Annotated in this window: 70 protein-coding genes, 1 tRNA gene, 5 pseudogenes and 1 riboswitch; of the genes and pseudogenes, 31 read left to right on the top strand and 45 right to left on the bottom strand. The window is 72.1% G+C overall.

Going from position 1 to position 83,137, the window contains the following annotated elements; translation table 11 throughout:
• Positions 1-706 precede the first annotated feature (706 nt).
• From AAH979_RS33000 to AAH979_RS33010, 3 genes are all read right to left on the bottom strand, one after another.
• A tRNA-Met gene (locus tag AAH979_RS33000) sits at positions 707-780 on the bottom strand.
• 105 nt (positions 781-885) lie between these two features.
• A complete protein-coding gene (locus tag AAH979_RS33005; protein WP_346262048.1) occupies positions 886-3,918 on the bottom strand; it encodes a UPF0182 family protein in 3,033 nt (1,010 codons plus the stop codon).
• 187 nt (positions 3,919-4,105) lie between these two features.
• A complete protein-coding gene (locus AAH979_RS33010; RefSeq protein ID WP_346262049.1) occupies positions 4,106-5,122 on the bottom strand; it encodes a PDZ domain-containing protein in 1,017 nt (338 codons plus the stop codon).
• 182 nt (positions 5,123-5,304) lie between these two features.
• Between AAH979_RS33010 and AAH979_RS33015 the strand changes: the two genes are divergently transcribed.
• Complete coding sequence (locus tag AAH979_RS33015) at positions 5,305-6,516, top strand: zinc-dependent metalloprotease (protein WP_346262107.1); 1,212 nt, start codon at positions 5,305-5,307, stop codon at positions 6,514-6,516.
• An 85-nt stretch (positions 6,517-6,601) separates the two neighbouring features.
• On the opposite strand, the gene AAH979_RS33020 is transcribed toward AAH979_RS33015, so the two are convergent.
• Together AAH979_RS33020 and AAH979_RS33025 are read right to left on the bottom strand one after the other, a co-directional pair.
• Complete coding sequence (locus AAH979_RS33020) at positions 6,602-7,201, bottom strand: hypothetical protein (RefSeq protein ID WP_346262050.1); 600 nt, start codon at positions 7,199-7,201, stop codon at positions 6,602-6,604.
• Between the two features lie 76 nt (positions 7,202-7,277).
• Complete coding sequence (locus AAH979_RS33025; RefSeq protein ID WP_346262051.1) at positions 7,278-7,808, bottom strand: M48 family metallopeptidase; 531 nt, start codon at positions 7,806-7,808, stop codon at positions 7,278-7,280.
• Between the two features lie 514 nt (positions 7,809-8,322).
• Between AAH979_RS33025 and AAH979_RS33030 the strand changes: the two genes are divergently transcribed.
• The 3 genes from AAH979_RS33030 (at position 8,323) to AAH979_RS33040 (ending at position 11,503) form a co-directional block, all read left to right on the top strand.
• Positions 8,323-8,490: a DUF5679 domain-containing protein gene (locus tag AAH979_RS33030; protein WP_165436864.1), complete on the top strand. Its 168-nt coding sequence runs from the start codon at positions 8,323-8,325 to the stop codon at positions 8,488-8,490.
• A 225-nt stretch (positions 8,491-8,715) separates the two neighbouring features.
• Entirely contained in the window at positions 8,716-9,837 is a 1,122-nt protein-coding gene (locus AAH979_RS33035) for a hypothetical protein (RefSeq protein WP_346262052.1), read from the top strand.
• Positions 9,838-10,111: 274 nt separating this feature from the next.
• Entirely contained in the window at positions 10,112-11,503 is a 1,392-nt protein-coding gene (locus tag AAH979_RS33040) for an AarF/ABC1/UbiB kinase family protein (protein WP_346262053.1), read from the top strand.
• Between the two features lie 116 nt (positions 11,504-11,619).
• Here the strand turns inward: AAH979_RS33040 and AAH979_RS33045 are convergent, their stop codons facing one another.
• From AAH979_RS33045 to AAH979_RS33060, 4 genes are all read right to left on the bottom strand, one after another.
• On the bottom strand, positions 11,620-11,877 hold the full coding sequence (locus tag AAH979_RS33045) for a hypothetical protein (RefSeq protein ID WP_346262054.1): 258 nt from the start codon (positions 11,875-11,877) through the stop codon (positions 11,620-11,622).
• Between the two features lies 1 nt (position 11,878).
• The gene (locus AAH979_RS33050) at positions 11,879-12,244 is read right to left on the bottom strand and encodes a WhiB family transcriptional regulator (RefSeq protein ID WP_101369728.1); all 366 of its coding nucleotides are present in this window, start codon (positions 12,242-12,244) and stop codon (positions 11,879-11,881) included.
• A gap of 133 nt (positions 12,245-12,377) precedes the next feature.
• Complete coding sequence (locus AAH979_RS33055) at positions 12,378-12,635, bottom strand: hypothetical protein (RefSeq protein ID WP_346262055.1); 258 nt, start codon at positions 12,633-12,635, stop codon at positions 12,378-12,380.
• A gap of 179 nt (positions 12,636-12,814) precedes the next feature.
• Complete coding sequence (locus tag AAH979_RS33060; RefSeq protein WP_346262056.1) at positions 12,815-14,983, bottom strand: ATP-dependent DNA helicase UvrD2; 2,169 nt, start codon at positions 14,981-14,983, stop codon at positions 12,815-12,817.
• A gap of 138 nt (positions 14,984-15,121) precedes the next feature.
• On the opposite strand from AAH979_RS33060, the gene AAH979_RS33065 reads away from it, so the two are divergent.
• Positions 15,122-15,367 carry a mycoredoxin gene (locus AAH979_RS33065; protein ID WP_278058540.1) on the top strand — a complete coding sequence of 82 codons (246 nt, stop codon included), beginning with the start codon at positions 15,122-15,124 and terminating at the stop codon, positions 15,365-15,367.
• Positions 15,368-15,619: 252 nt separating this feature from the next.
• Here AAH979_RS33065 and AAH979_RS33070 read toward each other — a convergent pair.
• A pseudogene (locus AAH979_RS33070) lies at positions 15,620-16,804 on the bottom strand (MFS transporter); the annotation flags it as partial.
• Positions 16,805-17,209: 405 nt separating this feature from the next.
• Between AAH979_RS33070 and AAH979_RS33075 the strand changes: the two are divergent.
• Both AAH979_RS33075 and AAH979_RS33080 read left to right on the top strand, forming a co-directional pair.
• Complete coding sequence (locus AAH979_RS33075) at positions 17,210-18,184, top strand: helix-turn-helix transcriptional regulator (protein ID WP_346262057.1); 975 nt, start codon at positions 17,210-17,212, stop codon at positions 18,182-18,184.
• Between the two features lie 365 nt (positions 18,185-18,549).
• A pseudogene (locus AAH979_RS33080) lies at positions 18,550-18,783 on the top strand (hypothetical protein); the annotation flags it as partial.
• A 282-nt stretch (positions 18,784-19,065) separates the two neighbouring features.
• On the opposite strand, the gene nudC reads toward AAH979_RS33080, so the two are convergent.
• The 10 genes and pseudogenes from nudC to AAH979_RS33130 form a co-directional block, all read right to left on the bottom strand.
• A complete protein-coding gene (nudC, locus tag AAH979_RS33085) occupies positions 19,066-20,037 on the bottom strand; it encodes an NAD(+) diphosphatase (RefSeq protein ID WP_346262058.1) in 972 nt (323 codons plus the stop codon).
• Positions 20,034-21,359, bottom strand: coding sequence for a pitrilysin family protein (locus AAH979_RS33090; protein WP_346262059.1), 1,326 nt, complete (start codon positions 21,357-21,359; stop codon positions 20,034-20,036). The genes nudC and AAH979_RS33090 overlap by 4 nt, the downstream gene beginning before the upstream one ends.
• On the bottom strand, positions 21,356-22,669 hold the full coding sequence (locus AAH979_RS33095; RefSeq protein ID WP_346262060.1) for a pitrilysin family protein: 1,314 nt from the start codon (positions 22,667-22,669) through the stop codon (positions 21,356-21,358). Before AAH979_RS33095 ends, AAH979_RS33090 begins: the two co-directional genes overlap by 4 nt.
• Before the next feature lie 61 nt (positions 22,670-22,730).
• A complete protein-coding gene (locus AAH979_RS33100) occupies positions 22,731-23,693 on the bottom strand; it encodes a hypothetical protein (protein ID WP_346262061.1) in 963 nt (320 codons plus the stop codon).
• A 212-nt stretch (positions 23,694-23,905) separates the two neighbouring features.
• Positions 23,906-24,118 carry a hypothetical protein gene (locus AAH979_RS33105; RefSeq protein WP_346262062.1) on the bottom strand — a complete coding sequence of 71 codons (213 nt, stop codon included), beginning with the start codon at positions 24,116-24,118 and terminating at the stop codon, positions 23,906-23,908.
• A 256-nt stretch (positions 24,119-24,374) separates the two neighbouring features.
• Positions 24,375-25,679: a DEAD/DEAH box helicase gene (locus AAH979_RS33110; RefSeq protein WP_346262063.1), complete on the bottom strand. Its 1,305-nt coding sequence runs from the start codon at positions 25,677-25,679 to the stop codon at positions 24,375-24,377.
• Positions 25,680-25,900: 221 nt separating this feature from the next.
• On the bottom strand, positions 25,901-26,104 hold the full coding sequence (locus tag AAH979_RS33115; RefSeq protein WP_101369720.1) for a cold-shock protein: 204 nt from the start codon (positions 26,102-26,104) through the stop codon (positions 25,901-25,903).
• Between the two features lie 261 nt (positions 26,105-26,365).
• Complete coding sequence (locus AAH979_RS33120; RefSeq protein WP_346262064.1) at positions 26,366-29,857, bottom strand: ATP-dependent DNA helicase; 3,492 nt, start codon at positions 29,855-29,857, stop codon at positions 26,366-26,368.
• Entirely contained in the window at positions 29,854-33,450 is a 3,597-nt protein-coding gene (locus AAH979_RS33125) for an ATP-dependent DNA helicase (protein ID WP_346262065.1), read from the bottom strand. Before AAH979_RS33125 ends, AAH979_RS33120 begins: the two co-directional genes overlap by 4 nt.
• Positions 33,451-33,721: 271 nt before the next feature.
• A pseudogene (locus AAH979_RS33130) lies at positions 33,722-33,841 on the bottom strand (flavin reductase); the annotation flags it as partial.
• Between the two features lie 536 nt (positions 33,842-34,377).
• Here AAH979_RS33130 and AAH979_RS33135 point away from each other — a divergent pair.
• Genes AAH979_RS33135 through AAH979_RS33145 form a run of 3 tightly spaced genes read left to right on the top strand, consistent with a single transcriptional unit; the run spans position 34,378 to position 35,507 of the window.
• Complete coding sequence (locus AAH979_RS33135; protein WP_346262066.1) at positions 34,378-35,127, top strand: helix-turn-helix transcriptional regulator; 750 nt, start codon at positions 34,378-34,380, stop codon at positions 35,125-35,127.
• Positions 35,115-35,312 carry a DUF397 domain-containing protein gene (locus AAH979_RS33140; RefSeq protein WP_346262067.1) on the top strand — a complete coding sequence of 66 codons (198 nt, stop codon included), beginning with the start codon at positions 35,115-35,117 and terminating at the stop codon, positions 35,310-35,312. Before AAH979_RS33135 ends, AAH979_RS33140 begins: the two co-directional genes overlap by 13 nt.
• Before the next feature lie 24 nt (positions 35,313-35,336).
• Positions 35,337-35,507, top strand: a complete 171-nt coding sequence (locus AAH979_RS33145; protein WP_346262068.1) for a hypothetical protein — start codon at positions 35,337-35,339, stop codon at positions 35,505-35,507.
• A gap of 43 nt (positions 35,508-35,550) precedes the next feature.
• On the opposite strand, the gene AAH979_RS33150 is transcribed toward AAH979_RS33145, so the two are convergent.
• Positions 35,551-35,991, bottom strand: a complete 441-nt coding sequence (locus tag AAH979_RS33150; protein ID WP_346262069.1) for a MarR family winged helix-turn-helix transcriptional regulator — start codon at positions 35,989-35,991, stop codon at positions 35,551-35,553.
• A gap of 73 nt (positions 35,992-36,064) precedes the next feature.
• Here AAH979_RS33150 and AAH979_RS33155 point away from each other — a divergent pair, with 73 nt between their 5' ends.
• Positions 36,065-36,442 carry a hypothetical protein gene (locus tag AAH979_RS33155; RefSeq protein ID WP_346262070.1) on the top strand — a complete coding sequence of 126 codons (378 nt, stop codon included), beginning with the start codon at positions 36,065-36,067 and terminating at the stop codon, positions 36,440-36,442.
• Positions 36,443-36,538: 96 nt separating this feature from the next.
• On the opposite strand, the gene AAH979_RS33160 is transcribed toward AAH979_RS33155, so the two are convergent.
• Together AAH979_RS33160 and AAH979_RS33165 are read right to left on the bottom strand one after the other, a co-directional pair.
• Positions 36,539-36,925 (bottom strand): VOC family protein, encoded by a 387-nt coding sequence (locus AAH979_RS33160; protein ID WP_346262108.1) that lies wholly within the window; start codon positions 36,923-36,925, stop codon positions 36,539-36,541.
• Positions 36,925-37,221, bottom strand: coding sequence for a metalloregulator ArsR/SmtB family transcription factor (locus AAH979_RS33165; protein ID WP_346262071.1), 297 nt, complete (start codon positions 37,219-37,221; stop codon positions 36,925-36,927). The genes AAH979_RS33160 and AAH979_RS33165 overlap by 1 nt, the downstream gene beginning before the upstream one ends.
• A 243-nt stretch (positions 37,222-37,464) precedes the next feature.
• Here AAH979_RS33165 and AAH979_RS33170 point away from each other — a divergent pair, with 243 nt between their 5' ends.
• Complete coding sequence (locus AAH979_RS33170; RefSeq protein ID WP_346262072.1) at positions 37,465-37,842, top strand: hypothetical protein; 378 nt, start codon at positions 37,465-37,467, stop codon at positions 37,840-37,842.
• 77 nt (positions 37,843-37,919) lie between these two features.
• Here the strand turns inward: AAH979_RS33170 and AAH979_RS33175 are convergent, their stop codons facing one another.
• Complete coding sequence (locus tag AAH979_RS33175; protein ID WP_346262073.1) at positions 37,920-38,771, bottom strand: TIGR00730 family Rossman fold protein; 852 nt, start codon at positions 38,769-38,771, stop codon at positions 37,920-37,922.
• Positions 38,772-38,789: 18 nt separating this feature from the next.
• Between AAH979_RS33175 and AAH979_RS33180 the strand changes: the two genes are divergently transcribed.
• Positions 38,790-39,104, top strand: a complete 315-nt coding sequence (locus AAH979_RS33180) for a hypothetical protein (RefSeq protein ID WP_346262074.1) — start codon at positions 38,790-38,792, stop codon at positions 39,102-39,104.
• A gap of 120 nt (positions 39,105-39,224) precedes the next feature.
• Here the strand turns inward: AAH979_RS33180 and dapE are convergent, their stop codons facing one another.
• On the bottom strand, positions 39,225-40,298 hold the full coding sequence (gene dapE, locus AAH979_RS33185) for a succinyl-diaminopimelate desuccinylase (RefSeq protein WP_346262075.1): 1,074 nt from the start codon (positions 40,296-40,298) through the stop codon (positions 39,225-39,227).
• Between the two features lie 116 nt (positions 40,299-40,414).
• Here dapE and dapD point away from each other — a divergent pair, with 116 nt between their 5' ends.
• Positions 40,415-41,368: a 2,3,4,5-tetrahydropyridine-2,6-dicarboxylate N-succinyltransferase gene (dapD, locus tag AAH979_RS33190; RefSeq protein ID WP_346262076.1), complete on the top strand. Its 954-nt coding sequence runs from the start codon at positions 40,415-40,417 to the stop codon at positions 41,366-41,368.
• 8 nt (positions 41,369-41,376) lie between these two features.
• Positions 41,377-41,955, top strand: coding sequence for a sugar O-acetyltransferase (locus tag AAH979_RS33195; RefSeq protein WP_346262077.1), 579 nt, complete (start codon positions 41,377-41,379; stop codon positions 41,953-41,955).
• A 34-nt stretch (positions 41,956-41,989) separates the two neighbouring features.
• On the opposite strand, the gene AAH979_RS33200 is transcribed toward AAH979_RS33195, so the two are convergent.
• The 5 genes from AAH979_RS33200 to AAH979_RS33220 form a co-directional block, all read right to left on the bottom strand.
• Complete coding sequence (locus AAH979_RS33200; protein ID WP_346262078.1) at positions 41,990-45,133, bottom strand: bifunctional diguanylate cyclase/phosphodiesterase; 3,144 nt, start codon at positions 45,131-45,133, stop codon at positions 41,990-41,992.
• A 191-nt stretch (positions 45,134-45,324) separates the two neighbouring features.
• A complete protein-coding gene (locus AAH979_RS33205; RefSeq protein ID WP_346262079.1) occupies positions 45,325-45,972 on the bottom strand; it encodes a nucleoside/nucleotide kinase family protein in 648 nt (215 codons plus the stop codon).
• Positions 45,973-45,979: 7 nt separating this feature from the next.
• Positions 45,980-47,482, bottom strand: coding sequence for a class I tRNA ligase family protein (locus AAH979_RS33210; RefSeq protein WP_346262080.1), 1,503 nt, complete (start codon positions 47,480-47,482; stop codon positions 45,980-45,982).
• 199 nt (positions 47,483-47,681) lie between these two features.
• On the bottom strand, positions 47,682-48,341 hold the full coding sequence (locus AAH979_RS33215) for an SIMPL domain-containing protein (protein ID WP_346262081.1): 660 nt from the start codon (positions 48,339-48,341) through the stop codon (positions 47,682-47,684).
• A 51-nt stretch (positions 48,342-48,392) separates the two neighbouring features.
• Positions 48,393-48,992 carry a TetR/AcrR family transcriptional regulator gene (locus AAH979_RS33220; protein ID WP_346262082.1) on the bottom strand — a complete coding sequence of 200 codons (600 nt, stop codon included), beginning with the start codon at positions 48,990-48,992 and terminating at the stop codon, positions 48,393-48,395.
• 149 nt (positions 48,993-49,141) lie between these two features.
• Here AAH979_RS33220 and AAH979_RS33225 point away from each other — a divergent pair, with 149 nt between their 5' ends.
• Together AAH979_RS33225 and AAH979_RS33230 are read left to right on the top strand one after the other, a co-directional pair.
• On the top strand, positions 49,142-49,699 hold the full coding sequence (locus AAH979_RS33225) for a hypothetical protein (protein ID WP_346262083.1): 558 nt from the start codon (positions 49,142-49,144) through the stop codon (positions 49,697-49,699).
• A 1-nt stretch (position 49,700) separates the two neighbouring features.
• Positions 49,701-51,143 carry an NAD(P)/FAD-dependent oxidoreductase gene (locus AAH979_RS33230; RefSeq protein WP_346262084.1) on the top strand — a complete coding sequence of 481 codons (1,443 nt, stop codon included), beginning with the start codon at positions 49,701-49,703 and terminating at the stop codon, positions 51,141-51,143.
• 168 nt (positions 51,144-51,311) lie between these two features.
• On the opposite strand, the gene AAH979_RS33235 is transcribed toward AAH979_RS33230, so the two are convergent.
• The 3 genes from AAH979_RS33235 to fdxA all read right to left on the bottom strand — a co-directional run bounded on the left by AAH979_RS33235 (position 51,312) and on the right by fdxA (position 56,879).
• Positions 51,312-55,241, bottom strand: coding sequence for a ThuA domain-containing protein (locus AAH979_RS33235; RefSeq protein WP_346262085.1), 3,930 nt, complete (start codon positions 55,239-55,241; stop codon positions 51,312-51,314).
• Positions 55,242-55,416: 175 nt separating this feature from the next.
• Positions 55,417-56,493 (bottom strand): succinyldiaminopimelate transaminase, encoded by a 1,077-nt coding sequence (gene dapC, locus AAH979_RS33240; protein WP_346262109.1) that lies wholly within the window; start codon positions 56,491-56,493, stop codon positions 55,417-55,419.
• A gap of 62 nt (positions 56,494-56,555) precedes the next feature.
• On the bottom strand, positions 56,556-56,879 hold the full coding sequence (fdxA, locus tag AAH979_RS33245) for a ferredoxin (protein ID WP_331209664.1): 324 nt from the start codon (positions 56,877-56,879) through the stop codon (positions 56,556-56,558).
• Positions 56,880-56,958: 79 nt separating this feature from the next.
• Here fdxA and AAH979_RS33250 point away from each other — a divergent pair, with 79 nt between their 5' ends.
• Positions 56,959-58,056 (top strand): GNAT family N-acetyltransferase, encoded by a 1,098-nt coding sequence (locus tag AAH979_RS33250; RefSeq protein ID WP_346262086.1) that lies wholly within the window; start codon positions 56,959-56,961, stop codon positions 58,054-58,056.
• 4 nt (positions 58,057-58,060) lie between these two features.
• On the opposite strand, the gene AAH979_RS33255 is transcribed toward AAH979_RS33250, so the two are convergent.
• From AAH979_RS33255 to mshB, 3 genes are all read right to left on the bottom strand, one after another.
• The gene (locus AAH979_RS33255; protein WP_346262087.1) at positions 58,061-58,525 is read right to left on the bottom strand and encodes a hypothetical protein; all 465 of its coding nucleotides are present in this window, start codon (positions 58,523-58,525) and stop codon (positions 58,061-58,063) included.
• 135 nt (positions 58,526-58,660) lie between these two features.
• On the bottom strand, positions 58,661-59,140 hold the full coding sequence (locus tag AAH979_RS33260) for a hypothetical protein (protein WP_346262088.1): 480 nt from the start codon (positions 59,138-59,140) through the stop codon (positions 58,661-58,663).
• Positions 59,137-60,153, bottom strand: a complete 1,017-nt coding sequence (gene mshB / locus AAH979_RS33265) for an N-acetyl-1-D-myo-inositol-2-amino-2-deoxy-alpha-D-glucopyranoside deacetylase (RefSeq protein ID WP_346262110.1) — start codon at positions 60,151-60,153, stop codon at positions 59,137-59,139. Before mshB ends, AAH979_RS33260 begins: the two co-directional genes overlap by 4 nt.
• A 167-nt stretch (positions 60,154-60,320) precedes the next feature.
• Between mshB and AAH979_RS33270 the strand changes: the two are divergent.
• Positions 60,321-60,527, top strand: a pseudogene (locus AAH979_RS33270) (hypothetical protein); the annotation flags it as partial.
• A 141-nt stretch (positions 60,528-60,668) separates the two neighbouring features.
• Positions 60,669-62,585: pseudogene (locus AAH979_RS33275) on the top strand (prolyl oligopeptidase family serine peptidase); the annotation flags it as partial.
• Positions 62,586-62,775: 190 nt separating this feature from the next.
• Here the strand turns inward: AAH979_RS33275 and AAH979_RS33280 are convergent.
• Complete coding sequence (locus tag AAH979_RS33280; protein WP_346262089.1) at positions 62,776-63,603, bottom strand: hypothetical protein; 828 nt, start codon at positions 63,601-63,603, stop codon at positions 62,776-62,778.
• 128 nt (positions 63,604-63,731) lie between these two features.
• Here AAH979_RS33280 and AAH979_RS33285 point away from each other — a divergent pair, with 128 nt between their 5' ends.
• The 3 genes from AAH979_RS33285 to AAH979_RS33295 all read left to right on the top strand — a co-directional run bounded on the left by AAH979_RS33285 (position 63,732) and on the right by AAH979_RS33295 (position 65,974).
• Positions 63,732-64,199, top strand: a complete 468-nt coding sequence (locus AAH979_RS33285) for a group II truncated hemoglobin (protein ID WP_346262090.1) — start codon at positions 63,732-63,734, stop codon at positions 64,197-64,199.
• A 107-nt stretch (positions 64,200-64,306) separates the two neighbouring features.
• Entirely contained in the window at positions 64,307-64,717 is a 411-nt protein-coding gene (locus AAH979_RS33290; RefSeq protein ID WP_346262111.1) for a YciI family protein, read from the top strand.
• A gap of 12 nt (positions 64,718-64,729) precedes the next feature.
• Complete coding sequence (locus tag AAH979_RS33295; RefSeq protein ID WP_346262091.1) at positions 64,730-65,974, top strand: sigma-70 family RNA polymerase sigma factor; 1,245 nt, start codon at positions 64,730-64,732, stop codon at positions 65,972-65,974.
• Between the two features lie 88 nt (positions 65,975-66,062).
• Here the strand turns inward: AAH979_RS33295 and AAH979_RS33300 are convergent, their stop codons facing one another.
• Positions 66,063-66,488, bottom strand: a complete 426-nt coding sequence (locus AAH979_RS33300; protein ID WP_346262112.1) for a VOC family protein — start codon at positions 66,486-66,488, stop codon at positions 66,063-66,065.
• A 141-nt stretch (positions 66,489-66,629) separates the two neighbouring features.
• Positions 66,630-66,712: riboswitch (S-adenosyl-L-homocysteine riboswitch) on the top strand.
• A gap of 16 nt (positions 66,713-66,728) precedes the next feature.
• Between AAH979_RS33300 and metH the strand changes: the two genes are divergently transcribed.
• The 3 genes from metH (at position 66,729) to AAH979_RS33315 (ending at position 71,762) form a co-directional block, all read left to right on the top strand.
• Positions 66,729-70,382 carry a methionine synthase gene (gene metH / locus AAH979_RS33305; RefSeq protein ID WP_346262092.1) on the top strand — a complete coding sequence of 1,218 codons (3,654 nt, stop codon included), beginning with the start codon at positions 66,729-66,731 and terminating at the stop codon, positions 70,380-70,382.
• A gap of 114 nt (positions 70,383-70,496) precedes the next feature.
• Positions 70,497-71,099, top strand: a complete 603-nt coding sequence (locus AAH979_RS33310) for a hypothetical protein (RefSeq protein WP_346262093.1) — start codon at positions 70,497-70,499, stop codon at positions 71,097-71,099.
• Between the two features lie 174 nt (positions 71,100-71,273).
• Positions 71,274-71,762 carry a type II toxin-antitoxin system PemK/MazF family toxin gene (locus AAH979_RS33315; RefSeq protein WP_346262094.1) on the top strand — a complete coding sequence of 163 codons (489 nt, stop codon included), beginning with the start codon at positions 71,274-71,276 and terminating at the stop codon, positions 71,760-71,762.
• 112 nt (positions 71,763-71,874) lie between these two features.
• Here the strand turns inward: AAH979_RS33315 and AAH979_RS33320 are convergent, their stop codons facing one another.
• The 7 genes from AAH979_RS33320 to AAH979_RS33350 all read right to left on the bottom strand — a co-directional run bounded on the left by AAH979_RS33320 (position 71,875) and on the right by AAH979_RS33350 (position 78,713).
• The gene (locus AAH979_RS33320) at positions 71,875-73,629 is read right to left on the bottom strand and encodes an ABC transporter substrate-binding protein (protein WP_346262095.1); all 1,755 of its coding nucleotides are present in this window, start codon (positions 73,627-73,629) and stop codon (positions 71,875-71,877) included.
• Positions 73,630-73,750: 121 nt separating this feature from the next.
• Positions 73,751-74,749, bottom strand: coding sequence for an ABC transporter permease (locus tag AAH979_RS33325; RefSeq protein WP_346262096.1), 999 nt, complete (start codon positions 74,747-74,749; stop codon positions 73,751-73,753).
• Positions 74,750-74,758: 9 nt separating this feature from the next.
• Positions 74,759-75,817 (bottom strand): ABC transporter permease, encoded by a 1,059-nt coding sequence (locus AAH979_RS33330; RefSeq protein WP_346262097.1) that lies wholly within the window; start codon positions 75,815-75,817, stop codon positions 74,759-74,761.
• A gap of 55 nt (positions 75,818-75,872) precedes the next feature.
• Complete coding sequence (locus AAH979_RS33335; protein ID WP_346262098.1) at positions 75,873-76,898, bottom strand: dipeptide ABC transporter ATP-binding protein; 1,026 nt, start codon at positions 76,896-76,898, stop codon at positions 75,873-75,875.
• Positions 76,895-77,971 (bottom strand): ABC transporter ATP-binding protein, encoded by a 1,077-nt coding sequence (locus tag AAH979_RS33340; protein WP_346262099.1) that lies wholly within the window; start codon positions 77,969-77,971, stop codon positions 76,895-76,897. Before AAH979_RS33340 ends, AAH979_RS33335 begins: the two co-directional genes overlap by 4 nt.
• Positions 77,972-78,148: 177 nt before the next feature.
• The gene (locus tag AAH979_RS33345) at positions 78,149-78,427 is read right to left on the bottom strand and encodes a hypothetical protein (RefSeq protein WP_346262100.1); all 279 of its coding nucleotides are present in this window, start codon (positions 78,425-78,427) and stop codon (positions 78,149-78,151) included.
• On the bottom strand, positions 78,417-78,713 hold the full coding sequence (locus AAH979_RS33350; protein WP_346262101.1) for a hypothetical protein: 297 nt from the start codon (positions 78,711-78,713) through the stop codon (positions 78,417-78,419). The genes AAH979_RS33345 and AAH979_RS33350 overlap by 11 nt, the downstream gene beginning before the upstream one ends.
• Before the next feature lie 273 nt (positions 78,714-78,986).
• Between AAH979_RS33350 and AAH979_RS33355 the strand changes: the two genes are divergently transcribed.
• The 5 genes from AAH979_RS33355 (at position 78,987) to AAH979_RS33375 (ending at position 83,011) form a co-directional block, all read left to right on the top strand.
• Positions 78,987-79,739: an XRE family transcriptional regulator gene (locus AAH979_RS33355; protein WP_346262102.1), complete on the top strand. Its 753-nt coding sequence runs from the start codon at positions 78,987-78,989 to the stop codon at positions 79,737-79,739.
• Positions 79,740-79,806: 67 nt separating this feature from the next.
• Complete coding sequence (locus tag AAH979_RS33360) at positions 79,807-80,256, top strand: hypothetical protein (protein ID WP_346262103.1); 450 nt, start codon at positions 79,807-79,809, stop codon at positions 80,254-80,256.
• Between the two features lie 44 nt (positions 80,257-80,300).
• On the top strand, positions 80,301-80,711 hold the full coding sequence (locus AAH979_RS33365; protein WP_346262104.1) for an NUDIX hydrolase: 411 nt from the start codon (positions 80,301-80,303) through the stop codon (positions 80,709-80,711).
• Positions 80,712-80,935: 224 nt separating this feature from the next.
• Complete coding sequence (locus AAH979_RS33370) at positions 80,936-81,490, top strand: Uma2 family endonuclease (protein WP_346262105.1); 555 nt, start codon at positions 80,936-80,938, stop codon at positions 81,488-81,490.
• 84 nt (positions 81,491-81,574) lie between these two features.
• Positions 81,575-83,011, top strand: a complete 1,437-nt coding sequence (locus AAH979_RS33375) for a TldD/PmbA family protein (protein ID WP_346262106.1) — start codon at positions 81,575-81,577, stop codon at positions 83,009-83,011.
• Positions 83,012-83,137: the final 126 nt, after the last annotated feature.

Raw genomic sequence — 83,137 nt, forward strand, 5'->3', positions numbered from 1 at the left:
GAGAGCCGGACGCCGTAGACCACGTCCGCCTGTCCGGCGCCCGGTACGCTGCGCCCGGCCACCCCGTACCAGGCGACGGCGGGCGAGTCGGAGAAGACTGCCTCTACCGCGTCGACCACTCCGGGTTGCGAGCCCTCGGCCGCCCGGCCGCCGTCGACCGTCAGAGCTGACGCCGTGCCGGGCCGATGCGCATCGAAGCACCTGATCTCCCACGTCGACGTGAGGGTAACCGTACGAGTTGCACGGTCAGGTGTAGCACCGGACCCGGACGTCGGTGTCGGCAAACACCCGACACTTGTGAGCATCTGGACGCGTAGGAGGCCAACCGGGCTGATCATCTCGTCAGCCATCTGCCATCGGCCCATCCCCGCGCATCCCGCCAGGACGGCCCTGAGGCGTGGACCGCACAAGCGCCGTCCAGAACGCCGGGAAGCCCGTACGGGCGCCGCCTCGGCCACTGGTGCGACGGCCGCACGGCCACCGCACCCCCGAGCCGCCCCCAACCTCAGCCAGCACCGAACCCTGGTCCAAACGACAGGTGCCGGGTCCGCCGACCCCGTGACACGGCCCACATCCCGCCTGAGACCACCTCGCTGTCGCCCTCTGCCGCGGGCTGACGCGGCGTCCGACGGACGAACGGCGGACAAATGATCAAGGGCCGGTTTTCGATTGCTCGAAAACCGGCCCTTGACCTGGTGTTCTTCTGTAGCGGGGACAGGATTTGAACCTGCGACCTCTGGGTTATGAGCCCAGCGAGCTACCGAGCTGCTCCACCCCGCGTCGGCTCGTTAACACTAGCGCACACCGCCCACGCCCCGCAAAACAGGGGGCGAACTACCCGGCGGCGACCATACCGTCGCCGCCGGAAAGCCGCGTACGACCTGGTCAGCCGCTCGGAGACGCCGGTGGCGGGCTGGGTGTGCCGCCGCTCGCCCCCGGTGAGCCGGCCGGGGCCGGAGACCCGCCCGGTGCCCGGTTGCCGGTCGCCGCCCGCTGGGCGTTCTGGAACTCGGTCATCGCGTCGTCGAGCGCCTTCAGCGCGCGCCCGTACCGCTCGAAGTCACCGGCGGTCTGGGCGGCCTTCACCTCGACGATCGCGGCCTGCACCTTGCTCGCCGCGGCGGCCAGTTCCGGAGTGAGCTGCGGATTGGTGTCCGCCGGTGGTGCCGTCGGGCTGGGCGTCGGGTTCGTGCCGCCGTCGGTCGGTGGCGGTGGTGGTGTCGGCGTCGTCGGGGCGGCCTTCTTGCCCTGCTCGACGAGCTGTTTGATGCCCTCTTCGATGCTGTTCGCCAGCACGACGTACTGGCCGCCGTCGCCGTACGAGATCAGCACCCGTTGCAGCAGCGGATAGGCGTTCGTCTGGTTGCTCTTCACGTAGACCGGCTCGACATAGAGCATGCCGTCACCGAAGGGCAGCGAGAGCAGGTTGCCGTACTGCACCTGGGCCTGGTTCGAGGAGAGCAGGTTGAGTTCCTGCCGGATGTTGGCGTTGTTGGTCATCTTCTGGTGCACCTGGACCGGCCCGGAGACCGCCGTCTGGTCGGGCAGTTCCAGCACCTCCAACCGGGGCTGGCCGTTCAGGTACGACCCGCTGATCAGCGCGGCGAGATTCTGCCGGCCGGCCGGGGTGACCGCCGAGGTGAGCTGGAAGCGTGGCGCCTCCTGCCCCGGCAACTGGGTGTAGAGGTAGTACGGCGGCTGCTTCTCACCGGAGTCCGGCGCGTCCGGCGCGTTCGGCACCTCCCAGAAGTCCTGCCCGGAGAAGAACTCGGACGGGTCCGTGACGTGGAACTTCGCCAGCAGGTTGCGCTGCACCTTGAACAGGTCGGCCGGGTAGCGGAAGTGTGCCGCCAGGTCGGCCGGGATCTCCGACTTCGGCTTCACCAGGTCGCCGCCGAACGCCTTGTTCCAGGCCTTCAGCACCGGGTCGGTCTCGTCGTACTCGTAGAGGTTCACCGTGCCGTCGTACGCGTCGACGGTCGCCTTCACCGAGTTCCGGATGTAGTTGACGTCCTCCCGGGCGAGTTCGAAGGTGCCCAGCCCGGTCAGCTCGTCGGCGGTCTGCTCCTGGAGATTCACCTGCTCCGCGTACGGGTAGGTGGCCGCCGTGGTGTAGCCGTCGATGATCCACTGGATCCGCCCGCCGACCACCGCCGGGTAGGGGTCGCCGTCCAGGGTGAGGAACGGCGCGACCTTCTCCACCCGCTCCCGGGGGTTACGCACGTAGAGCAGCTTGGAGTTGTCGTTGATCGCGCCGGAGAGCACGAAGTTCGGCTCCTGCTCCTTGATCGCGTAGAGCAGCCGGCGCCCGAAGGAGCCGATCTCGACCCCGCCCGAGCCGGTGTAGGTGTAGTACTGCTCGCCACCGTCCCGGCCGGTCGGCCGGTCGAACTCGACCGGGTTGTTCCCCTCGGTCTGCCCGACGATCGCGTAGTCGCTGCCGTCCATCTGCTCGCCGTAGTAGATCCGCGGCTGGGTGGCCGGGATCGTCTCGGTCGACGAGGAGCACGCCTCCTCGGCGCGCTCACCGAGGAAGCCGGAGACGAAGTACGGCTGCCCGCCGCAGACCACCTGGTTGGCGGGCGCGCCAACCAGGCCGTACCCGTGGGTGAAGACGGTGTGCCGGTTGATCCAGTTGCTCTGCTGGTCGGTCAGCTCCAGGTAGTTGATCTCCCGCATCCCGACGACGTAGTCCTGGGTCTCGCCGTTGACCTGGTAACGGTCGATGTCGAGCTTCGGGCCGAAGTCGTAGAAGCCGCGCACCTGCTGGAGCTGGGTGTAGGTCTCGGAGACCAGTTGCGGGTCCAGCAGCCGGATGTTCGGCACCACCGAGGTGTCGGTGGCCAGCGACTCCGGCGGCTTCAGGTTCGCCGCGTTGTACGGCGCCATCACGGTGTTGGCGAGCCCGAACGAGTCCCGGGTGGCCGTGATGCTCCGCTCGATGTACGCGGCTTCCTTGTCCTTGACGCTCGGCTTGACCTCGAAGGTCTGCACCGCCCACGGGTAGATGCCGCCGATCGCCACGGCCGAGATGCCGAGCAGGGCGAGCGAGATGCCGGGCCAGACCAGGTTCCGGATGAAGGCGTTGGAGAAGAGGATGATCGCCAGCGCGACCACCACCGAGATGTACGCCAGGATCTCCTTGGCCGGCAGCAGCGCGTTGATGTCGGCGTAGCCGGCGCCGTACAGGTTGACGCCCTCGTTGAACTCCAGCAGCATCGCCCGCCGGTCGAGCACGTACGCCAGCGCCTTGAGCAGCACGAAGACCGCGACCAGCGTGGTCAGGTGGGCCCGGGCGGCGCTGGTCATCCGGTCGCCGACGCCCTGTAGCCGGACCCCGCCGAAGATGTAGTGCATCGCCAGCGAGCCGATCACGGCCAGCACCACGGCGGTGAAGCCGACGCCGAGCAGATAGCGCAGGAACGGGAACTGGAAGACGTAGAACCCGATATCGATCTTGAATTCCGGGTCCTCGATGCCGAAGCTCTGCGAGTTGCGGAATAGCATCCACTGACCCCAACGGGTCTGTGCGGAGAGACCGGCGAAGAGTCCGACGATCACCCCGATCGCGACCAGCCAGGTGCCGATCCGGGGCGCCAGCACCGAACGGTAACGTTCCAGGGTCACCTGCTCCGGCGAATTCGGCCGGAGCACCGGCCGCAGTCGGTAGGCCAGCCACATGTTGCCGCCGACCAGCAGCGCCATGGCCAGACCGATCCCGACGAAGAGCAGGATCCGGGTGACCAGCACTCCGCTGAAGACCCGGGTGTACTGCACCTCGTCGAACCAGAGCCAGTCGGTCCACGCCTGCACGCCCCAGCCGAGCAGGGTGAGGAGCAGGAACACCCCGAGGAGTACGCCGACCGTGACGCGACCGCGTCGACTCATTCTTGGTAGGGGGCTGCTACGCATGACCACTGTTGGCTCCGCACCTTCGGCAATGACCGGCTCTGATCAGAGCACCTAGACTACGGGGTATTCCTGAGTCCGATCGGTCCCCCGTCGGGGCAGCCGGAAACGACCGGTCAACCGGGCGGGACTCGCGGTCGCCGGAGCGGTCACATCGGCGCCGGACAGTAGCCCGACCCTGACACTGCGCGACGATTCAGCACTTCGGCGGCTCGCCCCCGGCGCTGATCGTCTCCAGTGCGCTCAGCGCCTCGTCGAGGGTCCCGACCCGGGCCATCGGCAGCCCCGACTGGGCGTTGCGGACGGCCTCCTCGCAGTTGCCGGCCGGTACGAGGAAATACTTCGCGCCCGCCTTCTTCGCGCCAACCAGCTTCTGCGGAATACCACCGATCGGGCCGACCTCACCCAGGTCGTTGATGGTGCCGGTGCCAGCGATGATCTTTCCGCCGGTCAGGTCCTCGGTCCGGATCTTGTCGATGATGCCGAGTGCGAACATCAGCCCGGCACTCGGCCCGCCGATGTCCCCCAGGTCGATCTTCAGCTCGAACGGGTGCGGCTGCCGCTGCTCGATCTCCACGCCGATCCGCGGCGGGTTGTTGTCGGTGGCGGCGCTGACGATGGTCGCGGTGGCCTGCTTGCCGTCCCGGGTATAGCCGATCTTCAGCGCCGAGCCGGCCGGGCGGGCCCGGATCAGGTCGGTGAGGCTGCTCGCCACCACCACCGGCTTGTCGTCGACCGAGGTGATCACGTCACCCACCTTGAGGATCCCCTCCGACGGGGCACCCGCGGTGACGGCCTTGACCACGACCTGCACCGGATAGCCGAGCTCGCGCAGCGCCGCGGTCTCGGCGCTGGTCTGCGAGGCGGCGAAGTCCTCCGCGTTGCGCTCCTCCACCTGCTGCTGGGTCTGCCCCGGCGGGTAGATCAACTCGTACGGCACCACGGCCTCGTCCGAGGAGAACCAGCCGGCGATCGCGGAGAGCAGCTTGACGTCGGGCTGCACGCCGACCGTGGTCAGCCGGAGTTGTCCGGCCGACGTCGAGGTCTCCCGGCCGGAAACCTGGATCACCTCTTTGTCGTCCTGCCGGCCCAGCGTGTCCACCGTCGGCCCTGGACCGAGCACGACGTACGGGATCGGGGCGGCGAGCACGCCGACACTGAGCAGGGCGGTGATCACCGCGCCGAGCAGAACCGTGACACCGCGACGTCTCATGGCCGCCAAGCGTACCCAGAAGGCACCTCCGGGCCGGTCAGTGAACCCCAGGTTCGCCCTCGGCGTGACACCTGGGCGGGCGGCGCACCCCCTGGCGCGCGTACCGTGGACGGGTGCCTGATATTCCGTTCGGCTTCGCCCTGCCGGGTGGCCAGCCGCCCGACCCCAACGACCCGCAGCAGATGCAGCAGTTCATGGCGCAGCTGCAGCAGCTGCTCGCCGCGCCGGGCAGCGGCCCGGTCAACTGGGACCTGGCCCGCCAGGTCGCGGCCAGCCAGCTCTCCTCGGCCGGCGATCCGGCCGTGACTCCGTACGAGCGCAACGCCGTGGAGGAGGCGCTCCGGCTGGCCGACCTGTGGCTCGATCCGACCTCGGCACACCCCTCCGGGATCCGCAGCTCGGTCGCGTGGAACCGGAACGAGTGGATCTACAAGACGCTGGACGTCTGGAAGAAGCTCTGCGACCCGGTGGCCGGGCGGATGGTGGCCGCGATGGGCGACCTGGTGCCGCCGGAGGCCCGGTCGCAGCTCGGCCCGATGCAGTCGATGCTGACCACGCTGGGCGGGGCGCTCTTCGGCGGCCAGCTCGGGCAGGCGCTCGGCTCGCTCGCCGCCGAGGTGCTCTCGGCCGGCGACATCGGCCTGCCGCTCGGCCCGGCCGGCACGGCCGCGCTGCTGCCGGCAAACATCCGGGCGTACGGCGAGGGCCTCGAGCTACCCGAGGACGAGGTACGCCTCTACGTCGCCCTGCGCGAGGCCGCCCACCAGCGACTCTTCCAGCACGTACCGTGGCTGCGCGGCCACGTCCTGACCACCGTCGAGATGTACGCCACCGGCATCACGGTGAACCGGGAGGCGATCGAGGAGGCGATGGGCCGGCTCGACCCGATGAATCCGGAGTCGGTGCAGGCGCTCTCCGTGGAGGGCATCTTCACCCCGGAGGACACTCCGGCGCAGAAGGCCTCGCTGGCTCGGCTGGAGACCACGCTCGCCCTGGTCGAGGGCTGGGTGTGCCACGTCGTCGACACCGCCGCCGCCGAGCGGCTGCCGAACGTGAACCGGCTCGCCGAGGCGTTCCGCCGGCGCCGGGCCGCCGGTGGTCCGGCCGAGCAGACCTTCGCCGCGCTGGTCGGACTGGAGCTGCGACCCCGCCGGCTGCGGGAGGCCGCCGCGCTCTGGGCGGCGCTCAGCGAGCACCGGGGCATCGCCGGCCGGGACGCGCTCTGGGGACACCCGGACCTGCTCCCCGCCGAGGAGGACTTCGCCGACCCGGACACCTTCGCCCGGTCCCAACTCGACCTCGGCGACCTGGACGACTTCGACTTCGGCACACCGGAATCCGAGGGCGACTCCGGTGAACCCGATCCAGGCTCGGAGCGGCGCGACCCGGAGTGACCGACGCTCCAGGGCGCGAGGAGTGACTGACCCACGCGGCCCTCGGGGCGTGAGACGTGGCTGGCCCACGCCTTCGGGGGCGAGGTCAGCCGCCGAGCAGCACCCGGGTGGTGTCCCAGCCCTCGACCGCAGGATCGAGGGTCGCGAGGTCGGCCGGGGTACGGAGCCGGCGCCAGCCCGGGGCCACCGCCACCTCGGCCGGTCGCGGCGCGGCGGCACGCACCTGGTCGACCTCGGCGGTGTCCAGGTCGAGTTCCGGCAGCCAGTCCGGCACGGGTAGCCGGGCCGCCAGGCCGAGCAGCCCGGGACCGGGATTCGTCGCCGGGGCGACCGCGATCCGACGGCTGGTCAGCGGGCGGAGCAGCTTGCCGAGGATCAGGCCGGGCACGTCGGGCGCGTCGGCGACCAGCACGGCGGCCTGGTCGTAGCCGTCCCGGGCCGCCGCGTCCAGCGCGGCACCGACCCGGTTGGCCGGCAGGTCGTACACCGGCATGCCGGGCCAGGCGACCGCCTCGGCCAGCGGGCGGTCGGGCGCGGTGGCGGCGATCGCCGGCTCCACCTCGGCCAGGGTGGCGACCAGGTCGACCACGTCCTCGGCGAGCGCGGCCCGCCAGCGGGCCGGATCGGTCCCGGGCGGCGACCAGGCGACGGGGCCGAGCATCACCACGATCAGACGGCGGGTCACCCGCCGACCTTACCGACCTGCCGGACCCGGCACCCCGCGCGGCCGCACCGGCCGGTTCAGCCGCACCGGTACGGGCTCAGTCCGGCAGGACGATCCCGGCGGTCGCCGCGACGCCCTCCAGGTAGCCCCGGGCCCGTTCCGTCTTCGGATAGCGCCCGACCAGTTCCCAGAACCGCGCGTTGTGACTGGGCACGACGAGGTGGGTCAGCTCGTGCAGCAGCACGTAGTCGATCACCCAGTCCGGCATCTCCTGGATCCGGTGCGAGATCCGGATCGTCCGGTCGGCCGGGGTGCAGGAGCCCCACCGGCCGTTCTGGTTCGTCACCCACCGGACGCTGGCCGGTACCGCCATCCGGCCGTGCTCGCTCAGGTAGCGGTCGATCAGCCGGCGGGACCGGAGCAGCAACTCCTCGTCGGAACGTCCGAGCCGCTCCTCCCGGGCCGCGAGCCGGGCGAGCATCCGGTCCACCCACTCGGTCTCCTCGGCGCGGGAGAACTGGTCGGGGATCAGCACCACGACCCGCTCGCCGTCCCGGTACGCGGACACCGTCCGGCGCCGACGCTGACTGCGCCGTACCTCGACGACCGGCTTCCGCAACCCCGCCATTAGCGGCCCGCGCAGCCCCGGGTTTCGTTCACGATGGAAAACTAATGCGTACTGACCAGGTCACCGCAAGAGTCAACCCGCAGATAGCCGCCGGAAAAATACCAGTTGGCGGTGAACCGTCCGGAAAAAATTCATTGCGGTGATCGTCTGCGTACCCATGATCAGCCGGTTCCGGGCTCCGCGGAGGCGTACGGCCGAGCGCCGGAGGCAACGGTAAACGATCATCCCCCGGTCCCGCCAGGCACCCCCGATCAGCGATCTGACGCGGTTCATCCGGCGTGTCCCTGCGAAACTGACTTATCCGACCTATTCCGGCATGCACACTCTGGGCGTCGGCTTCCTCACAGTGTCGACAGATCGCTGACATGGAACTGCCCAGAACTGGGTAGGGTCCGCGGACCGGCGGTCACATCGGTGACCGCGGAGAAACCCCAGCGCTGGCGCCTACGTGGCCGCCCGCCGCCGGGCGCACGTCAGGCTCGCGAGAGCCGGCGGATGAGACGAGGAGGGCACCGTGGCCGAGAAGGCCCAGACCTACAACGGGTACTGCGTGAAGTGCAAGGAAAAGCGTGACTTCGAGGGCAACGTCGAGGTTTCCAAGACGGGCATGAACATGGCCAAGGGCAAGTGCCCGGTCTGTGGCACGACCGTCAACCGGATCCTCGGCAAGGCCAAGGTCTGATCATCGAGAAGTACGCGGAACTGCGGGAAGGGGTGGCCTGACGCCACCCCTTCCCGCTTTCACTGTCGCGCTGCGGACACCCGCTGTGATGTCCGCGCGGCGACAAAAGTTACCCGTGGGTTGTGGATAACACCCCAGATCCTGTGGATAGGGCAGTGCACAGCGTCCACCCGCTGTGGACAACCGCCGCCTGCCCGCACCCGGGCGGTGACAGCGTGTTGCCCCATGACCAGAACCGTGCTGCCCCGCCCCACCCTGCTGCCCGGCCTCGCCCGACTCTGGCGTGACCGGCACACCCTGCAACTCGGCCTCGACCCCCGTCGCGCGGTCCTGCTCGAGGTCGCCAATCCGGCCGCCGCCCGGCTGCTCGACCTGCTCGACGGCAGCCGCAGCGAGCGTGCCGTCCTGGACCACGCCGTCACGATCAACGTGTCCCGCGACGACGCCCGTACCCTGATCGACACCCTGCGCGCCGCCGGCCTGGTGGTCGCCGCGCACACCCTGCTCCCCACCGACCTGCCCGAGCCGGCCCGGCAGCGACTCTCCGCCGAGGCGGCGGCGCTCGCCCTGCACGGCCGGGACTCGCCCGGCACCCCCGCCCAACTGCTCCGGCGGCGAGCCGCGGCCCGGATCGTGGTGACCGGTCTGGGCCGGCTCGCCGCCCCGGTGGCGGTGACCCTGGCCCAGGCCGGCGTCGGACAGGTGCACCCGGACCTGCGGGGCCGGGTCCGGCCGGCGGACACCACCGGCAGCGGGCTGCTGGCCACCGACGTACGCCGGCCGAGCGCCGCCGCCGTCGCGGACGCGATCGCCCGGGCCGCCCCCGGCACCGCGACCCGACCCGTCCGGCGCGGTCGTGCCGACCTGGTGGTCCAGGTCGGGGCGGACCGCCCCGCCGGACTGCTCGCCGCCGGCTACGCCCAGCACCGGCAGGCGCACCTGCTGCTGACCATGCGCGACGGCGTCCCGGTCGTCGGCCCGCTGGTCCGGGCCGCCGGATCACCCTGCCTGAACTGCGTCGACCTGCACCGGCAGGACCGCGACCCGGGCTGGCCCGGCCTCGCCGCCCAGTTGGCCGGCGGTGACGGCCAGGAGCCCTGCCTCACCGCGACCCTGGTCACGGCGGTCGGCTACGCGGTCGGCGAGGTCCTCACCTTCCTCGACGGCGGTACCCCGGAGACGGTCGGCGGGGCGGTCGAGGTGACCGGTGCCGGTCGGCTGCGCCGCCGCACCTGGCCGCCGCACCCGGCATGTGGCTGCACCGCGCGTCGGCGCGGAACGCCGCCCCGTCGCGCCCCACGTGCTCCGGAAACCCCACCCGGATCCCCGGACCCGGGTCCCGACTGAATCCCTCTCCGGCTGAACCGCCCGACGTTGTCCGCCGCCCGCGGAGACCGGCGGTGCTCCCGGAGCGGCGGAACCGCCCAGCCGGGCGGAACTGCACCGGGTCGCACGAACACCGGACCAGCGCGACGGCCGCGCCCAGCCGGGTACGCCGGGGGACGGTGGGGCGGATTCCGCCGCCCGGATCGGGCGGTGGCCGGTCGACGGCGACCAGGACGTGGCCTGAGCCACCCGCTGACGGCGGACCGGATCTCGTCGAGTCGGTAACAATGATCTGGTGACCGACATCCCGCGCCGCGCCGTCTCCCGGACCGCCAAGCTCGCCGCTCTGCCGCTCGGCTTCGCTGGCCGGACCGTCCTCGGCGTGGGCAAGCGGGTCACCGGCCTCGCCTCCGAGGTGATCTCCAACGAGATCCAGCAACGCACCGCCGAGCAGCTCTTCAGCGTGCTGGGCCAGCTCAAGGGCGGGGCGATGAAGTTCGGACAGGCGCTGTCCGTGTTCGAGGCGGCCCTGCCCGAGGAGGTCGCGGCGCCGTACCGGCAGGCGTTGACCAAACTCCAGGAGGCGGCCCCGCCACTGCCGGCGGCCAGCGTGCACAAGGTGCTCGCCGAGCAGCTCGGGCCGGACTGGCGGTCGTTGTTCGTGGAGTTCGACGACAAGCCGGCCGCCGCCGCCAGCATCGGCCAGGTGCACCGGGCGATCTGGAAGGTCGAGGGCGGCGGCACGCCGGCCGTCCGGCGGCGCGGCGCGAAGGCGGCGGCCAAGACGGGTACGCCGACCCCGGCCGGTCGACCGGTCGCGGTCAAGGTGCAGTACCCGGGCGCCGGCCCGGCGCTGCTCTCCGACCTGAAGCAGCTCTCCCGGCTCGGTGCCATGTTCCGGGCGATCCAGCCCGGCCTGGACATCAAACCGCTGCTCAGCGAGTTGCGCGAGCGGATCAGCGAGGAGTTGGACTACGAGCTCGAGGCGGAGTCGCAGCGGGTCTTCGCCGCCGCGTACGCCGACGATCCGGAGATCTTCGTCCCCGGCGTGGTCGCGGCCGCGCCCCGGGTGCTGGTCACGGACTGGGTCGAGGGCACCCCGCTGTCAGCGATCATCGACTCGGGATCCGAGACCGACCGGGACCAGGCCGGCCGGCTGATGGCCACCCTGCACTTCTCGGCGCCGATGCGCGCCGGGCTGCTGCACGCCGACCCGCACCCCGGCAACTTCCGGCTGCTGCCCGACGGGCGGCTCGGCGTGATCGACTTCGGTGCGGTGGCCCGGCTGCCCGGTGGGCACCCGGAGCCGATCGGCCGGCTGGTCCGGCTCGCCCTGGCCGGTGACGCCGAGGCGGTGGTCGCCGGGCTGCGCGAGGAGGGCTTCATCCGGCTCGACTCCCCGATCGACGCCCAGGCGGTACTCGACTTCCTGATGCCGATCCTGCAACCGCTCTCGGTCGAGGAGTTCCGGTTCACCCGGGCGTGGCTGCGGGTCGAGGCGGCCCGGCTGGCCAATCCGCGCTCCCCGGCGTACCAGCTCTCGCGGCAGCTCAACCTGCCGCCGTCGTACCTGCTGATCCACCGGGTGACGCTCGGTTCGATCGGGGTGCTCTGCCAGCTGGAGGCGAAGGCGCCGTACCGGGGCATCGTGGAGCGCTGGCTGCCCGGGTTCGCCCCGGTGGCCTGACCGGCAGTCGCATAACGACGCCGAGCCGGTCGCGGCGGAGGGCGTACCCCCGCCGGGACCGGCCCGGCTGTGTGGATGTCAGATTCGGTTACCTACCGACGGCCTCGGCCGACGGCTCACAGGATGCCCAGCTCGCGGGCGGCCCGGCGACGGGCCTCCAGCGCGATGGTGCGGGCGGATCGGGTTGCCTCAGTGCTCGTGGTGCTACGACCGGCCTGAGGCAGGCGCATTCGAGCCCGTGACAACGCTTCGTGGATGAGATGCATCTTGGTGGCTCCGTCTCGGATGGGCATGGCAGTGATGGTTTTCGACACCGCGGCCATCGCGGTGTCCGGCGCCGATACCAGACCGGCGTTCGTACGGATCGGGTTCATGTCAGGCCGCCAACCGGACCGCACTGCGCGACTCGGCAAGGCCACTGGCCGCCAGCCGCGCCTGGGCCTCGACCCGCAGCGCCGCGTCACGGGCGACGTCCTCCTTGCGCGGGCGACCACGGGGCCGCTTGCGCGGAACGACCGCGCCACGCTCGAAGATCTCGCCGCCCCAGACGCCCCACGGCTCCTCCCGCTCCACCGCACCGGCGAGGCACTCGACGCGCAGCGGGCAGTCCCCGCAGAGCGACTTGGCCAGCTCCAGCTCGGCAGGCGAGTCGGCGAACCACAGGTCGGGGTCGAACTTCCGGCAGGGCAGGTTCGCCTCCAGCTCGACGTTCGCGTCGAGGGGGGCCAACGCCAGACTCATCGCCCGGTCACCTCTCTCTCGTTTCGATCTCGTAGATCGCTGTTCCGACTTACTTCGGCAGTGCGGAAATGACTAAGGCCGCGGATCCCGGTGTACGGGGTCCGCGGCCTCGAGGTGAGCCGGCTGGTCTGTGTTAGACCGGTCTCCCTCGAGGTGGAACCCCGCTGACATCCATCCGCTTGACGCCGACGCGGATGCCATTGCCCGTGAATCCATTGGTCCCCTGGCGCTGCGCGGACGCGGGGGCCTGAACCAGCTCGGCCTGGATCAGGGCCTGGTGCGCCTGCGAGTGCTGGAGGAGTTCAGTGATCAGCATGCAGCCGACCTCTGACACCGGAGCTGGGGCAGCAGGCAGCGCCCACGGTCGCTGGGTGACATAGGTCGTCCCCATTGGGGCCACCTCCTGACTCTCGCTCGTCGCCAACATCGGACTCATCCCCCTCTTGAGCAGCCAGAAAGCCGCCGCTCGCGAGGTGTGCCATGAGGCTATTCCTCCTCCGGGCACGAGGGCAAACGAATTACGGCGAGATCTCGGAACTTTCTTCTGACGCCCGCCGAGGGCCCCTCGGCTCAGCCCGGCGCCGGCTCGGTCGGCTCCGCCGTCAGCAGCACGTCGTCGACCCGGACGCCGTCGATCAGGGCGAGCACGGCGTCGCCGTACAGGGCGACCTTGCGGGGGCCGATCCCGGCGATGGCCAGCAGTTCCGCCGGGCGGCTGGGGCGGCGTTCGGCCAGCGCGAGCAGGGTGGCGTCGGTGAAGACCACGTACGCGGGCACCTTCTGCGCCCCGGCGACCCGGGCCCGCCAGTCGCGCAGCCGGTCGAGGAGTTCGGAGTCCAGATCGGACGGGCAGGTGGCGCAGCGGCCGAGTTTGCGGTCCGCGCCGGCCAGCAGGGTCGCCCCGCAGACCCGGCAGGAGAGGACCTGGGTACGTCGACGGTCGGGTTTCCGACTGCCGCCGGGCGCCTCGACGGTGCGTCCACCGCCGGAACGGTCGAACTGGGGCAGAAACCGGCACGGCCGCCGGGCCCGGCCCCCGGGCGAGCGCGCCGAGGCGTACGACAGCCAGAGCCACTGGCGGGCCCGGGTCACCCCGACGTAGAGCAGCCGGCGCTCCTCCTCCACCTGTTCGACGGTCTTGGCGTAGCTGGTTGGCAGCGTGCCGTCGGAGAGCCCGACCAGGAAGACCGCGTCCCACTCCAGCCCCTTCGCCGAGTGCAGGGAGGCCAGCGTCACGCCCTCGACCGTCGGCACGTGCTGCGCGGCGGCCCGCCGGGACAGCTCGGCGCAGAAGTCCGCCAGCGTCACCGGCCGCTCCACGCTGGCCGCCTCGCCGAGCGGCAGCACGACCGGGGTGGCGGCGTACTCCTCGGCGAGCTGTACCAGGGCGGCCAGCGCCTCCCAGCTCTCCCGGGCCGCGCCGCCCGGCGGGGGCTGGTCGGGCGCCCAGCCGACCGCGGACAGCGCCTCGACCACGGCCGGGACCAGCGGCATGTCCCCGGGCGTCGACCGGGTCGCGGCGCGGAGCGCGACCAGCGCCTGCCGGATCTCGGCCCGCTCGAAGAAGCGTTCGGCGCCCTGGACCTGGTACGGCACCTCCGCCTCGGCCAGCGCCTTCTCGTACGCCTCGGACTGCGCGTTGGTCCGGAACAGCACGGCGATCTCCCGGGCCGGCGTACCGGCGGCGATCAGGTCACGACAGCGCACCGCCACCGCAGCGGCCTCGGCCGGCTCGTCCGGGAAGATCCGCAGGTCCGGCTCGGCGCCCGGCGGTCGCTGCCCGACCAGTTCCAGCCGCAGCCGCGCCTCGGCACCCCGGGCCTGCTTGATCACCGCGTTGGCCAGCCCGACCACCTGCGGGGTGGAGCGGTAGTCCCGGACCAGCCGGACCACCACCGCGTCCCGGCGCTGCCGGGGAAAGTCGATCAGGTACGCCGAGGTGGCACCGGTGAACGAGTAGATCGTCTGACTGGCGTCGCCGACCACGGTCAGGTCGTCCCGGCCGCCCAGCCAGGCGTCGAGCAGGCGCTGCTGGAGCGGGTTGACGTCCTGGTACTCGTCGACGACGAAGTGCCGGTACTGCGCCCGGATCTGCTCCGCGACGTCCGGGTGCTCCTCGATCCCCCAGACCGCCGCCCGGAGCATGTCCTCGAAGTCGATCACACCGTTGGCGCGTTTGACCTTCTCGTAGCCGGCGTAGACCTCGGCCACCTTTGCCGGATCGTGCGGCGTCTCGCGCAGCGCCTTGGCCGCCGCCACCACGTACTCCCCCGGCTCGACCAGGGACGACTTGGCCCACTCGATCTCGCCGGCCAGGTCCCGCGCGGCGGCCCGGTCGGTGCGCAGCCCGGCCCGGGCGGCGGCCAGGGTGACCAGCCGGACCTTGCTGTCCAGCAGCTCGGGCATCTCCCGGCCGGCGAGCAGCCGGGACGCGAAGTACCGTACCTGGCGCAGCGCGGCACCGTGGAACGTCCGCGCCTGCACCCCCGGTACGCCGAGCGCGCCGAGCCGGGCCCGCAGCTCGGCGGCGGCCCGGGCGGTGAAGGTGACCGCGAGCACATGCCGGGCGGCGACCTCTCCGGCCGTCACCCGGTACGCGATCCGGTGCGTGATCGCCCGGGTCTTGCCGGTGCCGGCGCCGGCCAGAATGCAGACCGGCCCGGCCGGAGCGGTCACCGCGGTGCGCTGTTCCGGGTCGAGTCCGGCCAGGATCCGTTCCACGCGAGAGTCAGCCGCCACAGGTAGGAATCATGGCAGCCCCTCCCGACGTTGCACCTTTAGCCTGTGTGATCGACAACCCGTCCGATCCGACGTCCGACCGGGGCCGAACCGGCCGGGCCTGGCTGGGAACGATTGAGCACCGCGGAGGTCTCGACGATGTTGACGATGTATTCCACGTCCTGGTGCGGCTACTGCCACCGGCTCAAGTCACAACTGGACCGGGAGGGCATCGGCTACACGGTGGTGGACATCGAGCAGGATCTGGCCGCCGCGGAGTACGTGATGAGCGTCAACGGCGGCAACCAGACCGTACCGACGGTGCGCTTCGACGACGGTTCGGCGCTGACCAACCCGTCGATCGTCGACGTCAAGAAGCACCTGGCCGCGCTCGCCGGAAGCTGACCCGGTCGGCGGTGGGCCCGGCGCGGCCCACCGCCGTCCGCGCGTCACTCAGCGGGGCCGGCGTCCCGGGGCCGGCGACGCCTCCGAGGACCGGCCGTCGGCCGGCAGCACCGGCGGCCTGACCGGGTCGGCGGTCACGCCGTCGCCGATCGGCGCCACGGCGGGCACGCCCGAGGCGGGTGGAACGTCGGGCAGGATCACATCGGGAGCCGGCACGCCCCCTGGCCCGCCGGGTCGGGCCGCCGTACCGGTGGCGGGCGGCGCGGAGAGCCCCCGACCCGCCCAGAGGTATCCGGCCGCCATCGTCATCACCACCGCGATCACCACGAAGAGCAGCCGGTAGTCGACGAAGCCGACCAGCAGCGCGCCGGTGCCGATCGAGATCGCCTGCGGGCCGCTGATCAGCGCCTCCGAGGCGGCGGCGACCCGGCCGAGCAGCGGACCCGGGGTGCGGCGCTGGATCAGCGTGTTCAACCCGACGAACGCGATCGGCAGGCCGAAGCCGAGCAGCACCAGGGCGACGAAGGCCAGCCAGATCGTCGGGTACGCCAGCAGCAGCGCACCGGGCGCGAAGAGCGCCACCCCGACGGCCAGCGCGGCCAGCTCGCCGAACCGGCGCACCACGGCCGGGGAGGAGAGTCCGCCGAGCACCCCGCCGATGCCCTGCACCGTGACCAGCACCCCCACGAAGCCCGGTTCCCGGCCCAGCCCCTGGTCCACGTACGCGAAGATCAGCGACTCGCTGAACCCCATCACCAGTACGGCCAGCGCGGCGCCGACGACCGCCCGGCGCAACGCCGGCTCGCCGAGCATGTGTCGCAGTCCCGCACCGACCTCGGTCACCCAGCGGAGTTGGCCGGGACCGGGCCTCCGCTCGGCGATCCGCAGCGCGGAGACCGCGCAGGCGGCGGCGACAAAACCGATCATGCCGACCGTCGGCAGCGTCCAGCCGCCCGCTCCGGTGTAGAGAGCCGCCCCGGCCAGCGGGCCGACCAGCCGGAGTCCCTGCTTGACGGTCTGCAGCGCGCCGTTCGCCTGGGCCATCAGCTCCTCGGGCACGATCTGCTTGATCAGCCCGTTCAGCGTCGCGCCGAGGGCGACGTAGGAGAGCCCGTACAGGGCGCCCACCACGTAGATGATCCAGACGTCGGTGCGGTCCCGGACCAGGAACAGCGGGGTGAGTACCACCGCGGTGGCGAGGTTGGCGACCAGGAAGAACGGGCGTCGCCGGAACCGGTCGACCACCCAGCCGACGATCGGGGCCAGGGCCATCGGCGCGACCATGGCGAAGATGGTGGCGCCGGCCATGCCGTCCGAACCGGTCAGGTCCTTCACCCAGACAGCCAGCGCCAATAGCATGATCGACTCTGCCGTCATGCTGAACACGAGCCCGGCGAAGAGCAGCCGGAAGTCGGGGCGACGCAGGATGGTTCGCATGCGAGGGGTCCCTTTCGAGGTGGCGGCGAGCCGCTCGGGGACCGCGGACACCCGGAGGTCAACGTGATCGCCGCCGGGTGGATCGCGGACGCCGGGTCGCCCGCGGCGGCTGTTCGCCGTACTGGTTTGGGGGCGCGTTCTCTCCGGTGGCGTACGGCGCGGTCGTCGTTGTGAGCATTCGTCGCAGTCGATGGTGGTGGGGGTGGCTGGTCGCGCGCGGGGCTCGATCGGCTATCCGACGGCAGGGCCGGAAGCGTCCCGGAAAGCCCTCTCCATTTAGACACGCCGTCACCGTCCGACGGCACGCCGTGAAGAACGGGCGGCATACTGGACCGCCGGGGGCGCGACCTGGACGGTCCGCACCTGCCCGGCGACGGGCTCGAAGCGATCGAGAGCGAGGATCCAGTGCCTCCTGCTCAACCCAGCCCGATCCTGCGGCGGCGCAGGCTCGGCACGGAACTGCGCAAGCTGCGGGAGTCCGCCAAGCTCACCGGCGACCAGGTCATCGAGGCGGTGGGCTGGGCGTCGGCGTCCAAACTGTCCCGGCTGGAGAACGGCCGCAGCCGGCCCGACCTGCGCGACGTCCTCGACCTGCTGGACCTCTACAAGGTCACCGGGCCGTTGCGGGACGAGCTGACCGCGATCACCAACGAGGCCGGCGACATCCGGGGCTGGCTGCGCTCGTACGCGACGATGACGCCGCGACAGCGCGGCTACGCCGAACTGGAGGCCGGCTGCGCGGAGATCCGCGAGTACAGCCCGGTGATCGTGCCGGGTCTGTTGCAGACCAAGGCGTACGTCAACCTGCGGATCCTCTCCTCACGGCAACTCGTGGACGACCCCGACACCGACGACACCGAGGACGCCGAGACCGAGGTGGCGGCCCGGCTTGCCCGGCAGTCGCTGCTCACCCGCGAGCCCGAGCCGCCCCGCTATTCGGCGGTGATCGAGGAGGCCGCGCTCGGCGGCCGGGCCGGCCCGCGCGAGGTGCTGCGCGCCCAACTGATCCAGTTGCGCAAGCTCGCCGGGCTGCCCAACGTGACGCTCCAGGTGCTGCTCACCGACCAGACCATCGCGGACTGGTACCTGCCGCACACCGGGTTCTCGCTCTACCGCTTCGCCGAGCCGCAGGATCCGGAGACCCTGGCGATCGAGGGGCTGGCCACCAACCTGATGGTGACCGACCCCAAGGAGATCGCCACCTATTCGATGGTCTTCGAGTGGCTCCAGGAGGCGGCGCTCAGTCCGGACGAGACGATCACCTGGTTGACCGACATGGCGGGGCAGCGCTCGTCGGCCCCCCGGAAGCCGGCCAGCCGCGACCCGGGGATGCCGCCCACCCAGCGGAGTCGCCGCTCCGGCCGGCTGACCGAACAGTAGTCCCGGCCGAGCTCGCCTCGGGCGCCGGCCGATCCGGGCCAGCAACCGTACACACACGAGTCACAAGCCGCCGGCTCCCGCTCCGGGAGCCGGCGGCTTCGCCGTACCCGCGACGGCGCCGACCCGGGCTCGCCGTCGCATCGCCGGACTGCTCCGGTCAACCACGTGCTGACCTCGCGTTTCACCGGCAAGGCGTTGACCCAGCGTCACCTGATCGGACGAGCAACTACTCCAATCGGCGCGTTTCACTTGCCCACCGGCCAAGAATGGGTGAACATAGCCGAAGGGGGACGTGGAAGTTCCACGTAATGGCTTCGTTAGGTAATCGCAGGATCATCGTCCGTCACCGGCCTTCGGAGACACCCATGCGGTTTCTAATCGTTCGCACGGACATCCGTGCTGCCGCTGACGACGAGTTGGCCGCTGCCTGGGCGCAGGGGGAGCGCCTCCGCGACGAGCAGACCTCCCCGGAGCAGCGCCGTCAGATCGTCCGCGCCGAGGACCGGGACGCCGCCCTGCTGCTCGCCCGGGCGCTGTCCAGTGTGGGCGCGGTCCGGTCCGGACGCCAGCGGGTCAAGGTGGTACCGGTGGGCGAGCCCGACCGGCGGCAGCGGAACAGCCCGTTCCGGGACCAGGCCGGTGACCGGGTCCTGCCGGGCGACCCCCACAGACCGGCCGAGTTCGGCCCGCCGGCCGACGGGGACCCGCAACCCAGAAACCTCGGCCCGCAGTCGAGGTTCGGTTAGACGACCGTCGTCGTCCGGGTGGCGTCCCCCGCCACGTACCATGCCTGGCCCGGCAGCGACGGCCTATGATCTTGGCCCGTGATCGTCGCGGCAACGACGGTCGCGGGCCAAGATTTTGGGCACGGCCCGGCCCGACTACCGGCCGTCCTCCAGCCAACTGCGGATCAGGAACAGCGCGATCGACGACGGCGGTGGCAACGCCAACCGGAGCCCGTCACCGACCTCGACCGCCTGCCCGGCCAGCACCGCGGCGATGTCCCGGCGGCTGAACCAGCCCGCGTGCGCGATCTCCGCCGGATCCAGCCGGATCGGCCGCTCCGGGTCGGCGAGGGCGAAAAAGCCCAGCATCAGCGAGCCCGGGAACGGCCAGGACTGGCTGGCGACGTACCCGATGTGGTGCGGGACCAGGCCGACCTCCTCGGTGACCTCCCGGACCACCGCGTCCTCGGCCGACTCGCCCGGCTCCACGTAGCCGGCGAGGCAGGAGTACCGGCGCAGGTCCCGCTCGGACCGCCAGGCCGCGTTGTTGCCGAGCAGGCACCGCCCGCCGGGGCCGGAGACCCCGTCGTGCACCAGCACGATCATCGCCGGATCAGTACGCGGCCAGAGCTGATTGCCCGCCTCGTCCCGCCGGGACCAGCCCGCGTCCCCGACCACCGTGGGCAGCCCGGTCAGCGACGAGTACAGGTGCCGGGCGTGCCAGTTCGCCAGCGCCACGGCGGTGGTGAAGAGGCCGGCGTCCCGGTCACTGAGCAGGTGGCCGACCTCGCGCAGGTTCGCCGGCCGGGTGCCGGCCAGTTCCGGCAGCGGCGCGTCGACCGCGAAGACCGGTACCCCGTCCGGCTCGACGCCGAGGAAGAGCCGGGCCCCCGGGGCGCTGTCCCGGGCCGCGTCCGGGCCGAGCAGGATCAGCTCCGGCTTGTCGCCGACCGAGCCGACCAGGGTCCGGCCGCCGTTCGCCACATCCACCAGCAGCACCCGGGCCCGCTGCCAGGCGTCGGCCAGCCACCGCGGGTCGGTACGCCGGTGCGCGGCGCGGTCGAGCGTGGACCGGGCCAGCGGTGGATGACCGGCCGGCAGGTCCGTCGGCGGTAGGCCAGAGGTCACGATCCCGCGGCCTCGGTCCGGACCGGTCCCAGCACGCCGAGCGGCGCCTCGACCTGGCCGGCGTCGCCGAGCACCACCGTGACCGCCCGGGCCGGAGCCAGATATTTCGCCGCCGCCGTGGCGACGTCGTCCCGGGTCGCCTTCGCCAGCCGGGCCGCGTGCTCGGCCAGGAACTCCAGCCGCAGCCCGGAACCGGCGTACGCGCTGGCCACCGCCGCCAGCCCGGCCTGGGTCGAGATGCCGAGCTGGAGGGTGCCGAGGGCGTACTGGCGGGCCTGCTCCAGCTCGTCCTCCTTCGGCGGCAGCGAGGCCAGCCGGCCCAGCTCGTAGATCGTCTCCAGCAGAGCCGGCCCGGTCACCTCGGTGGCGACCTCGGCCGAGACCACCAGCGTCGACCCGGCGACCGAGTGCTCGATCGTGGAGTGCGGCCCGTACGTGTAGCCCTTGTCCTCGCGGATGTTCTCCACCCACCGGGACGAGAAGTAGCCGCCGAAGACCAGGTTGGCCAGTTGCAGCGCGGCGTGGTCGGGATGGGTCCGCGGCACCGCCGGCAGCGCCAGCCGGACCGACGACTGCACCGAGCCGGGCCGGTCCATCAGCAGCAGCGGCCCCGGCTCCAGCGGCGGGGTCGGCGGCAGCTCACCCGGGGCGCCGTCCCCGGTCCAGCCGCCCAGGGCCCGCTCCGCCGCGTCCAGCGCCTTCGCCGGCTGCACGTCGCCGACCAGCAGCAGGATCGCCCCGGTCGGCCGTACCCGGGCGGCGTGCAGGCTGCGCAACGCCGCCGGCCGGACCGCCTCGACCTGCTCCGGCTCCGGGGTCTGCACCGCGTACGGGTGCTTGCCGTACATCCGCTTCAGCAGCGCCTTGCGGACCAGGTGGGTCGGCTGGCTCTGCGCCATCCGGATCCCGTCGATCAGCCGGGCCCGCTCGGTGGCGACCTCGTCGTTCGGGTAGGTCGCCCCGGTAGCCACCTCGGCGAGCAGCTCCAGAATCCGGTTCAGTCCGGTGGAGAGGCCGGTGCCGGAGATCATCAGGCGGTCTGCGTCGACCCCGGCGGAGAGCCCACCGCCCACCTTCTGCAACTCGGCGGCGAGCTGCACCGAGGTCATCGTCTCGGTGCCGGAGAGCAGCGTCTGGGACATCATCAGGCCCCGGGCCAGGTGGGCCCGGCCGAACGGCACCCAGAGCCGCAGCTCCACCAGCGGCACCGCCGGCCGGCGCAGCACGATCACGGTCAGCCCGTTGGGCAGGGTGTGCTCGACCTCGCGGGGCAGCTTGAGCTTGCGGTTCGGCCCGAGCGGGGGCAGCGTACGGACGGTCACCTGACACCTCCACCGGGAACGACCTCGACGGCGGCCCGGCGCTGCGGTCGCAGGGTGGCGGCCGCTGCCCGCACCTGCTCCTCGGTGACCTCGCCGACCAGCCGGGGCAGCTCGCCCAGCAGCTCCGGATCACCCCGCTGCTGCTCCAGTACCGCCATCTGGAGCGTCCGGCCGAGCACCGCGTCGGTCTCCCGGAGCAGGTGGGTGGCCATCCGGGCCTGGGTCCGGGCCAGCTCGTCGGCGGCCAGTCCGTCGGTGGCGAGCCGGTCGAGTTCCTCGTCGATGGTCTGGAGCACCTTCTCCACCGCGCCGCCGGGCGGCAGGTGTGCCTGGAGTACCAGCGCGGTCGGGTCCCGTACGTCGAACGGGTCGCCCATCAGCCCGAGGTAGCCGCCGACGCTGGTCACCGTGCGGTCCCGCAGCACCAGCCGCTCCACCAGCCGGGACGCGTCGCCGTCGGTGAGCACCTCGGCCAGCACCACGTACGGCAGGTAGCCGGCGGAGTCGCCGATCGGGTCCGGTACCCGCCAGGCCGCCGCCACCGCCGGCAGCGGCGCCAGCTTGTCGGTGTACGCCTGGCGCCGCTCCCCGGTCAGGTCCGGCTCGGCGAAGTCCGGCCGGGCCGGGGCGGGCCGGGCCGGCACGTCCCCGAAGTGCCGCTCGATCAGCGCCGTCGCCTCCGCCACGTCCAGGTCCCCACCGACCGCGAGCACGGCGTTGCCGCAGGCGTAGTACCGGTCGAAGAAGTCGGTCGCGTCGGCGATGCTGGCGCTCTCCAGGTCGTCGAAGGAGCCGTACCCGTCGTGCGCGTTGGCGAACGTGTCGAACATGACCGGCGGGAGCCGCAGCCACGGAAAGCCGCCGTACGGCCGGTTCAGCACGTTGACCCGGATCTCCTCCTTCACCACGTCGACCTGGTTGCGGAGGTTCTCCTCGGTCAGCCGCGGCCCGCGCATCCGGTCCGCCTCCAGGAAGAGGGCCCGCTCCAGCGCGTTGCTCGGCAACGTCGCCCAGTAGTCGGTGTAGTCGAGGTGGGTGGAGCCGTTGAAGGTCCCGCCGGCGCCCTGGACGTGCCGGAAGTGCGCAAGCTTCTCCAGGTTTTCCGAGCCCTGGAACATCAGGTGCTCGAAGAGGTGCGCGAAACCCGTCCGGCCCTCCGGTTCCGACCGGATGCCCACGTCGTAGAGGACCGCCACGCCGACCACCGGGGCGCTGCGATCCGGGGCCAGCACCACCCGCAGGCCGTTGTCGAGGGTGAACCGCTCGACCGAATGCTTCGTCGCTGGAATTCTCGATCTTCCCGCCGCCACGAACCGACCCTAGCGCGTCCGGTCACCACCGGTGGCGGGGCTCGGCGTACCCGCACCCGGCTCAGGCGGGGCGGACCGAGGCGAGAGCGTGCTCGACCACCCAATCGAACTCCCGATGGGTGCCGGGTATCGAGATGTAGAGGACCGCGGCGGTGGACCGCCCCACGTCGATGCAGGCCACGGCGGCCAACTCGTCGGTGGCCCGCAACTGCGGCCGCTTGAAGTGCAGCCGGAACACGGAGACCCAGGCCGGCCGCCCGCCCAGCGTGGTCCGGCCGTCCCGGATCGACTCCATCCGGTTCGGCTGCGGGTAGTACTCGGTCCGCACGTCGGTCGCCACCTGCCGACCCACGCACTCCAGGTCGAATGTCAGGGCGTCGTTCTCGGCCGCCGGGACGGCCGCCGACAGGATCGAGGCGTGGTAGTCGCTGAACCCGTCGTACTCCCGCTCGGTGACGAAGTGCTGCCCGACCTTGTACGGCACCTCCAGCGTCCCGGCACTCCACACCGTCAGCCACGGCTGCCAGGGTGCGCCGTAGCTGGCGTACGAGATCCCCGCCTCCGGGTCGACGGTCCGCTCCCCGCTCAACGGCTGCCCCGGCCCGGCTGGCGGGACAACGGGATCCGGCCCGGGTGTCGTCGACCCGGGCGCCGTCGGCCCGGGCGATCCGGGTACGCCCGGCGACGGTGTACCCGGGGCGGCCTGGCCCGACGAGCCGGGCAGTGGGCACTTCCGGGCCAGCGGTGGCCGCACGTCCGTCGGCGCTTCCGGCCGGCTCCACAGCGGGTCGACTCCGCCGGACATGGTCAGCCCCAGCACCACCACCAGGCCGACCACCAGTACGCTGCCGGCCGCCCCGGCGAACCACCACAGCCGACGGTCCCGACCGCCCGCACCCCGGGGTGGTTCGGGTCGCTCCGGTTCCGGTGCGGGCAGGCCGATCCGGGTGACCGCACCCGCCGCCCAGGCGGCTCCGGGCCGGGCCTCGGTACCGTCGGTCGCACGCGGAACGTTAACCGGCATTCCACTAGTGAACACCACCGGCCGCCCGATCAGCCGACCCGGCGGGAGGGCGGGTGCGGGGGTTCGGGCCGTGCCGGGTTCGCGTGACCGGGGGTTGGGGGCCGGATCACCCGCTCTGGGCGGTCAGGCTTGATCCCGACGCGGGCGATCCGGCCCCCAACCCGACCTGGTCGGCGTCCGTGTCCAACCTTCAGGTCAGCGATCCTGAAAGCTCAGCCGTTCCCGGCGACCGTCATCCCGATCTCGTCCCCGGGCGACGTCCCCACCGTCGAGTGCATCTCGACCACCTCGACCTCGGGCGCCCCGGCGGCAAAGCCGTACCACGGGGTGAACGCGACGAGCGTGGCGAGGAGCAGACCGCTGACCGCGAGCGCGAGCACCACCAGGATCTCCCGCGTCGAGCCCTGACCGACACGCACGGTCATCGCAACCTCCCCCATCGCGACCCGCCCCCGTGGTCGCTGGTTCCCCAGGACAGGATGGCCCGTCGATGGTTACTCCGCAGTCGCCCATCGGACCCGATCAGGTGTATTCGCGGGCATAGTTGCCCTGACCGATCGGAGCACCGACCGCGCCGCCGGCTCGGAACACGCCGACAAGGGTCAACCCGGCCTCACGCCGTGTCACCACAGCGGGATTTCCACGACGATCCGGGAGGGCGAGCGGGCGAGGCCGGGGCGGTCAGGCGGCCCGGCGAAGCCGGCGCGAGCGCGGCGCCCGGCGAGTCCCACCGTTCGCGGAGCGGGGCTTCGGCACCGTCGCCGGGGCCGACGTCGCGGGTGCCGGCCGGGCCGACGTCGCCGAGAGCGGAATTCCGGACGGGACCCGCGCTCCGGTGAGCTGCACCAGTGCCTGGTCACCGGGGCGGACCACCAGGGTTTCGGGCCTGATCCCGGCGTCGCTGAGGAGTCGCGCCACCTCGCGGCGCTGTTCGGGTAGCACCAGGGTGACCACCCGGCCGGACTCGCCCGCCCGGGCCGTCCGGCCGCCCCGGTGCAGGTAGTCCTTCGAGTCGGTGGGCGGGTCGACGTTCACCACCAGGTCGAGCCCGTCGACGTGGATGCCCCGGGCCGCCACGTCGGTCGCCACCAGGGCGTTCACCTGACCGGACTTGAACTGCTCCAGGGTACGGGTCCGCTGCGGCTGCGACTTGCCGCCGTGCAGGGCTGCCGCCCGTACGCCCCTGGTCAGCAACTGCCGGGCCAGCCGGTCGGCGCGGTGCTTGGTACCGACGAACATGATGACCCGACCGTCCCGGGCCGCGATCTGCGCCGCCGCCGTCGTCTTGTCCTCGGCGTCCACCTGGAGGACGTGATGGGTCATCGCGGTGACGGTTGCGGTCGTCGGGTCGACGGAGTGCGACACCGGGTCGGTGAGGAACCGGCGGACCAGCCGGTCGACGCCCCGGTCCAGGGTGGCCGAGAAGAGCATCCGCTGCCCGTTCGGCGCCACCTGACGCAGCAGGTCGGTGACCTGCGGGAGGAAGCCCATGTCGGCCATCTGGTCGGCCTCGTCGAGCACCGTGATGGCGACCTCGTCCAGCCGGCAGTCGCCCCGGTCGACCAGGTCGGCGAGCCGACCCGGCGTGGCGATCACCACCTCCGCGCCGGCCCGCAGCGCCGCCGCCTGCCGGCTCAGCGAGAGCCCGCCGACCACCGTGGCGCAGCGCAGCCCGAGCGTGCGGGCGTACGGGGCGAGGGCGGTGGTCACCTGCTGCGCCAGTTCGCGGGTCGGGACCAGGACCAGCCCGAGCGGGCGGCCCGGCCGGGCCCGACGCCCGGCGGTACGGGTCAGCAGGGGCAGGCCGAACGCGAGCGTCTTGCCGGAGCCGGTACGGCCCCGACCGAGTACGTCCCGACCGGCCAGCGAGTCGGGCAGTGTGGCCGCCTGGATCGGGAACGGCGTGAGGATGCCGTTCTCGGTCAGCGCGGCGTGCAGTCCGGCGGCCAGCGGCGCGTCGGCGAAAGAATGGATGGTGCGGGTCATTACGGGCCTTCCTCGATGCGGTACGTGTCGAGGAAGGTCACCGGCGACCGCCACCGGCGGCTCAGCCACCGGTGGCGGTACGCCCGGCGACCGCAGCCACGGACCGGGAGATACGCGGGAGCCAGCCCGTGCCGTCGGGCGCGGGCTGGCCGCGTCACCACGCCGGTCTGGGCGCGGTGGTCGAACTTCGTCTCTGGGCTGACGCCGCAGAGGGCGCTGGGTCAGATCGGGCGGATGTTCTCCGCCTGCGGGCCCTTCTGGCCCTGGGTGACCTCGAACTCCACCCGCTGGTTCTCGTCCAGGCTGCGGTAGCCGGAGCTCTGGATCGCGGAGAAGTGGGCGAAGACGTCAGCGCCGCCGCCGTCCGGGGTGATGAAGCCGAAGCCCTTGTCGGCGTTGAACCACTTCACGGTGCCAATTGCCATGTGTTTCGTCTCCTGACGGAACGTTCGGTCCGCACCTGTTGCGGACCGAATAGTTGCCCACCGTGGCCGGTGGGCCGCTGTCGCTCTGGTCGCCCCGCCCGGAGAACTCCGGACATAACAAAGAGCGCCTACGGTCACAATCCCGCAGGCGCACACAGAGTCTCTGGGAACCAAAACTGCAACGCTGCAACGTTAGCACACCACCGGCCCCGTCGACCCGGATTCCGGAAGATTAACTGGATGACCCTGTCCTGGGCAGGCTCAACCGCCCACCGCCGCCTCCGGCACCCGCGCCAGCAGCGCGGCCAGGCCGTCGGCGTCGAGCAGGTCCGCCGGGCGTACGGTCAGGTTGTCCCGTACGTAGTGGAAGGCCGCCCGGACCCGGTCCACCGGCACACCCGCCAGTTCCGCCCAGGCCAGCCGGTACGCCGCCAACTGCACCGCGGCGGCGTCTGCCTCGACCCCGGTCGGTTGCCGGCCGGTCTTCCAGTCGACCACGTCGTACCGGCCGCCGGGGAGGGTGAAGACGGCGTCCATCCGGCCCCGGACCAGCAGCCCGCCGATGGACGTGGCGAACGGCACCTCCACCTCGACCGGAGTGCGCTCGGCCCACTCGCTGGCCAGGAACCGCTCCTGCAACTCGGCCAGCGCCTCGTCCGGCGCCGCGTCCGAGTCGGCCGCCCCGGGCAGTTCGTCGACGTCGAGCAGCCGGCTGATCCCGTACCGCTGCTCCAGCCAGGCGTGGAACGCGGTGCCCCGCCGGGCGTACGGCTCGGGGCGCCGGGGCATCGGCCGGCGCAACGCGCGGGCCAGCGCCGCCGGGTCCCGGCGCAGCGTCACGAGCTGCGAGACCGACAGGTGGCCGGGAAGCGCCACCTCGACCGGCCCGGAGCGGTGGGCGAGCATGTCCCGCTCGGCGAGCAGCAGGTCGGCCTCGCGCCGCCAGGCCGCCGCGGCGGCCGCCGCCTCCGGGTCGACCGGCGGCAACTCCCCGCCGGCCGCGTCGTCTCCCGGGACGGGGTCGCCGTCGCCGGCCCGGTCTCCCCCGGGAAGGTCACCGTCGCCGGGGGCGGCGGCCTCCTGCGACGGCTCCGCTTCGGGTGGTTGCTCGGACATCAGGCGGCGGACCAGGGCGGCGGCCTCGGCGAGTACCGGGCGTCGGGCGCCCAGCGGGTCGGCCGGCCACTCGGCCCGGAGCACCACCTCGGTGGTCGGGTTGGTGGCGTCGGCCGCCGGCTCGGCTGCCCAGGCGTCGACCACGAAGCCGCTCTCGCCGGCCTCGGGCGTGGTCAGGCACCACTCGTACACCTCGGAGAGGAACGTCGACGGGCCGCGTGGTCGCTTCGTCCCCTCGCCCCACCAGTAGCCGGAGCAGAGCAGCAGCCGGCGCGGCCGGGTGACCGCGACGTACGCCAGCCGGCGCTCCTCCCGCTCGTCGTGCGCCCGCCAGTCGTCGGTGAAGGTGGCCAGCGCCCGGGCCACCGCCTTCTGGTCGTCGGCGTCGTCCAGGGCCAGCTCGGGCAGCCCGTCCGCGTCGCCGCGCAGCGGGAACGGCAGCACCCCGAGGCCGAGCAGATAGTGGTCCGAGCCCCGGGCCGTACCCGGCCAGACGCCCTTGCTCAGCCCGGCCACCGAGACCACGTCCCACTCCAGGCCCTTGGCGGCGTGCGCGGTGAGGATCTGCACCGCGCCCTCGACCACCTCGACCTCGCCCGGGGAGAGTCCCCGCTCCTCGTCCTCGGCGGCGGCGAGGAAGGCCAGGAAGGCGTGCAGCGGCGCACCGGCCGAGTCACCGGCGAACCGGGCCGCCACGTCGCCGAGCGCGTCCAGGTGCCCCCGGGCCAGACCGGCGTCACCGCCCCGGCCGTCGCTGCCGGCGCGTACCGCCACCTCGACGTCGAGGCCGATGGTCCGCTCGACGTCCGCGAGCAGGTCCGGCAACGGCTGGTCCAGGCGGTGCCGGAGCAGGCCGAGTTCCCTGCTGTACGCCCGCAGCCGGGCATAGCCCTCCGCCGAGTACGCCTGCGCCGGCCCGAGGTCGGCCAGCGCCTCGACCAGGGTCGCCTCGTCCAGCCGGTCGGTGACGATCTCCGGCTCGGCGTCGTCGTCGGACCGGGGTAGTTCCCGGCGAGCGCGGGCGATCGCGGTGGCCCGGCGGTGCAGGGCGACCAGGTCACGGGGGCCGATCCGCCAGCGGGCCCCGGTCAGCAGCCGGAGCAGCGCGGCACCGTCGGTCGGATCGGAGAGCACCCGCAGGGTGCAGACCACGTCCCGCACCTCGGGGGTGTCCAGCAGTCCGCCGAGCCCGACCACCTCGACCGGCAGTCCCCGGTCCCGCAGCGCCGCCTCGATCGCCGGGATCTGGCTGCGCACCCGGACCAGGACAGCCGTCGTCGGCCGGGCCACCACCGGAATCTGCTCCGGCAGCGCGTCCGGCATCCGGGCCGCGCCCCGCCAGGCGGCGAGGATGCTGTCGGCGATCCAGTCGGCCTCGTCGGCGTACGTGTCGAGCAGCGCGCAGTGCACCGTGCCGCCCGGGTACCCCCGGCCGGTGCGGCCCGGGATCTCCTCGTCCACCCGGAACGCGGCGGCCAGCTCGGCGACCTGCGCTCCGGCGGCCCGCAGCGGCGCGGCGAGCCCGTTGGCGACGTCCAGGATCTGCGGCCGGTTACGCCAGCTCGTGGTGAGGGTGCGCACCTGGGCCGGAGTGCCGTCCGGCTGGGCGAACTCGGTCGGGAACCGGTCCAGGGTGCCGGCGCTGGCGCCCCGCCAGCCGTAGATCGACTGGCACGGGTCGCCGACCGCGGTGACCGGGTGACCGCCGCCGTAGAGCGAGCGGAGCAGCACCACCTGGGCGTGGCTGGTGTCCTGGTATTCGTCGAGCAACACCACCCGGTAGCGCCCGCGCTCGATCGCGCCGACCTCCGGGTGGTCCCGGGCCACCAGCGCCGCCCGGGCGAGCTGGTCGCCGAAGTCCATCGCCTCGAAGTCGTCCTTGCGCTGGGCGTACGCCCGGACCAGCGGCAGCAGCCGCAGCCGGAGCTGCTGGACGTGCAGCGCCTTGCGTACGTCGGCGTAGACCCGGCCGGGTCGGGACTGCACCTCGGCGAAGAACCGGCCGGTCCAGGCGGCCAGGTCGTCCGGGGTGACCAGGTGTTCGGCCAGGTCGGCGGCGAGCGCCAGCACGGCGTCGGTGACCGTGCTCGGCTGCCGCTCCACCTCGGACATGTCCCCGTCGTGGTTGCGGACCAGCGAGTCGACGATCTGCCAGCGGGACGCCTCGGTGAGCAGCCGGGTGGACGGTTCGTACCCGCCGCGCAGGCCGTGCTCGGTGACGATCCGGGCCGCGTACGAGTGGTACGTCGCCACGGTCGGCTCGCCGCCGAACGGGTCGTCGTCGCTGTTGCGGCTGTTGCGGCCGAGCCGGCGCACGAGTTGGCCGAGCCTCGTCCGGATCCGGGTGCCGAGTTCCCCGGCCGCCTTCCGGGTGAAGGTGAGGCCGAGGACGTGCCCCGGTTCGACGTACCCGTTGGCGACCAGCCAGACCACCCGGGCGGCCATCGTCTCGGTCTTGCCGGAGCCGGCCCCGGCGACCACCAGCAGCGGCTCGACCGGTGCCGAGATGATCGCGGCCTGCTCCAGGGTGGGTGCCGGCAGCCGGAGCAGCTTGGCCAGCTCGACCGGGGTGTAGCGGGGTCCGGCGTCGGCGACCCGCTGGGTCGGAGTCGAGGTGAACAGGGACGGTTGGGTCACCGGCGCTCCCCGCCGCCACGCTGTCCGGGCGGTTTGGGTGGTGTGTGTGGACCGGCTCCGCGCCCGTCCGGCGGTTTCGGTGCGGCGGTGTCCGGACGGCGTCGGGTGGGCGGCTCGACGACCTGGCGGCCCTGCCCCGAGATCGGGCAACTGCTGCGGACCGGGCAGACCCGGCACTTCGAGTTGGCGACGGCGGAGAAGGTGGCCGCGGCCATCGTGTCGGCGGTACGCCGGACCATCGCCCGGGCCCAGCTACCCGCCTCCTCGGCCGCGCCGGCCGGCGGCTGGACCTGCTCCTTGGCGTCCTGGGTCGGCGTACCGAGCTGCACCAGCGCGGCCCCGCCGGACTCCGACCCGGCACCGAGGTCGGCGAAGGCGCCCGCCTCCACCGCCGCCTGGTACGCGCCGAGCTGCGGATGCTCGGCCAGTTCCGACGCGGTCACCGCCGTCGACTTGCCGGTCTTGAGGTCGATCACCACGAGCCGGCCGTCGGCGTCCACCTCCAACCGGTCCACCCGGCCGGTCAGCTCGATCGGCCGCGACGGGTCGTCGAGGCGTACCGCGAACTCGTGTTCGATGGCGAGCAGCCGGCGCGGGTTGCCGGCCAGCCAGCGCAGCAGCTTGTCCACCATCACCTCGGCGCGGGCCCGTTCGGTGCCGGCCATCCAGCGGGCGGCGAGTTCGATCACGTCGAAGCGGGCGGCGACGTACTCCAGCAGTTTGCCCCGGTCGGCGCTGGCGTCCTCGGCGAGCATCGCGGCGGCGTGCACCAGGTTGCCCACCCCCTGGGCCGAGCTGGCCGGCGCCTTGCCGCCGTGCCGTTCCAGCAGCCAGCGCAGGCTGCACCGCAGCGCGCTCTCCATCCCGGACGGGGTGACCCGGACCGGTTCGCCCTCGTCGACCAGCGGCCGGTCGTCGGAGAGCGGTCGCAGCCCCCACCAGTCGTCGGGATGCGCCCCCGGCACCCCGGCGACGGCCAGCCGGGCCAACTCCTCCGCCGCCGCGCGCCGCCGGGCCGGCGACGCCTCCGGGTCGGTGACGGCGGTACGCAACTCGGCGACCAGCGCCGACAGCGTCAACGCCCGCGGCGGCCGGCCGACGGGCAGCGCCGGTACGTCGTCGGCCACCCCGTCCACCTCCTCGGCCTGCGCACCGTCCCCGTCCTTCTCCTTCTCCTTGTCCCTGTTCGCCTTGTCCCTGTTCTCCTTGTCCTTGGTCGCTCCGCCAGCGCCGTCCGGGCCACCCTTACCGTCCGGTCCGCCCCTGCCGTCCGGTCCGCCCCTGCCGTCCGGTCCGTCGCCGTCGTCGGGGCGCTCGACCGTGGGGCCGAGTTCGTAGAGGAAGCGGCTCGGCTGCTCCTCGTGGTCGGCGACCCCGACCGCCGCCGAGGCGACCGCGCTGACCAGCAGCCGGCGCCGGGCCCGGGTGGCGGCGACGTAGAAGAGCCGGCGCTCCTCGTCCAGCACCGCCGAGGTCTGTCCGACCAGGGTGGCAGCGACCCCGGCTCCCTCGCCCCGGCCGGCGAGCAGGTCGACCAGCCGTTCCGAGCCGAGCAGGCTGCCGCGCAGCCGCAGGTCCGGCCAGATCCCCTCCTGTACGCCGGCCACCGCCACCAGGTCCCACTCCAGCCCCTTGGCCGCGTGCGCGGTGAGCAGGCGTACCGCCTCACCCCGGTCGGCGCTCGGCGCGAGCGTGTCGGCCGGCAACTGCTGCCCGAGCACGTGGTCGAGGAAGACCTCGGTACGCGCCCCCGGCAGTCGGTCGACGAACCGGGCCGCCGCGTCGAAGAGTACGACGATCGCGTCCAGGTCCCGGTCGGCCGCCGCGGCCCGCCAGCGCAGCCCGCTGTCCTGCGCCCCGGCGGCGGTACGGGCCCGGGCCAGCGCGCCGGACCAGCGCTCGGCGAGCCCGCTGGCCCGCCACACCGCCCAGAGCACGTCCTCGGCGGTGGCGGCGGGCGCGGCTGCGGCCTCCCGGGCCGCGGCCAGCAGGTTGGCGACCGCCTGGGCCGGGGCCGCCCAGCGCCGTTCGATGGTGAGCAGGTCGCGCGGGTCCCGCAACGCCTCCACCAGCAGGTCCCCCGAGGGACGCCGGTCGCCGCCGGCCAGCGCCAGCGCCCGCAGCCCCTGCCGGAGCCGCCGCTCGGCCAGCGGGTCGGCGCCGCCCAGCGGCGAGTGCAGCAGCGTCACCGCCGCCTCCTCGTCCAGCCGGTCCGGTTCGAGCGCGCAGCGCAGCAGCAGCAGGAACGGGGCCACCGCCGGTTGCAGGTGCAGCGGCAGGTCCTCGGCGTGCACCACGGTCGGCACCCCGACGGTGTGCAGGGCGCGCTGCAACGGCGGCAGTTGCAGCGTGGTGGAGCGGAGCAGCACCGCCATCCGCGACCAGGGCACCCCGTCGAGCAGGTGCGCGGAGCGCAGCGCGTGCGCCAGGTAGGCGGCCTCGCTGGTGCCGGAGCGGAAGGTGCGGATCTCCACCGCCCCCGGCTCGGCGTCCGGCACCGGGTGCAGGTCACGGTGGGCCACCGGCCCGCGCAGCCGCCGCGCCAACCGCCGGGTCGCGTCCAGCAGCCCTGGCCCGGCCCGGTACGACGTGTGCAGCACCAGCGTCCGGGCCACTGCCCCGGAGACGGTACGGAACCGGTGCGGGAAGCTGTGCACGATCTCCGGGTCGGCGCCCCGGAAGGCGTACGTGGACGAGTCCGGGTCGGCGAACGCCACCAGTGGCTTGCCGCCACCGGCCACCAGGTGCAGCAGGTCCACCTGGGCCGGGTCGGTGTCGGCCAGCTCGTCGACGTAGACGTGCGCGAGCCGGGCCCGTTCGGCGTCGAGCAGGTCGGGGTCGTCGGTGAGCAGGCCGGAGGCGGCCCGGACGAGTTCGGCGGGGTCGTAGGCGACCGAGCCCCGAGTGGTGACGTCGCGCAGGGCGAGCACGGCGACGTACTGCCGGAGGAACCGAGCGGCGGCCGGCCAGTCGGCCCGGCCGAGCTTCTCGCCGAGTTGGGCCAGCTCGACCGGCCCGACGCCCCGCTCGGCGGCCCGCATCAGCAGGTCGCGGAGCTGCTCGGCGAAGGCCCGGGTACGCAGCGCCGGCCGCAACTCCGCCGGCCAGCCGACCGGGTCCTCGATCTCGTCCCCGCTCTCGGGCTCGGTGTCCTCGGCCCCGACCACGCCGAGCAGTTCCCGGATGATCAGATCCTGCTCGGGACCGGTGAGCAGTCGCGGGGACGGCTCGCCGCGTTCCGCCGCCGACCGGCGCAACAGCCCGAACGCGTACGCCGGGAAGGTCCGGACCAGCGGCTCGTGCAGTACCCGGTTGGTGGCCTCGGCGATCCGGGCCTCGATCCGGTGCCGCAGCGCGCTGGCCGAGCGGCGACTGAACGTGAGCACCAGGATGCGTTCCGGGTCGACACCCTCGGCGACCCGGGCGACCACCGCCTCGACCAGGGTGCTGGTCTTACCGGTACCCGGTCCACCCAGGACCAGCAGCGGGCCGTCGGTGTGTCCGACCACCTCCCGCTGCACGGGGTCGTCGTGTCGCGCCGGCCCGGCCTCGGCCGGCCGACGGACCAGCCGGTACGCCTGCACGCCGCCCATCACACCACGCCGCCCCGACGAGCCCCCCTCAGGTACGCCCCGCGCGCCTCCTCTGCTCCGGGTCATGATTCTCGGCGACTTGTGGTTCGCCACCAACCACAGATCGACAAGAATCGTGGGAGTGTGGGGCGGGATGCCCGGTCGGGACCCAGCCGAGGAAGCGTAGGCAGAGGGCCACCTGGTCGAGGTTGGGTGAGGTGGCGAGGAGATCGCACAGCGCCCGGTGCAGGTGCCCGGCGAGATGGAGCAGGAGTTTCGCCCTGGCACCACAATAGGCGTGCAGCAGGTTCAGTCGGGCGGGTTGGCACGGCCAGGGGGCGGCGCAGGTCCGGCAGAGGTACCTCGGCCGGGTCGGCACGTGCGGCCGACGGCGTGCGAGCGGCGGATTCATCGCGCGGGCCGGGTTATCGGCTCGGCTGTCCGGCCGCGTGCCTGGCGCTGGCCGAGGTCGGCCGGCCGTTCCGGCCGGCGGGCGCCGCCCAGCCCGGCCCCCGGTTGGTGTTCCGGGCCGCGCCCGGGGTCGGTCGCGGACCCGGCTCCGGTCCGACCGGCACCGACACCCCCGCCGCTGGGGGTGGTGGGGGCCACGGCATGTTCATCACGGGTACGTCGTCGGGGCAGCGCCAGCGCAGCCCGCACCGGCAGTAGCGCCACAGCCGCCGCCAGTCCCGACGATGACCTGCCGGTTGCCGCTTTCTCCAGCGCATCCCGCGTCTCCTCTCCGTCGTGGTGCTTGCCAATGAGATGGAGGCGGGGACCGCTTCGACTTCCGGAGGAGGCAGCCCGAGCGGTCCCCGCGCGGTTCCGTCCGGGCGGTTGCCGCCACCGAACAGTTCCGCTATCTGAAGCCTGCTCGGCGTCGCGAGACAAACACACAACGTAGTTGTAGGTTCCGGGGAAATCCTGGACGTCCACTGCGGAGGACACGTGAACGAGACCCTGCGGATCGCGATGGCCGAGGTCGGCGAGACCGCCGAGTCGCTCGCCGAGAAGGTCGGCGTCGACCCGAAGACCGCCGGGCGGTGGTTGACGCCGGGCCGGATCCCACAGCCGCGCCACCGGACGGCGGTGGCCGAGTTGCTCGGCCGGGACGTCGGCGAACTCTGGCCGGACGTCCTCCGCCGCCGGGAACTCGAATGGTTCCGCCCGTGGGCCGACCTCGAACGGGAGGCAACCTCGCTGCGGTCATTCGAGGCGGCAGTACTGCCGGGACTGCTCCAGACCGAGGCGTACGCCCGCGCGGTGCTCGGCAGCGGGCCGCTTGGTGGCGACGAACTCGACCTGCACGTGGCGGCCCGGCTCAAACGCCAGGCGGCGGTCTTCGACCGGCCCAAGCCACCGCTGGCCGTCTTCGTCGTGGACGAAGCGGCGTTGCGCCGGGGAGACCCGGAGATCATGCATCCGCAGCTCGACCACCTGGTCGAGATGGCCCAACGCCCGTTCGTGATGGTGCACGTGCTGCCGCTGCACGCCGGCCTGCATCCTGGCCAGGCCGGGGCGTTCGTCATCGCCAGCCTGGACGACCGACCGGACGTCGCCTACCTGGACGACCAGGCGGAGGGGCGGATGACCAGCGACGTTGCCGCGCTCTGGCGCACCTGGGACACTCTGAGGTCGGTGGCGCTGCCGCGCGACCTGTCGATAGCACACCTGAGGGCACGAGAATGGTTGACCTGACCGGCGCCCAGTGGCGCACCAGCACCCGCAGCAGTTCCAACGGCGGGAACTGCGTGGAGGTGGCCGACAACCTGCCCGGCCGGGTACTCGTCCGGGACAGCAAACACCGCGACAACGGCACCCTCAGCTTCACCTCCGCCGCCTGGCGCAGATTCGTCACGGGGGTAGCAGCCAAGGCGTCGTAGGCGGAAACGCGAACTGGGAGGACGATGCGCGAGGTTCGGCGCTGGCGGGAGTCCGGTCATCTGGAGCGTGCTGTCGAGACGGCAGGTGGCCCGGAAGCCTTCGAGGCCCGACTCGGCCAGATGCTCGACGAGACACGCGGGTTGGCACCTGACGAAATGCGCAAGCGGCGGCTGCCCCCGGAGCAGGTCGTCTAGAGCCGCATATACCCCGTGCACGCCCAGAAGACCTCGCATCGCGCTATCGGGCGTCGATGCGGTTCTGGGCCTCGACCAGCCGGCCCATCAGCTCGACCAGCGTACGGACCTCCTCGCGCGACCAGTCGGCGGTGAGGGTCCGCAGGACCTTCTCCTGCCAGGCGTGCGCCGCACGCAGCAGTTCCCGGCCCTCACCCGTGACGGAGATCGCAGTCGCCCCGCCGACGACCGATGGTCGGGCCCGCGCGAGCAGCCCCAGTCGTTCGGCCCGGGAGACCATCCGGCTCGCGCCGGACTGGTCGACGCCGAGTTCCCGCGCCACGTCGTTGACCGACGCCGCGACGCCCCGACCGGTCAGTGCCGCCACCGCCTCCACGACCATCACGTCCCGGCCCCGCTCGGCGTCGACGCCGAAACCGGCGCCGGTCCAGCGCCGTGACCAGTAACGCACGAACGAGAACAGCACGCGCCCGTCGGAAGCCATTCGCCGCCCCTCCCCTTGCCAGCAGTATGCGTTTCGCATACGGTCGCATGCGAAACGCATACGGAGGAGGATCATGCTAGAGGAAGCCGTCTCCCGGTGGCACGCCGCCGTCAACCAGCGGGACCTGTCAGCGGCCCGCGCCACCGTGACCGACCCGGTCGACGTATCCGGGCCGCGCGGGACCGGCCCGATCTCGGCCGACGCATTCGTCGAGTGGATCGTCGACTCGGGGATCGCCCTGCACCCGGTCTCCTGGCACCCCGTCAACGCCGACACGATCGTGGTCGAACAGGACGCGACCTGGCTCGACCCCACAAGAGCGGACGCGGGCCGTACCGGGCCGACCAGGGTGGCAACGCTGTTCCGGGTACGCGATCGCGCGGTGACCCTGGTGCATCGCCACGACGACCTGCACGCGGCCCTGCGGGCAGCGGCCGACCTGACCTCCTGACCACCTAGTCGCGAGCGCCACCTCCGAACCTCGGCCGCCCGCCCGGCCCCGCCAAACCGAATCGGGCGGGCAGCAGGGACCGGCAGGCGTGCGCGACTACTTCATGGCGGCGATCTGGATCAGATTTCCGCAGGTGTCGTCGAAGACGGCGGTGACCACCGGCCCCAGGTCGGTCGCCTCCTGGGTGAACTCGACGCCCAGCCCCTTGAGCCGCTCGACCTCGGCGTACACGTCGTCGACGGCGAACTGGGTGAACGGGATACCGTCGGCGACCAGGGCACTCTTGAACGGACCCGCCGCCGGGTGGCCGTCCGGCTCCAGCAGCAACTCGACACCGTCCGGGTTGGCCGGGGACACCACGGTGAGCCAGCGGGCCTCGCCGGCGGGCTCGTCGGTCTTCTTGATGAACCCCAGCTTCTCGGTGTAGAAGGCAAGCGCCTTGGCCTGGTCGTCGACGAGCACGCTGGTGAGGTTGATACGTATCACGGATTTGGTTCCTCTCGGTCGATGGGCCACCGCTCAACGATCGAGCGCAGCGGGCTCGTGTCGAGGTGGTGGAACTTGTACCGGCCCTGCCGCCGGGTGCGCACCAGCCCGGCCTGTTCGAGCACCGCGAGGTGCTGCGAGATGGCCTGGCGTGAGGAGCCCAGGCCGTGCTTCATGGTGAGCCGGCTACAGATCTCGAACAGCGTCTGACCGTCCTTGTCAGCCAGCTCATCCAGGATGGTGCGTCGCGTCGCGTCACCGATGGCCTTGAACAGGTCGGAGTTCGCGTCCATGAGCACAGTTATAGGCAAGTGCTCACTTGCCTGTCAAGCGAGAGCCGCCGGCCTTGCGCCGGCGAGCCCGCCGCGCTCCCCCGCGCCACCTCGGCGATGGCGCCCTGAAAGCGAAATGAAGTCGCCGAGCCGTAGCGTGCCAGCCAACCGGCCGACGAAGACCGCCGATGCTCCGGCTTCGGAGCTGACACATAGGCGAAGGCCGGGCACCGAGCAGCACTTCGATCCCTGGGGAGGATCCGTATGGAAACCATGGAAGCGGCACCGACGCGGTCCCGTACGACGACCCGTCGCTCAGGCGGCTGGCGCCGGGCGGCCCGGGTGGCCGTGGTCGGTGCGGTGGCGGGCGCGGCGGTCGGGCTCGCCGCCTCGCCCAGCCTCGCCGCCACCGGCCGGGTCATCGTCAGCAGCCCGACCGGCCCGAGCACCATCCTGGTCAACCCGCCCGCCGGCTGCCACAGCATCAACGGGGCGCTCCCGCCCGACACGATCGTGCGGAACCAGACCGACGCCACGATCGTGGTCTACACCGGAGGGTTCTGCACCGGCTTCCCGTCGCTCGCCCTTCCGCCCGGCGACTCCACGGTTTTCTCCCCGGGGAGCATCCGGGTCCTGTCGTAACCGGAGAGACCGGCGGCCCGCCCCCATTGGGACCGGGGGGCGGGCCGCACGCCGGACGTGTCCGGGAGATCGATCGTTCAGCGGGAGTTGCGTCCTCCGGCGGCCGACTGCTGGGCCGCCTCGGCCTGGGCGATCGCGGTCTCCTGGAGCGCCTCCTGCTCGGCCGCGAGCGCCGCGTCCGCCTCCACGATGTGCCGGACGGCCGCGTTCACGTCGTCCGTAACGATGATCAGTTCGAGGTCGGCCAGGCCGATCTTGCCGTCGGCGGCGAGCGTGTCCCGGAGCCAGTCGAGCAGGCCGCTCCAGTACGCCGTGCCCATCAGGACCACCGGGAACCGGGTCACCTTGCCGGTCTGCACCAGGGTGAGCGCCTCGAACAGCTCGTCCAGGGTGCCGAAGCCGCCGGGCAGCACCACGAACGCCTGGGCGTACTTGACGAACATGGTCTTGCGGGCGAAGAAGTACCGGAAGTCGATTGCCATGTCGACCCAGTCGTTGATGCCCTGCTCGAACGGCAACTCGATACCGAGCCCGACCGACAGCCCGCCCGCCTCGGTGGCGCCCCGGTTGGCGGCCTCCATCACACCCGGCCCGCCGCCGGTGATCACCGCATAGCCGGCGGCGGCGAGCGCCGCGCCCAGCTCTTCGGCGAGTACGCACTCCGGGCTGTCCGGCTTGCTGCGGGCCGAGCCGAAGACGCTGACCGCCGGGGGCAGGTCGGCCAGGGTGTCGAAGCCCTCCACGAACTCGGAGAGGATGCGCAGTGCCCGCCAGGCGTCCTTGGTCTTCCAGTCGCCCCGGCTGCGCGAGTCGAGCAGCCGCTGGTCGGCCGTACTCAACGGGATGGCCTCGCGGCGCAGGGTGACCGCACCCCGATGCCGTTCCGGTCCCCGACCCCGGCCGCCGTTTCGCCCCTCGTTGTGGTTCATGGGGTCCACGGTAATCCGGTGGACCGCGAACGGGGTGGCGTGATCCGGTACGTCACGGGACAAACATCCAGCGTCGACGCAACCGAACGGGGCTGGCGGGCGTCTTACCATTCACAAGGGGGAACGCGCGGCGCCCACACCACGGCCGCGCACCTTCGGGGGGCAACGGTGATGACCAGCGGGGAGATCATCCGACTTCGACGGCAGATGCAGCGCCGGATCCGGGCGGTGGTTGCGGAGCGCCGGATGGCGCGCAACGCCGCGCCGATCGGCGCCATCGACGATCCGGGGCCGGACCAGGAATCGCGTACGCAGCAACACGTCGACGGGTAGTCCGCCGACCGAATATCACGGGGAAACCGGTGCCGGCCGGCGGCAAAGGGGCCACCGCCGGCCGGCACCGGATCAAACCTTCGACGCGACGCCGAAACTCCGTGCGACGCGACGCGGAGGTCAGTGCGAGGCGAGCCAGCGGTGCAGGGTGGCCGCGCCGTCCCGGATCTTGCCGATCTCGACGTGCTCGTCCGGGGCGTGCGCCAGGTTGGGGTCGCCCGGCCCGAAGTTGAGCGCCGGGATGCCCAGCGCGGCGAACCGCGACACGTCCGTCCAGCCGAGCTTGCCGATCGGGTCCGCCCCGACCGCCGTCAGGAACTCCCGGGCCGGTGCCGCGGTCAGCCCGGGCAGCGCACCGGGCGCCGAATCCGTCACCCGGACCTGATAGCCGTCGAAGACCTCGCGTACGTGCGCCTCCGCCTGCTCGGCCGTCCGGTCCGGGGCGAACCGGTAGTTCACCTCCATCTCGCAGAGGTCCGGTACCACGTTGCCGGCCACCCCGCCGCTGATCCGGACCGCGTTCATCCCCTCGCGGTACACGCAGCCGTCGATGGTGACCATCCGGGCCTGGTACGCCGCCAGCCGGTTGATCGCCCCGCCGATCCCGTGGATCGCGTTCACCCCGTTCCAGGAGCGGGCCGAGTGCGCCCGCCGGCCGGTGGCGCTGACGATCGCCCGCATGGTGCCCTGGCAGCCCGCCTCGACCACCCCGTGCGTCGGCTCCAGCAGCACCGCGAAGTCGGCGGTCAGCCACTCCGGATGCGCCTGCGCGACCAGGGTCAGCCCGTTGTAGCGGGACTCGATCTCCTCGGCCTCGTAGAAGAAGTAGGTGACGTCGTACCGGGGCTCGGGCACGCTCACCGCCAGGTGCAGCGCGTACGCCACCCCGGACTTCATGTCCGAGGTGCCGCAGCCGTAGATCAGGTCGCCCTGCACGCTGGACGGGAAGTTGTTGTTCAACGGCACGGTGTCCAGGTGCCCGGCCAGCACCACCCGCTGGGCCCGGCCCAGGTCCGTACGGGCCATGATCGTGTTGCTGTGTCGCGCCACGGTCAGGTGCGGGACGTTCCTGAGCACCTCCTCGACGCAGTCCGCGATCTCCTTCTCGTTCCGCGAGACGGACTCGATGTCGACCAGGGCGCGGGTCAACGCGACCGGATCGGCCAACACCTCGGGGGTGAGCGGGTTCTCCATGGTGGGAGACGGTACCGTCAAGGTCGTATCGGCGGGACGCGTCCAAGGCTCGGAAATGACGTTCCACACTCACGGCTGAGCCGAGGTGCCAGACGGATGACGGAGAGGTAAACCGGGTGACGACCGCACAGCCCGCCTGGGGGATCGGAGTGGCCACGCTCGCCGGAGACCAGGTGCTCGACACGTGGTATCCGACCGGCAAGCTCGGCCTCGGTTCGTCGCCGCTGGTCGCGGGCGAGGGCGCCGACGTACTCGACCTGCCGCCGGGCGCGATCGGCGACCGGGCGCTGCCGGGGCTGCGTACCGCCGTGGTGGTCACCGAGATCGGCTCGCTGGCCGACCCGATCAAGGACGCTTCCGACGCGTACCTCCGGTTGCACCTGCTCTCCCACCGCCTGGTCCGGCCCAACGAGCTGAACCTCGACGGCATCTTCGGGGTGCTGGCCAACGTCGCCTGGACCTCGGCCGGCCCGTGCCCGCCGGAGCGGGTCGACGAGCTGCGGGTGCTGGAGCGGGCCGCCGGCCGGCACCTGGCGGTCTACGGGGTCGACAAGTTCCCCCGGATGACCGACTACGTGGTCCCGTCCGGGGTCCGGATCGCCGACGCCGACCGGGTACGCCTCGGCGCGCACCTGGCCAGCGGCACCACGGTGATGCACGAGGGCTTCTGCAACTTCAACGCCGGCACGCTGGGCTCCTCGATGGTGGAGGGCCGGATCGTCGCCGGGGTGGTGGTCGGGGACGGCTCCGACGTCGGTGCCGGCGCCTCGATCATGGGTACCCTCTCCGGCGGCGGCAAGGAGAAGGTCCGGATCGGCGAGCGGAGCCTGCTCGGCGCCAACGCCGGGATCGGGATCTCGCTCGGCGACGACTGCGTGGTCGAGGCGGGCTGCTACATCACGGCCGGCTCGAAGGTGACCCTGCCGGACGGCCGGGTGGTCAAGGCCCGCGAGCTGTCCGGGGTCGACGGGCTGCTGTTCTGGCGCAACTCGGTGACCGGCGCCCTGGAGGCGAAGCCGCGAACCGGCCGGGGCATCGAGCTGAACGCCGCCCTGCACGCCAACGACTGAGCCGCCGAATGGACACCGGTGCGGATCCACGCTCGCAGCGGGAGCGGATGCTCGCCGGTGACCTCTACCGGGCCGACGACCCTGAACTGGTCGCACTGGCCCGGCGCGCCGCCCTGCTCGTGCAGCGCTACAACTCGACCGCCGCAGACCGGCCGGAGCAGCACGAGGCGCTGCTGCGCGAGCTGCTCGGCGCGGTCGGCGAGCAGGTGGTGGTCCGGCCACCGTTCTACTGCGACTACGGCAGCCAGATCCGTCTCGGCGACCGGTCGTACCTGAACGTCAACGCCGTACTGCTGGATGTCGCCGCGATCGAGATCGGTGCCGACGTGCAGATCGGGCCGAACGTGCAACTGCTGACTCCGCACCACCCGCTCGACCCGGAGCAGCGCCGGACCGGCTGGGAGGCGGCCCGGCCGATCACCATCGGCGACAACGCCTGGCTCGGCGGCGGGGTGATCGTGCTCGGCGGGGTCACCATCGGCCCGGACACCGTGGTCGGCGCCGGCAGCGTGGTCACCCGGGACCTGCCGGCCGGCGTACTGGCCGTCGGCAACCCGGCCCGGGTCCTCCGACCGCTGGCCGGCTGACCGTCGCCTCCCTCCGCGGCGCAGAAGGCCGGCGTCACTCGGCGGACGGGCGGGGCTTCGGGACCGTGCCGGGTGCGGGTGCCTCGCCGAGCCAGCGCAGCACGTCGTGGTCCTGCAACGGCCGGGCGAAGAGGTAGCCCTGCCCGGAGGCGCAGCCCATGTCCAGCAGGATGGTCCGGACCGCCTCCGTCTCCACCCCCTCGGCGATGATGTCCAGGCCCAGGGTGCCGGCCAGCCGGATGATCCCCTCCACCAGCAGCCGCTGCCGCCGCGACGACGCCACCGTCTCGGTGAACGACCGGTCGATCTTGAGTACGTCGGCCGGCATCTGCTGGAGGTAGCTCAACGACGAGAAGCCGGTGCCGAAGTCGTCGATGGCGACCCGCAGGCCGAGGGAGCGCAGCTCGGACAGCTCCGCCCAGACCGGCTCCTGGTCCCGCAGCAGCAGGCTCTCGGTGATCTCCAGCATCACCCGGTCCGGCGGTACGTCGGCGGCGGCCAGCGCCGCGCGTACGGTGCCGACGAAGCCCGGGGTACGCAGTTGCCGGGCCGAGACATTGATGCTCACGTACGGCGCATCCGTCGCGCCCCGCTCGGCGCGCCACCGGGCCACCGCACCGGCCGCCTGGCGCAGCACGTAGTCGCCGATCGGCTCGATCAGCCCGGTCTCCTCGGCCAGCCCGATGAAGAGCTCCGGCGGCACCGGCCCCCGAGCCGGATGGTGCCACCGGGCCAGCGCCTCGAAGCCGACCGCCGCCCCGGTCCGCATGTCGACGATCGGCTGGTAGTCGACCGAGAAGCTGAGCTTCTGCACCGCCTCGGTCAGCGCGGCCCGCAGCTCCAGCCGCTCCACGATCGCGGTGTGCAGCTCCGACTGGTAGCGGCACCAGCGCCCCTTGCCGGCCCCCTTGGCGACATAGAGCGCCAGGTCGGCGCGTTGCAGCAGCTCCCCCGCATCGCTCGCGTCGGCGGTGGTGGCCACCCCGACGCTGACCGACCCGTTGACCACGGTGTCGCCGACCCCCAGCGGTTCGGCGAGCGCCCGGACCAGGTGATCGGCGACCTGCTCGACCTGCTCCGGGTCGTCCGCGTCCGGGATCAGCACGGCGAACTCGTCGCCGCCGAGCCGTGCCACCAGGTCGTTCGGCCCGACGATCTCCCGCAGCCGCTGCCCGGCGGCGATCAGCAGCGCGTCCCCGATCGCGTGCCCGTGGGTGTCGTTGACCGCGGTGAACTCGTCCAGGTCGATGGAGAGCGTGCCGACGGTACGGTCAGCGTCCCGGGCCTTCTCCACCGCCTCGTACACCTGGTCCTGGTAGGAGGCCCGGTTGGCCAGCCCGGTCAGCGCGTCGTGCACCGACCGGTGGGTCAGCTCCTGCTCCAGCCGGACCCGCTCGGTGATGTCCCGCAGGGTCAGCACGAAGCCGCGTACGGTCCGGTCCCGGCGCAGGTCCCGACAGGTCACCTCGAGCTGCACCCGCTGCCCGTCGGGCCGCCGTACGCTCCAGCCGACCCCTCGGCGGTCCGATTCGGCGAGCGCCGTGTCGAGCAGGGCGGGGACCGAGAGCTGGTCCTCGGGGGAGAGCACGGTGCCCAGTTCGGTGCAGTCGGCCGGCTCGACCCCGAGCACGGTCCGCAGCGACGGGCTGGCGTACCGGACCCGGTGGTCGTCGTCGACGATCAGGATCACGTCCGCCGCGTTCTGCACCAGGCTGCGGAAGTACGCCTCGCTGTCCCGGCGGTTGATCTCCTGGGCCAGGCTGATCCGTTCCAGCGCCATCGCCGCCTGCGCGGCCAGCACCTCCAGCGAGTCCCGCAGCGCCGGCAGCAGCCGGCTGTCGGTGGCCACCAGCAGCGCACCGACCCGGGGCGCACCGCTGGCCCCGCCGTCGACCCGGCCGTCACCGACCAGCGGGCAGAGCACGACGGTCTCGAAGCCGCGGAGCTGCTCGGCCAGCGCCGGTTGCAGGGTCCGGATCCGGAGCAGCCGGCTGCGCCGGGCAGCGGCGGCGGTCGGGGCCGGATAGAAGGGTGCCGGCGTGGCCATCCCCGGGCCCCAGATGCTCACCGCGGCCGCCGGCACCCCGTCCGCGTGGTTGATCGTGAAGACCATCCGGTGCGAGGACTGCCGGGGCACCAGCCGGGCCACCGCGGTCCGTACCGCCCGGCGCACCTCGGCGGTGTCGGTCGCGGCCACCAGTTCGGCGCCGGACTGCCGCAGGCTCCGCTCCCGGGCCACCGCCTGCCGGTGCCCGTCCACCGCGTCGCCGAGCCGGCTCAGCACCAGGGCGAAGACCACCCCGCCGACCACGGCGATCACCGCGCCGTCCCGGACGTCCCCGTTCACCACCTCGAAGAGCAGCACCGCCGGGGCGAGCGTCGCGGCGATGCCCAACAGGACCAGGTGAGTCTTGTCGATCTCGCTGTCCGGCGGCGTGGCCGGCTCGGTCAGCCGCGCCATCGACGGATGCAGCGCGGCGGCGCCCCAGGCGACGTAGAAGGCGAGCCAGCCCAGCTCGTTCGGGCCGCCCGGCTGCCACTCGCCGTGCAGCAGCGCGGCGCCGTAGCCGATGTCCGAGACCAGCATCCCGGCCGCGCCCGCGACCAGCAGCAGCCCGGCGACGCTGCCCTGCGAGGTGACCGCCACCCGCACGGTGGTGGCCAGCAGCAGCACGTCGAGCAGCGCGTACGCGGCCAGCACCGACCGCTCGAACGTGCTCGGCCCCGGACCGACCAGGTAGGGCCGGATCACCAGTACCCAGAGCAGGAAGGCACCGGCGGTGGTGAAGATCAGGAAGTCGAGCAGTCCGGACCGGTTCCGGGCCCCGGTGGTGGAACGGGTCAGCCCGAGCAGCCCGGCGCCGATCAGCGGCACCATCACCAGATAGAAGAGGTCGGAGACGAGCCCGGAGTCGGCCGGGGAGTCGCCGAGCGGCAGGTTCGCGGCGAGCAGGTAGACGGTGTCGCCGGCCGCGAAGACCCCGAGTGCCGCGACAAAGAGCCACCAGGCGTACCCGCGCTCCGGCCGGTAGCGGCGGACTCCGATGGCGACGGCCGCCATGCTGGTCAGTCCGAACGCGGCGGTCACCACCGGACGCGGCACCGGCAGGGCGAAGAAGCCGACCACCAGCGCGGCGTTCACCCCGGCGTACCCGGCCAACAGTTTCCGAACTGACACGGCTCTCCTGCCGATCGTCGCTCCCCTGCCGATCGTCGCCGGCGGCTGCACACCCCTGGTCGAAACAGTTTCGCCGATCGGTCTACCAGTCCTCGATGCGCTTCGCCATCACCCCGCCGGGTAGTGGTACCGACCGATGGGCAGTGAGCAATCCGGGACCTATGTCGACAGGTCGGAACGGACCTGCGGCGTCAGGCCGGATTGGACGGTGCCATCCGGACGACGAGGTCGGCCCGGTCGATCGTGCCGGCGATGAGTTCGGCGTTGCGCTGGTCGGTACCCCGGGCCCGAGCCGCCGCCTCCAGCGGTTCCCGGCCGAACGCGATGTGCCGCTCGGTCAGCCGGTGCAGCCGCTCGGTCTCGTCGAGGTCGAGGAACCACACCTCGTCGAGGAGTTCGCGCACCTCGTCCCAGGGCTGGTCGGGCACCAGCAGGTAGTTGCCCTCCACCACCACCAGCGGCACCGACGGCGGGACCGGGATCGCCCCGGCGATTGGCTCCTCCAGTTCGCGGCGGAACTCGGGCGCGTACACCGTCTCGGTACCGGCCCGCAGCCGGCGCAGCAGCGCGACGAACCCGGCCCCGTCGAAGGTGTCGGGCGCGCCCTTGCGGGCGTGCCGGCCGAGCCGGTGCAGTTCGGCCTCGGCCAGGTGGAAGCCGTCCATCGGCACCAGCTCGGCGATGCCGTGCAGCGCCGTCACCAGCAGTCCGGCCAGGGTCGACTTGCCCGCCGCGGGCGCGCCGGTGATGCCGAGCAGCCGGCGCGGCCCGGTCGACGCCAGCGTGCGGGCCCGGGCGACCAACTGGTCCAGGGTGTGGCGGAACGGTTCGGGGCGCACCGGGGAACTATCCCACCCCGCCAGCCGGCAACCGCACCCCTGCCGCGAGCCGGGGGAAGAGCGGCGCGGCGCGGTTGACCCGGTGGCCGCCCGGATATCCGCCCCAGGCCAGGTCGTCGGGGACCCGCGGGGCGTACCCGTCGAGCCCGATCTGCCGCCAGATCCGCGCGGCGGTCTCCGGCACCGCCGGGGCGGCCAGTACGGCGACGATCCGCAGCGCCTCCAGCGCGTCCCCGAGTACCGTGGCCGCCTCGGGCGAGTCGGCCGGCAACCGCCACGGCTGCGCCGAGACCAGGTACGAATTGGTCGCCGCCACCAGCCGCCACGCGGCGGCCAGCGCGTCGGACGGCTGCCCGGCCGCCCAGCCCTGGGCGCTGGCCTCGGCGGCACGGGCGGCGGCCGGGGCGAGCGGGGAGCGCCGGCTCGGCGCCGGGCCGGTCCCGGCGCACCTGGACACCACCAGCGCGGTCACCCGGGAGAGCAGGTTGCCGAGCGTGTTGGCCAGGTCGGCGTTGTAGCGCGCCTCGACCGAGGCCGGCGAGAACTCCCCGTCCGGGCCGACCGGGTTGTCCCGGAGCAGGTGGTAGCGGAGCCCCTCCGGGCCGAACCGGTCGAGCAGGTCGTCCAGGGCGACGGTGCGCTGCCCGGATTTCGCGATCTTGCTGCCGCGTTGCAGCAGGAAGCCGTGCACGGTGATCCGCTCCGGCAGTGGCAGGTCGGCGGCGAGCAGGATCGCCGGCCAGTAGATCGCGTGGAATCGCAGGATGTCCTTGCCGATGACGTGCCGGGCCGGCCACCAGCGGGAGAACTCCGGCGCCGGCCAGCCGGCGGCGGTGAGATAGCTGCCGAGGGCGTCGAACCAGACGTACGTCACCTGGGTCGGGTCCCAGGGCAGCGGGATGCCCCAGTCCAGGTTGGCCCGGCTGATCGAGAAGTCGGCAAGTCCCCGGCGCAGCCAGCCGAGCGCCTCGTTGCGGCGGCTGGCCGGCCGGACCGCGTCCGGACACCGCTCGAACCACTCGGCCAGCGGCCGGGCGAACTCGGCGAGCCGGAAGAACCAGTTCTCCTCGCCGACCAGTTCGGTCGGCCGGCCGTGCACCGGGCAGACCGGCTCCGTCGTGTACGCCTCACAGCCGACGCAGTACCGCCCGTCGTACCGGCCGGGGCGGAGGTGACCGGCGTCGTGCACCCGGGTCAGCAGTGCGGTCACTGTCTCCCGGTGCCGGGCCGAGGTGGTCCGGACGAACTCGTCGTACCCGATGCCGAGCCGGTCCCAGGTGGCCCGGAACCGGCCGGCGGTGCGGTCGGCGAGCGTGGCCGGCGCGATTCCGGCCTCCGCCGCCGCCCGGCGCACCTTGGCGCCGTGCTCGTCGGTGCCGGTGACCAGCCGGACCGGCCGGCCGCAGAGCCCCTCCCAGCGCGCCAGCGCGTCGGCCAGCACCGTCGTGTACGCGTGCCCGACGTGCGGCAGGTCGTTGACGTAGTAGATCGGTGTCGTCAGGTAGGTCATGGCGCTCCTCCAGAGGTGCTCGGGAGGGGCCCGGCCACATCCGAAACGGGCCCCTCGAAGAATCGAGAGGCCCGTCGACGCGGGCGGTTGGCGCGCGCGACCTAGCTCCGGCCCCTCCGGGGCCGGCGCATGACTCGGGTACGGGTCGCGGCGGTCATGGCGGCAGGCTAGTGCGGCACGCCGCCGTCGCGCACCGGCATTATTCCGGTGCGAGTCGGGGCGGGGTGATGGCGAACCGGGCCTCGACGGTGGCGTGCACGGTCTGCACCTGCGGGTCGAGTTCGAGTTCCGGCGGCGCTCCGCCGGCCGCCCGGTAGCCCATGGTGTGCGCGGCCCGGGTCATCATCAGCGGCTGCGCGGTCAGGCCGGCGTCGGAGAGGTGCAGCAGGGCGGTCACCTCGGCGCCGAGCGCGTCGGCGTACTCCCGGGCCCGGGCGATCGCCTCGGCGACGGCGGCCCGCCGTGCCTCCCGGTGCACCGGGCTGCCCGGGCGCAGCTCCCACCACGGGCCGGCGACGGTGGCCTGGTCCTGGTCGGCCAGCCGGAGCATCAACTCGCCGAGCACCCCGAAGTCGGTCACCGTGACGACGGTGGTGGCGCTGCCGGCGTACCCGGTCACCTTCTCGCCGGAGCGCTTCAGCTCGGGGCGTACCCACAGGTCGCCGGTCTCCCGGCGCTCGATGGCGTCGCCGTACTCGTCGACCAGCGCCCGGACCGCCTCGGACCGCTCGGCCAGCCGGGACAGTGCCGCCGGGCGGTTCTTGTCCCGGGCGGCGACCGTCACCGAGAAGCGGGCGATCTCCGGGGGAACCTCCCGGACCACCTCGCCGCGGACCAGCACGAAGGGTTGCGCCGTCATCTATCCACCCTAGTCCGGCACAGTCGGTTCGGCTCGGTACGCGGCGAGCCGCTACCTGCTCGGCTGGCGTGCGGAGTGGGTCCGGATGAGTCCCTCGACGCCGCGGAGGAAGGTCTCGCAGATCAGTGCCCGGTCGAACAGGCAGCCGGCCGCCATCGCGCCATCGCGGAGCATCACGAAGTGCTGCGCGGCGGGCTCGGCCTCGGTTTCCTGGATGTTCGCCATCAAGGTGTTGACCGTGTCGAGGAACCACCGCCGATGCGCGAGGACGGCCTGGTGCACCGGGTGGTCGGGATCGGGGTACTCGGCCACGGCGTTCAGGAAGGCGCAGCCGCGAAAGCCGGCGGACTGGATGCTCTGGGCAATCGACTCTGCGACGGCCCGGAGGGCGTCGGGCGCCGGGAGGCCGGCGGCGATGGCCGTCTCCACCTGGCTGCGGATGGCGTGATCGGCCGCGTGCAGATAGGCAAGGACAAGGTCCTCCTTGCCGGGGAAGTGCCGATAGAAAGTGGCCCGGGTCACCTTCGCCTCGTTGATGATCCGGTCGACGCCAACCGAGTGGATTCCCTCCCCGTAGAAGATCCTGGTCGCCGTGTCGAGGAGCCGTTGCCGCGCCTCGGACGGCCGGGTGCCGGTCTCGCTAGGTGCCATGAGCCGATAGTAGGGATAGAACGTTCGGTCTTGCCACGTCGACACGAAGTCGCTATGGTTAGCGAGACAGAACGTTCGTTCTAGTGGTGTTTTCAACTGCGGTGCCCGCTTAGTTGCGGTTTCCCTCGGTAACCACCGAAAGGATCACCATGACCACCGTTACCGCACCCGCCGTCTCGACGACGGCGTCCACCCTGCGGCGGCTGTACTTCGTCCGCTTCGCGTTCGCCATCGTCTGGGCCCTCGTGATGTTCCCGCTCGCCAAGCACCTCGGCCCGCTCACCGTGACGCTGCTCGTGCTCTACCCGCTGTTCGACGTGGCCGCCGCCGTCGTCGACGCCCGCGCGTCGCGCGCCACCGGATCGCCCACCCTGCTGTACGTGAACGTCGCGGTCAGCCTGCTCGCCGCGGTCGGCCTGGCCATCGCCGGCGCGTCCGGCATACCGGCGGTCCTGCGCGTGTGGGGCGCCTGGGCGGTCGTGGCCGGGCTGGTTCAGCTGATCGTGGCGGTCACCCGCCGCGGGATGGGTGGCCAGTGGCCGATGATCATCAGCGGTGGCATCTCCGTACTCGCCGGCGGGTCGTTCATCGCCGGTGCCTCCACGGAGAACCCGATGCTGACCAACGCGATCGGCTACGCCATCCCCGGCGCCATTTTCTTCCTCATCTCGGCCATCCGCCTCGGCCGCGCCGCCAAGGCGAACTGACATGGAAAACGCTACCTATGACGTCGTCGTCATCGGCGCGGGGCCGGTCGGGGAGAACGTCGCCGACCGGGTCGTGCAGGGCGGCCTGACCGCCGCCGTCGTCGAGCGGGAACTGGTCGGTGGTGAGTGCTCATACTGGGCCTGCATGCCGACCAAGGCGTTGCTGCGCAGCGCGACCGCGCTCCGGGCGGCACGTCGGCTGCCCGGCGCGCGTGAGGCGGTGACGGGCGACCTGGACGCGGCAGCCGTGCTGCGCCGTCGCGACTCCTTCGCCTCCAACTGGTCGGACAGCGGGCAGGTGTCCTGGCTCGACTCGGCCGGGATCGCGCTGTATCGCGGCCAGGGACGGATCAGGTCCGACCGGGTGGTCGAGGTCTGGGCCGGCGGGGACGGCCCGACCGTCTCGCTCACCGCTCGGCATGCGGTCGTCGTCGCGACCGGCAGCAGCGCCCTGATTCCGGATGTCCCCGGCCTCCGCGAGGCGGCACCCTGGACCAGTCGGGAGGCAGCCGCCGCGACCGGAGTTCCCGGTCGGCTCGCCATCATCGGGGGTGGCGTGGTGGCGTCGGAGATGGCGACCGCGTTCGCAGGTCTCGGATCCACGGTGACGGTGCTGGCCCGTGACGGTGTGCTGCCCCTGGCGGAGCCGTTCGTCGGCGAGCGGGTCACGCAGTCGTTGCGGGAGGCCGGTGTGGTCGTGCGCCTCGGCGCCGAGGCCGGGTCGGTGAACCGGGACGGCGACGGCGCGGTGCACATCACGCTCACCGACGGCGAGCAGGTCGAAGCCGACGAACTCCTGGTCGCGACCGGCCGTACGCCGAACACGCAGGACATCGGCCTCGACAGGATCGGTCTGAAGCCCGGTGCCTGGCTCACGGTCGACGACACGTTGCGGGTCGTCGACGACGACGGGGCGTTGCTCGGCGACGGATGGCTGTACGCCGCCGGTGACGTCAACCGGCGCACCCTACTGACCCACCAGGGCAAGTACCAGGCTCGGGCGGTGGGCGACGTCATCGTGGCGCGGGCCAGGGGCGAGGCGGTCGAGGACGGCCGGTGGGGCCGGCACGTCGCCACCGCCGACGAGCGTGCCGTGCCGCAGGTCGTCTTCACCGACCCGGAGATCGCGTCGGTGGGGCTGACCGCAGCCGCCGCCGAGGCCGCCGGGCTGCGGATCCGGGTCGTCGACTACGACCTGGCCGCCGTCGCGGGATCCGCCCTGCACGCCGAGGGATACCAGGGAAACGCCCGGATGGTCGTCGACGAGGACCGGCAGGTGATCGTCGGGTTCACCCTCGTCGGCCCGGACGTCGCGGAACTGCTGCATGCGGCGACGATCGCGGTCGTCGGCGAGGTGCCGCTGGATCGGTTGTGGCACGCCGTTCCCGCGTTCCCGACGGTCAGCGAGGTGTGGCTGCGCCTGCTGGAGGCGTACGGCCGCTGACAGCGCGAGGTCGTCGAGTGGCACGGCGGGCGGTTGGTGCGTGAATGCCTGCCGAGGGGTTCCGGACGGTAGCACCGTGCCGGTCCACAGACCTGGGAGGTCTCGATGTGGCCGGGCGATCCGGCGCCCCGCCGGAACCCGTCAGCGGCTACACGAACACTCGAACCGTCAACTCGGATACGCCTCCAGTTCCCAGAGCGAGTAGCCGTAGCCGGTGCCCCGGACGGTGCCGTTGATCCGCAGGTAGCGGCCGGTGGCGCCGAGCCCGGTGTGCTCGTCGGTGCCGCCGTCGCCGCCGGTCACCGACTTCACGGTGGTCCAGGCGTTGCCGTCGGTCGAGGTCTGGATCTGGTACGCGCTGCCGTACGCCGCCTCCCAGACCAGCTTCACCCGGCCGATCGGCTGCGCCGAGCCGAGGTCGACGCGGATCCACTGTGGATCGGTGAAGGCGGACGACCAGCGGGTGGCCGGGTTGCCGTCCACCGCCGCCGAGGCGGGCACGTCGGCACCCTCCGCGCTGGACGCGGTGGCTGGCCGGTTCAGCAGCAGGTTGCCGCCACCGCTCGGGCCGGACGGGGTGCCGTAGACCTCGACCTCCCAGAGCGAGTAGCCGAAGCCGGTGCCCCGGGCGGTGCCGTTGATCCGGACGTACCGGCCGGTGCCGGTCAGCCCGGGGTGGTCGTCGACCCCGCCGTCCGCCCCGGTCACCGACTTCACGGTGGTCCAGGCGTTGCCGTCAGTCGAGGTCTGGATCTGGTACGCGCTGCCGTACGCCGCCTCCCAGTTCAGCCGTACCCGGCTGAGCTGGTACGACGCTCCGAGGTCAACGGTGATCCACTGCGGGTCGGCGAACGCCGACGACCACCGGGTGGCCGGGTTGCCGTCCACCGCCGCCGACGCGGGCACGTCGGCACCCTGCACGCTCGACGCGGTCGCCGGCCGGTTCAGTGCCAGGTTGCCGGTCGGCTCGGGGTCCGGCCCCGGCCCGCCGCCCTCGCCGATCAGGGTGAACTCGTCGATGTCGTAGAGCCCGCCGCCGGTGCCCCGGAACACGAGGTACAGCTCGTGCGTGCCGGCCGGTGCGGTGATGCCGCCGGTGACGTCGCGGAACTCGCCGTAGCCGCCGGTGGCGGGAACCGTCGCCGCGCCGATCAACTGCCCGGTCGGCGAGCCGATCCGGAACTCCAGGGTGTGCCCGCCCACGTTGGCGCCGACCCGGGCCGAGAACGACCGCACCCCGGTCAGGTTGTACGGGGTGAACGCGATCCAGTCCCCGTTGTCGATGTAGCCGACCGCCCGGCCGCCGTGCGCCTGGCCCGGGGCGCTGGTCTGTACGCCGTTCGCCGACGAGTAGTGCTCGGCCTGGCGTACCCGGGGTTGCAGGATGCTCTGCGCGTGCGTGGTCAGCGGCGCCTGCCCGCCCCCACCGTTGTCGGTGTATTCCGCGTCCACCACCCCGAAGATGTTCGCGGCGGTGTCATGCTCGCCGTCGGCGACGGTACGCAGCGTGCCGGTGCAGCCCTGTGCGCTGGTCAGCAGGTGTGCGTGCGCGTCGTGCCCGAGCAGATAGCTGACCTTGACCCGGGAGCAGTCGATGGTGCCGACCTGCGGATCGGTGACCACCACCCGGAACGGCACCGTGTCGCCGAAGGTGAAGGTCTGGCCGTTGCCCGGCAACTCCAGCCGGACCGTCGGGGCGGTGTTGCCAACCGTGATCACCACGCTGCCGGTGGCGGTCTTGCCGGTCGAGTCCCGGACGGTCAGCGTCGCGCTCCGGGTGCCGTTGGTGGTGTAGGTGAAGGTCGGGTTCGGTGCCGTGGAGTCGGTGCTGCCGTTGCCGTCGAAGTCCCAGGCGTAGCTGATCGGGTCGCCGTCCGGGTCGAGGGTGCCGGCCGAGGAGAAGCTGACGGTCAGCGGCGCCACCCCGGAGGTCGGGGTCGCCGCCACCACCGGCTTCGGGGCGCGGCCGCTGCGGGCGTACTCGATCCGGTAGACCGCCGAGTGCTCGTCGCCGTTGAAGAAGCCGGTGCCGTAGTCGAGCACGTAGAGCGCACCGTCCGGGCCGAACTCCAGGTCCATCACCTGGGTACCGGACCACGGGAACGGATTGATCTTGAATGGCTTGCCCGCCTCGTCCAGCACGATGTTCCTGATCCAGCGCCGGCCGAACTCACCGGCGAAGAACGTGCCGTGGTAGTACTCCGGGAAGGCCACCTCGGAGGTGGAGTTCGGGTCGTACCGGTAGACCGGCCCGGCCATCGGGGAGAGCCCACCACCCGGGAACTCCGGCGGCTGCGACCCGGTGTACGGCAGCCAGGCCGGCACCGCCGCCGGCAGATTGCGGATGCCGGTGTTGTTCGGCGAGTCGTTGGTCGGCCCGCCCGCGCAGTTGTACTTCGGCCCCGACGGCCCGGACGGGAAGGTGAACTCGTTGTACGCGTCGTTGTTGCCGGTGCAGTACGGCCAGCCGTAGAAGCCGGGCGAGGTGATCCGGGCGAACTCCACCTGCCCGGCCGGTCCCCGGTTCGGGTCGGCGGTGCCCGCGTCCGGGCCGTAGTCACCGAGGTAGACCGCGCCGGTGGCCTTGTCGACGCTCATCCGGAACGGGTTGCGGAAGCCCATCGCGTAGATCTCCGGCCGGGTGTTCGGGGTGCCGGGCGCGAACATGTTGCCGGCCGGCACGGTGTAGCCACCGCCCGCGCTCGGCTTGATCCGCAGCACCTTGCCGCGCAGGTCGTTGCTGTTCGCCGAGGTCCGCTGGGCGTCGAACGCCGGGTTGCGGCCGGGCCGCTCGTCGATCGGGCTGAACCCGGCCGAGTCGAACGGGTTGGTGTCGTCGCCGGTGGAGAGATAGAGGTTTCCGGCCGCGTCGAAGTCGATGTCCCCGCCGACGTGGCAGCACATCCCCCGGCTGGTCGGCACGTCCAGCACCAGCGTCTCGCTCGCCATGTCCAGGGTGTTGTCGGCCCGTACGGTGAACCGGGAGAGCCGGTTGACGCCGTTGAACGGCGCGAAGTCGGCCGGCGTACCGGTGGCCGGGGCGCCGCCGCCCGGGGTGTTCAACGGCGGCGCGTAGAAGAGGTACACCCAGCGGTTGGTGGCGAAGTTGGGGTCGGCCTTGATGCCCTGCAAACCCTCCTCGTCCGAGGTGTAGACGGCGAGCCGGCCGGCGACCTTGGTGTTGCCGACCGCGTCGGTGTGCCGGATCGTGCCGTCCCGGGCGGTGTGCAGCACGCCCCGGTCCGGCAGCACGGTCAGGCTCATCGGCTCGCCGACCTCGGCCACCCCCTTGGCCAGGGTCACCTGCTGGAAGCTGCTCTCCACGGTGCCGCCGCAGACCCCGGGCTCGACCCCGGCCGCGCTGCGCAGCCCGCCGAGCAGGTGGGTCCGGAACAGCGGCTCGGCGAAGGACTCGTCGGTGTGCCCGCCGCCGGTGTACCAGGACCGCCCGCCGTCGTAGTTGTGGCACCAGGCGATCGGGTGGTCGTGCCCGTTGCCCCCGCCGGTGTACGTCGTCTCGTCCAGCGTGGCCAGCACGTGCACCTTGCCACGCGGGTTGGCCCGGAAGTTGTACCACTCGTCGGTGCGGTTCCAGCGCAGCGGCAGCGTCCGGGTGGACGGGTGCACCCGGTCGGCGACCTTGAGGGTGGCCGGCTGCGGTGCCGGATGCGAGGCGAAGTACGCCCCGACCAGCCCGCCGTACCACGGCCAGTCGTACTCGGTGTCGGAGGCGGCGTGCACCCCGACGTACCCCCCGCCGGCCTGGATGTAGCGCTGGAAGGCGCCCTGCTGCACGCTGTCGAGTACGTCCCCGGTGGTGGAGAGCCAGACCACCGCGTCGAACCGGGCCAGGTTGGCGTCGGTGAACGCCCCGGCGTCCTCGGTCGCCTCGACGGCGAAGTTGTTGGCCGCGCCGAGTTGCTGGATGGCCGCGATGCCGGGGCCGATCGAGCCGTGCCGGAAGCCGGCGGTCTTGGAGAAGACCAGCACGGTGAAGGCCGGGGCGGCGCTCGCCACCGGCGGTGTCACCGCCACTCCGACGAGTACGAGAAGCAGGCTCAGCGCAGCGCCGAGCCAGGATCGTGTTATCCCACGCACGGACCGGTCCCTTCGTCGACCGGGCGGTCCGCCGTGTCACGCCCTCTGGCTCGCGCCACCGGCGATCACCGGAGGCGCGAAAGATGTGCATACATCGTTACGAGCGTGTTGCCGTGCCGTCAAGCGGTGCCGAGCACATTTCCGAGAGCGCTCTCCGCTCGCCGGACGGGGTCGATCAGGAGAGCAGCCGGTCCGCGGCGGCGGCCACCCGCTCGTCCGTCGCGGTGAGCGCGACCCGGACGTGCCGGTTGCCGGTCGGGCCGTAGAGCTCGCCGGGCACGACCAGGATGCCCCGTCGGGCGAGCCAGTCCACCGTGGCCCAGCAGTCCTCGCCCCGGCTGGCCCACAGATAGAGCCCGGCCGTGGAGTACGTGATCTCGAAACCGGCCTTGACCAGCGCGTCTCGCAGCACCTTGCGGCGGGCGGAGTATCGGGCGCGCTGCTCGACCACGTGCGTCTCGTCGCCGAGCGCCGCGACCATTGCCGCCTGCACCGGAGCCGGCACGATCATCCCGGCATGTTTCCGCACCGCCAGCAGAGTGCCGATGATGTTCCGGTCACCGGCGACGAAGCCGGCCCGGTAGCCCGCCAGGTTGGAACGTTTGGAGAGCGAGTGCACGGCCAGCAGGTTGGTGTGGTCGCCGCCGGAGACCGCCGGGTCGAGGATCGAGGTCGGCGTCTCCTCCCAGCCCAGCGAGAGGTAGCACTCGTCGCTGGCCAGCACGACGCCGCGTTCGCGGGCCCAGTCCACCACCTTGCGGAGATGTTCCGGCGGCAGGACCCGGCCGGTCGGGTTGGACGGCGAGTTGACCCAGAGCAGGCGTACCCGGGGGTCCGGGCCGAGCGCGGTCAGGGCGTCGGCCCGGACCACCTCGGCGCCGGCCAGCCACGCCCCGACCTCGTACGTCGGGTAGCAGACCTGCGGGATCACCACCACGTCGCCGGGACCGAGCCCGAGCAGGGTGGGCAGCCAGGCGACCAGCTCCTTCGAGCCGATGGTCGGCAGCACGCCGACCGTCTCCGGGTCGGCCCCGCAGGACCGGGCCACCCATTCGGCGACCGCAGCACGCAAAGCCTGCGAGCCGGCGGTCAGCGGATAGCCGGGCGCGTCCGAGGCCGCCGCCAGCGCGGCCCGGATCGCACCGGGCACCGGATCGACCGGGGTACCCACGGAGAGGTCGACGATCCCGTCCGGGTGCCGCCCGGCCAGCGCCTTCGCCGGTTCGAGCAGGTCCCAGGGAAAGTCGGGCAGATCGCCGGTGCGGCCGGAGCGTGCCCCGTCGGGGGTACGGCCGGCAACCGGCGTCGTGCCGCTCAGTGCTCACCTCGCGGCGGCTGCGCCGCGACGAAGGGGGTGTCCTTCTCGATCTTGCCGATCTTGGAGGCGCCACCGGGCGAGCCGAGGTCCTCGAAGAACTCGTAGTTGGCGGTGGTGTAGTCCTTCCACTGCTCCGGCACGTCGTCTTCGTAGAAGATCGCTTCCACCGGGCAGACCGGCTCGCACGCCCCGCAGTCCACGCACTCGTCGGGGTGGATGTAGAGCATCCGGTTGCCTTCGTAGATGCAGTCGACCGGGCACTCCTCGATGCACGCTTTGTCGAGCACATCCACGCACGGCTCGGCGATGATGTAGGTCACCGATCTTCTCCTCCGCAAGCCACGCCGCGATCGACCGCGACGGTAAGAGCCTAGTATGTCGCCGGGGAGGGGGTCGATCGTGCTCGGACGCCGCGATGTGGGACACCGGATCGTCGTTCGCCGGATTGTCGGAAATCAGAGCGGACGCACCCTGTTCAGCGACGCGCTCGGCGAACTGGTCGACCTGACCGAGACCCATCTCACCCTGGCCACCGCGAACGGGCCGCTCCGGGTGCCGCTGCGCGAGGTGCACCGGGCCAAGCGGGTGCCGCCGGCCCGGCGCCCGAACGCGGCGGCGGTGGTCGAACTCGAACTCGCCTCGGACGAGGCCTGGCCGGCCCCGGTACGCGAACGGCTCGGCGACTGGCTGCTGCGTACCGCCGACGGCTGGTCCGGGCGGGCGAACACCGCGCTGCCGGTGGGTGACCCGGACCGGCCGCTCGACGAGGCGATCGACGCGGTGCAGCGCTGGTACGCCGAACGCGGCCGGCCGGCGATGGTCAACGTGCCGCTCCCGCTGGCCGCGCCGGTCGGGGCGGCGCTGGACGAGCGCGGCTGGTCGGCCCGGCCGCTGGTACTCGTGCAGACCGCGCCGCTGGCGACGATCCTGGACGCCGTCCCCGCCCGGCCGGACCTGCCCGCGCCGGAGCTGGCCGGGACACCCTCGCCGGAGTGGTTCGCCCTGGCCGCCCAGCGCAAGGCGAAACAGCGTCGGCAGTACGCCCGGCTCGACGCGGCCGGCACCGGACCGCCGGGCGGCTCGGGACACTCCCCGGCCCCCGGGGCTCCGGCCGAGCTGCCCGCCGCCGCCCGGCACATCCTCACCGCCGTGCGCCAGGTCCGCTTCGCCCACCTGTACGCCACCCCACCCGCCGGCCACGCCACGCCGCCCGCCGGCCACGCGGGCGACGGGCCGGAGTTGATCGCGGTGGCCCGGGGCACGGTCACCGGCCAGCACCGCTGGCTCGGGTTGAGCCTGATCGAGGTGGTCCCGTCGGCCCGGCGGCAAGGGCTGGCCCAGCACCTGATCCGGGCGCTGGCGGAGTGGGCGGCGGGGCTCGGCGCGACCCGGGCGTTCCTCCAGGTCGAGGAGCGCAACGAGGCCGCCGTCTCGCTCTACCGGCGGCTCGGCTTCAGCACGCACCACACCTACCAGACCCGGGTCGCGCCGCACTGACCAGTCAGCGGCGTACGACCCGGCGGGGCTTGGACTGCTTGGCCTCGGCGTACCGCTTGAGCGACTGGGACCGGTAGTCCCGGCCGAACGCGGTGAGCAGCAGGTAGCCGACGAGTGCGCCGCCGAGGGTGAAGCCGGCGTAGAGCCAGATCTGCGAGAAGAACGCCCCGGCCCCCGAGGCGAACGGCTGGCTGCCGCTGATGAACGGCCCGACGAAGATGGTCAGCACCATCGCGACCAGTACGGCGAGTGCCATCTCCCCGCTCCAGTCGGGCAGCGGACGGCGCTGCCCCCGGAGGAACGCGAGGGTCGCCAGGACCAGCCCGATCGCGGCGAACATGCCCAACGAGATCCGGTCCTGTATCTCGGTGTTGTCACCGAACCCGAACCGGGCCACCAGACGGGCCACGACGTTGATCCCGAACAGCACGCCCGCGAGTACTCCGACCGGCAGCCAACGCTCCTTCATCGCACGTCCTCTGGCCTCGGGCCCCCACCCGTCCGGGGGCTTCCTGCCACAGATTTCTACCACCCGTGGCTGAGTGGATCCATGGTGCGAGCGGGCGCGGATCGGAGCGGGGAGGAGCCGTTGCGGCCCCGGGGGTCAGAGCCGGAGCTGCGGGGACTCGGAGCCGCGCGGATTCATGATCATGCGGAAGCCCATGACCGCGAAGGTCACCGAGCCAGCGAAGATCATCACCAGCCCGACCCAGTTGTTGGCGGCGATCAACACGTCACCCTCGGAGGTGCCGCCGACGGCGACCACCATCAGGGCGAACCAGACGACGGCGGGCAGCGCGAGCGCCCAGCGCCGCCCCACCACCCGGGGCGCGAACCAGCCCAGCGCCACGTTCGCCAGCACGGTGACCAGCACCGACACCCCGATCAGCACACCGCCCACCCGGAGCGTCGACAGGATCAGCTCCAGCACGACGGTGACCGCCGCGGCCACCACCGCGACCGCGCCACCGACCACCCGCAGCACCATGTCGACCGCCCGGTGCGCCGCCGACGGCTCGGCGGGCGGCGGGGGGACGGGCTCCAGCTCCGGCGGGGTGGACACGGACGGGCTCGGCAGACTCACCGCGCGCCCGCCTCCGCCGGCGTACCGGTCGGGGGCGTCGGGACCACGGCGGTCGCACCGGGCCGGACATCGCCGGCCGGGACCGGTGCGGTCGCCTCCGCCGCCGGTAGCCCGGCGAAGAGGTCGTCCTCCCAGCCGTACGGGCCGAAGCCCGGGCCCCGGGAGCCGACGGCCAGGGTGTAGTACTCCACACCCATGAACTCGCCGCCGAAGTTGCTGGCGATCGAGTAGAGCCACGAGTCGTCCGGGATCTGCGTGGCGTGCGCCCGCATCGCCGCCTCCTTCGCGGCGTGCTGGTCGGTGCCGTCGATCCGGGCCGCGATCTGCTCGTCCGGAGTACCGAACGGGAGGTCGTCGACCTGCTCGGTGCTGGCGAACGGGTTGTCGGCGGCGTCGGCGAAGGCGGCCAGACCCGCCTCCAGCACGCTCCTCGGCATCGCCGTCCAGTAGATCTTGTCCGGTCCGAAGCCCCCGGCGGTGGCAAGTTCGGCCGCCCGCATCGCCACCCGGTGCGCCTGGATGTGGTCGGGGTGCCCGTAGAAGCCGTTCGGGTCGTAAGTGACCACTACCTGCGGGCGCACCTCGCGCATGATCTCGACCAGGTGGCCGGCCGCCTCGTCGAGATCGGCCCGCCAGAAGGCCCGCGGGTGGTCGTTGGTGGGCAGCCCCATCATGCCCGAGTCGCGGTACCGCCCGGCGCCGCCGAGGAACCGGTGGTCCCGTACGCCGAGCGCGGCGCACGCGGCGGCCAGCTCGGTGATCCGGTACCCGCCGAGCTGGTCGGCCTCGGAGGCGGCCAACCCGTGAAGCGCCGGTACGTGGATCTCGCCCTCCTCGCCGAGGGTGCAGGTGACCAGGGTGACCCCGGCGCCGGCCGCCACGTAGTACGCCATCGTGGCGCCGGTGCCGATCGCCTCGTCGTCGGGATGCGCGTGCACCAGCAGCAGCCGCCGGGCCGGGCGGGCCGGATCGGCGGAACCGAACGGCTCGGCCTCCTCGGCCGGGACGGCCACCTCGTTCGGGTTCGTCACCCGGGCAACTCTACGCGGCCGGGCCGGCTCACCCTACTCAGGGAGTTAGTCGTCGCCTCCGAAGAGTGATCACCCCGCTACCGGTACCCGACCGGGCGGCGATGCGCGGCTCCGCCACATCACCGACCGCCCGGCTCTACGATCACGATGTGGACTACCCGGAGTTGGCCGCCCGTACCCGCCGGTTCAGCCGCGGCGCGCCGCGCGCCGTGACGGTGGCGAGCGACGGCTCGCGGGTGGTCTTCCTCCGCTCCGGCGGCCCCACCGACCCGGCCGACGCGCTCTGGATGCTGGACGTCGCCGACGGCACCGAACGGCTGGTCGCCGACCCCGCCGACCTGCTCGCCGACCCGGCGGCCGACACGGACCCGACCGGGACCGGTCCGGTCGCCGACCCCACCGACCTGGCGGCGGCCGCCGCCGGCGCCCACCCGGCCGGCGCCGCCGGTGCCGGGCCGGCCGTCGGCACCGACCTGGCCGGCGCGCCGAACTCGACCGAGCGGGCGCTGCGCGAACGGCTCCGGCTGAGCGCCTCCGGCATCGCCTCCTACGCCACCGACCCGGCCGCCCGGGTCGCGGTCTTCGCCCTCGACGGCCGGCTGTTCCGGGCCGACCTGGTGCACGGCGACGTGGTCGAGGTCGCCGTCGCCGGCCTGGTGGTCGACCCCCGGCCCGACCCGACCGGCCAGCGGCTGGCCTACGTCACCGACGCCGCCGGTGACGGTGACCGGGTCGGGCAGTTGCGGGTGGTCGACTCCGACGGCACCGACACCCTGCTGGCCGGCGAGGACGCCGGGGTCACCTGGGGGCTGGCCGAGTTCGTCGCGGCCGAGGAGTTCGACCGGTTCCGGGGCTACTGGTGGGCGCCGGACGGGCGCTCCATCCTCGCCGCCCGGGTCGACGAGTCCCGGCTGCCCCGCTGGCACCTGCACGACCCCGGTGACCCGGCCAGCCCGCCGCGCTCGGTGGCGTACCCGCGCTCCGGCGGGCCGAACGCCGAGGTGAGCCTGCACCTGCTCGACCTGGACGGCGGCTGGGTCGACGTGCACTGGGACCGGGAGACCTATCCCTACCTGGTCTCGGTGGAGTGGGCCGAGACCGGGCCGCTGATCACCGTACTGCGCCGGTTGCAGCAGCACGGCCTGGTGCTGGCGGTGGACCCGCGTACCGGCGAGACGCAGGTGCACGCCGAACTCGCCGACCCGCGCTGGGTCGACCCGGTCGCCGGCACCCCCCGGCACCTGCCCGACGGCCGGGTACTGGTCGGCGGCGAACTCGCGCACGACGGGTACGACGCCCGCTGCCTCTTCGCCGACGGCACCCTGCTCACCCCGCCGGCGCTCTACGTCCGCCGGGTGGTCGGCTGGCTGCCGAACCGCAACGGCAGCCCCGACCTGCTGGTCGAGGGGAGCGACGGCGAGCCGAGCCAGCAGCACCTGTTCCGGGTGCGTACCGCGATCGGGGCCGGCGGGATCGACGCCCGGCGGCTGACCGGCGACCCGGGCTGGCACAGCGGGACGGTCGGCGGCGACGTACTCGTGGTGCAGTCCCGCTCGCTCGACGCGGCCGGCAGCACCTGGACGGTGTGGCAGGGCGACCGTGAGGTGGGCACGCTGCGCTCGCTCGCCGCGACCCCGCCGTACGCGCCCCGGCCCGCGCTGGAACGGGTCACCGACCGCCGGCTGCCGGCCGCGGTGGTCTATCCCGGCAACCACGTCGCCGGCCGCCGGCTGCCGGTGCTGCTCGACGTCTACGGCGGCCCCGGCCATCAGGAGGTGGTGGCCGCCCGGTCGGCGTGGCTGGAGCGGCAGTGGTGGGCCGACGCCGGCTACGCCGTGGTCACCATCGACAACCGGGGTACCCCCGGCGTGGCGCCGTCCTTCGAGAAGGTGGTGCACCGGCGGCTGGCCGACGTGATCCTGGCCGACCAGGCGGACGCGCTGACCGCGCTGGCCGGCAAGCACCCCGACCTGGACCTGGGCCGGGTGGCGATCCGGGGCTGGTCGTTCGGGGGCTGGCTGGCCGCGCTGGCGGTACTGCGCCGGCCCGACCTGTTCCGGTGCGCCATCGCCGGCGCGCCGGTCACCGACTGGAGCCTGTACGACACCGCCTACACCGAGCGCTATCTCGGGACACCGTCCGACAGCCCCGAGGTGTACGCCCACCACTCGCTGCTGGAACTCGCCGCCGAGCCGGTACGGACCCCCGACGAGGTCCGGCCGATCCTGCTGGTGCACGGGCTGGCCGACGACAACGTGGTGGCCGCGCACACCCTGCGGCTCTCCGCCGCGCTGCTGGCCGCTGGCCGCCCGCACTCGGTGATCCCGCTGACCGGCGCCACCCACATGGCCGCCGGTGGCACCGCCGAGCGGCTGCTCGCCCTCGAACTCCACTTTCTCCGGCAGCACCTGTAGCCGGTTCCTCCGGGGGCACCTCCTGCCGGTCCTTCCGGCAGCAGCTCCCGCCGGTTCCTACCGCAGGATCCTCTGCCGGACCGGCCCGCGAACCGGAACAGCCGGAACCGCCCGCGAACCGGAACAGCCGGAACGGCCCGGAAACCGGAACGGCCGGAGAGCCGGAGCACTGCGGCCACCCGGCCGTCGGTCACGGGGTGCGGCGGTCGAGGTCGACGCAGTCGTACTCGTCGGGCAGCAACGGGCGGATCGCGACGCTGAGCAGTTGCCCGCCGCTGCGCCAGCGGGTCGCCAGCGGTGCGGCCCGGACCAGCGCCGCTGTCTCGGCGTCGGGGCCGGCCGGGTCGAGGAGCGTGCAGAGACCGACCCGGGTACGGAGCCCGGCCAGGAGATCAGGGCCCGGCCACGGCCGCGACCGGCTGGTGTCCCCCGGCGCACCCCAGCCACCCGTGGCCAGTACGGCCAGCCGGGTCGGGCGGTAGCCGGCGCCGTGGGTCCGGTCCGCCGGCAGCGCGAGGACCCGCACGGTCCGGCGGAACTCCACTATCCGGCGCCGTGCCCCCGTGTCCCGCTCGGACGGCGACACCATGGTGGTGGTGTGCGACCGTCCGGCCGAGCGCAACGAGGCGACCAGCAACGAGCCGTCGGTGGCGGGCACCGGCTCGTCGAAATGGCGGGCCTGGGCCAGACCGGCGGCGTGTGCCAGCCGGTAGATCTGCCGGTAGCGGTCCGGGGCGAGGACGTACTCGCGGGCCTGGTACACCGAGCCCTCCCAGTGGCCTCCGGCGATCACCCGGCCGCCACCGTAGAGGGTGAACTCCGGCGGTTCCGCCCGCTCGTACGGTGCGGTCATGCTCCGCCACTCCCGCAACTGGAGCACCAGCGTGCCCGGGTCGGCCGGCGGTTCCGGCACCGTACCCGGGTGGAACCCGGGCGCCGAGCCGCTGAGCAGGCCGAGCAGGCAGACCGCCGCGACGGCCGGGGCGAGGCCGCCGGTAACCCGGATCAGTGAGCGCATCCCGCTGAGACGGCCGGGCCGGGCGCCCGGGTTCCCACCGGGCCGTGCTGGAGCGCGGTGTCCCGTACCCGGTGGCGCGGCCTGGCCGAGGACGGTGTTCCGGCGGGCTGAGGTGCGAGAATCCGCCCATGATTCGGCCCTCGATCTACGAGTACGCCGGCGGCGAGCCGGCCTTCCTGGAACTTGCCGCCGCGCATCACCGGCGCTGCCTCCAGGACCCGGTACTCAACCACCCCTTCTCGCACGCCGACCGCAACCCGGAGCACGTGGCCCGGCTGGCCAGCTACTGGGTCGAGGTCTTCGGCGGGCCGCCCCGCTATTCCGAGTCGTACGGCGGCCACTCGGCGATGCTCGGCATCCACGCCGAACAGGGCATGGAGCCGGAGTTGGGCGACCGGTTCGTCCGCTGCTTCGCCCAGGCGGTCGAGGACGCGGGGCTTCCCGAGGATCCGGAGTTCCGGGCCAGCCTGCTGGGCTATCTGCGGTGGGCCGTGGACGAGGTCTTCGAGTACGGGCCGCCGGGCAGCCGGGTGCCGGCCGAGTTGCCGGTCCCCCGCTGGTCCTGGGACGGCCTGCAGAGCGGCGGACCGGCGTAGCGAAGAACCGCCCGGGCGGATGTCCGGAACCGTCCGCCGGCCCCGACGTCTCCAGCGAGCAGGCACCGGAGGCGGTGCCGACCGGAGAGGGAGTCACCGTGAAGTACATGATCATGATGAGCGGATCCCAGCGCGACTACGACGCGATGGCGGGCAAGGGCAGCGACGGCTCGCCGGCCTGGTCGCCGGAGGACATGGCGGCGCTGCACGAGTTCATGGCGGCCTGGAACAACGACCTGGTGGAGTCGGGCGAGTTCGTCGACGCCCGGGGGCTGACCGCACCGGTGCACACCCGGCGGATCTCACTGCGCGACGGGGCGCCGGTGGTGACCGACGGGCCGTACCCGGAGACCCAGGAGGTGCTGGCCGGCTACACGATCGTGGAGTGCGACAGCTTCGACCGGGCGACCGAGATCGCGGCGAAGCTGGCGAGAACGCCGCACCCGGAGGACGCGACCCTGACCAACGAGTGGTACGTCGACATCCGGCCGATCGCCGAGGGCATCGAGGATCTGTAGGGCGGCCGCAGCGTGCCGGGAAACGACGTCGAGGACCTGCTGCGTCACCTGGCGCCGCAGGTCCTCGGCGCGCTGGTCCGCCGGTACGGGCACTTCGACACCGCCGAGGACGCGGTGCAGGAGGCGCTGCTCGCCGCCGCCACGCAGTGGCCGGGCGAGGGCGTACCGGAGAATCCCCGGGCGTGGTTGATCACCGTCGCGGCACGCCGGCTCACCGACCTGCTCCGTGCCGAGCAGGCCCGGCAGCGTCGGGAGGACAGGGTGGCACGCTGGGCACTCCCCGAGCAGTGGCTGGCGCCGGCCGCCGACCGGGCGCCGTCGGACTCCGACGACACGCTGGTACTCCTCTTCCTCTGCTGCCATCCCGCGCTCTCGGCGGCCTCGCAGATCGCGCTGACCCTGCGCGCGGTCGGCGGCCTGAGCACCACGGAGATCGCCCGGGCGTTCCTGGTGCCGGAGTCGACCATGACCCGGCGGATCAGCCGGGCCAAAGAGCGGATCAGGGACAGCGGCATCCCGTTCGGGATGCCGCCGGCCGCCGAGCGCGCCGGGCGGCTCGACGCGGTGCTGCACGTGCTCTACCTGATCTTCAATGAGGGGTACGTCACCACGTCCGGCCCGACCCTCTACCGCACCGAGCTCTCCGCCGAGGCGATCCGGCTGGCCCGGATGCTGCACCGGATGCTGCCCGACGACGCCGAGGTGACCGGGCTGCTGGCACTGATGCTGCTCACCGACGCCCGGCGGCCGGCGCGTACCGGTCCGGACGGCGCGCTGATCCCGATGGCGGAGCAGGACCGGGGCCGGTGGGACGCCGGGCTGATCGCCGAGGGGGTGGCCCTGGTCAGCGCGGCGCTGCCGAACGGGCCGACCGGGCCGTACCAGGTGCAGGCGGCGATCGCGGCCCTGCACGACGAGGCGCCCAGTGCCGAGGCGACCGACTGGCCGCAGATCGTCGCACTCTACGAGGTGCTGCTGCGGATCGCCGCCAATCCGGTGGTGGCGCTCAACCACGCCGTGGCGGTGGCGATGGCCTCCGGGCCGCGCGCCGGGCTCGACCTGCTGGACCGGCTCGCCGCCGACGACCGGATCGCCGACGACCACCGGATGTACGCGGTCCGGGCACACCTGCTGGAGCTGGCCGGAGACCGGGCCGCGGCCCGCGAGGCGTACCGGGCGGCGGCCCGCCGGGCGACCGGGCTGGCCCAGCAGCGCTACCTGAACGGCCGCGCCGACCGCCTCCCCGGCGCCCGCTGACCCGCACCGGTCCGTCCGGGTCGCCGCCCCGATGGCGAAGATCGTGCTGTTTCCGCGAAGTAGTGAGCCAGGTGAGTCGGCGAGGGCACTATCTTGCGGAAGTAGTGCGACCATCACCGGCGTTCGCCCAGGAGCGGGTGCAGAGCACCAGGCGGTAGCCGTCCGGGTCCTCGAAGGTGACCCCCCAGTGATCCCAGTACGGGCCCTGGGAGACCCGCCGGCCGCCGGCCGCTTCGAGGCGGGCGACCAGGGCGTCGTCGACCGGCCCGGCGAGATAGAGCACCAGCAGGTCCTCGGCGGTCGGCGCCGGGGCCACGGTGAGGTGGGTCCCGCCGACGATCTCCAGGTGCCATCCCGCTCCGGGCCAGCCCAACATCACCAGGTCGTGCTCCCCGGGACCGTTGCCGAAGCCCCGGTACAGCACCTCCAGGCCGAGCCCGGCGACGTAGAAGCGTTCGATCGCGGCGGAATCCCCGGTCGGCCGGGCGAGCCGGAGGTGGGCTTTCGGGTCGATCGTCAAGGGAAACTCCTTCCGGTTGGACGATCAAGCCTGCAAGCTGAACCGCGCTTCAGGTCAAGACCGGGTCCGGCGCCGCCGTCCCACACTGCGCGAAGCTTTCGGCCTCGTCGGGTCCTTTCCGGTAGTCTCGATCCCCGGGTCGAGAGGCGCTGCAACGGGTGGTGACGCCCGCCACGCTCGACCCGAGGATTGATCTTCTCCAAGGGCGCCTCCGTTCCACGACGGAGGTGGCCAATGGGTACGGGTACGACTTCGAGCGGCACCGGCACGCGGGCGGCGCGCACCCGAGCACTGCGGGACCTGCTCGCCGAGCGGATCGTGGTGCTGGACGGCGCCTGGGGCACGATGCTCCAGGGCGCCGGGCTCACCCCCGACGACTACCGGGGCGACCTGCTGGCCAACCACTCGCACGACGTGACCGGCGACCCGGACCTGCTCAACCTGACCCGGCCGGACGTCATCCTCGACGTACACCGGCGCTACCTGGCGGCCGGCGCGGACATCACCTCGACGAACACCTTCACCGCGACGAGCATCGCGCAGGCCGACTACGGCCTGGCGGCGCTGGTCCCGGAGATGAACCTGCGCGGCGCCCAACTCGCCCGGCAGGCGGCCGACGAGGCGGGCGGCAAGTTCGTCGCCGGCTCGGTCGGGCCGCTGAACGTGACCCTCTCGCTCTCGCCCCGGGTCGACGACCCGGCCTTCCGGACGGTCTCCTTCGACACCGTCCGGGAGGCGTACGCGGAGCAGATCCGGGCGCTGGCCGACGGCGGCGTCGACATCCTGCTGATCGAGACGATCTTCGACACGCTGAACGCGAAGGCCGCGATCGCGGCCGCCCGGGAGGTCGCGCCGGACCTGCCGCTGTGGATCTCGGTAACCATCGTCGACCTGAGCGGCCGGACCCTCTCCGGGCAGACCGTCGAGGCGTTCTGGAGTTCGATCGCGCACGCCGAGCCGCTGGCGGTCGGGGTGAACTGCTCGCTCGGCGCCGCCGAGATGCGCCCGCACGTCGCCGACCTGGCCCGGCTGGCCGACACCTACGTCGCCTGCCACCCCAACGCCGGGTTGCCGAACGCGTTCGGCGGCTACGACCAGCAGCCCGAGGAGACCGGCCGGCTGCTCCGGGAGTTCGCCGACGCCGGCATGGTCAACATCGTCGGCGGCTGCTGCGGCACCGGCCCCGAGCACATCGCCCGGATCGCCGAGGCCGTCGCCGGCCAACCGCCCCGGCCGGTGCCGGCGGTGCCGAGCGCCACCCGGTTCAGCGGGCTGGAGCCGTTCACCATCGGCGCCGACACCGGCTTCGTGATGATCGGCGAGCGGACCAACGTCACCGGCTCGGCCCGGTTCCGCCGGCTGATCGAGGCCGACGACTACCAGGCCGCCGTCGACGTGGCGCTGGAGCAGGTACGCGGCGGCGCCAACATCCTCGACGTGAACATGGACGCCGACCTGCTCGACAGCGAGCGGGCGATGACCACCTTCCTCAACCTGATCGCCACCGAGCCCGAGGTCGCCCGGATCCCGATCATGATCGACAGCTCGCGGTGGAGCGTGCTGGAGGCCGGGCTGAAGTGCGTACAGGGCAAGGGGATCGTCAACTCGATCAGCCTCAAGGAGGGTGAGGAGGCGTTCCTGGAGCAGGCCCGGCGGATCCGCGACTACGGCGCCGGGGTGGTGGTGATGGCCTTCGACGAGCTCGGCCAGGCCGACACCGCCGAACGCAAGGTGTCGATCTGTGCCCGGGCGTACGACCTGCTCACCCAGCGGGCCGGGTTCGCGCCCTCCGACATCGTCTTCGACCCGAACGTACTGGCCGTGGCGACCGGCATCAGCGAGCACAACGGCTACGCCAAAGCCTTCATCGACGCGCTCCCGCAGATCAAGGAGCGCTGCCCGGGGGCGCGGACCAGCGGCGGCATCTCCAACCTGTCGTTCTCGTTCCGCGGCAACGACGTCGTACGCGAGGCGATGCACTCGGCGTTCCTGCTGCACGCCGTACGCGCCGGGCTGGACATGGGCATCGTCAACGCGGGTCAGCTCGCCGTCTATCAGGACATCCCCGCCGACCTGCTGGAACTCGTCGAGGACGTGCTCTTCGACCGGCGACCGGACGCCACCGACCGGCTGGTCAGCTTCGCCTCCACGGTCAGCGGCTCCGGCACCCGGCGGACCGTCGACCTCGCCTGGCGGGAGGCGCCGGTCTCCGAGCGCCTGTCGTACGCGCTCGTGCACGGCATCGTCGACTTCATCGAGGCCGACACCGAGGAGGCGCGCAAGCAGGCCGACCGCCCGCTCGACGTGATCGAGGGGCCGCTGATGGACGGCATGAAGATCGTCGGCGACCTCTTCGGCTCCGGCAAGATGTTCCTGCCCCAGGTGGTCAAGAGCGCCCGGGTGATGAAGCGCTCGGTCGCCTACCTGGAGCCGTACATGGAGGCGGAGAAGGAGCAGGCCCGGGCGGAGGGCCGGCTCGACACCAACCGCGGCCAGGGCAAGGTGGTGCTGGCGACGGTCAAGGGCGACGTGCACGACATCGGCAAGAACATCGTCGGCGTGGTGCTGGGCTGCAACAACTACGACGTGGTCGACCTCGGCGTGATGGTGCCGGCCGCCAAGATCCTCGACACCGCGATCGCCGAGGGCGCCGACGCGATCGGGCTCTCCGGGCTGATCACCCCGTCCCTGGACGAGATGGTGGCGGTCGCCACCGAGATGCGGCGGAGGGGCATGAACCTGCCGCTGCTGATCGGCGGGGCGACCACCTCACGACAGCACACCGCGGTCCGGATCGCCCCGGCGTACGACGGCAGTACCGTGCACGTGCTCGACGCGTCCCGGGTGGTCGGGGTCGTCTCCGACCTGCTCAATCCGGAGCGGGCCGCCGAGCTGGACGTACGCAACCGGGCCGAGCAGCAGCGCCTGCGCGAGCAGCACGAGGGACGGGACCGGGTACCCCTGCTCACCCTCGCCCAGGCCCGGGACAACCGCGAACAGGTCGGCTTCGACGACCTGCCGGTGCCGGCCTTCACCGGCGTACGCGTGGTCCGGCCCGAGTTGACCGCGCTGCGCGAGATGATCGACTGGCAGTTCCTCTTCCTCGCCTGGGAGTTGAAGGGGAAGTTCCCGGCGATCCTCGACCAGCCGGTGGCCCGGGAACTCTACGACGACGCCAACACCCTGCTCGACCAGATCATCGCGGACGGCTCGCTGACCGCCGTCGGGTCGTACGGCTTCTGGCCGGCGCACGCCGACGGGGACGACATCGTGCTGACCGGCGAGGCCGGGGCCCGCTTCCCGATGCTGCGCCAGCAGACCACCAAGCCGGCCGGCCGGCCGAACCGCTGCCTCGCCGACTATCTCGCCCCGGCCGGTGACCACCTCGGCGGCTTCGCGGTGACGATCCACGGCGCCGAGGAGCTGGCCGCCGGCTTCGAGGCACGGCACGACGACTACCGGGCGATCATGGTCAAGGCGCTGGCCGACCGGCTCGCCGAGGCGTTCGCGGAGTACCTGCACCTGCGGGCCCGGCGGGACTGGTACGAGCCGGACGCCGACCCGGCGATCGAGGACCTGCACGCCGAGCGGTTCCGGGGGATCCGTCCCGCCCTCGGCTACCCGGCCAGCCCCGACCACAGCCTGAAGCGGGAGCTGTTCGACCTGCTCGACGCCGAGGCGCTCGGGATGGGCCTGACCGAGTCGTACGCGATGACCCCGGCCGCCAGCGTCAGTGGCCTGCTCTTCGCGCACCCGTCGTCGCGGTACTTCACCGTCGGCCGGCTCGGGCGGGACCAGGTCGAGGAGTACGCGGCACGGCGGGGCCTGCCAGTCGCCGAGATCGAGCGCTGGCTCCGCCCCAATCTGGGGTACGACCCCGAGCAGTGATCCAGCACCGCCTCCCACCTATCGGCCGACCCGCCATCCACTCATTTGCCTCCACCTATCCCCCGTTCGGCTCACTACCCTGGTCAGTGGCGCCGCTGACGGGAGGAGACGCCGGTGGAACTGCGAGGCCCGCTCTCCTGGCGGATCGGCATCCGCAGGTGGGATTACCTGGTCGACTGCGCATTGTGGATCCGGGCGAGCGAGCGCATCGAGGTGCCGGCACACCGGTTGGTGCCCGGCCCGCTGGATCTCGACGAGCTTCCGGCGCCGGCCGGCTCGCTCGGCTTCGTCCCCGGCGCGGAATGGCTCGGCTGGTGGCTCTCGCTGGTCGACCCGGCGGGACAGCGTCCGCAACCGCGCGCCGACCTGGAGCCCGCCGACGACACTCCGGATCCGCTCGGCCTGGCACCGTGGCCGGCACTGCGCCGGGTGGTCGCGGAACGCTGGCCGGAGGCCCGTGACTGGCACCTCGCCCGGCAACGCGACTCGTTCGGCCGGCCCGGGCCGGGTACGTCGACCACCACCGACGTGGTACGCCAGGTCGAAGCGTCGCTGGGCCGGTCGATACGCCCGTTCAGCGTCGAGATCGTGCTGCTGCCGGTACGCGACGAGGTGATCCGCCGGGTGGACCACGAGCGCTACCTCGTGCCGGAACGGGTACACGACAGTCCACGGTGGTCGGTCTGGCTCCGCGACCTGGTGCTGCGGATCGGCTGACCGGGCACCCCCGTCGCCCGCCGCGACGGGCTGTTCGGGCCGGTGGTGCCGGTGCCGGCGGACGCACCGCCGTTCGACCGGGCGCTGGGCTTCGGCCGGCCGCGATCCCGACTGGACACCCCGACCCGCCGAGGCGGACCGGACCGGCGTGACGACGCCGGGTAGGGTTCCGCCGTGGCGAATCTCTGGAAGGGCGTGACGGCGACCGTCAGCCGGGTGGCTCGGCGTACCCCCGCTCGCACCACTGGTCCCATCCCGGCCCAGCCCGCGCGGCGCCGCCAGGTCTCCGCGTTGCAGCGTCGAGAGCTGGTCTACGCCCCCGAGCTGGACGGGCAGGCCGATCCGGGCGAGATCGTCTGGACCTGGGTGTCGTACGAGGACGATCCGCGCCAGGGCAAGGACCGCCCGGTGCTGGTGGTCGGGCGGGTCAGCCGGACCCTCTTCGGGTTGATGCTCTCCAGCAAGAGCGACCGGGACGGCCAGCGGCACTGGCTCGCCCTCGGCCCCGGCGAGTGGGACCGGGACAACCGGCCGAGCTGGATCCGGCTCGACCGGGTCCTGACGATGCGCGAGGACAGCATCCGGCGAGAGGGTGCGGTGCTGGACCGGGCCCGCTTCGACCTGGTCGGCCGAGCCCTCCGCGCCAAGTACGGCTGGCGCTGACCCACCGCCCCGATTCCCGGCTGTCGCCAGCCACGGAATCGCCGTCGGCCCGGTGGACAGAGACGTGCGGGCCCTCTCCGGTCTTGACCGGAGAGGGCCCGCACGGACCCGGCTACTGCTTGATGTGGCTGTTGTAGAAGACCGGGATGCCGAACTGCTCTGAGATGATCAGGCCACCGACCTTGGCGCCGGTCACCAGGAAGGCGTTGTCCTGGTAGATCGGCACGACCGGGACGTACTTCTCCATGATCATCTGGTCGAGCTTGGCCCACTCCGGACCCGCCTCGCCGGCCGGCAGGTTGCTCACCCGGTCGATCTCGGCGTTCACGTCGTCGGCGTTGAAGTACGACACGTTGGAGTTGCCCTGCGGCCCGAGCTTGCGGCCGTCCCAGAGCACCGGGATGGTCGACACCGCGCTCGGCCAGTCCGCCGCCCAGTTCGACAGGTAGATGTCGTACGGGTTGCCCCGGGTCCGGGCGGTCGGGTTGTGGTCTTCGACGTACTGCACGGTGACGTCGAAGCCCGCCCGCTCCAGGCTCTGCTCCACGATCGGCGCGGTCTGCTGACCGAAGGCCGTGCTGCGGGACATGAAGACCAGCTTGGGCTTCTGCCCGCCGAGCAGCTCCTTGGCCTTCTCCGGGTTGCCGGTCGGCCCGCCGTCGTACGGGTTCGGGTATTCCGTCCGGCCGATGGTGGTGTCGGCCAGCAGAGTGTGGGTCAGCTTGCCGGCGGCGTCGCCGCCCTGGGTGGCGAGGATGCCCTGCTTGTCGATCGCGTACGCGATGGCCTGGCGGACCTTGACGTCCTTGATCCGGTCGTTGTTGATGCTCAGGTACCAGACCGACGGGGCGGTCTTGCGCAGCGTCCGCTCACCGAGCGAGGAGTCGCCCAGCACCTGGTTGACCAGCGCCTGCGGGACCTCCTCCCAGGCCACGGCGAACTGGTCGGCGCCCTGGCTGGCGAGCGCCCGCTCGGTCGCGGCGGTGTCGTTCGGGCCGATCTCGACCTCGATGCCGTCGGGGTAGGCGTGCCGCAGCGGGTCGGTCTTCGGGTCCCAGTTCGGGTTGCGCTCCAGGACGAACCGGGTGTCCTTGACGTACTCCTTGATCTTGTACGGCCCCGAGGAGACCACCCGGCGGTCGTACTCGGTCCGGGTGTCCTGGGCCTTCGGCACCGGCACCGAGGTCGGCAGCGACAGCGCGAACGGCAGGTCGCAGTGCGGCTTGGCGAAGGTGAAGACCAACGTCCGGTCATCCTTGACGGTCAGCCCGGGGACGGTGTCGGTGCCCGAGGTGTACGGCCCCTTGTAGGTCGCGTTGTACGTCGGGTTGTCCGCCAGCCACTCCTGGATGTACGTCGGCCCGCCGTCGATGCTCTCCTCGAAGGAGCGGGCGATCCCGTACGCCACGTCGGCCGCCTTGATCGGCGCACCGTCCTCGAACTTCACCCCCTCCTTGAGGGTGTACTCCCAGGTCTTGCAGTCTTTGTTCACGTCCTTGCCGGCGTCGGTGGCGAGGTCCCCGACCAGCAGCACGTTGCCGTTGCTGTCCTCCCTGAAGACGGTCAGCGTCCGGACGAACATCTGCTGGATCGACATCCCGGCGAAGGTGTAGGTGCGCTGCGGGTCCAGGTGCTCGAAATCCTGCTCCTGGATGATCTTCAAGGTGCCGCCAGGCTTCGCCCCGGGCACCTCGGCCGCCGGCCCCTGGGAGTCCTTCGGGTCGGTCGCGATCGAGCTGGTGAACTGCTTGCCGCCGCCGTTGTCGGAGTCACCGTTCTCGCCGGTGTTCTCCGAGCAGGCGGCCAGCGCACTGGTCGCGAGCACGAGCGCGGCGCTCGTCGCGGCCACCGCGAGCCTGGGTCGCATAGGAATTCCTCCTGGTCTCGTTCCCGCAGGTCGGATCGGCGTCGATCTGCTGAAGGAAATATTCACTCAAGCAGACTTGAAGGTAAGTTTCATAGCAGTAACGATGGGACAACGTTTGGGCTCATCCGAGTCGGACCCGGGGGTCGACCACCGCGTACAGCACGTCGACCAGGACGTTGGCGGCGACCACGAAGACGGCGGCGAGCAGGACCGTCGCCATCACGATCGGCATGTCCAGGTTGAGCGCCGCGTTCAGCGCCGTCCGGCCGAGCCCGGTGAACCCGAAGACCGTCTCGGTGATGACCGTGCCGCCGAGGTAGGCGCCGAGGTCCAGCCCGGCGATGGTGATGATCGGGGTGATCGCGGCGCGCAGCGCGTGCCGGCCGTACACGGTGATTTTGGACAGTCCCTTGGCCCGCGCGGTCCGGACGAAGTCCTCGGAGAGGATCTCCAGCATCTGTGCCCGGGAGAGTCGGGCATAGGTGGCGGAGTTGAGGAAGCCGAGCGCGAACCAGGGCAGCAGCATCGCCGACGCCCAGGCCACCGGATTCTCGGTCAGCGGGGTGTAGCGCGGATAGCTCAGGATGCCGGTCTCGTAGACCAGGCCGATCAGCAGCAGCGGCCCGAAGAGCAGGATCGGCATGGAGGCGCCGACCAGCGACGTGCCGACCGCCAGCTTGTCGAAGGCGGTCCCCCGGCGCAACGCCGAGACCATCCCGATCGAGACGCCCAGCACCAGCCAGACCAGGGCCGCGCCGAAGACGATGCTGAGGGTCACCGGCAGGGTACGCCCGACGATCCCGGTCACCGGCTCGTCGTTGCGGAACGAGAAGCCGAGGCAGGGCGCGGGGCAGTCCCGGGCGGTCTCGCCGGCGCCGATGGTACGGCCGACGAAGATGCCCCGCATGAACTCGCCGTACTGGGCCGGGATCGGCCTGTCCAGCCCCATCCGGCGTTCGATCATCTCGATCCGCTCCGGGCTGCACACGTTCTTGCTGTCCCCGCACATCAGCTCGGCCGGGTTGTTGGGCACCGCGAAGAACATCCCGAAGGTGATCACGCTGACCGCGAGCAGGGTGCTCAGCGCCAGCAGTACCTTCTTGACCACGAATCGCAGCACGGACGCCTCCTACCTGCTCGACTTCGGGTCGAGCGCGTCGCGCAGCGAGTCGCCGAAGAGGTTGAACGCCAGCACCAGCAGGAACAGCGTGGTCCCGCCCACGATGGTGAAACTCGGTACGTCCCGGATGTAGCGCACGCTGTCGTTGATCAGCCGGCCCAGGTCGGGAGTCGGCTCCAGCACCCCGATGCCGAGGAACGACAGCGCCGCCTCGGCCGTGATCAGGGCCGGCACGTTCAGCGAGAAGGTCACCAGGATCGGCGCCCAGAGGTTCGGCAGGAGTTGCCGGAACAGGATGTGCCCCAGCCCCGCCCCGGAGGCGCGGGCCGCCTCCACGAACTCGCGCTCGCGCAGCGAGAGCACCTGTCCCCGGACCAGCCGGGCGGAGATGGTCCAGTTGAAGAGTACGAAGATCAACACTAGCAACGCCGGCCTGAACCAGGAGGCCACCTCGTCGCGCGGCCCGTAGAACTGGTTGACCGCCAGCGGTACGAACGCGAAGCAGAAGATGTAGAACGGGAAGGCCAGCGCCAGGTCGATGATCCAGGTGATCACGGCGTCGACCCAGCCGCCGACGTACCCGGCGACGATGCCGATCACCACGCCGAGCGCGATCGTCAACACGGCGGCGGTGAAGGCGATCATCAGCGAGGTACGCAGCCCGTAGACCACCTGGATGAAGATGTCCCGGCCGATCCCGGGCTGGATCCCGAACCAGTGCTCACCGGAGACCCCGGCGTATCCGAGCGGGAACCCGTTGCGGTCCAGGCGTTCCGGGAACCGCTCCTGTGGCCCCTTGCCGTAGAGCCGGGCCACCAGTGGCGCGGCCGCCGCCAGCAGCACGAAGAAGACCAGCACCGCCCCGCTGACCAGCGCCACCCTGTCCCGGCGCAACCGCCGCCAGGCGAGCTGCCCCGGCGACCGGCCGACGAACCCGTCCGGCTCGACCGCCTTGGTGACGCTCCCGTCGGGCGGCGTGCCGTCCGGTACGCCCTCCGGAACCGGCGGCACCGGGCCGACCCCGGCCGCGACCGCCCCGACCTGCGCCGCGATCTGCTGTTCACTCACGGTACTCGCCTTCGTTCGCGCTGCGGGACTCGCAAACCCGGCTCATTCCTCGCGCTCACGGAAGATCGCCCTCCTCCGGGAAGTGGCAGGCCACCGCGCCGCCACCGCCCGGGTACGGGGTGAGCGGCGGCTCCTGGGCCGCGCAGATCTCCTGGGCCTTCCAGCAGCGGGTCCGGAACCGGCAGCCGGACGGCGGATCCAGTGGCGTCGGTACGTCCCCGGTGAGCCGGATCCGCCCCGCCGGCCCCAACTTCGTCACGTCCGGTACGGCGGAGAGCAGCGCCCGGGTGTACGGATGCCGTGGCCGCTGGTAGATCTCCACCCGGTCCCCGGTCTCGACGATCTTCCCGAGGTACATCACGGCGATCCGCTGGCAGAAGTGCCGGACCACGGCGAGGTCGTGCGCGATGAAGACGAAGGCGAGATCCAGCTCCCGTTGCAGGTCGCGGAGCAGGTTGACCACCTGCGCCTGGATCGACACGTCCAGCGCGGAGACCGGCTCGTCGGCGACCACCAGCTTCGGCCGCAGGGCCAGCGCACGGGCGATCCCGATCCGCTGCCGCTGGCCGCCGGAGAACTCGTGCGGATAGCGGTTGTAGTGCTCGGGGTTCAGCCCGACCAGTTCGAGCAGCTCGCGTACCCGCTGCTGCACCCCGCCGGGCGGGACGATCCCGTTGACCTGCAACGGCATTGCCACGATCCGCCCGACGGTGTGCCGGGGGTTCAGCGAGGCGTACGGGTCCTGGAAGATGATCTGAAGGTCCTGGCGGAGCGGCCGGAGTTCGCCCCGGGAGGCGTGCGTGATGTCCCGCCCCTCGAAGACGATCTTGCCGGCGGTCGGCTCCAGCAGCCGGACCAGCAGCCGGCCGGTGGTGGTCTTGCCGCAGCCCGACTCGCCGACCAGGCCGAGGGTCTCCCCCGCCCGTACCTCGAAGTCCAGCCCGTCGACCGCGCGCACCAGGCCACGACGGCGCAACCCGGAGCGCACCGGGAAGTGCTTGGTCAGCCCGGTCACGGTCAGCAGCGGATCGCCCACGGCCCCGGCCGGCTGCCCCGAGGCCACCTCTGTCCGCGCACTCACGGTGCCACCCCCACCTGGGCGATCTCGTCGGCGTAGTACCGCTGCCGGTCGGCCTCGGACAGGTGGCAGGCGACCAGGTGACCGGCCTCGGCCACCGGCAGCAGCTCGGGTACCTGGGTCGAGGAGCGACCGCCGGTCCGGTCGGCGTACCGGCAGCGGGGGTGGAACGCGCAGCCGGGCGGCAGGTGGATCAGGCTCGGCGGGTTGCCCCGGATCGGCACCAGGTCCGCGTCCGCGTCGCCGTGCAACGACGGCACGCTGGAGAGCAACCCCCAGGTGTACGGGTGCTGCGGCCGGCGGAGCACCTGCTCGACGCTGCCGTGCTCGACGGCCCGGCCGGCGTACATCACGAGTACGTCGTCGGCGACCTGGCTGACCACCCCGAGGTCGTGGGTGATCAGCACGATCGCCGAGTTGAACTCGGCCTGCAGGTCGGCCAGCAGGTCGAGGATCTGCGCCTGCACGGTGACGTCCAGCGCGGTGGTCGGCTCGTCGGCGACCAGCAGATCGGGGTCGTTGACCAGCGCCATCGCGATCATCACCCGCTGGCGCATCCCGCCGGAAAACTCGTGCGGGTAGTCGTCGACCCGGCGCTCCGGCTGTGGGATGCCGACCCGGCCCAGCATGTCAACCGCACGTCGCCGGGCGGCTTGGCGGCCGGCGCCGGGATGGTGCACCCGGTACGCCTCGGCGATCTGCCGCCCCACTGGATAGTAGGGATGCAGTGCGGAGAGCGGATCCTGGAAGACCATCGCCATGTCCCGGCCGCGCAGTTTGCGGCACTCGGCGTCGGGCAACCCGACGATGTCCCGCCCACCGACCAGGATCTCGCCGCTGATCTCCGTACGCCTCGGGTCGTGCAGCCCGAGCACGGCGAGGCTGGTGACGCTCTTGCCCGAGCCGGACTCACCGACGATTCCCAGGGTGCGACCCCGTTGCACGGCGAACGAGAGCCCGTCGACCGCCCGCACCACCCCGTCCTCGGTGCGGAACCGCACCCGCAGATCCCGCACCCGCAGGTACGCCTCGTCCGTCGGGGGCGCGGACGACGCTGTTGATGCCGGCGTTCCCACCAGCGCCCTCCCTCTTCCTGCTCGGTCACCCGTTCCGCCGCTCGCCCGGCCCGAGCCACGCCGACCCCGGGGAGCGTGAAGGTAACCTACAGCAGAGTCCAGAGGGTGAAAATAAGCTACAGGTGCCGATCTTCCCGGTACGCCGGGCTTCCTCGGCCGGAGGACCGGTGCATCGCCCTATTCAAATGGGTCCGATCCAATCCTGTCGACCCCGCCCGCCACCTCGGCACCGTCGATGTCTCTCCGGATCCGGTCGGCGATCCGGCGTACGTCGTCAAGACTCTTCGGGCCACGCGGCCCCGCCGCCACCGCATCCTCGAACAGCGTCACCGCCGCCCACTCGTCCGCCGGGCAGCCGCCCGGAGTGCAGTGCGGACATGCGTTGTTCTGGTGTATCCGGATGACTCGCCGCGCGGCATCCAGGATGTCGGACGGCGAGGGACGCTCACCTGGCATGTCGGCAGAGCACGTCGAGGCGGACCATCAGCTCGATGCAGGGCGCGTGCGGCTCCACCGACGACCACGAGCAGGTCGGATGGTCATGGCCGGTGACCCACACCCAGAGATGACCGCCGTCCTCCCGGGTCACCCCGGCATGCACCTTGGTCACGGTCATGTCGCAGTACGCGGTGCAGGGCAGATCGTGGATGTGGTACCAGTCCCCGGACCGGAGCCGCAGCAGAGTCCCGGCGGGCAGTTCGGGGATCTCGGGCGGGCTGATGTGCGGGGGCTTCGTCGTCATCGCTTCGGCCCCGGCACCCGCACCCACCGGCGACCATCCCACCGGAAGTCACGCACCCTGCGCTGCCGCAGCCAGATCCATCCTCGGGTTCGTGTCAGCATCGCTTCTCCCCTCTCCCCTAGAGCCGCACCAGACCTCGTACCGAGCAGGACGCCCGACTCAGTCGCAAGCACAGGATGTGGCCACTGCATCACCATGCGCGACGACAGTGGCAGCGACGAACCAGCGTCATTTGGGGCGACATTCCGGCGACATTGGCGTTACGGTGACCGTATGACCGCGCCGAACAGTGCTCTTCGAGCCGTCCGACTGGGCATGCGGATGAGTCAGGACGACTTTGCCCGCGCTCTCCAGGACGCCGGCCGTCGAGCCGGCCAGCCGAACGACGCCAACAAGCGACTTGTACAGCGCTGGGAGTCGGGCTCGATCACTGCCCCCCGGCCCGTCTACGCACGTGCGCTGGAGGTGGTCACCGGGTTGCCCATCGAGTCTCTGGGCTTCACGGCCGCCGCGTACGCCAGCGTGACGCCAGACGGTCAGGGCGGACACGATCTCGTGCCGCCGACCGGCGCTCCGGTGATTCCCGCTGGCGCACCAGCATCGCAGGGCAGTCCGCACCGCAACTATTCAGGCATCTGGCTGAGCCGGTACGAGTACTTCTCCAGTGGGCGGGACGAGGCGTTCGTCGGACAGCATTACGTGGTCGTGTTGCAGCACGGCGACCGGCTGACGGTACGCAGCCTGCCGAACACCGCAGATGGTTCGCTCACCATCGACATGACGATCGACGGCAGCGTCGTCACGGGTACCTGGATCGAGCAGACCGACCCGAGTGGCTATTACCGTGGCGGGCGCTATCACGGGGCGATCCAGATGCTAGTCGAGCCGACCGGTCGGCGGATGACCGGCAAGTGGGTCGGATTCGGCAAGGACATGGACATCAACACCGGCCCCTGGGAGCTGGTCTTCCGGGACGCCTCGACCAACAAGGCCACGATGGACCGCTATAACCGGGTGCCGGAGTGATCGCTTCGCCGTAGCCGGGCAAAGCGACGGAATGACCACAGCGGTACGGCCACACGTCCGTAGACCGATGATTGAAGGGACAACGGCCGTCTCGGATGCGCACCGCAGCATGACGCTTGCCGAACAGACGGCAGCACAGATTCGCCGTGAGGACGAGCCACCGGAGACGGACTACGTGCAGCCCGGCCTCGTGGAAGCACAGCTCGCCGAAGCACTTATCAGCCTGGGGGAGCTAACCTCGGCGCGGGAGTATGCCGAGGAGGCGGTCCGCAGACACACCCACGCCCGCGGCCGAGTCCACCGGATGGCCACACTCACGATGGTGGAACTCAATCGCGGTGAGGTGGAACGGGCTGCGGTTTCCGCAGTACAGATGGTCAATCTCGCGAGCGGTATGGAGTCCCGGCGGCTGCGCGACAGATTTGGCCAGCTACGCAGGCGGCTAACCCAGCAAGGCGGCGCTGTGACGGCCGAGGCCGTCGCCCGGCTCGACGAAGCGTTGTCGGTCCCGCTGTAGCCTGGCCGGCGACCCAGACGGACGAGAAGGGCGGTCGGCGGCGGATGCGGTGGAAGAACCTCGGCGAACACACCGTCTACGAGAACCAGTGGCTGACGGTGAACCTCGCCGACGTGGAACTACCCAACGGAAGGCACCTCGACCACTTCCTGATCCGGCAGCGTCCGGTCGCGCTATGCGCGGCCGTCAATGATCAGAACGAGGTGCTGCTGTTGTGGCGGCACCGCTTCATACCCGACACCTGGGGCTGGGAACTGCCCGCTGGTGTCGTCGATGCCAGCGAGACGATCGAAGAGGCCGCCGCACGCGAGATGCTCGAAGAAACCGGCTGGCGGCCAGGACGCCTGACACCGCTCATCACGGTCGAGCCGTCCAACGGGCTATCCGACGCACAACATCACGTATACCTGGCTGACAGCGCCGAGTACGTCGGCGAGCCCGAGGACTACTTTTGATCCGAGAAGCGGGAGTGGATCCCCCTATCCCGAATTCCCGAGATGGTTGCGGCCGGCGAGATCCGCTCGGCAAACGCCGTCGCCGCACTTCTGGTACTCCATCATCGGCTACTCCTCTAGACGTGCCATAACTAATGACAGTCCTGCGTGTCCGACCGCTGTGCCAGACTGGCGCCCGTACGGAGGCGACCCGACAGGACCGCGACGACGGACCGGAGGTGACCATGACCGCAGCGGTGTTCGAGCACGGCGGGCCGTGGACCGAAGCGGAGTACCTCGCCCTCGGCGAGACCCGGGATCGCGTCGAACTCTTCGACGGGAGCCTCCACGTGACACCTGCCCCCACCCCTCGCCACCAGCACGTCTCGCGTCGCCTCGGCAACGCGCTGGAGGCCGGCGCCGAAATTGCCGGACTGCACGTGCTGGAGGCGGTGAACGTACGACTGCAGCCGGGCCGGATTCCGATCCCCGACCTGGTGGTCACCGGCGAGATCGACTTCGACGAACTGGTCGTCGACGGTACGGCGGTACGGCTGGTCTGCGAGATCAGCTCGCCCAGCAACGCCGCCACCGACAAGGTGCTGAAGATGCACTACTACGCCACCGCCCGGATCCCGTGGTATCTGCTGGTCGAGCAGGACACCGGCACTCTGCGGCTGCACCGTCTCGACGGCACGCACTACGTCGAGCACCCGGTGGCCAAGCCCGGTGACGTCCTGCGGCTCGCCGAGCCGGTCGTGGCGGAAATCCGGCCGGAGGAGCTGCTACCCGGGCGCTGACCCCACCTCCTCGCATAAGGTCATCCATGATCGGATTCGGCTCCGGCCGGATCACCGAACGGGCGAACCAGCGAGGAGATGCCGATGGCCGAGTTCGACGTGGCGACGGCGGCGGTGCAGGCCGCCCTCGACGCCGGGGCCCGGTACGCCGACGCACGGGTGATGCACCGCCGGTACGAGTCGATGTCCGCCCGCAACGGCGAGATCGAGTCCGTCACCCAGGACGAGAGCGCCGGGATCGGGATACGCGCACTCGTCGGCTCGGGATGGGGCTTCTACGCCGTACCCGATCTCTCGGAGCCGGCGGCCCGGGCGGCGGGTGAGCGGGCCGCGCGGATCGCCGCCGCGAGTGGCCGGGTCGCCGGTCCCGGCAGCAGTCTGCTGCCGGTGCCGGCCAGCACCGGGTCGTGGAGTTCGCCCTGCGCGGTCGACCCGCTCTCGGTGCCGCTGTCGGACAAGGGCGACCTGCTGGTCCGGGCCACCGGGACGTCCCGGGAACACGGCGCCGACCTGGCCGAGGGGCTCTACCAGATCTGGGACACCCGCAAGTGGTTCGTCTCCAGCGAGGGCCACCGGATCGACCAGCACGTCCGGGAGTCCGGGGCGGGGATCTCGGCCACGGTGATCGGCGACGGCGAGACGCAGCGCCGCTCCTACCCCAGCTATCGCGGCCAGTACGGCGCGCAGGGTTGGGAGCTGGTCGACTCGCTCGACCTGACCGCGCACGCCGCCCGGATCGCCGAGGAGGCCCGGGAACTGGTGACCGCGCCGCTCTGCCCGGCCGGCGAGACCACGCTGATCCTCGGTGGCGAGCAGATGGCCTTGCAGATCCACGAGTCGGTCGGGCACGCCATCGAACTCGACCGGATCCTCGGCTGGGAGGCCGCCTTCGCCGGCACGTCCTGGCTGGACCTCGACCAGCTCGGCGCGCTGCGGTACGGCTCGGAGCTGATGAACGTCACCATCGACCCGACCATCCCCGGTGCGCTGGGCAGCTTCGGCTTCGACGACGAGGGGACCCCGGCGGCCAAGCGCGACGCGGTCCGGGAGGGGCGCTGGGTCGGCACGCTCGCCGGCCGGGACTCGGCGGCGATCGCCGGGCTGGACTACGCCGGCAGCGTCCGGTCCGACGGCTGGGCCCGACTGCCGATGGTCCGGATGACGAACGTCGGGCTGGAACCCGGCCCGCACACCCTGGACGAGATCATCGCGGCCACCGACGACGGCGTGCTGATGGACCTCAACCGCTCCTGGTCGATCGACGACAAGCGGCTGAACTTCCAGTTCGGCTGCGAGATCGGCTGGGAGGTCAAGAACGGCCGGCGGGGCCGGATGCTGCGCAACCCGACGTACACCGGGATCGGGCCGCAGTTCTGGCGGTCGATGGACATGCTCTCCTCGGAGACCGTCGCCTGGGGTACCCCGAACTGCGGCAAGGGGCAGCCGGGCCAGATCGGCCACACCGGCCACCCCGCCGCTCCCGCCCGGTTCACGAACGTGCGGGTCGGAGTACGCGGGTGAGCGCGAGGAGTGAGCCGGGTCTGCGAGCCCCGCAGTCGCGAACGAAAGACAAGCACAGGTGAGCCTGCGGCGTGAGCGTGAGCGGCTATGGAGGCAGCGTTAACGCTTCCCCTTGGCTGGAAGCCG

Origin of the sequence: Plantactinospora sp. ZYX-F-223 (assembly GCF_039649625.1) — a bacterium.
GTDB lineage: Bacteria > Actinomycetota > Actinomycetes > Mycobacteriales > Micromonosporaceae > Plantactinospora.

Excerpts from the sequence above, each read along its gene's own strand:
- AAH979_RS33360 (WP_346262103.1), top strand. The coding sequence starts at position 79,807 with ATGATTGAAGGGACAACGGCCGTCTCGGATGCGCACCGCAGCATGACG.
- AAH979_RS33290 (WP_346262111.1), top strand. The coding sequence starts at position 64,307 with ATGATCATGATGAGCGGATCCCAGCGCGACTACGACGCGATGGCGGGC.
- AAH979_RS33010 (WP_346262049.1), bottom strand. The coding sequence starts at position 5,122 with ATGAGACGTCGCGGTGTCACGGTTCTGCTCGGCGCGGTGATCACCGCC.
- AAH979_RS33220 (WP_346262082.1), bottom strand. The coding sequence starts at position 48,992 with ATGGCACCTAGCGAGACCGGCACCCGGCCGTCCGAGGCGCGGCAACGG.
- AAH979_RS33345 (WP_346262100.1), bottom strand. The coding sequence starts at position 78,427 with ATGCCAGGTGAGCGTCCCTCGCCGTCCGACATCCTGGATGCCGCGCGG.
- AAH979_RS33320 (WP_346262095.1), bottom strand. The coding sequence starts at position 73,629 with ATGCGACCCAGGCTCGCGGTGGCCGCGACGAGCGCCGCGCTCGTGCTC.
- AAH979_RS33045 (WP_346262054.1), bottom strand. The coding sequence starts at position 11,877 with ATGAACCCGATCCGTACGAACGCCGGTCTGGTATCGGCGCCGGACACC.
- AAH979_RS33285 (WP_346262090.1), top strand. The coding sequence starts at position 63,732 with ATGATTCGGCCCTCGATCTACGAGTACGCCGGCGGCGAGCCGGCCTTC.
- AAH979_RS33105 (WP_346262062.1), bottom strand. The coding sequence starts at position 24,118 with ATGACCGTGCGTGTCGGTCAGGGCTCGACGCGGGAGATCCTGGTGGTG.
- AAH979_RS33365 (WP_346262104.1), top strand. The coding sequence starts at position 80,301 with ATGCGGTGGAAGAACCTCGGCGAACACACCGTCTACGAGAACCAGTGG.
- AAH979_RS33375 (WP_346262106.1), top strand. The coding sequence starts at position 81,575 with ATGGCCGAGTTCGACGTGGCGACGGCGGCGGTGCAGGCCGCCCTCGAC.
- AAH979_RS33350 (WP_346262101.1), bottom strand. The coding sequence starts at position 78,713 with ATGACGACGAAGCCCCCGCACATCAGCCCGCCCGAGATCCCCGAACTG.
- AAH979_RS33140 (WP_346262067.1), top strand. The coding sequence starts at position 35,115 with ATGGTTGACCTGACCGGCGCCCAGTGGCGCACCAGCACCCGCAGCAGT.
- AAH979_RS33155 (WP_346262070.1), top strand. The coding sequence starts at position 36,065 with ATGCTAGAGGAAGCCGTCTCCCGGTGGCACGCCGCCGTCAACCAGCGG.
- AAH979_RS33355 (WP_346262102.1), top strand. The coding sequence starts at position 78,987 with ATGACCGCGCCGAACAGTGCTCTTCGAGCCGTCCGACTGGGCATGCGG.
- metH (WP_346262092.1), top strand. The coding sequence starts at position 66,729 with ATGGGTACGGGTACGACTTCGAGCGGCACCGGCACGCGGGCGGCGCGC.
- AAH979_RS33280 (WP_346262089.1), bottom strand. The coding sequence starts at position 63,603 with ATGCGCTCACTGATCCGGGTTACCGGCGGCCTCGCCCCGGCCGTCGCG.
- AAH979_RS33055 (WP_346262055.1), bottom strand. The coding sequence starts at position 12,635 with ATGGGGACGACCTATGTCACCCAGCGACCGTGGGCGCTGCCTGCTGCC.
- AAH979_RS33150 (WP_346262069.1), bottom strand. The coding sequence starts at position 35,991 with ATGGCTTCCGACGGGCGCGTGCTGTTCTCGTTCGTGCGTTACTGGTCA.
- AAH979_RS33015 (WP_346262107.1), top strand. The coding sequence starts at position 5,305 with ATGCAGCAGTTCATGGCGCAGCTGCAGCAGCTGCTCGCCGCGCCGGGC.
- AAH979_RS33065 (WP_278058540.1), top strand. The coding sequence starts at position 15,122 with ATGTTGACGATGTATTCCACGTCCTGGTGCGGCTACTGCCACCGGCTC.
- AAH979_RS33050 (WP_101369728.1), bottom strand. The coding sequence starts at position 12,244 with ATGAGTCTGGCGTTGGCCCCCCTCGACGCGAACGTCGAGCTGGAGGCG.
- AAH979_RS33255 (WP_346262087.1), bottom strand. The coding sequence starts at position 58,525 with ATGAAGGAGCGTTGGCTGCCGGTCGGAGTACTCGCGGGCGTGCTGTTC.
- AAH979_RS33165 (WP_346262071.1), bottom strand. The coding sequence starts at position 37,221 with ATGGACGCGAACTCCGACCTGTTCAAGGCCATCGGTGACGCGACGCGA.
- AAH979_RS33110 (WP_346262063.1), bottom strand. The coding sequence starts at position 25,679 with ATGACCCGCACCATCCATTCTTTCGCCGACGCGCCGCTGGCCGCCGGA.
- AAH979_RS33210 (WP_346262080.1), bottom strand. The coding sequence starts at position 47,482 with ATGACCTACCTGACGACACCGATCTACTACGTCAACGACCTGCCGCAC.
- AAH979_RS33225 (WP_346262083.1), top strand. The coding sequence starts at position 49,142 with ATGACCACCGTTACCGCACCCGCCGTCTCGACGACGGCGTCCACCCTG.
- AAH979_RS33170 (WP_346262072.1), top strand. The coding sequence starts at position 37,465 with ATGGAAACCATGGAAGCGGCACCGACGCGGTCCCGTACGACGACCCGT.
- AAH979_RS33115 (WP_101369720.1), bottom strand. The coding sequence starts at position 26,104 with ATGGCAATTGGCACCGTGAAGTGGTTCAACGCCGACAAGGGCTTCGGC.
- AAH979_RS33175 (WP_346262073.1), bottom strand. The coding sequence starts at position 38,771 with ATGAACCACAACGAGGGGCGAAACGGCGGCCGGGGTCGGGGACCGGAA.
- AAH979_RS33215 (WP_346262081.1), bottom strand. The coding sequence starts at position 48,341 with ATGACGGCGCAACCCTTCGTGCTGGTCCGCGGCGAGGTGGTCCGGGAG.
- AAH979_RS33035 (WP_346262052.1), top strand. The coding sequence starts at position 8,716 with ATGACCAGAACCGTGCTGCCCCGCCCCACCCTGCTGCCCGGCCTCGCC.
- AAH979_RS33100 (WP_346262061.1), bottom strand. The coding sequence starts at position 23,693 with ATGCCGGTTAACGTTCCGCGTGCGACCGACGGTACCGAGGCCCGGCCC.
- AAH979_RS33230 (WP_346262084.1), top strand. The coding sequence starts at position 49,701 with ATGGAAAACGCTACCTATGACGTCGTCGTCATCGGCGCGGGGCCGGTC.
- AAH979_RS33145 (WP_346262068.1), top strand. The coding sequence starts at position 35,337 with ATGCGCGAGGTTCGGCGCTGGCGGGAGTCCGGTCATCTGGAGCGTGCT.
- AAH979_RS33195 (WP_346262077.1), top strand. The coding sequence starts at position 41,377 with ATGGACACCGGTGCGGATCCACGCTCGCAGCGGGAGCGGATGCTCGCC.
- AAH979_RS33025 (WP_346262051.1), bottom strand. The coding sequence starts at position 7,808 with ATGGCGGGGTTGCGGAAGCCGGTCGTCGAGGTACGGCGCAGTCAGCGT.
- AAH979_RS33370 (WP_346262105.1), top strand. The coding sequence starts at position 80,936 with ATGACCGCAGCGGTGTTCGAGCACGGCGGGCCGTGGACCGAAGCGGAG.
- AAH979_RS33125 (WP_346262065.1), bottom strand. The coding sequence starts at position 33,450 with ATGGGCGGCGTGCAGGCGTACCGGCTGGTCCGTCGGCCGGCCGAGGCC.
- dapE (WP_346262075.1), bottom strand. The coding sequence starts at position 40,298 with ATGGAGAACCCGCTCACCCCCGAGGTGTTGGCCGATCCGGTCGCGTTG.